Here is a 109981-nt window from a genome sequence, read left to right on the forward strand (position 1 = left end):
AACCGGACGCCGCACCGAAGGCGTGTTCGCCGCCGGCTGGATGTTCGTCCAGAAATGCGCCACCGCCGTAGGGATCGGCCTCACCGGCCTGCTGATAAGCCTGTCGGGCCTGCCGGCGAAAGCCGTTCCCGGCGAGGTTGCACCGCAAGTGGTCGACCGGCTGGTCGTCAGTTACAGCCTGATCGTGATCGTCGCGACGATCCTGTCGACGTGGATCTTCGCGCGCTTCCCGATCAACCGCGCCGACCATGAAGCCCGCGTCGCCGCGCTGTCCGCATCCGAAACGATCGCGCTGCAATGAGCGCCAATATTCTCCCCGGCGCGCTGCCGACGCGCGTCAAGGTGGCGCATGGCGTGGGTGCCGTAACACTCGGAATCAAGGAGTCGGGGCTCACCACCTTCTTCATGATCTATTACAACCAGGTGCTCGGTTTCGATCCGCGCGTCGTGTCGCTCGTGTTGATCGGCGCGATGCTTGTCGATGCGATCGTCGATCCGATGATCGGCCGGCTGTCGGATGCGACGCGAACCCGGCTTGGACGGAGGCTGCCCTGGCTTTACGGCGCCGCTCTGCCGATGGCGATCGTGTGGACGCTGCTGTGGGTGTCGCCCGATATCGCAAAACATTCGACGTTGGGCCTGTTCCTCAATGTCGTGGCCGTGCGCATATTGGTGTCGGCGTGCGAAATTCCCTCGATCTCGCTCGTCGCCGAACTGACCCGCGATTATGACGAGCGCACCGCCTTGATGCGCTATCGCTTTCTGTTCGGCTGGCTGGGCGGCCTGCTTGCCGTCGCGCTTGCCTATAATGTCTTTCTGGTCTCCGACGATCCCGCGCGCAGCGGCTTGCTCGAGACATCCGGCTATACCGCCTACGGTCTGTTCGGCGCCGCCATGATCTTGCTGACGACGCTGGCGTCGGCATTCGGTCAGCAACGCCGCATCCTGTCGCTGCCGCCTCCGCCGCGCAGGCCGCACGGCCATTCGATGCTCGCCGACATCCTGCTTGCCTTTCGCAACCCGGCGTTTCTTGCGCTGGCGTCCGGCGCGCTGTTCGTCACGGGCGCCTATGCGACGACGATCGCGTCGACCAATTATATGATGCTCTATGTCTGGCAACTCAGCGACGCACAGCTGCGTTTCTATCCTGTCGGGCTCGCCATCGCGGTCTTCGGCGCTTTCGCGGCGGTCGGCCATGCGCACCGCCGCTTTGGCAAGCGCGACAGCGCGATCGGTGCCGCGCTCGCGAGTGGCGCGATCGCCTTCCTGCCCTATGCCGCGCGCAATCTGGGCTGGTGGCCCGATCTCGGCGGATGGTCTTCCATGATGCTTCTGCTGTCGTTGCAGACCCTGTCGCTGTTCGGGTTGGTGGTGGCAACCATTTCCACCTCGTCGATGGTTGCGGAGATCGTCGAAGCGCATGAGGTCGATCATGGCACGCGGATCGAGGGTGTCTTCTTCGCCGGCTATCTGATGGTCCAGAAATTCGGGCAGGCGCTCGGCATCTTTCTCGTCGGCCAGCTTGTCGCCTTTGCAGGGTTGAGTGATCAAGTGCGGCCCGAGGACTGGCCAGCCAGCACGGCCGCGGCAATGGCGTGGATTTTCGCCGGATTGATGATTTTGATTTCGGTCATGGCGACCATTGGCCTGCGGCGGTATCCGATCGACCGGGCCAGCCACGAGGCACGGCTCGCCGCCCTCGCCTCGACGGGCGGCGCAGCGGCCGATAGCCAAGGGCCGCGGCCGTGACGGAAGATTGCGCGGGCAGCGATGCCGGGGCAATTTTCTGCGCCGCGGGTCTTGGCAAAGGGGGGCGAATCGGTCCAAAGGCTTACGTGAACGTAAAGGGAAAGGATGCAGCGATGGATTTCGACTTCACCGACCGGCAGGTGCACTGGCGCGACCGGGTGCGCGAGTTCATCGACCGCAAGATCCGCCCCGCCGTTGCGACCTACAAACAGCAGGATGCGAGCGGCGACCGCTGGAAAGTCATCCAGGTGGTCGAGGATCTGAAGGCCGAGGCGAAGGCCGCTGGCATCTGGAACCTGTTCATGCCGCCGCGCAGCAGTGCGCACCACCATGTCGACGAGACGTTCGAATTCGAAGGCCCGGGGCTCACCAACCTTGAATATGCGCTGTGCGCCGAGGAAATGGGCCGCGTCGGCTTCGCGAGCGAGGTATTCAACTGCTCGGCGCCCGACACGGGCAATATGGAAGTCTTCCACCGCTATGGCACCCGCGCGCAGAAGGACAGATGGCTCGCCCCACTGATGAATGGCGAGATTCGGTCGGCCTTCCTGATGACCGAACCCGCGGTCGCCTCGTCCGATGCGACGAACATCGAAACGCGGATCGAACGCGACGGCGACGACTATGTCATCAACGGCGTCAAATGGTGGTCGTCGGGCGCGGGCGATCCGCGCTGCAAGGTCGCGATCGTCATGGGCAAGACCGACTTCGGCGCCAAGCGCCACGCGCAGCAGTCGATGCTGGCGGTCCCGATGGACGCGCCGGGCATCAACATCCTGCGCCACCTGCCCGTGTTCGGCTATGACGATGCGCCGCACGGTCATATGGAAATCGAGCTCAAGGACGTTCGCGTCAAGGCCGAGGATGCGATGCTGCTCGGCGAAGGCCGCGGCTTCGAGATTGCGCAGGGCCGCCTCGGGCCCGGGCGTATCCACCATTGCATGCGCACGATCGGCGTCGCCGAAGAAGCGCTCGAACGGATGTGCAAGCGGCTCCAGTCGCGCGTCGCCTTCGGCAAGACCGTGGCCGAGCACAGCATCTGGGAACAGCGCATCGCGCGGGCGCGCATCGACATCGAAATGACGCGCCTCCTTTGCCTGAAGGCCGCCGACATGATGGACAAGGTCGGCAACAAGTCGGCCGCGGCCGAGATCGCGATGATCAAGGTGCAGGCGCCGAACATGGCGCTGCAGATCATCGACGATGCGATCCAGGCGCATGGCGGCGGCGGCGTCAGCGAAGATTTCGGCCTCGCCAAAATGTACGCCGGCCAGCGCACGCTGCGTATCGCCGACGGTCCCGACGAAGTCCACGCCCGCGCCATCGCGCGCATCGAACTGGCGAAACATTCGCCCGCCGCGCAGGATGATCGTTTCTCGTCGGGCGACATCGGCGTTACGCGTTAAACCGTCCTACGTCCGTTCGTGTCGCGCGAAGTCGAGACACGAACGGCCACAACCGGTTCTCGACGTCGCTCGAACCGAACGGAGAAGATACATTGACCAAAGCCGCCGTCCTGATCGAACCCGGCAAGCCCCTCGTCATCGAGGAGGTCGTCGTCGACAAGCCCGGCCCGCACGAGGTGCGTATCCGCACCGCCGCCTGCGGGCTTTGCCATTCGGACCTGCACTTCATCGACGGCGCCTATCCGCACCCCCTGCCCGCCATCCCCGGCCATGAAGCTGCCGGGATCGTCGAGGCGGTGGGTAGCGAAGTCCGCACGGTGAAGCCGGGCGACGCGGTCGTCACCTGCCTCAGCGCCTTTTGCGGCCATTGCGAATATTGCGTTACCGGTCGCATGTCGCTGTGCCTAGGCGGCGAGACGCGCCGACCGGCCGGATCGGCACCGCGCATCACGCGCCCCGACGGATCGCCGGTGAACCAGATGCTCAACCTCAGCGCCTTTTCGGAGGTGATGCTGGTCCACGAACATGCGTGCGTCGCGATCGATCCCGAAATGCCGCTCGACCGCGCGGCGGTGATCGGCTGCGCGGTCACGACCGGCGCGGGCACCATCTTCAACGCGTGCAAGGTGACGCCGGGCGAAACGGTCGCGGTCGTCGGTTGCGGCGGCGTCGGGCTCGCGACGATCAACGCCGCCAAGATCGCAGGCGCCGGACGCATCATCGCCGCCGACCCGGTTCCCGAAAAGCGCGAACTGGCGATTAAGCTCGGCGCAACCGATGTCATCGACGCGCTCGCCGACGATGCCGCCAAACAGATCGTCGAAATGACCAAGGGCGGCGTCGACCATGCGGTCGAAGCGGTCGGGCGCCCCGCCTCCGCCAGCCTCGCGGTTGCGTCGCTGCGCCGCGGCGGCACCGCGACGATCCTGGGCATGATGCCGCTGTCCGAAAAGGTCGGACTGGGCGCGATGGATCTGCTTTCGGGCAAGAAGCTGCAGGGCGCGATCATGGGCGGCAACCGCTTCCCGGTCGACATTCCGCGGCTGGTCGATTTCTACCTGCGCGGCCTGCTCGATCTCGACAGCATCGTTGCCGAGACGATCCCGCTCGACCGGGTCAACGAAGGCTTCGACAAGATGCGAAAGGGCGATGCCGCGCGGTCGGTGATCGTGTTCGACCAATGACGGAAACAATCGACGCGCAAAAGGCCTTCAGCGGCACCGTCGCGCCCGAGGGGGCCGACGTCCTCGACGAAGCGAAGCTGACCGCCTGGATGGAAGCCAATGTCGAAGGGTTCGAAGGCCCGCTGACGCAGAGCAAATTTGCCGGCGGCCAGTCGAACCCGACCTACAAGATTTCGGCGCCGTCGGGCAATTATGTGCTGCGGCGCAAACCCTTCGGTCCGCTGCTCCCCTCGGCGCACGCCGTCGACCGCGAATATAAGGTGCAGGCTGGGCTTCACAAAATGGGCTATCCGGTCGCGCGCCAATATGGCCTGTGCACCGACGACAGCGTGGTCGGCAGCTGGTTCTATGTGATGGGGATGGTCGACGGCCACACCATCTGGGACGGATCGATGCCGGGGTCGACCCCCGAAAACCGCCGCGCGACCTATTTCGCAATGATCGACGCGCTCGCCGCACTGCACAGTGTCGATGTCGAAGCCGCCGGGCTTTCGGACTTCGGCAAGCCGGGCAATTATTTCGGGCGCCAGGTCGATCGCTGGACCAAGCAGTACCGGCTGTCCGAGACCGAGACGATGGACGAGATGGAGCGGCTGATCGAATGGCTGCCCGCGACCTTGCCCGAACAGACGCGCACCAGCGTCGTCCACGGCGATTACCGGATCGACAATATGATCTGGGCCAAGGACCGGCCCCAGGTGCTGGCGGTGCTCGACTGGGAGTTGTCGACGCTTGGCGATCCGCTCGCCGATTTCACCTATGTCGCAATGGCTTGGGTGACCGAAAATGGCGGCCGTTCCGGGGTGATGGACCTCGACCGCGCGGCGCTGGGCATTCCCGAACTCGACGAGGTGGTCGATCGCTATTGCGCCGCGACCGGGCGCGACAGCGTTCCCGACATGAACTGGTATTTCGCCTATAATTTCTTCCGCCTCGCCGGCATCATGCAGGGGATCAAGATGCGCGTCATCGACGGCACCGCATCGTCGGCCCATGCCAAGGCAATGTCCGAACGCGTCCTGCCGCTGGCGCAAAAGGCGTGGCACTTCGCGCAGCAGGCCGGCGCATGAGCCTGTTCGACATGACCGGGCAGGTCGCGCTGATCACCGGATCGTCGCGCGGCATCGGCAAGGCGACCGCCGAAGCGATGGCCGAACAGGGCGCCAAGGTGGTCATCTCGAGCCGCAAGCAGGATGCGTGCGATCAGACCGCGGCGGCGATCAACGCGCGCTTTGGCGAAGGGACCGCGATTGCGGTTGCCGCGAACATCTCGTCGAAGGAGGATCTGCAGCATCTCGTCGACGCGACACGCGCCGCCTTCGGCAAGATCACCGCGCTCGTCTGCAACGCGGCGTCGAACCCCTATTACGGCCCCGGCCTTGGAATCAGCGACGACCAGTTCCGCAAGATCATGGACAATAATATCCTGTCCAATCACTGGCTGATTTCGATGGTCGCCCCCGAAATGCTGGAGCGGGGCGAAGGATCGATCACGATCATCAGTTCGATCGGCGGGCTCAAGGGATCGCCGATCATCGGGGCCTACGGGATTTCCAAGGCGGCGGACATGCAGGTGGCGCGCAATTTCTCGGTCGAATTCGGTCCGAGGGGTGTCCGCGTCAATTGCATCGCGCCCGGCCTGATCCGCACCGACATGGCGCGCGCGCTGTGGGAAAATGAAGAGAATCTTCGGCGTTCCACCGCGGCTTCGACGCTGAAGCGCATCGGCGAACCGCACGAGATCGCCGGCGCGGCGGTCTTTCTTGCCAGCAAGGCGGGGGCATTCACAACCGGCCAGACCATCGTCTGCGATGGCGGAGCCACGATATCGGGAGGCGCATGATGGGCGCATTGGACGGCAAGATCGCGATCATTACCGGCGCGGGCAGCGGCATCGGCCGGGCAAGCGCGCTGCGCTTCGCCGCCGAAGGCGCGAAACTCGTCATCGGCGACAAGAGCGCGGCGGTGCATGACACGACGCAGGCGGTAAAGGACGCAGGCGGCACCGTCGTCGCGCTGGAAATCGATGCCGGGGTCGAGGCCGATGTTGCACGGCTGGTCGCGACCGCACAGGAAAATTACGGCGGGGTCGACATCGCCTTCGCCAACGCCGGGATCATCGGCGACATGGGCGGCATCTTCGACATCTCGCCCGAGGCCTGGGCCGAAACGCTGCGCGTCAATCTGATCGGCCCGGCGCTGATGGTCAAGCATGCGGGCAAGGCGATGGTCGATCAGGGCCGCGGCGGCGCGATCCTGCTGACCGCCAGTGTCGCGGGGATCAATTCGGGCGCCGGCCCGGCCGCCTATTCGGCGTCGAAGGCGGGGGTTATCAACCTCGCCAAGACCGCGGCGCAGCAGATGACGTCGGCCAATGTGCGCGTCAACGCGATCTGCCCCGGCCTCACCGAAACCGGGATGACCAAACCGACCTTCGACTATGCAAAGGAGAAGGGCGTCACCCACAAGATCGGCCAGCTCAACCCGCTGAAGCGCGCCGGCCAGCCCGAAGAGCTCGCCAATGTCGCGCTCTTCCTGCTCAGCGACCAGGCAAGCTACGTCAACGGACAGGCGATTGCGGTTGACGGGGGCCTCACCAGCTCGCACCCGGTGACGCGCCAGCTTCTCGGCCAGACATCGCACTAAGGACGACGCCCCATGGGTCACGGATTCGATACCGCGCGGCTGGACCGCATTCCCGCCTTTCTCGACGCCAAATATGTCGGCGCCGGCCGCCTGCCGCATGCGGCGACGCTGGTGTCGCGGCGCGGCGAGATCGCGCATCTGTCGTGCATCGGCGAGGCGCGTCCGGGCGAGGCGCTGAAGGAGGATGCGATCTTCCGCATCGCCAGCATGACCAAGCCGATCACCAGCACCGCCTTCATGATGCTGGTCGAGGAGGGCAAGGTCGCGCTGTCCGACCCGCTGGTCAAATTTTGCCCCGAGTTCAAGGACACCGGCGTCTTCGTTGCGGGCGGCGGCAATGTGCCCTTCCTGACCCGGCCGCCGGTGCGCCCGATCCTGATGGTCGACCTGCTGCGCCATACCGCCGGCCTCACCTACAGCTTTCAGGAGCGCACCCCCGTCGACGCCGCCTATCGCAAGACCAAGATCGATGATTTCGATGCCGATTATACGATGGACAGCTTCATCGCGGGGCTCGCGAAAATTCCGCTGCAGTTCGATCCCGGCGCGCACTGGAATTATTCGATGGCGACCGACGTCCTAGGCGCAGTGATCGAGCGAATCGAGGGCAAGCCCTTTGCCCAAGTGCTGCAAGAGCGCATCTTCGGCCCCCTCGGCATGGTCGATACCGGGTTCAAGGTGCCTGCGGACAAACAGCATCGGCTGACCGACTGCTACGCCTTCGACCCGAAGGACAAGATGAAGGGCTTCGACAGCGGCGACCGTAGCCGCTGGGCAAAGGACCGCAGCTTTCATTCGGGCGGCGGCGGGCTCGTCTCGACGCTCGCCGACTATCACCGTTTCTGCCTGATGCTGCTCGGCGGCGGCAAGCTGGACGGCACGCGGATCATCAGCCGCAAGACGCTCGCCCTGATGACCGCGAACCACCTCGTCGGCGGCGGAGACCTGACGCAGCATAGCGTCGGCATCTTTTCCGAGGACGAAAATGCCGGGGTCGGCTTCGGGCTCGGCTTCGCGGTCACGCTCGACCCGGCGGCGGCGGGCATTCCCGGTTCGGCGGGCGATTTCTATTGGGGCGGCATGTTTTCGACCGGCTTCTTCGTCGATCCGATCGAAGAAATCTGCATGGTGTTCATGACCCAGCTCATGCCCTCGTCCACCTATCCCGTGCGGCGCGAGGTCAAGACCCTCGTCCACGCCGCGATCGACGACTGAAATGATGTATATGTTCGAATGAAAATGCCTGTGTCCCCGCGAAGGCGGGGACCCATCTCCTGACGGTGCCAAATCGTGCCGTCCGGTGATGGACCCCCGCCTTCGCGGGGGCACAAGGCTTTGCTGACAGGCTTTAGATTGAGAGGAGCTTTCCCATGTCCGATGAAACCCCCGTTTCCGTCACGATGCAGAAGGATGGCGAGATCGCCGTCGTCATCGTCAACAATCCCCCGGTCAACGCCCTGTCGTGGCATGTCCGGCAGGGGCTGAAGGATAATTTCGAAGCCGCGCTTGCCGATGACGGCGTCAAGGCGATCGTGCTGCGCTGCGATGGCGCAACCTTCATCGCCGGCGCCGACATCAGCGAATTCGGCAAGCCGCCGCGCGGTCCCGATTTCAACGCCGTACTCAACATGATCGAAGCCGCGACCAAACCGGTCGTCGCCGCGATCCACGGCACCGCGCTCGGCGGCGGCCTCGAAACCGCGCTCGTCTGTCATTATCGCGTCGCGGTCCCGTCGGCGAAGCTCGGCGTGCCCGAGGTGAAGCTGGGCCTGCTGCCCGGCGCGGGCGGCACGCAGCGCCTGCCGCGCGTCGTCGGGGTCGAAGCCGCCGCGACGATGACCTCGCTCGGCGACCCCGTCCCCGCGCCACGCGCGAAGGAGATGGGCCTTGTCGACGAACTGGCGGGTGAGGACAGCCTTGCCGCCGACGCGATCGCCTTTGCCCGCGCCAAGATCGCCGACGGACCGCGTCCGACGCGCGAGCGCGCCGTGTTCGGCGACGTCGGCGTCATCGAAAAGCTGAAGACCGCGAACGCGAAGCGCTGGCGCGGGTTCGAGGCGCCTTATGCGAACCTCGCCTGCGTCGAGGCGGCGACGCGCCTGCCCTTCGACGAAGGGCTCGCCTTCGAACGCCAGGAATTCATGAAGCTGATGATGGGCAGCCAGTCGGCGGCGCAGCGCCACATCTTTTTCGCCGAACGCCAGGCGGCGAAGATCGACGGCCTGCCCAAGGACACGCAGCTGCGCGACATCAAGAAGGTCGGCATCATCGGTGCCGGCACGATGGGCGGCGGCATCATGATGAATTTCCTGCAAAAGGGCTTTCCCTGCACCATCGTCGAGATGCAGCAGGAAGCGCTCGACCGCGGTCTGGGCGTGGTGCGCAAAAATTATGATGCCAGCGCCGCGAAGGGCCGCTTCAAGCCCGAACAGGTCGATCAGATGATGGGGCTCATCACCCCCGCACTCGAACTCGACGCGCTCGCCGACTGCGATCTCATCATCGAGGCGGTCTACGAGAATATGGACGTCAAAAAGGACATCTTCGGCAAGCTCGACAAGATCGCAAAGCCCGGCGCCATTCTGGCGTCGAACACCAGCTACCTCGACGTCAACGAGATTGCGGCGTCGACGAGCCGACCCGGCGACGTGCTCGGCATGCACTTCTTTTCGCCCGCCAATGTGATGAAGCTGCTCGAAGTGGTGCGCGGCGACAAGACCGCGCCCGACGTGCTGGCGACCGCGATGGCGATCGGCAAGAAGATCGGCAAGGTCGCCGTCGTCGCCGGCGTCTGCCACGGCTTCATCGGCAACCGCATGCTCGCACCGCGCCAGATCGAGGCGCAGAAGCTGTTGCTCGAAGGCGCGACCCCGGCGCAGGTCGACAAGGTGCATGTCGATTTCGGCATGCCGATGGGACCGTTCCAGATGAGCGACCTTGCCGGCGTCGACATCGGCTGGCACCGCGACCCGAACCGGATCGAAAGCATCCGCGACGCGCTGTGCGCCGAGGGCCGCTGGGGCCAGAAGAAGCAGGCGGGCTTCTATGACTATGACGACAAGCGCAATCCGTCGGAAAGCCCGCGCGTTGCCGAGATCATCGAGGAGTTCCGCCAGAAGGCGGGCATCCAGAAGCGCGAGATCAGCGATCAGGAAATCGTCGAACGCACGCTCTATCCGATGGTCAACGAAGGCGCCCTGATCCTCGCCGAAGGCAAGGCACAGCGCGCGAGCGACATCGATGTGGTGTGGATCTATGGCTATGGCTGGCCGGTCTATCGCGGCGGTCCGATGTTCTGGGCTGGCCTCGAAGGCACCGACAAGATCGCCGCGGCGCTGGAAAAGCACGGCTTCACGGTGGCACCGCTGCTCGCCGAGAAGGCCGCGGCGAAAGCGGGCTTCTAAGCCAGAACGAAACGAAGAAAGGGCCGCCTGTCCCCGCTTGGGTCAGGCGGCCCTTCTTTTCTCAAAATCACGGCGACCGCCCGCAAAAACAGCAGCGATTCAGGGTTAAGATCATGGCGGCATCGGCCGTTAGGGCAGAGCATGAATGCCATGTCCTTCGCCCTCGCCCTGCTCGTCGCCGCGGGCGCACCGACGGCGGCGCAAGCCCCGCCGCCGCAGGCAAGCGCCGTGGGCATCGCCCGCGCGCGCATAGTGGCACCCGCAGAGGTGCGGCGGGTGAACGGCCGGCTGGAATTGCGCGCCGGCGACAGCAAAGCGCCCACGCAAGTGCATCGCACCAAAAGGCTCGATGGCGGCGAGACAGCGGATTTTTATTGAAATGGTGCCGGGCCGAAGTGGGTCCGGTTATCGACCGAACTCCGTCATTCAAAATGACCGGAGCGATTCCCGTTTGCGGACATTCGCCCGTTGGATAAAAGCGAGAAATGACAGAGCACGCCTCCTCCCGGTTTGGCCGTTTTGTCGAAAAAATCGCGAGCAGGATCGCCGTTATCGGGGCGATCTGTATTTCTGTGGCGCTTGCCTCAGTGCCATTAGGATTAGAGTATAGCATACCGCTCTACATGGCTGCGGGGGCGATGTTTCTCATCGCTGAGCTTTTCATTGTGCGGTGGATGTTTGGTAAGGGGATGAGATCGACCAAGGATTTAGGGTTCGAGTCGAACAGGCAGGCCCTAAAATATGGACTATTCATGCAAGGGATGGATTGGCGTCTTTCTGCGGTCGCCGTTTACGGGCTGCTTGCTTCTATTGTCCTTGGCTTTCTTGGCATAGGACAATTCGTATCTGGAGCGATGCTGCTTTCATTTGCAACTTTTGGGGCAGTTGCCCAAGCTATGCGGCTCAACTGCTTTTGGCCAGCGGACGCCAAAACCTGACGGTCCGCTCTCCACCCCAAATCGGCCATCCGCTCTCCGACTGGCGACCTTCCGTACGCAAAAAGATGCCCCGGCTGTGGGGAGCCGGGGCATCCGATCAGGCTATTAAAGGGACCAACCAAATATAGCCTGAGATGTTTGCGATGTTCCGCGCTTAGCGCAGCAGGTTCATCACACCCTGGGCGCTCTGGTTCGCCTGGGCGAGCATCGCCGTCGAAGCCTGCGACAGGATCTGCGCCGCCGCCAGCTTCGTCGATTCAGCCGAGAAGTCGGCATCTTCGATGCGCGAGCGCGATTCGTCCAGATTGGTGACACGCGACGTCAAATTATCGACAGCCGCTTCAAGACGGTTCTGCTGCGCACCGAGGTTGGCGCGTTCGCCGGCGACCGTGGTGATCGCGGTGTCGAGCGTCGCCAGTGCACCGGTCGCGTTGGAAGCCGTGGCAACCGAAAGCCCGTTGACGCCCAGCGTCGTCGCATCGAGCTTGCCGATCGTGATGTTCACCTTTTCACCGGTGTTGATGCCGGTCTGGATATCGAAGCCTGAGGTGACGCTGCCGTCGAGCAGTTTGTTGCCGTTGAACGTCGTCTGGCCGACGATGTCGCCGATCTGCGAGATCAGCGCGGTAACTTCCTTCTGCACCAGACCGCGGTCGTCATCGCTGAGAGTACCGGTCGAAGCCTGCATCGCCAGGTCGCGCATACGAACCAGGATGTCCGAAACGCTGCCAGCAGCGCTGTCGGCGGTCTGCGCCAGCGAAATGCCGTCGTTGGCATTGCGGATCGCCTGGGTGAAGCCGCGCGAGGCAGCCTGCATGCGAGTTGCGACGGCGAGGCCGGCGGCGTCGTCCTTGGCGCTGTTGATGCGCTTGCCGCTCGACAGACGTTCCATAGCCTGCGACTGCATGCGATTGGCAACACGCGAGCTGTTCTGGGCGCGAAGCGCGCTCACATTGGTGTTGATGACAGTCATAATGTTCCTTTCCGGCCCCTTGGCCATTCCCGTGGTGTGAGGGCTCAGCGAGCGGTCACGAAAGCTGTAACGGCGGCGGCGGCGGCGGATTAAGCCGGCGCGTCAAAAAAACGCCGCGGAGCGCGGGGCGCGACAGAAGCACTCTATCAAACATCTGTTTTTCAACGAAAAGAATTTTTGGCACGGGCTTTGCATTACTCTTTGTGCGTGCGGCGAACCGCCGCGCACCAGGACGGATGAAAGCTTATGAGCACGATTGACCAGAGCCGACTGCTGCAAATGCGCAGTTCGATTCTCAATCAGAACCAGGCGCTGCAACGCGCCGCCGGCGGCGCGGCTGCGGGCGGCGCCGCGGGTGCCGGTGCGGCACCCGATTTCGGATCGGCGATCGCCAGCGCACTGCAGCAAGTGAATACCCAGCAGGCGAAGGCGAGCGACCTCAGCGAAGCCTATGAACGCGGCGACACGCACGACATCGTCAGCGTAATGATCGAACGCCAGAAGGCCTCGCTCGGCTTCGAAACCACGTTGCAGGTCCGCAACAAGCTGCTGTCCGCCTATCGCGACATCATGAACATGCCGGTGTAATCCATGGCCGAAGCTCAACTCCTTGCCCCCGTTGCCGATACGAACCGGCTGCCCCTCCCCGCGATGGGTGGCCGCTTTGCGCCGGTCCAGCAGTTCGTCCGCCAGCCCGCCGTCCAGCGCGCCCTGCCCGCGATCGCCACGACGACCGCGATCGGCCTTGCCGCGCTCGCCTATTTCATGACCCAGTCGGCGCCGCAGGCGCAGCTCTTCGCCGGGCTCGACGACAGCGACAAGGCCGCCGTCGCCGACGCGCTCCAGTCGCAGGGGATCGGCCACACCATCGATCCGACGACCGGCGCGCTGACCGTCGATGCCGACAAACTGTATCAGGCGCGCATCGCGCTCGCCGGGCAGGGATTGCCCAAGGCGCAGCCGAGCGGAGACAGCCTGATCGCCTCGCTCCCGATGGGGTCGAGCCGCGCGATCGAAGGCGAAACGCTGCGCTCGGCGCGCGAAGCCGATCTTTCCCGCACGATCGAGACGATCGACGCGGTCAAGACCGCGCGCGTCCACATCGCCGCCGCCGAACCCAGCCTGTTCGTCCGCGACGACAAGCCCGCCACCGCGTCGGTGATGCTGACGCTGCAGAACGGCCGCAGCCTCAGCGACGCGCAGGTTCAGGGCATCCGCTTCCTCGTCGCCTCTTCGGTTCCCGGCATGAACGCCGACGAGGTCCAGGTGATCGACCAGCGCGGCGCCCTGCTTTCCGACGGCGCCAGCAGCGGCGACATGAAGAGCTTCCAGCTTCAGATGCAGATGGAGGACCGTTTCCGCCGCGCGCTCGAAACGCTGCTCGGCCCGATGCTCGGTTCGGGCAATTATTCGGTCGAGGTCCACGCCGACGTCGACATGTCGGAAAGCCAGGCGACGCGCGAAAGCTTCCCCGAGAACGACCGCGCGCTGCGCACCGAACAGGTGAGCCGGGTCGTCAGCGGCCAGAGCACACCGCCCGCCGTCGGCATCCCCGGCGCGCTGTCGAACCAGCCGCCGCAGGCAACTACGGTTACGAACAATGCCCCCGCGCCGACGCCCGCCGGCGCGCCGACCACCGACACGCAGAGCAACGAAAATTCGGCCCGCGCCTATGAGGTCGGCCGCGAAATCTCTGTCACGCACCAGCCACAGGGCCGCCTGAAGCGCCTGTCGATCGCGGTCGCGCTCAACCAGGGTCAGAAGGCGCTGACCCAGGCCGACCTCGCCAAGATCGAGGGGCTGGTGAAAGGCGCGGTCGGATATGACCAGACGCGCGGCGACGTCGTCGCGATCAGCCAGCGTCCCTTTGCAAAGGTCGACGATGTCCCTCCAGCCTTCTACGACCAGCCGTGGTTCATGCCGCTCGCCAAGCAGATCGGCGCCGTGCTCGCTGCGCTGCTCGCCTTTCTGTTCATCGGCCGTCCGATGATCAAGTCGGCCAAGCAGCGCGCCGCCGCGCGCGCCGAACGCGATGCCGAAATCGAACAGTCGCTGCTCACCGCCACCGAAAACCGCGCCGCGCTCGACGCGCCGCGCGGCGGCAGCGCAATCACGCTCGAGATGATCGAGGCCGCGCCAAGCTATGAAGCGCGCGCCAATCTGGTCCGCGCCTTCGTCCGCCAGGATTCGGCGCGCGCCGCGCTCGTCGTCCGCCAGCTGATGCAGGAGGGCGCCCATGGCTGACGACATCGACGTCGCCGGCGAGATCGCACCCGCGGTCAGCCTGCGCCCCGCCATCGAAGGATCGGCCGCCGCCGCGATCCTGCTGATGCTGCTCGAGGAAGGCGACGCCGCCACGATCCTCAAGCATCTCGATCCCGATGAAGTGCGCCTTCTTGCCAAGGGCATGTTCGACGCCGCTAACGCCAGCGAAACGCAGATCGAACAGGCGCTCGACCAGTTCGTCGTGCGCAGCCGCGACGTCAGTGCGCTCGCCATCGGCGCCGAAACGCGTATCCGCACCGTCATCAATCAGGCGGTGGGCAATGTCCGCGCCGACAATATCCTGGCCGCGGTCGCGCCGCAGTCGAGCGCCGCGTCGCTCGAAATGTTGCGCTGGATGGATGTCGAGGCGATCAGCGCGCTGCTCGCCAGCGAACATCCGCAGGTCGGCGCGCTGATCCTGTCGGTGCTGATCCCCGACGTCGCAGCGCGCGCGATCGAAACGCTGGACGAAGTCCTGCAGGCCGATCTGGTGCTACGCGCGGCGCAGCTTACCACCGTCCCCGCCGCCGCGATCGAGGATCTGGAATCGGTGCTCGCCTCCGCCAATGTCGGCGGCCAGCGCGTCGCCAAGCAGCCGATCGGCGGCCCGAGCGACGTCGCGAAGATCATGAAGAAAATGCCCAAGTCGCTGTCCGAACGCACGATCCGCGCGCTCAAGAAGCAGGACAAGTTGCTCGCACAGGCGATCGAGGAAGAGATGTTCATCTTCGAAAATCTGCGCGAGCTCGACAAGAAGAGCATCGGCACGGTGCTGCGCTCGGTCGATGCCGCGATCCTTGCAGTCGCGCTCAAGGGCACCGACGCCGACATGGTCGATCTGTGCCTGTCGACGATGTCGCAGCGCGCATCGGAAACGATCCGCGACGAAATGGCCGAAATGACGATGGTCAAGCGCACCGACGTCGACGAAGCGCAGAAGTCGATCATGCAGATCGTCCGCCAGATGGCAGCATCGGGCGAGATCATGCTCGCGGGCGGGGGCGATGATTATGTCTGATCTCGCGGCCGAATCGACCGTTGCCGCGCTGGCGCATGCGATGGCGCGCGACGGCGGCTTTCGCCCGCTGCAGTTCGGCCAGCCGCGCAGCGCTCCGCTGACGCCGGTCGCCGAAGCGGCGGCCGAACCCGCCGACGACCCCTTTTCGCGCGGGCTTGCCGAAGGCCAGCGCCTCGCCGAAGCCGCCTTTGCGGTCGAACGCCAGCAATTGCTCGCGATGGTCGCCGCCGCCGAAGCGCTGCAGGACGAACCGAGCGAGGAACTGGCGCAGTTGATCGCCGAAACGGTCGAGCGGCTCGTCCGCCAGATCGTCGAAGCGGCGCCGATCGAGGCCGACTGGCTGCGCGCGCAGGCCGAAACCGCCGCCGCGATGGTCGCCGAAGCCGACAAGGCGCGCACCCTGTGGGTCAATCCCGCCGACGCCGTGCTGCTCGTCGACGCGCCGATCGCGCTGCCGATCGAGAGCGATCCGTCGATGGCGCGCGGCACCGTCCGCGTCGAAACTTCGGCCGGCTGGATCGAACATGGCCGGGCGGTCTATCTCGACGAGCTGCGTGCCGCGCTCGGCAGCCAGGGCGCCGCCGCATGACGCGCCGCCTCGCCATGTCCGCCCGCCAGTTGCTCGACCCCGTCGATCTCAGCGACGCATCGCCGCGCCGCATCGGCACGCTCGTCGCGCACGAAGGCATCATGCTGGAAGTATCGGGCTTTCCCCAGCCGCTCGGCAGCAATGTCCGCATCAGGTCGGCGAACAACGAATATGTGAACGGCGAGGTCGTGGGCTTTCGCGGACACCGCAGTCTCGTGCTGCCCTTCGACACCAACATGCCGCTCGTCACCGGCGCGCCGGTCGAACCGCATGGCGCGTCGAGCATGGTGACGGTCGGCAAGGCGCTGCTCGGCCGCATCATCGACGCGCAGGGCAATCCGCTCGACGGTCGCCCGCCGGTAAAGTCGCAGTTCCAGTGGCCGCTCGCCGGCCGCAAGGTCAATCCGCTGCGCCGCGGCCGGGTGACCAAACCGCTCAACATGGGCGTGCGTGCGATCAACGGCCTGCTCACCGTCGGCGAAGGCCAGCGCGTCGCGATCATCGCGGGGTCGGGCGTCGGCAAGTCGGTGCTGATGGGCCAGATGATCGCAGGCACCGAGTGCGACGTGATCGTCGTCGGCCTGATCGGCGAGCGCAGCCGCGAGGTCAGCGACTTCGTCGAGACCAAGCTGCCGCCCGCCGTCCGCAAGAAATCGGTGGTCGTCGCGGTTCCCGCCGACCATCCGCCGCTGCTCCGCCTGCGCGCCGCGATGCGCGCGACCGCGATCGCCGAAGCCTTTCGTCAGGACGGCAAGAAGGTGCTGCTGCTGATCGACAGCTTGACCCGCGTAGCGCACGCGCAGCGCGAGATCGGGCTGACACTGGGCGAACCGCCGACGATGAAGGGCTATCCGCCCTCAACCTTCGCGCTCATCCCCTCGCTCGTCGAACGCGCGGGCAACGACCGCCTCACCGGCGGGTCCATCACCGCGCTCTACACCGTACTCGCCGATGGCGGCGACATCGAGGATCCGGTCGTCGATTCGGCGCGCGCGATCGTCGACGGTCATATCATCCTGTCGCGCCAGCTTGCCGAACAGGGCGTCTATCCCGCGATCGACATCGCCCGGTCGCTGTCGCGCACCATGGCCGATTCGGTCGATGCCGATCACGCCGCCGCCGCCGCGCGCTTCCGCCAGCTCTGGTCCGCCTATGAAGAGAATCGCGACCTCATGTTGATGGGCGCTTATGTCGCCGGCACCGATCCGGTGCTCGACACCGCCATCGCGCGGCGCGCCGACCAGCTTGCATTCGTTACCCAGCCCGCCGGCGCCCAGGTCGATTTCCAGACCGCACGCCAGTCACTCATCGAAGGATATTCTGCATGACCGCTCGCACCGCACGCCGCAAACGTATCATTCGCGTGCGCACCGTCGAACATCAGATGGCGGAGGCCAATCTGGCGCGCGCCAATGGCGAGCTTGCGAGCCTCGTCGAGCTGTCGCGCCGCCTCGAGGCGCTGCGCGCCGACCTCGCGGTCGCCCGGGGCGTCGTCGCGGGCCGCGCGCTCAATACGGTCGGCGAGCTCGGCGTGCGGCTCGACATGGCGAAGGAAAATCTTGCAACCCCGCTGGTCAACGCCAGCGCGCGCCGCGACGAAATGGGCGTGCTCGCGCAGAGCGCGCTGATGAAGGAAGAATCGGCGGTGCGCCTCTATGAACGCAGCCGCAAGTCGGCCGAAGTCGAGATGGAACGCCGCGCCGACGCGAACCGCCCGCACCGCCGCCGCACGATGAGCCTGCGCCTGGTCGAAGGCGGCCCGGAATGATGCCCGGTCTGCCCCAGAGCGCGAGCCAGCCCGGCTTCGCGGCCTTTCTGGCCAATATCGGCCAGGCGCCGGCCAGCGGCACGGGCGAGGACGGCGGCTTCAGCCAGCTCCTCGCCGCGCTTCCCGGAGCCGCGACGATTGGCAAGACCGGCACGCCCGGCGCTGCGCCGATCGGCGATACTCAGGCGACGGCGACGGCCGCGAGCGTGATCGCGCTCGCCGGGGCCGGAGCGGCAGGCGCAGCGGCGCCGACAGCGGATGCCGTGCCGGCTACGGCCGCCAACCCCGACGGCACCCCCGCCGCCGAGACGCCGCACGTCGTGACACCCGATTTCGCCGCCATCGTCGGCGGCAAAAAACTCGCCACCGATACCAAGGCGGCACCCGCCGCCGATACCGAAGCGGCGCCCGCGATCCCGGCCGACGACACGTCGCCCAAGGCCGCACCCAAGCGTGCCGGCCCGGACGTCCCGCAACCCGATGCGCAGGATGCCGCGGCCCACGCCGCCACCCTGCTCGCCGCCCTCACCGGCAACCCCGCCAAGCCAGCCGCCACCGATCCGGCGAAGGCCGGCACCGGCGATGCCGATGCCGAAGCGACCGATGGCGCGCCCGCGACCGACACCGTCACGACGGCAGAGACGACGCTTCCTGCCGCGCCGCTGCCCGTCAATCCGGCGCCTGCCGCCGCGAATGGCGTGGCGCCCGAAGCCTCCGCGCCGGTTGCTAACAAGCCCGCGAAGGCTGCCAAGCCTGCACTTGCCCCGGCCGCGCCGCAAGGCCGCGACGCCCCCGCCGCACCCGCGGTAACGCCTGCGAAGGCCGAGAGCGCCACCGCTACGCCGGCGCCCGCCGCCGAACCCGCGGCCAAGCCGATCCGTGCCGAAGGCGGGGCTTCCATGACCGTGCTGTTCAATCAGCCCGCCGCGTCCGGCGCCACAAGCATCGGCGCCCCGGCGCAGGCGGCGCCGCTCGCCGAACGCACGCTCGACTTGACGAGCGACGATCGCTGGATCGCGCAGCTCGCCGCCGATATCGCCGCGACCAAATCGGACAAGGGCGACCTCAGCTTCCGCCTGATGCCGCGCCACCTCGGCCGGCTCGACGTCGCGATGAAACTCGACGGCGACGGCGTGTCGATGAAGCTCGACACCCAGCATGAAAGCACCGCCGCGATCGTCGCCGCCGCACAGCCGCGACTGGTCGAAGATCTCCGCCAGCAGGGCGTCCGCGTTGCCGGTGCCGAAGTGACCTGCACCCCCGATCAGGCCGGGCGCCCGTCGCTCGCCCAGGGTCAGGGACAGGGCCAGAACCAGGGACGCGGCGCTGCGCCCGACGCGAGCCATTTGATCGAAACCGCCAATGATCGCGCCGACGCGCGCGATGACGACAGCGCCGCGAACCGCCGCGGCCGCTTTGCCTGATATCGAAAGGAACCGACGAGATGAGCAAGGACAAGGCCCCCGAAGCAGCGCCCAAGAAGGGCGGCAAGATGAAGAAGCTGCTGGTGGTCGGCGTCGGCGGAACCGCGCTGATCGGCGCCGGTGCTGGCGCGGGCATCTATCTGGGTGGCGGCCTCGGCGAGCATAAGGCGACGCCGCAGGACAATTACCCCAAGCTGGTCGTACGCAGCGAAAAGGAAGAAGCGGCCTCGGGCGAGGGCGGCGAAGGCGGCGGTGCGCCGGCACTGAAGGTCGGCACCGTCTCCGTTCCCAACGATCATTACAAGGTCGATCCCCGCAAATATGAGATCACCTATTATCCGATCGAACAGCCCTTCACGACCAATCTGGCCGACGGATCGGGCTTTCTTCAGGTCGGGATCAGCCTGTCGACCTATTATGACGGCAAGCTGATCACCAACATCAAGCGGCAGGAGGTGCCGATCCGGTCGGCCGTCCTGATGACGCTTGCCGAACAGGATCCGGCGCTGCTTTCGACGTCGCAGGGCAAACAGCGGCTTCAACGCCAGTTGACCAATGCGATTAACCAAGTACTGCGCGACAAGGAGGGGTTCGGGGGCATCGACAATGTCTATTTCACAAGCTTGGTGATTCAGTGACGCTAAACGCCAAACCCGTAGCGGCCGCAGACGCCGCGGCGCGGCAGGAGGCCGACGCGCAGGCGTCGCTGCTGCTCCGCCGGTCGGAGGGCAGCTATGCCTTTCCGCTGCTCGACGCCGTGAGCAACCAGTTCGCGCGCAGCCTGCGCGATCTGGTGCGCGCGCTCGGCGCGCCGCTCGTGCAGATCGAGCGCGCGCCCGCGGAAACGATGCGCTTTGCCGACTGGTGCGCCGTCGTCGAACCGGCGATTTTCTGGCGCTATCACGCGCCGCCGCTCAAGGGGCCGGTGCTGATCACCGGCGGCCGCGCGCTTGTCCTCCAGCTCGTCGACATCTTTTACGGCGGCAAGGGCCAGCCCGCGGGCGAGCGCGAGGATCTGACCGACGCCGAAGAACGCTTTGCCGCGCGCCTCGGCCGCGACATGGGGTTGCAGCTCGCCGCCGCGTGGCGCGACAAGCACCCGATCGATCCCGAACTCGATTTCGTCACCACCGAAAGCGCCAAGCTCGCCGCGGTGCGCGCCGACGACGAACTGCTCGTCCAGCGCTTCACGCTGCGCGGCGCGCCCTTCGATGGCAAGACCGTAATGTGCGCTTATCCGCAGGCGGCGCTGCGCGGAATCGCGGGCGCTGAACCGGTGCCCGAAATGCGCGACCTGCCGCAGACCGATCCTGTCTGGTCGAACGCGCTCAACAAGGCACTCAAGGACGTCCGCCTGCCCGTGCGTTCGGTCCTCGCGCGTCCCGAGATCAGCCTTGTCAAACTTCTGTCGCTCGAAGTTGGCGACATCATTCCCATCACCATGCCGCGCCAGGTGCCGGTGACCGTCGCTGGGCGCAAATTCGCGCTCGGCAGCATCGGCGAAGCCAATGGCAACGCCGCCATCATGATCGATCAAATCGAAAAAGGACCGGACAATGACTGACCTCAGCGACGCGCCCGCGGCGCCGCAGCGCGACCGCCGCGAAGGCAAGACGATTGCCACCGCCCCCAATTTCGACCTGCTCGCCGGCGTTTCGCTGCGTGTCTCGGTCGAGGTCGGATCGACGTCGATGACGCTCGCCGAGCTGCTCACGATGACCGAAGGCAGCGTGATCGAACTCGACCGCGCGGCGACCGACCTGCTCGACATCTATGCCAATGGCACGCTGATCGCGAAGGGCGAGATCGTCAGCGTCGAGGGCCGCTACGGTATCCAGGTCGCCGAAGTCGTCGCGCCCGACCGCGGCATCGCCGGCTTCGACCGGAGGGCCTGATGCTCGAATATATCCTGCGCCTGCTGATTCTGCTGCCGATCGTCGGCGGCATGGCCTGGGGCAGCCTGTGGCTGTGGAAGCGCGTCCAGATGGGCGTGCCGCTGGGCGGCGGCGCGAAACAGGATCGGCCGGTCGACCTTGTCGGCGTGCTCCCCCTCGGTCCGGGGTCGAAGCTCGCGGTCGTCGAATTTGCCGGGCAACAGATTTTGATCGCGGTGTCGCGCAACGGCATCACGCGCCTTGCCGACAACAGCCAAGGCGATTTTCATGTCGACTGACGCCGCCCCGGCGCGCAGCCGCTGGCTGCGCCGCGCGGCGGTTGCCGGCGGCATCGCGCTGTTCGTCGCCGCGGCGCCTGCGGCGCATGCACAGGCGGCGGACGGCCTGACCCGCGCGGTCGGCGAAATCGGCGGCGACGGCCGCCCGCTCAGCCTGTCACTGCAGATCCTGCTGCTGATGAGCTTGCTGACGGTGCTGCCGTCGCTGCTCCTGATGATGACCAGCTTCACGCGCATCATCATCGTGCTGTCGATCCTGCGCCACGCACTCGGCCTGCAACAGACGCCGCCAAACCAGGTACTCGTCGGGCTCAGCCTCTTCCTGTCGCTGTTCGTGATGCAACCGGTGCTCAGCGAGGTGAACCGCGTCGCGATCACCCCTTATGGTCAGGAACAGATCGACATCGGCGAGGCGGTCGTGCGGTCGGGCGATGCGCTCCACGGCTTCATGATGAAGCAGACGCGCAAGACCGACCTGATGATGTTCGCCAAGATCGCCAAGGCGCCCGAATATGCGAGCCCGAAGGACGTCCCCTTTTCGATCCTGCTGCCCGCCTTCGTCACCAGCGAACTCAAGACCGCCTTCCAGATCGGCTTCCTGATCTTTCTGCCCTTCCTCGTCATCGACCTGATCGTCGCATCGGCGCTGATGTCGCTCGGCATGATGATGCTGTCGCCGACAGTCATATCGATGCCGTTCAAACTGCTGCTCTTCGTCCTCGTCGACGGCTGGGCGCTGACGATGGGGTCGCTCGCCTCGTCGTTCGGGACATAGGGCGATGGAGGCCGATTATTTCATCGGTGTCGCACAGCAGGCGCTGTGGATTCTCGCGCTCGCCTCGGCGCCGATCCTGATTCCGGTGCTCGTCATCGGCGTGCTGCTCGGCATGGTCCAGGCGGCGACCTCGATCAACGAACAGACGCTCAGCTTCGTACCAAAGCTCATCATCACCGCCATCTGTCTGGCGATCTTCGGCAGCAGTATCCTGGTCCTGCTTACCGATTTCACCCGCGACCTGTTCGCCCAGATACCCAATCTGGTCCGATAGGGCCGCGATGAACCCGGCCGATATCCCGAATATCGAGGCGATGCTCCAGCTTTGGATGCTGGGGATGATCCGCCCCGGCGCCGCCTTTCTGGCCGCGCCGGTGTTCGGGGCGACGAACGTGCCGGTGCAGCTCCGCCTCGTCATCGCGCTCGCCGTCGGCGTTCCGGCGGTCGCGGCATCGGGGCTCCATCTGCCGCCCGAAGGGCTCGTGTCCTTCACCGGCCTGCTCCTCGTCGCGGGCGAGGTCGTGATCGGGCTCGCGATCGGCTTCGTGCTCCAAATGGGGCTCGCCGCGGCGCTGCTCGCGGGCGAGGCGATCAGCAACGCCATGGGCCTCGGCTTCGCGGCAATGGTCGATCCGATGAGCGGGCAGATGAGCTCGGCGGTCGGCCAGTTCCTCTCGATGCTCGCCACCGCGCTGTTCCTGGCGGCGAACGGTCATCTGCTGCTCATCGAGATCATCGTGCAGAGCTATAATGCGCTGCCACCGGGCAACGCCTTTCCCTCCTATGGCGCGATCGAAGGCATCTTGCGCTTCGGCAGCCTGATGTTCGCGGCGGGGCTGACCATCGCCCTGCCCGTCGGCTTCGTGCTGATCATGGTCCAGATGGTGATGGGCGTCATCGGGCGCTCGGCCCCGGCGATGAACCTGTTCGCGGTCGGCCTGCCGGCGACGCTGCTTGCCGGGGTCATCCTGCTCGGCATCGCGACCCCCGCGATGGCCGAGGCGATCGCCCGCTTCCTGTCCGATGCGCTCGACATGGCGCGCCTGCTCGCGGGGGGCTAACGATGGCCGAACAGTCGGACAAGGACCAGAAAACCGAACAACCAACCCCGAAAAAGCGCGCCGACGCCGCGCGCGAGGGCGATGTGCTGATGTCGCGCGAACTCGCGACCGCGCTGATGATGCTCGCGGGTGCGGGCTGGCTTTTTGCCGCGGGCGGCTGGCTCGTCCAGTCGGCGGGCGACCTCATGAAACGCGGCCTGACGCTCAGCGCCGACGACGTCGCGCATTTTGCGCCGGGCGAAGCGGTGATGCGCAACGGAGTCGAAATTCTGCTGCCGCTCGGCAGCCTGTTCGCGCTCGCCTTCGTCGCTGCGATCGCGGCGCCCGCGATGCTCGGTTCGCTCGGCTGGCGCGGCAAGGCGCTCAATTTCAAGGGCAACCGCATCAATCCGCTGAATGGCCTCAAGCGCATCCTCGGGCCGCAGGGGCTGATCGAACTGGTCAAGTCGATCGCCAAGGTGCTGCTGCTCGGAACGATCGGCTATTGGCTGATCGCGGTCAATCTGCCCGCGATCATGACCATGGCGTCGACCGATCTCAATGCCGCGATCGGGCTCGCAGGCAGCGCCATCGGCCATTCGATGCTCGCGATGGCGGGCGGGCTGGTGGTGATCGCGCTGATCGACGTTCCCGCCCAATGGTATCAGCGCAACCGGCGGCTGATGATGACCAAGCAGGAAGTCAAAGAGGAGATGCGCCAGTCGGACGGCGCCCCCGAGCTCAAGCAGGCGCAGCGCCAGCGGGCGCATGAAATATTGAGCGGGTCGGCGCGCAAGGCGGTGACCGACGCGACGGTCGTGCTCACCAACCCGACGCATTTCTCGGTCGCGCTGCGCTATCGTCCCGGCGTCGATGCAGCGCCGGTGGTCGTCGCCCGCGGGCGCGGCGATGTCGCGCTGGCGATCCGCGAGCTTGCCCGCGGCGCCGACATTCCGATTCTGGAATATCCGCAACTCGCCCGTGCGATCTATTTCACCGTGCGCGCCGGGCGGACGATTCCCGAAGAATTGTTCGTCGCCGTCGCCACGATCCTCGCCTTCGTGTTCCAGCTCGAACGCGCGGTCGCCGAGGGACGCAGCCAGCCCGATGTCGAGATTCCGGTGTCGCACCAATTCGATCCCGACGGGCGCCGGCAGGGCTGATTTCGCGCTTAATGTCGCGCGCGCGCGGCCGTTAAGAAGAGCGAAGGATATTTGCCATGGCTCTCACTTCCATTGCCAGTTCGCTCGGCGCCGGGTCGGGGATCGACATTCCCAAGCTTGTCGATGATCTTGCGGCTGCCTCGCGCGAGCCCAAGGTTACGCGGCTCTCGACGCTGGCGCAGCAGAATCAGGCGCGGATCAGCGCCGTTTCGCAGGCGCGATCGAACCTTGAAGGCTTTGCCGATTCGCTGGCGCAAATGGTGTCCGACGGCACCTTGCGCAGTACGCCGACGGTTTCGGACGAAAGCGTGATTTCGGCAACGACGCGCGCCGGTATCAACGCCGACAGCTTCTCGGCAACGGTGGTCGTCGACCAGCTCGCCCGGGCGCAGACCGCCTATTCGGCGGTGGTCGCCGACAAGACGGCGGCGATCGGGACCGGCACGATGACGCTCAGCGTCGGCGGCACCGACCATGTGATCACGATCGACAGCACGAACAACAGCCTCGAAGGGCTGGCAAAGGCGATCAACGCCAGCGGCAGCGGCGTATCGGCCTCGATCGTGTCCGACACTGGCGGCAGCCGGATCGTGCTCAAGGGCGCGACGGGAGCGGCGAACAGCTTCACGCTGACTGCCGACGCGGGCGCCGATCCGGCGCTCGCGGCGTTCGGCTATGGTGCAGGCGGCGGCATGACGCTCGGCCAATCGGCGACCGATGCCCAATTCACGATCGACGGCGTGGCCTATAGCCGCAGTTCCAATATCGTCGACGACGTGATTCCCGGCATGTCGCTCACGCTTAAAAAGGCATCGCCAGGCCAAGAGGTGGATGTGGGGGCAAGTCGCCCGCTCGACATGATCCGGCAGACGGTGAAGGATTTCGTCGACGTCTATAACCAGCTCAAGAAGAGCATCACCGACGCCGCCGCGATGTCGGGTGACACGCGCGGCCTGCGCGAGCTCGAGGGCCAGTTGCGCGGCATGATGTCGCAAACGCTGACCAGCAGCGGCACCTACACGACGCTCGCCGACATTGGCATCTACACGAACAAGGACGGCCTGCTTGCCGTCGATCAAACCCGGCTGGAAACCGCCCTGACGACCGACGCCGGCGCGGTCGAAGCATTGTTCAATCCGCCGCGCGACGGGGCGCATACCGACGTCAGCGATCCGGGCATCGCCGGTGTGCTTGACGCTCTGCGCGACAAGGCCGTGGGGACAGGCGGCGTCATCGATCGCGTCACCAGGACGCTCGATGCCAAGAGCAAGGATCTTGCCGACCAGCTCGACAAGGTCAACGAGCGCGAAGATGCCTATCGCGCGCGGCTGGAGAAAAAATACAGCACGCTCGACGCCAAGCTGGCAGCCTTCAAGGCGACCCAAGCCTATCTGGAACAGCAGATCCAGATGTGGAACAACCAGAACAGCAATAACTAAGGGTTTTCGCCGTGCCTGCCACCGCCTCGATCGTCCGCGCCACCGGCACCTACCGCCGGCTGCAGCAGGAAAGCCGCGCCGAGGGCGCCGACCCGGTCGAGCTCGTCGCCATGCTCTATGACGAGCTGGAGACGGCGGTCGGCGTGCTCGGATCGATGGCGCGACAGGGACAGCGCGTCTCCGCCACCGACCCCGCGCACCGCGCGCGCGCGATCCTGATCGGACTCGACGCCAATCTCGATCATAGCGCGGGCGGCGATGTCGCCGCGGCGCTGTCGCGCGTCTATCGCAGCATGCGACGCAAGCTCGATGAGGCGATCGCCGCCAATCGCGAAGACGGCTTTGCCGAGGTGCTCGACGGCATCCGTACGATCGCCGAGGCTTGGCGCCAGCTTCGCTGACGCGCCCGCGTCGTCTCTTCATTATCGATCGGTAAAAAAGGGTTCGGCACCGGTCGCGGCCCGCGCCGTCGCTATAAGTGGGGACAAGCGACGACGGGGGTGGGGTGCGACCGGTGCCGAATTCAGCGGCGCCGAAACTGGTGGGGTAGTTTTCAGGCGGCCTGCTGCTGAACTCCATATTTGCGCATCTTTTCGATCAGCGTCGTGCGCTTGAGCGACAGGAGGCGGGCAGCCTCCGAAATGATGCCGTCGGCAAGGTCGAGCGCGACGTGGATTTGTTCGAGTTCGATCGTCTCGATCTCGCGCTTTAGGTCGATCGGCTGACCCGGCGCGGGCTTTTTCGCCTGCGCGCCGGCGGCCGCCGGGATGTCCAGCCCGCCGGCTGGCACCGCGACCGTACCCGTGGGGAGGATCGGCCGCGGTGCCAGCGCTGCGGTGGGGTTCAAAAGCATCGCGACATCGTCGCAGCCGAGCGTTTCGCCGCCGAACAGGACGCTGGCGCGCTCGACGAAATTACGCAGTTCGCGGACATTGCCCGGCCAGCGGTGCTGCATCAGCATCGCGATCGCGGCGTCGTCATAGCGGCACTTGGCGTCGGCCGGCATCTTGCGCTGGAAATGGCGGATCAGCGCGGGAATATCCTCGACGCGGCTCGCCAGGCTCGGCACCTGCAGGACGACGACGCCCAGGCGGAAGAAAAGATCTTCGCGGAATTTGCCTTCGGCGATCGCCGCGCCCAGATCCTGGTGCGTGGCCGAAATGACGCGGACGTCGACCGGGCGGACCTCGCTGCTGCCGACGCGGACGATGGTGCGTTCCTCGAGCACGCGGAGCAGCTTGACCTGCATGTCGAAGCGCATGTCGCCGATTTCGTCGAGGAAGAGCGTGCCGCCGCTGGCGACTTCGAAATGGCCGATACGGCGCGCCGTGGCGCCAGTGAACGAGCCCTTTTCGTGGCCGAAAAGTTCGGATTCGATAAGTTCGCTGGGGATGGCGCCGCAGTTGATCGCGGCGAAGGCCTTGCCGGCGCGGACGCCTTCGTCGTGGATGGCCCGGGCGACCAGTTCCTTGCCCGATCCCGATGGACCGCACAGCATGACCGAGGCATTCGACCGCGCCACCCGGCGGATCATCTCGCGCAGCTGGCTGACCGCCGGGCTGTTGCCGATGATCAGCGCTTCGAGCGCTGCGTTATTGCCCTTGTTCTGCCCCACCTCAGTCATTTTCGTCTCCATGGCGCCCCCCATGGCGCCTTTCCGATGAGCCGAGAGATTGAGGAAAATGGTAAACGAAAGATTATCCAAGCTATTACAACCCATTGAAAACAAAGGGTTATTGCCAATTTGGCAGCAATGGCGGCTCAATTGCGCGGTTAAGGATTTATCTTACTGCCAATCTGGCACTAATATTTGGCCGCGCTGCCCCAGCCGAGCGTGATCGAGATGCGCCGGTTGCGCGGGTCGAAGCGATTCGACGGGACATAGGGTTCGCGATCGGCGACCCCTTCGATACGCGAGAAGCGGTTTGAATCGATCCCGCGGAACTGGAGATAGTTGCGCACCACCTCCGCCCGGTCGACCGACAGCCGCCAGTTGTTGGTGCCCGCGCCTGCCGACCAGGGTGCCGCATCGGTGTGACCGCGGATCATCAGCTGGTTCGGAACGCCCCCGATCGCCTCGGCCACTTCCTGGAACAGCCGCACGCCTTCGGGCGTGAGCTGGCTCGTTCCCATCGTGAACATCGAGAAATCGGCATCATCGACGACGTCGATGCGCATGCCGTCGACGGTCTGGGTAAAGCGCAGGTTGCGCGCGAGGCGGCGCAGATCGCCCTTGCGCTGGACACGCTCGGCGAGCGATTTCGCGACCTGCTGGAACTTCTTGGTTTCCTGTTCGCGGCCCGAAGCCTCTTTGGGTCCGCCGACAACGTCGCGCGGGATCGTGATCGACCGCGTCCCCGTCTGCCCGGCGCGATGCGGATAATTGTCGGCCGAAACGATCGAATCGCCGCCGAACATGCCGTTGGACCCGGCGCTTTCCTGCTTGGTCTGGACGATCGTCGGCGCGAAATAGTCGGCAAGCGCCTTGCGCTGCTTTTCGGTGGTGGCGCCCAGCAGCCACATGAGCAGGAAGAAGGCCATCATCGCGGTCACGAAGTCGGCATAGGCGACCTTCCACGCACCGCCATGATGGCCGCCATGGCCCCCCTCGATCACCTTTTTGACGATGATCGGCCGCGGCGGCGTGTTGGGACGCGCGGCCATCAGCGGCCCCGCATTCCGTCAAAGACCTCGGCGAAGCTCGGCTGGTTCGAATGTTCGACCCCCGAACGCGCCGCTTCGATGACGAGTGGCTGCGGGTGGCCGTGGAGCGATGCGATGATGAGCTGCTTCACCGTGTGATATATGGCGCCGTCGCTTTCGATCACGCTTTTCGCGCGCGTCGCGAACGGGCCGACGAGCCCGTAGGCGAGCAACACGCCGAGGAAGGTGCCGACGAGCGCCGAACCGATCATCCCGCCCAGAATTTCCGGCGGCTTGTCGATCGAGCCCATCGTCTTCACCACGCCAAGCACCGCCGCGACGATGCCGAGCGCGGGCAGCGCGTCGGCGAGATTCTGCAGGCCGTCGGCCGGCTTCATCGCGTGGTGGTGGTGGTTCTTCACCGCATTGTCCATCACGTCCTCGACCGCATGCGGATCGAGCGTTCCCGACGACACGACGACCAGGCGCAACGTATCGCAGATCAGGTGGACGAGCGTGCTGTCCTTGAGCAGCCTGGGATATTGCTGGAAGATGGGCGAGCTTTTCGGGTCTTCGATATGCGGTTCGACCGCGACCGGTCCTTCGGTGCGCATCATCTTCATCAGCGAGGACACGAGCAGGATGACGTCGAGATAATCCTGCTTCTTGTACTGCGGCCCCTTGAACACCTTGCCCAGCCCGCCGGCGAGCGCCTTCAGGTCGGCGCCCGAATTGCCGATGATCAGCGATCCGACCGCGGCGCCGCCGATGATGAGCATTTCGTGCGGCAGCGCGTGCATGACGGGGCCAAGATTGCCGCCCGTCAGCGCGAAACCCCCGAACACCAGCAGGATCAGTACGACGATGCCGATTACGGGAAACATGCGCGCTCAACTCCATCCGGACCCGCCCGGGGTCCGCCTAAACAGGGACGTCTCTTATGCTTAACGGCAGCGGCGCCGGAAACTTGAGGCCGCTCAGCTCAAAAGATCGAACAAACTCTGCCGGTTGATCTTGGCAAAGGCCGCCTGCGCGGCGCCGAGCGTCAGATCGGCAGCGTTGAGCTGCGCGATCGCAACCGAAAGATCGGTATCCTCGACCGACGAGCGTTCGTCGGCCAGCGTCACGCCGCGCGCGGCAAGACTGTCGCCGATCCGCTCGAGACGGCCGGCAGCGAGGCCTATGGCGGCGTTCTGGTCAGCGGTGTGGTTGATTGCGGTGTCGAGAGCGGTCATCGACCCGCCCATCGCCGTCTTGTCGCCTGCCGCCACCGCGGCCGCGGCATCGCGGACGAAAGTCGACAAGCTCGTCCCGCTGACGGCCAGGGCGTCGGCCGCAGATGGCACCGGGGCGAATACCGTGTCCGAATCGAACCGCATTGCGCGCGCATTGCCGGTTGCGAAAAGCGGTTCGCCGTTCGCATCGCGCGTCGCGGCCAGCCCGTCGATCTGGTCGGCAATCGCGCTCAATTCCGCGGCGATCGTCGCGCGATCGGCCGGACTCGCGGTGTCGCTCGCCGCATTGAGCGTGAGTTCCCGAGCGCGGGTGAGCAGATCGCTCGTCGATTCCAGAACACCGTCGGCCTGCGCGGCGAGCGCCTTGCCGGTGTTGATGTTGGTCGCCCAGGTGTCCATCGCCGCTTGGGTCTTGCCGATCGTCGCGATCCGCTTCGACGCCACGACATCGTCGGACATGCGCTGGAGCCGTTTGCCGGTCGAGACCTGGATCTGCAGCTTTTCGATCTGTTCGGCGAGCTTTGACTGGCGCGCGATCTCGCGCGTCATACGGTTGCCGGTGGCGTTAATCATCGTTCTGCCCCTTGTGGCTCATGGCCCCAAATCCTTCGCCTACACCGCGTTCAGCAGTGCCTGCATCGTGTCGCGCGCGACCTGGATCGTGCGCGCCGCCGCCGAATAGGCTTGCTGGAAACGCAGCAGATCGGCCGCCTCGCGGTCGAGATCGATTTCGCTGACCGCGCTGCGTGCCGCCGAGGCGGCGTCGCGGCGGGTCGTCGCGGCGGCGTCCTGCGCGCGCGCCGATGCGGTCGCCTGCGCCTGCGTCGCCATATGCGCCGCCCAGGCGCTTTCGGGGTCATTCGACCCGCGCATCCCGCCGATCGCAAGCATATTGCCGTTGCTGCTCGTCGCATCGGCCGCCGCGACCTGTGCGGTCGTCAACGGCGCCGCGGCCAGTGTCGCAGCGCTGCCGACGCCAGCGAACAGCGGCTGGCCCGGATTGCCATTGGCATCGACGCCCGCCTGGTGTGCGGCATTGACCTGGTTCGCGAACTGCGCCGACATGGTGTCGAGCCCTGCGCGCTGGTCAGCGACATGGTTCGCCGCCTCGGCCAGTCCGGCGAGCGAGCCCGTCGCGGTCGTGAACGGCGATCCGCCGATACTGTAGGACAGCCGGCCGTCGGCCGCAGCGCTGACCGAAATCGGCGTCACGACGCCGCCGCCGACCAGCGTATCGCCGGTCGCCGTTGCGGTCAGCGTCACCGCGCCATGGCTGTCGAAGCTCGCGGTGACGCCGGCCTGCGTCGAAAGCTCGTCGAGCAAACGGTCGCGCTCGTCGAGCAGCGATGCCTCGTTGGTCGATCCCGGGCGCGCCTTGCGCAGCCCGATGTTGATCTGTTCGAGGGCGTTCAAATTGGTGTTGAAGCTATCGACTTCGCCCGCCGCGGCGCTCGAAATCCCGTCGGCCATGCTCGAAAGCTGGCCCGCCGCGGTGCGGAAGCCCGACGCGACATCGTCGACCGATTGCAGAAACTGCGCCCGCAGCGTCGGGTTCGACGGATCGGCGGTGAGCAGATCGGCAGTGTTGAACAGCTTGCCCAGCCCGGTTGCGATCCCGTTCGAATCGTCGCTCATTGCGGCCTCGACCTTGTTCATCCAGTCGAGTTTGGTCGCCGAGCGCTCGGCGTCGCCCGACGAAATGCGCGAATCCTGAATGAGCCACTGGTCGACCGAACGCGTCACGCCCTGGATCGCCACGCCGCCCGGTTTGATCGAGCTGCGATAGAGCGGCATGTTGCTCGCCGCCTGATTCTCGACCAGTTCGAGCGTACGCCGCGCATAGCCGGGCGTCTGCGCGTTGGCGATATTGTCGCCGATCGTCGACAGCGCGCGCGAATAGGCGCGTAGGCCGCTGGCGCCGATGTTGAGAAGGTCGCTCACTGCGCGCCTCCGACCCGGGCGCGGAACTGCGCCTCGACCATGTCGGCGATGCCGAACTGGCGCATCGCGGCGATGCTGTCTGCGGTCTTGGCGTCGGCCATTTCGCGAAAATTGTCGGTCGCGCTCGATCCGAAGATGTCGTCGCCCAGCTTGGCCTGCCGCATCGACGAGAGGAGCTGACGCAGGATGACCGCCTCGAAGGATTCGGCCGCCTTGCGCAATCCGCCGTCGCCGCTGCCGGCCCCGGCGGGGGCGGCACTGGCGGCGGGGGCGCCGATCGAAGAAAGAGGTGTCGTCATATGATCACCAGTTCCGCAGTGAGCGCGCCGGCCTGGCTCAGCGCCTCGAGGATGGCGACAAGGTCGCCGGGAGGAACGCCCATGCGATTGATCGCATCGACGAGCTCGGAAAGCGATGCGGTGGGCTTCACCATCATCACCGGACGATATTCCTGGTCGACGCCGATCTCGCTCGACTGTTCGACCGTCGTTTCCCCGCGGCTGAACGGTGCGGGCTGCACCACCGTGGGCGATTCCTTGACCGAGACGGAGAGCTTGCCCTGCGTCACCGCCGCGGTGCCGACCCGGACCGCGCCGTTGATAACGACCGTTCCGGTGCGCGCATTAACAATGACTTTGGCGGGCGGTTCGGCGCGGATAACCTCGAGATTCTCGATTCGGGACATCAGGCGCATGCGATCGTCGCCGCTGCCGCCGGCGCGAATCGAGATGCTCGCACCGTCGAGCATCGTCGCCGCACCCGGCCCGACCGCACGGTTGATCGCATCGGTTACGCGCTGGGCGTTAGTCGCATCGAACTGGTGGAGGTTGAAGGTCAGCTGGTCGCCATAGGCAAATCCCGTATCGACCGCGCGCTCGACTGTCGCGCCGCCGGCGATCCGTCCGCTCGACGGCACATTGACCGTCAGCTTGGAACCGTCGGCGGCGTCGACCCCCAGACCGCCGATGACGAGGTTACCCTGCGCCATCGCGTAAATCTGTCCGTCCGCGCCATAGAGCGGCGCGAGCACCAGCGTGCCGCCGCGCAGGCTCTTGGCCTTGCCGATCGCCGACACGGTGATGTCGAGCCGCTGGCCAGGCTTGGAAAAGGGCGGAAGTTCGGCGGTGACCATCACCGCAGCCGCATTTTTGAGCGCCGGGTTAACCCCGGCAGGAAGCGTCATGCCAAAGCGCGACATCGCGCCCTTCATTCCCAGCGTCGAATAATCGAGGCTGTCGTCGCCCGTTCCGGCGAGGCCCACGACGATGCCATAGCCGGTAAGCTGGTTGGCGCGCAGGCCCTGGAACTGGCCCATGTCCTTGATCCGCTCGGCCGACGCCGGCGCCGCGAAGCCGAAGCCCGCGATCAGCAGGAGGAAGAGGGCGAGAAGGGTGGGACGCTTGGTCACGGCACTATCCTTTAAAAAGGCGTTCAGAAGGGGCTGATGATCGAGAAGAAACGCTGCAGCCAGCCCTGCTTGCTGGCGCGGGCGATCTCGCCCTTGCCGACGTAGCGGATCGTCGCGTTGGCGACGCGGGTCGACAGGACTCGGTTGTCGGGGCCGATGTCGATCGGCCGCACGAGGCCCGAGATCTGGACGCGCTCGTCGCCGCGGTTGAGCGTCAGCAGCTTTTCGCCGCGCACCAGCATCATCCCGTTGGGATAGACTTCGGCGACGGTGACGCTGATCTCGCCCGACAGCGCGTTGGACTGGGCGGCATCGCCCTTGCCCTTGAACTGCTGGTCGCCGCCCGCGCCGATGTCGCTGGGCGAAAAGAGCGACAGCGGACCGGTCGATGGCGGGGTCAGGCCGATGCTGCCGCCGCGCTGCGTCGTCGCGCTGTTGCTCTTGGTCGCCGCAGTGCGTTCGACGAGCTGGATCGTGACGATGTCGCCGACCCGGCCGGCGCGGCCGCCCGAGGTGAGCGGGGTATAGCCGCCCTGGAAAATGGCACCGTTGGGCGTCGGCGGCGGCGCGGGATCGACCGGCATCGCGACGGCAAAGGCGTCGGGTGCAACCTTGTCCTTCGCCAGCGCGGCGCCCGGTGCCAGCATGCCGAAGGGCAGCAGCAGCGCCGATGCGAGGAGCAGGGCCTTAGAGCGTTTGCGTGGCATTTTTCATCATCTCGTCGGTGGCCTGGATCATCTTCGAATTGACTTCGTAGGCGCGCTGCGTCTCGATCATGTCGACCAGTTCCTCGACGACATTGACGTTCGATCCTTCGAGCATGCCCGACCGCAGGATGCCGCGGCCTTCCTCGCCTGCGGCGCCGACCTGCGGTGCGCCCGAAGCGGCGGTTTCGACGAGCATATTGTCGCCGATCGCCTGCAGGCCCGACGGATTGACGAAGCGTGCGATTTCGATGCGGCCGAGCTCGGTCGCCTCGGCCTGGCCGGGAACGGTCGCCGAAACGGTGCCGTCGGCGCCTACCGACACGCCGGTCGCGCCTTCGGGAACCTGGATATTCGGCTGCAGCGGCTTGCCGTCGGGCGTGACGATCGTGCCGTCGGCCGACATGGTGAAATTGCCGGCGCGGGTATATCCGGTGCGGCCGTCGGGCAGCAGCACCTGAAAGAAGCCGGCGCCTTCGATCGCCATGTCGAGCGCATTGCCCGTGGCGTTGAGCGAACCCTGCGTATCGATGCGCGCGGTGCCACCCAGTTCGACGCCGGTGCCGAGGTTGAGGCCGGTCGCGTAGCGGTTTTCCGACGACGAGGGCGCACCCGGCTGGGTCATCATCTGATAGCCCAGCGTTTCGAAATTGGCGCGGTCGCGCTTGAAGCCCGTGGTGTTCACATTGGCGAGGTTGTTCGCGATCACCTGCATCCGGAAGCCTTGGGCATCCAGACCGGTCCGCGCGACGTGCAAGGCACCGAAGCTCATTGTCTATTCTCCTTAACGGGGGAGCTGCATCAGGTTCGCGGTCGCGCTGTCCATGTCGCGCGCGTCGCTGATGAGCTTGAGTTGCGAATCCCAGCTGCGGCTCGCCTCGATCATCTCGACGAGAGCGCTGGTAGCGGCGACGTTCGATCCCTCGAGCGACCGCGTGACGACGCGCGCTTCGGGATCGTCGGGCAGGATGCCGCCGCCCTTGACGCGGAAAAGATTGTCGAGCCCCTTGACGATGTCCGATCCCGTGGGGGTCGTCAGGCGCAGCCGGTCGACTTCCTGCGGGTTCTGCGGATCGCCGCCGGTGGGCACGACCCAGATGCGCCCTTCGCTGTCGATGCTGACCTTGTCGGCGGGCGGAATGGTAACCGGGCCCTGCGCCCCCTGGACGGGATGACCGTCGCCGGTGGTGAGCAACCCGCTCGCCGAAACCTGCAGATCGCCGCGGCGCGTATAGGCTTCTTCACCATTTTCGGCCTGCACGACGAGCAGCGCGTCGCCGGTCATCGCGACGTCGAGGTCGCGGCCGGTGGCGAACACCGCACCGGCGCGCATGTCGGCGCCGATCACTTCCTCCGACGACATGGCACGGGCATTGACGCCGCTGCCCTGCAGCCAGAGCGACTGCGCCTCTGCCATGTCGCCGCGAAAGCCGGGCGTCTGGGCATTGGCAAGATTGTTGGCGATCGCCGTCTGCCGGGCCTGGCTGCCCCGCATCGCGGTGAGGCTGGTGTAGATGAGACGGTCCATCTTCTGGCTCCCGGCAGACGGCTAATCGACGATTACGAACGCATGTTGATCAGGGTCTGCGTCAGCGTCGACGCGCCCTCGATCGCCTTCGCGTTCGCCTGGAAGTTGCGCTGGGCGGCGATCAGCAGCACCAGCTCTTCAGTGATGTCGACGTTCGAGCGTTCGAGCGCGCCCGAGCGGATCGTACCCATGGGGCCGTTGGTCGCGGCGTCGATCGTCGGCTGGCCGCTTTCGCCCGTCGACTGGTAATGCGCGTCGCCGACGGGGCGCAGCCCTTCCATCGAGGGGAAGCTCGCCATCGCGACCTTGCCGAGCACCTGGCCCTCGCCATTGGCGAAGGTCGCGGTAACGAGCCCGTCGAGGCCGACCGACACATTGACCAGCGCGGAGGTCGGATCCGACGGCGCGCCCGCGGGGAGCACGAAGTCGGTCATGCCGGCAAGCGTGCGGTCGGTGACATTGCCCGACGCATCGACCGGGAGCAGCTGCAGCTTCTGGCCGGTGGTGTCGACGATATGGCCGTCATCGGTCGGGGTGAAGGCGCCGTTGCGGGTGTAGGTCACCTGCTCGCGCGGCGGCTCGCCCTTGACGACGAACATGCCTTCGCCCGCGATCGCGAGGTCGAGCGTCTTTTCGCTCGCCTCGAGCGTACCCTGCGTGAACTGCTGGATGATGCCGTTAAGGCGCTGGCCCTGACCCGCGACCATGCGCGTCGACTGGGTCGGCGACGAAGCGAACAGATCGCCGAACTGGGCGCGGCTGCGCTTGAAGCCCGTCGAGCTGGCGTTGGCGATATTGTTCGAGATGACCGACATGTCGGTCTGGGCACCCTTGAGGCCCGAAAGCGAAGTATAGAATGACATGGACTTATCCTTCCTGCGTGGTCGATTGGGTGGCTGCGGCCGCCGCCGCGGCGGCGTCCTGGGCGGTCTTGATGTCCTGAAGCAGCGCGGTCTGCGCCGTGAGCTGGTCCGATATCGTCTTCAGCGTCGTGTTGGTTTCGGTGACGCCGGCCAGGCTGGAGAATTGCGCCATCTGCGCAACCATCTGCTGGTTGTCGACGGGGTTGAACGGATCCTGCTGCGACAGCTGGGCGGTCATCAGCCGCAGGAAATCCTGCTGGCCGAGCTGGGTGCCGCTGTTCTTCGGCACCACCGTGATATTGCTTCCGTTAACGGCAGAGGTGGTCGTCATGGCTTATTGTCCCAACCGCAGCGTTTCGTTGATCAGGCCCTTTGCGGTTTCGAGGACCTGGACATTGTTCTGATACTGGCGGGCGGTCTCGACCATCTCGACCAGTTCGGCGGCGCTATCGACCGCGGCTTCCCAGACGTTGCCGTCCTTGTCGGCGAGCGGGTTCGACGGGTCGTGCCGTTTCGACGGGGCCATCTTGCTGACCGTCACCTGGTCGACCGCGACGGTCGCGCGCCCCGCGCCGTCCATGACGGTGCGGAACACGGGCTTCAGCGAACGGAAGGCTTCCTTTTCGCTGCCCGCGACGGTGCCGGCGTTGGCAAGGTTCGATGCCGTTGTGTTGAGGCGGACGAGCTGCGCCGACATGGCGCGGCCGCTGATGTCGAAGATCGAGAGCGCGCTCATCGTCATTCGCCCTTCAGCGCGCGCGTCAGCGTGCCGATCCGGCCCTGCAGAAAGGACAGGCTCGAGCGGTAGGCGAGCGCGTTTTCGGCAAAGGCGGTCTGTTCGGTCGCCATTTCGACGGTGTTGCCGTCGAGCGAAGCCTGCACGGGCACGCGGTAGGCGATGGCGCCTTCGATCGCGCCGTCGGTCGATGCGCCCTGCTGGGCCAAGTCGAGCGCCTTGGTAAAATCAAGGTCGCGCGCCTTGTAATTGGGGGTCGCGGCGTTGGCGATGTTCGACGCGAGCATCATCATGCGCTGGCTGCGCAGCTGGAGCGCTGTCGCATGCAGGCCAAAGAGCTTCTCGGATGCCATCATCACTTTCCTTCGCAAGCCACCTTTCGGTAGCGGGCCTTCGCTTGCCGCCATCAAGTGGCGGGCTTCGATCCGTCGCCCCGCCTCGCTGCCGGCGGTCCGGCGCAGGGGCGCGATGAATCACCAAGGCATGATGCAATCGCCGTGCCAAATTGCATTATCGCTTGTTTTTCAGTGCTCTGGGGCAATGCGGCGGCGGGAGCAGGCCCCGCCCGCCAGGCGCTCGTCAAAAGATTGACGGCGACCGGCGCGCAGGCCGCAAATTCGGCGGTTGCCCGCGATTGGCACGCATCCTGCACCGTGATCGGCGACAAAGGACCAGCAAAGGAGATTGGGTCATGTATCGCAGGACGATCGCCGCCCTCGCCGCCGGCATCGCGATGGCGCCCGCCGCAACCGCGCAGCAGGCGACCGAGGATTGGCAGACCATCGACACGCTGACCGCGATGGTCGCAAATGCGATGGGACGCACCGCGACGCCGATCGACCGGCGCATCAAGCTGGCGCGCTGCCCCGAACAGGCATCGATCACCGCGATCGACAGCCAGACGCTCGCGGTGCGCTGCGAATCGCTTGGCTGGCGCTTGCGCGTGCCGATGGCGGCGCAGGCCGGCGCGGCGACCCCCGCGGTCTTCGCCCGCTCCGCCCCGGCTGCCGCGCCGGTCATCCGACGCGGCGACAATGTCCGCGTCTCGATCGACACCGACAGCTTTTCGGTAAGCTACAACGCCATCGCGACCGAAGACGGCCGCGTCGGCGAAACGATCGCCCTGCGCGGCAATGACGCGAAAAACATGATCAGTGCCACCGTCACCGGTCCAGGGCGCGCAAGCCTTCAAGACTGATTTTCAAATAGTTAAGCCCCACTGGCCCGGTGGCTGTCGATTTTTCGACGCCGCCGGGCCTCTTTTTTTAATTTTTTGGCAACCCGCCCCTTAAAGCGCCGCCCCACTCGCCGTTAAAGGCTCTGAAGCAGTGCCGTCGATTTTCCGACGGTGCATGTATGGAGGCTAAAGATGGCAGGTGACGACAAACTCGTCCTGCAGGTCGGCGGTGTCACGCGAGCGACACCCGTGCGCAGGACGGCAAGCGGTTCGACCGCTTCGGCGAACCAGCGCGCGACGGCCCAGCCCGCTCCGACGGCGATGCCCGTCGCGCGGCTGATCAGCCTTGCCAACGAAATGGCCGCGCAGGAGCCGCCGGTGGATTATGCCCGTATCGCATCGCTGCGCGCCGCGATTGCCAGCGGCGAATATAGCGTCGATCCCGTGGCAATCGCCAAATCGATGGCACTTTTCCACAGCACGGGCGGCAATTCGTGATGATCGAACAGATGCATGAGGTGCAGGCCAAGCTCGACCTGCTTGTCGGCGCGCTCGACGGCCATGATGCCGGGGCGATCGTGTCGGCGACCGAGGATCTGGCAACGGCGGTCATCCTGTTTCGCGGCGCCGGCGTTCCGGCGGGCAGCGAAATGCAGGCCCGGGCGCTGATCGGCAAGACGCTGGGCCAGCTCGAAGCGGCCGCGATCCGCATCAATGTCCTGAAGAACTGGACGCGTCAGAGGATTGACATGAACCATGCAATCCGCGGCACGCAACCGCGAGGTCCCGCTTTAACCTATTGATAAGCAAGATTTTCGGGGATTTTCCCGAAAATGGCACGATGATTGCTTCTCTTCTGCTGAAACAGCGGAACAGAGGCAATGAACGCAATCAACAACCCCCAGGCAGCGAACCGGATCGCCGCACCCGTCATGGATGCGGTGCAGACGGCGTCGGCGCGCACGGGGGTCGATTTCGACTATCTGGTCGATGTCGCCCGCGTCGAAAGCCGCTTCAATCCCGGCGCCAAGGCCGCAACATCGTCGGCGCGCGGCCTCTATCAGTTCACCAATCAGACCTGGCTCGCGACGCTCGAGCGCCACGGCGCCAATCACGGGCTCGCCTGGGCCGCCGACGCGATCCGCCGCGATGGCGCGGGCCGCCTGTCGGTCAGCGATCCGGCGCTGCGCGACCAGATCATGGCGCTACGCGACGATCCCTTTGCCGCATCGAACATGGCGGCGGCGCTGACCGCCGATAATCGCGAATTCCTCGAAAGCCGGATGGGCCGCACCGCCGAACCGGTCGATCTCTACCTCGCGCATTTCCTCGGCAGCGCCGGGGCCGCGCGCTTTCTGACCGCGCTCGACGCGAACCCCGACCAGCCGGGCGCCACGCTGCTGCCCGAAGCCGCGGCGGCGAACCGTCCGATCTTTTACACCCCCGACGGCAGCATGCGCAGCGTCGGCGAGATCCGCGATCTGTTCCGCGCCAAGCTCGACGCCGGTGGCGGCGCACCGCTGCCCGCCGCGGCAGCGCCCGTTTCGACATGGCGCAGCGCCGCAACCAGTTTTTCGGGCGAAGCCGCCGGACGGCCGCCGCTACCGATGATGGATATTCAACCCATGCCCAGGAAATTGTCGATGGATTTTGCCGCCAGTGCCTATCAGCGGCTCGCTTCGCTGTCGGGAGGCACCGCATGACCGGGCTCGACGTCCGCAATGCGGCGCGCTTCGCGACTGCCGCGGCACTGCCCGCGGCGATGCTGATTCTCGTCGCGCTGATGGTGATCCCCGTCACTCCGATCATCCTCGACATCAGCTTCATCGGCAATATCATGATCAGCCTCGCGATCCTGATGGTCGCGCTGTCGGCGTCGAAGCCACTCGACTTCTCGGCTTTCCCGACCGTCTTGCTGCTCGCGACGCTGTTCCGTCTCGCCCTCAACGTCGCCTCGACGCGCGTCGTGCTGGTCCACGGCCATGAAGGCACGTCGGCGGCGGGCCATGTGATCGAAGCGTTCGGCCAGGTGCTGATCGGGGGCGATTATGTCGTCGGCCTGTTCGTCTTCGGCGTGCTGATGATCATCAACCTTGTCGTCATCACCAAGGGCGCGGGACGCGTGTCCGAAGTGTCGGCGCGCTTCACCCTCGACGCCCTGCCCGGCAAGCAGATGGCGATCGACGCCGATCTCAACGCTGGCCTGCTGACCCCCGACGAAGCCAAGGCGCGGCGTCAGGAAGTCGCCACCGAGGCCGATTTCTACGGCTCGATGGACGGTGCGTCGAAATTCGTGAAGGGCGACGCGGTCGCCGGCCTGCTCATCCTGTTCGTCAATATCGTCGGCGGCTTGATCCTGGGCATGTTCAGCCACGGCCTGTCCTTCTCGCAGGCGGGCAGCACCTATGTCACGCTGGCGATCGGCGACGCGCTCGTCGCCCAGATTCCGGCGTTGCTGCTCTCGATCGCGGCCGCCGCCATCGTCACGCGCGTGTCGTCGCCCCACAACCTGTCGGGCCAGATCGGCAGCCAGTTCGCCTCCCCTCATGTATGGATGGCGGTCGGCGGTATCCTGTTCATCCTCGGCCTTGTCCCCGCAATGCCGCAGATGCTGATCCTGCCTGCTGCGGCGCTGGCCTTCACCATCGGCTGGCAACTCCGGCGCGCGGCGGCCGAAGTCGCTGCCCAGCCCGAACCCGCGGCCCCGGCGCCCGACCCGCATCATATCGAGTGGGCGGATGTCAGCGACATCGGCCCGTGCCAGCTCGAAATCGGCTATGCGCTCGTCAGCCTGGTCGACGAACGCAAGGGCGCGCCGCTGATGACTCGGATCACCGGTATCCGGCGCCAGTTGTCGAAGGAACTCGGCTTCGTCGTGCCGCCGGTGAAGGTCGCCGACGACCTGTCGCTGCCCGGCAACGTCTATCGCATCTCGATCGCCGGGGTGATCGTCGGCGAGGACGAGGTCTTCCCGAACGAAATGCTCGCGCTCGATTCGGGCGAACTGGTGACCAAGGTGACGGGCCGCCCCTGCAAGGATCCGACCTTCGGCCTCGACGCGCTGTGGATTCCCAAAAGCGCGCAGAATGACGCGATCGCGGCGGGCTATACCGTCGTCGATCCCGCCACGGTCGTCGCGACGCACCTCAACAACAGCATCATCGCTTCGGCCGCCGAACTGTTCGGCATCGACGATGCCCAGTCGCTGATCGACAATCTCAAGACCCATTATCCGCAGCTTGCGGCGAACCTCAGCCCGCAGGGCTATGCGCTGCCGCGCGTCGCCGCGCTGTGCAAGGCGCTGCTCATCGAGCGCGTGCCGCTGCGCGACTTCCGCAAGATTGCGGAGGCTATGGTGGCGCTCGTCGGCCAGCAGCTTGGCGATGGCGACCTGATCGAAGCGGTGCGCCAGCGCATCGGCGCGCTGATCGTCCAGACGATCGTGCCGAGCCGCATGCCGCTGCCTGTCGTGACCTTCACCCCCGATATCGAAGTGCTGCTCAATCAGGCGGTGCGCGCAAATCCGGGCGCCGAATGGCCGTTCGAACATGGCATGGCGATGAAGATCGTCGAACAGATCGGCCAGGCGGTCGAGCCGCTGCTGCTCCAGACGCGTAGCTTCGCGCTCGTCGCCTCCCCCATCTGTCGCCCGGCGCTGTCGCGGCTGGTGCGCGCGACATTCCCCGATGTTGCGGTGATCTCCTACCTCGAAATCCCGGCGACCAAGGCAACCGAAATCGTCGCGACGATCGGTGCCGATCAACCGCGGCTGACCAGCGGCGAAGAAGCCTATCAGAAGGACGAGCCCCATGAAAATTGAGCCCGCCGAGCAATTTGCGGGAAAGACCGCGCACGCCCTGCGGCCGCAAGGCTATGGCGAGAATGTCGAGGCGCTGATCGCCGAACATGCGCCGCTCGTGCGCAAGATCGCCTGGCAGGTTCATTCGCGCGTGTCGCGGACGAGCGATCTTGAGGATGTGATCCAAGTCGGGCTGATCGCGCTGATCGAAGCGAGCCGTACCTATGAAGAGCGCGGCTTCGCCTTTACCACCTACGCATCGACGCGCATTCGCGGCGCAATGATCGACCAGCAGCGGCGCGAGGCCGACGTCGGCCGCGCCGCGATGGCGGCCGCCAAGCGGCTCGCGGCGACGCGCGCCGCGCTCGAACAACAGCTGATGCGCGCGCCGGGCGCCGCCGAAATGGCCGAAGCGATGGGGATGAGCGCCGATGAATATTTCGAGTTCGAACGCAGCGCAACGCACGGCCGCTCGACCTCGCTCGACGAAATGATGAACGAAGGCGATTTCCTGTTCGCCGACGACCGGCTCGGCGCCGGCGAGCTGCTCGAACAGGAAGGAATGCTCGACGCGCTGCGCGCCTGCATCGGGCGCCTGTCGGACCGCGAACAGATGGTCCTGCAGCTCTATTTCTTCGAAGAGCTCAATCTGCAGGAGATCGGGCTGACGCTCGACGTCAGCGCGGCGCGGGTCTGCCAGATCAAGCGCGACGCGATGGCCAGGATCGACCGCATGATGCGGGAAATGACCGAATGACGCGAACGGCCGGATGCGGCGGCGACCAGCAGAAGCCGCATCCGGCCGCGCCGGTCAACCTGCGCGATTGCTCCGCAACGCCAGGCCGACCTTCTCGAAATAGCTGGCCATCCGCTCGGTCCCCGCGTCGGTCAGGCGGACGATGGTCCGGCGGCGGTCGCGTTCGTCGATCGACCGCTTGACGAGCCCCATCGCCTCGAGCGAGGCGATCATCCGCAGCCCCGACGACAGCGGCACGCCGGCGCCGGTGGCAAGATCGCTCGCGCTCAGGATGCGGCCATTGGCATTGGCGAGCATCAGATCGAGCATCATGTCCCACGTCGGACCCGACATCTGCGCGCTGCCGAAATGATGGCGCCGCATACGGCGGGCCTGGATGCTGAACGACAATTGGTCGACCAGCCGCGGCGCCGCCACGTCGCCGCTCGGTTCGAGCTCGACGCGTGCCGGCACCGCCGGCTCGTCGCCGCCGCGCGCGGCGAGCAGCTCGTGAATTTCGTCGATACGCGATTTCAGATCGGCAATTTCTTGGTTGGAAAATTGCTGCATGTGATGGGACCCCTGGTGCGCCTTCAGGCGCTACACACCGACACCACCCCTCCGTCTGGTCGAACCCGATGCGTACAGTATGACGAACAAGATCGGGTAAGAGATATACATTGAAAGCAGCGCGTACGGACGCGCCAATATCTCCGAAAACATCAGCTTCTGGACATGGCCGAAAATGGCGATCAACTGCCATCCGGTGATCCAATAGGGCCAGAAACGCTGCGTTTTCAATGCGATGAACCAAAAGCTCGCGAGCGCGACCAAGTCTATCGCAAAGATATTATATTCAATATGCGACCAATCCGGATTGGGTGCGAGGAGGGTGGTGCACACCGACGCGAGCAGGGCCGTATAGGCGGCCCAGCGCTCGAGGGGACCGCCGCGCCACATCGCGACGGCCACCGTGGTCAGCAGAACCGCATAATAGCCCGCTACGGTCCACATGTGGTTCGTCCACCCCCGCTCTTGAACTTACGACGCTTTGGCGAGCGGCAGATGCGCCACCGCGGCATCGCCGTGATCGTTGCTGCCGTCCTCGACCAGCGTTGCCGCCGGCGGCTTGACGCCCGCACCGAACATGCGCGTGCCGAGACCGACCTGCTTTTGCGTGACGCTGAGCGCGAGATGCGCGTCGGTCAGCAGCTGACGGACTTCGCCGGCCGCGGCAAGCGCCTGCGCAACCTTTGCCATCGCTTCCTGGCCGACGATCGCCGACATATTGGTATCGCGCCGTGCGGTGGGCAGCGTCGCGGCGAGGCGCGCGATGCTGATCATCGTATCGTCGATCGCATCTTCGGCCTGATGGAGGTCCGAGGCGATCTTCTTGGCGGCAGACATGCGTTCATTCAGCATAATCCTGGTCCTTGTATACGAATGCCGACGGAATCCCCCCCGCAGCATTCAGGTCAACACACGACCAAGACCGACAAGGATCGAATAGAGGGCGGAAAAAGCCAAAATGGTCGCAAATGCGATCAGGATTGGCCAGATAATCCTTTCCATCAACCCGTGCCGGTTGGCCGACTGGGACGCGGTAGGAAATGGCGAACCGATATCAAAAAGCCGCCGGACCGAACTGCGCCCCACACCGGCTTCATCGGCGGGCGCCTCGTCGCCTAGGCTGATCAATTGATATCTCAATGGCTGATAGGGAGTAACTTGGTCGAATACACCGTTACGTGCTAAAATCGTCGCAGCCTCTATCCTGTTGGATGCATTGAGTTTTTTCAAAGCGCGCCGCACACGCTCATCGACCGTGTGCGGGGATACATCCATAATGCGAGCAATCTCTTTGGAATTTTTGTGCTCAAAAACCAGCCGCAGCGTTTCGATTTGCGCGGCCGAAAGGAGACTGATGTAATTGTCTGGGTCACCCTGCACGCACAAGGGCATAGAGGATCATGATTCGAAATCAAGTTACGAGGGGCGCGATAGGCGTATCATCCTTCGTCACCGGAGCGTCCGAGACGCGAATTTCCGGGGTTCCGCGGCGCCGCTTCATGCCGCCAGAGCGGAAGCTCTCGCTATTTCCAAATGCCGCGCATTCGGCTAGGCGAACGGCGTGACCGACTGTGCATCCTGCGTCGTGCGGAACCGCGCGATCTGTGCGAGCCTCAATCCCGAGGAGCTGTTGCTGCTCGGCAAGATGGGGCGCAAGCAGCGTGTCAAGGCGGGCCAGACGCTGCTCTGGGAAGGCGACGACGCACCGGTGGTCGCCAATGTCCTCGAAGGCGTGCTCAAACTGGTCGTCGCGACCGCCGACGGGCGCGAGCAGATCGTCGGCATCGTCTTTCCATCGGATTTCATCGGCCGCCCGTTCGGCAAGGAAAGCCCGTACAGCGTCACCGCGATGACCGATGCCGAAGTCTGCATCTTCAACCGCAACGCCTTCGACGAATTTGCGGGCAGCCATCCCGACCTGCAACAGAAGCTCTTGCGCCGCACGCTCGACGAACTCGACCGGGCGCGGCACTGGATGATGCTGCTCGGTCGCAAATCGGCGTCGGAAAAGGTCGCCTCCTTCCTCCTCGAAATGTCCGAACGGCTTTCGGGGCAGGGATGCCAGGTCGGCGGCACGCGTAACGGTTTCGAGTTACCCTTCGGACGCCAGCAAATCGCCGACATATTGGGGCTGACGATCGAAACGACGAGCCGTCAGCTCACCCGGATGCGCTCCGACGGTCTTCTAGACCTCCCCTCGCGCCGCGAGATCGTGATTACCGATCGCGACGCGATGGAAGCGATGGCGGGATAGCCGGCGGCGTCGGCGACACACCCCCACCACCCGGCGGGGACATGTCGCCGATCAGCGCCGCGCGCCGCTTCAGAAGCGGAACGCCACCCCCGCGCTGATCACCCACGGGTCGAGCTTGTGCTTGGTCTGCAGCACTTCGGTCGTACCCGCATACCAGGTCGCGGTCGGACGCAGGAAATAGCGCTTCGCATCGAACGAGACCGCCAGCCCCTTGTCATTCACGGGAATATCGATCCCGGCCTGCACCGCGGCGCCGAACTTGTCGTTGATCTTCTGCCGCGTCGCGCCCAGTCCGCGCGTCGTCACGCCCGGCTTTTCGTCGATGAAGAAGAAATAGCTCGGGCCGGCGCCGACATAGGGCTGAATCCCGCCGTCGCGGCCGAAATGATATTTCAGCGTCAGCGTCGCGGGGATGATCTTGACGTCGGACACCAGCTCGGCACCCGCCAGCGCCCCGGCGCCATCGACGTCGTGCTGGGTCACGCCGGCAATGGTTTCGAGCGAGACATTGTCGGTGACGAAATATTCGACCGCGATCGTCGGCGTGACATTGTCGTTCGCCTTGCTCTGCGTCCCGGCCGGCAGGCTGAGGCCGTCATATTTCACGTCGGTGATCTTGCCGTCGGGCGCGACGAGGGTCGCGAGCAGCTTCACCTGAACGTCCCCGGCCTTGGCCTGGGCCTGGCCCGGAACCACCATCGCAGCGGCCAGAGCGGCGAGGGAGAGATAATGCGTCTTCATGTCGTGACTCCTTGCGTTGACGAGCGCCTCCCTGCGCTTGCCCGCCGCACCGCGCATTGATGGAACGCAAAAAATTGCTTGATCCTGGTCAATGTTTTGGCCACCGTCCCCGTCCATGAGCGGTTCCCAGCCGTGCGGTCGAAGGGACCGCGCCAAGCAGGGACAAGCATTATGGACGGTGTGGTATTGAAAGCGGGCGGCTGGCTGGGCCTCGCCCTTCTCGCGCTCGTGATGGCGGCGCTCGCGGTCGATGCGCCCTTTGCGGTGCATATGGGGATCGTCGCGGTCGCCTGCCTCGCCGTCCTGTGGGCCACCGTCTCGCGCGCCGATTTCGACGGCATCGCGCGCGGCATATTGAAAATGCCCGCGGACGAAGGCGTCTATGACGACGACCCGATCCGCTGGGGGGTGATCGCGACGATCTTCTGGGGCGCCGCGGGTCTTATCGCGGGCCTTTATATCGCGCTCCAGCTTGCCTATCCCGCGCTTAACCTGGGGTTTGAATATACGACCTTCGGACGGCTGCGCCCGCTGCACACCTCGGGCGTGGTTTTTGCTTTCGGCGGCAATGCGCTGATCGCGACCAGCTTCTATGTCGTCCAGCGCACCTGCCGCGCGCGGCTCGCCTTTCCGGGCGCCGCCCGCTTCGTCTTCTGGGGCTATCAGCTTTTTCTGGTGCTCGCAGCCACCGGCTATCTGATGGGCGTCACCGAAGCGCGCGAATATGCCGAACCCGAATGGTATGTCGATCTGTGGCTGACCATCGTATGGGTCGTCTATTTTGTCGTGTTCGTCGGCACGATCGTCAAACGCCGCGAGCCGCATATCTATGTCGCCAACTGGTTTTACCTCAGCTTCATCATCACCATCGCGATGCTCCACATCGTCAACAATCTGTCGGTGCCGGCAACGATCTTCGGGTCAAAAAGCTATTCGGCTTTCGCGGGGGTGCAGGATGCGCTGACGCAATGGTGGTACGGGCACAATGCGGTCGCCTTCTTCCTGACCGTACCCTTCCTTGCGATGATGTATTATTTCGTCCCCAAGCAGGCCGAACGGCCGATCTACAGCTATCGCCTGTCGATCATCCACTTCTGGTCGCTGATCTTCCTCTATATCTGGGCGGGTCCGCACCATCTGCACTATACCGCGCTGCCCGATTGGGCGCAGACGCTGGGCATGGTCTTTTCGGTTGTGCTGTGGATGCCGAGTTGGGGCGGCATGATCAACGGGCTGATGACGCTGAACGGCGCATGGGACAAGATCCGCACCGATCCGATCATCCGCATGATGGTGATCGCCCTCGCCTTCTATGGCATGGCGACCTTCGAGGGGCCGATGCTCTCGATCAAGGCGGTCAACTCGCTCAGCCATTATACAGAATGGACGATCGCGCACGTCCATGCCGGCGCGCTGGGCTGGAACGGCATGATCACCTTTGCCGCAGTCTATTATCTGGTGCCGCGCCTGTGGGGACGGCCGCGCCTCTATTCGCTGCGCATGGTCAACTGGCACTTCTGGCTCGCGACACTGGGGATCGTCTTCTACGCCGCCTCGATGTGGGTCGCCGGGATCATGCAGGGTCTGATGTGGCGCGAATATGGCGCCGACGGCTACCTCGTCTACAGCTTTGCCGAAACCGTCGCGGCGATGCACCCGATGTATCTGATCCGCGCTGCCGGCGGGGCGATGTATCTCGCCGGCTTTGTCCTGCTGATCGTCAACGTCTGGGCGACGATTGCTGGCAAGGTCCGCGAAGAGAAGCCGATGACCGAGACCCCCTATAACGCCGCCGCGGACCGCCCGCTGGCGCCCGTTCCCGCCGAATAAGGAGCCTCCAGGCCATGGCCACCCAATCCACCGAAAAGCGCTTCAGCCACAAGAAGCTCGAACGCAATATCACCCTGCTTGGCTTTTTTTCGCTCGTCGCCGTGGCGATCGGCGGCATCGTCGAGATCGCGCCGCTGTTCTGGATCGACAATACCGTCGAAAAGGTCGACGGCATGCGGCCCTATACTCCGCTCGAACTCGCCGGCCGCAACATCTATATCCGCGAGGGCTGCTACCTTTGTCACAGCCAGATGATCCGACCCTTCCGCGACGAGGTCGAACGCTATGGCCACTACAGCCTGGCGGCGGAAAGCATGTACGACCATCCCTTCCAATGGGGGTCGAAACGCACCGGCCCCGACCTGGCGCGCGTCGGCGGCCGCTATTCGGACGAATGGCATCGCGCGCACTTGATCGATCCGCGCAGCGTCGTGCCCGAATCGATCATGCCGCCCTATGCCTTCCTTGCCGAAAACGACCTTCGGACCGACGATCTGCGCAACGACCTGACCGCGCTCTATCGCGTCGGCGTTCCCTATACCAAGGAGGATATCGCCAAGGCCAACGAGGATTTGAAGGCACAGGTCGATCCCGCGTCGGCCGCCGATCTCCAGAAACGCTATCCCAAGGCACAGGTCCGCGATTTCGACGGCGATCCCGCGCGTCTTACCGAAATGGACGCGCTGATCGCCTACCTCCAGATGCTCGGAACGCTCGTCGACGTCGACAAGGCGGCGCCGCAGGAACAGGCGCACGCCGCCGACATCGCGCAGGAGAAAGCGCGATGACCTATGACGAGATACGGCATTTCGCCGATAGCTGGGGCTTGATCGTCATGGTGGCGATGTTCCTCCTCTTCATCGCCTGGCCGTTCCGCAAGGGAGCCGCCCGCCACCATGACGAAGCAGCGAACATGATCTTCAAGGAAGACGACAATGGCCGAAGATAAGCGCATCGACGAAGTGACGGGCACAGCCACCTCCGGTCACGAATGGGATGGCATCGAGGAACTCGATACGCCGATGCCGCGGTGGTGGCTGTGGTCACTCTATGCGACGATCATCTGGGGGATCGTCTATGTGATCCTCTATCCCGCCTGGCCGATGATCCGCAGCGCGACCGAGGGCACACTCGGCTGGAGCAGCCGCGGCCAGCTCGAAAAGGAACTCGCCGCCGAGGCGCAGCGGCGGGCGCCGATCGTCAATGCGATCGCCGCCACCCCGATCGCCGAACTACCCGCCCGACCGCAACTGATGCAGGCGGCGATCCAGGGCGGGGGCGCGGCGTTCCGCGTCCATTGCGTCCAATGCCATGGCGCCGGCGGTGCCGGTGTAAAGAAGCTCTATCCCAATCTGACCGACGACGACTGGCTGTGGGGCGGCGACCTCGCCGCGATCCACTATACGATCACCAACGGCATCCGGAATCCCGACGTGAAGACGACGCGGATCAGCCAGATGCCCGCTTTCGGCCGCGACGGCATCCTCGACGCCAGGCAGATCGACGATCTGGTCAGCCATGTGCGCGTCATCAGCCGTCAGGAAAAGCCCAGCGCCTCGTCGGCGCGCGGCGCGGCGCTCTTCTCGGCCAATTGCGCGGTCTGTCACGGCGCGGGCGGGGAAGGCGGCCGCAGCGTCGGCGCGCCCAAGCTGACCGACGCCATCTGGCTCTATGGCGGCGATCGCGCCAGCCTGACCGCGACGATCAACCAGCCGCGCAACGGCGTGATGCCGCACTGGGGCGAACGGCTCGACCCGGTGACGATCAAGATGCTCGCCGCCTATGTCTATTCGCTGGGCGGCGGCGAAAAGGCACCGGCGCCCGCGGCGGTCGCCGCAGCCGCCCCGGAAGGACAGGGAGCCGATGGCCAGCCCTGACGATCTGACCGGCGGCAAGACGTCGCTCTACGCCGCCCGGAAGGCCGTCTATCCCAAGCGGGTGGACGGCCGCTTCCGCCGGCTGAAATGGGCGATCATGGCGGTGACGCTGGCGATCTATTACGGGACGCCGTGGATCCGCTGGGACCGCGGCCCCTATGCACCCGACCAGGCGGTGCTCGTCGATCTTGCGCACCGGCGCTTCTACATGTTCCAGATCGAAATCTGGCCGCACGAATTCTATTATGTCGCCGGGCTGCTCATCATGGCGGGGATCGGCCTGTTTCTGGTGACGAGCGCGGTCGGCCGCGCCTGGTGCGGCTATGCCTGTCCGCAGACCGTATGGACCGACCTGTTCCAGCATGTCGACCGGCTGGTCGATGGCGATCGCAACGCGCAGATCCGTCTCGCGCAGGGGCCGTGGACCGCCGAGAAGATCGGCAAGCGCGCACTCAAATATGCGATTTACCTGACCATCGCCTTCTGGACCGGCGGCGCATGGATCATGTATTTCGCCGATGCGCCGACGCTGACGCATGACTTCTGGACCGGCCAGGCAGCGCCAGTCGCCTATGGCACCGTTGCGGTGCTGACCGCGACGACCTTCGTCCTCGGCGGCTTCATGCGCGAACAGGTGTGCATCTACATGTGCCCCTGGCCGCGTATCCAGACCGCGATGATGGACGAAAAGTCGCTGCTCGTGACCTATCGCGAGTGGCGCGGCGAACCGCGCGGCAGCACCAAGAAGGCGATGGCGCACCCCGGCGCCTTCGGCGACTGCATCGATTGCAACCAATGCGTTGCGGTCTGCCCCACCGGCATCGACATCCGCGAAGGGCCGCAGATCGGCTGCATCACCTGCGCGCTGTGCATCGACGCCTGCGACGGGGTGATGGCGCAGGTCGGCCGTCCGCGCGGCCTGATCGACTATTGCACGCTCGAGGATGTCGCGGCGGAAAAGGCCGGCGGCACGGCGCGCCCCGTGCGCAAGACGCTGTTTCGCCCGCGTACGATCATCTATTTTTCGATCTGGTGCGCGATCGGCGCCGCCATGCTGTTCACGCTGGGCCAGCGCACGCGGCTCGACCTCGCCGTCCAGCACGAGCGCAGCCCGCTCTACGTCCAGCTTTCGGACGGCCATATCCGCAACAATTACACGCTCAAGCTGCGCAACATGGAAACGCGCCCGCGCGCGGTCGAGGTTACGGTCAGCGGGCTCAAGGATGCGGCGCTGTGGACCGAGGAGGGCTCGCGCGACAAGGCGGCACAGCGGATCACGCTGACGCTCGCACCCGACAGCGTCACCCGCGTCAAGCTGTTCGTCGCCGCCCCCGCCGCGGGCGCGGCGCGGCAGGATTTCACCATCGCGACGCGCGGCCTCGACGGCGATCCGCGCGGCGACAGCGAAACCATCCAGTTCGACCGGCCGCCGGCCGACAATCAGGAGCCCGGACAATGAGCAAGGCGCGCCGCTTTACCGGTTGGCACATGACGACGATCCTCGTCGCCTTCTTCGCGGTCGTCATCACCGTGAACATCGTCATGGCGCGCTTTGCCCTCTCGACCTTCGGCGGCACGGTGGTCGAAAACAGCTATATCGCGAGCCAGCACTACAACGAATGGCTCGCCCGCGCCGCCGCGCAGGACCGGCTGGGCTGGGACAAGAGCGCCACGCTCGATGCCGACCGCCACATCGAACTCGCCGTCCGCAGTCAGGGCAAGCCGCTCGACGGGCTGGCGACGACCGCGACGCTCAGCCACCCGCTCGGCCAGTTGCCGGCGCGCGCGGTGCATTTCGCGCCGGCAGCGGACGGCCGCCTGATCTCGCGCGAAACGGTGCCGGCAGGCCGCTGGCGGCTCGACCTTTCGGTCCGGCACGGCGCCGACGAGGCCCGCTACCAGATCGATCTGCAATGAGCGTTGCCACCGCCTCGCCACTGGTCGAGCGCGACTTCGCGGTTCCCGATATCCGCTGCGCGGGCTGCATCTCGAAGCTTGAACAAGGGCTGGTCTGCGACCGGCGCATCGCTTCGGCGCGCGTGAACTTCACCGAAAAGCGCGTCCATATCGCCTGCACCCCCGACGCCGAGACGCCCGATCTGGTTGGCGCCTTCGCGCTGCTTGGGTTCGAGGCGCATCCGATCGGCGACGCCCCCGGCGAAGGCGATCCCGAAGCGGCGAGCAGCCGCGAATTGCTGCGTGCGGTGGCCGTCGCGGGCTTCGCGATGATGAACGTCATGCTGCTGTCGGTATCGGTCTGGTCGGGCGCCGAGGGCGCGACACGCGACCTGTTTCACTGGCTGTCGGCGGCGATCGCGCTGCCGACCGTCGCCTATTCGGGGCGCCCCTTCTTCCGCTCGGCATGGCGCGCGCTGCGCCACGGCGGGACCAATATGGACGTGCCGATCAGCATCGGCGTCGTCATCACCAGCGCGCTCAGCGTCTACGAAACCGCAACGCACGGCCAGCACGCCTATTTCGACGGCGTCGTCATGCTCCTCTTCTTCCTGCTCTGCGGACGCTGGCTCGACAGCGTGATGCGCGACCGCGCCCGCGGCGGCGTTACCGCTCTGCTCCGCAACATGGGCACCGGCGCGACGGTGCTGCGCGGCGAAGGCAGCGGCCATTGGGTCGATGCGACCGCGCTTCAGCCGGGCATGGTGATGCTGGTCGCCGCCGGCGAACGGCTCGCCGCCGACGGGGTGATCGTCGCGGGGTCGAGCCAGATCGACCTGTCGCTGCTCACCGGCGAAAGCGCGCCGCAGGCGGTGCATGTCGACGACCATGTCCACGCGGGCACACTCAACCTCGATGCGCCGATCCGCGTCCGCATCACCGCCGCGGGCGCCGACACCGCCATCGCGGATATCGCACGACTGATGGGCGAGGCGGCGCAGGGCAAGTCGCGCTATGTCCGCATCGCCGATCGCGCCGCACGCTTCTATGCGCCCGCGGTCCACACGCTCGCGCTGCTCGCATTCACGGGCTGGATGATCGCGGGCGCAGGCTGGCATCATAGCCTCCTGATCGCGGTCGCGGTGCTCATCATCACCTGCCCCTGCGCACTCGGCCTTGCGGTTCCGGCGGCGCAGATCGTCGCAGCGGGGGCGCTGATGCGGGTCGGTGTGCTGATCAAGGACGGCTCGGCGCTCGAACGCATGGCCGAGGTCGACCGGGCGCTGATCGACAAGACGGGGACGCTGACGCTCGGCCGGCCGGTCGCCACCGACCTCGACGCCGTCGATCCCGCCCATCGCCCGCTGCTCCTCGCGTTGGCGCAGGCCAGTCGCCACCCGCTCAGCGAAGCGCTGACGCGCGGTCTGTCGGCGCTCGGCGTGGTACCCGAAGCGGTCCAGACTATACGGGAAACGCCAGGCTTCGGGGTCGCGGCGGACTGGCATGGTCACAAGGTCACGCTCGGCCGCCCGCAAAGCCCGGCGGCGGGCACCGGGCTGGCCACCGAACTCGCCATCGACGGCGATCCGCTGGCGACGCTCCACTTCGCCGATCAGCTTCGTCCCGACGCGCGCGCCGCAATCGACGCGCTGGCGGCCGAGGGAATCGACGCGACGATCCTGTCGGGCGATCGGGCCGAGGCGGTGGCACCCGTCGCCCGCGAACTCGGCATCACCGCCCAGACCGGCATGACGCCGCAGGACAAGCTCGCCGCGATCGCCCGCCATGCGGGCGCCGGACACCGGGTGCTGATGATCGGCGACGGCCTCAACGACGGCCCGGCGCTGGCCGCCGGTCATGCCTCTATGGCGCCGGGATCGGCAAGCGACGCGGGCAAGAATGCCGCCGACTGCATCTTCCTCGGCGACCGGCTGACGCCGGTGGTGCAGACGGTGCGCATGGCGCGCCGGACGCAGCGGATCGTGAAGCAGAATTTCGCGCTCGCCATCGGCTATAATATCATCGCGGTGCCGCTCGCCATCTTCGGCCACGTAACCCCGTTGATCGCGGCCATCGCGATGTCGGGTTCGTCGCTGATCGTGGTGGGCAACGCGCTGCGCCTGAAGGCGGCGATCCGGTGAACGGCCTGCTTTTCCTGATCCCGATCGCGCTCGGGCTGGGACTGCTCGGTCTTGCGGCTTTCTTCTGGTCGCTGCGCCACGGCCAGTTCGACGATCTCGACGGCGCGGCCTTGCGCATCTTCGTCGAGGATGAAGAGGATGCCGCGCCATGATCCTGCGCCCGCTCGCCTCGCTCGCCGCCGCCACCGGACTCGCCTTCGCGCCGCTTGCCAGCGATGCGCAGATCTTGCTGCTTCCCGCATGCGGCGGCGGGACGCATCTGCTCGTCATTCCCGGCGCCCCGGACAAGCCCGGCGACCACCTCTGTTCGAAGCCCTGCCATGCCGTGACCGAGCGGCGCAGCAAGCCGACCGACGACAAAAAGGGTTGTTGCTGACATGGCCGCCGCCGCTTTGACCTTGGTCAATGCGGCAAAGACCGGCTGCCCGTAGGACCATGACCATGTGGACCTATTATCCCGAGCTGCTCGCAAAGCCCGTGCCGCGCTACACCAGCTATCCCACCGCGGTGGAATTCGGCGACGCGGTGGGCGAAGCCGATTATGCTGGAGCGCTCGATGCGATCGAACCGGCCACGCCGCTTTCGCTCTATGCCCACATCCCCTTTTGCGAACAGATATGCTGGTATTGCGGCTGCAATACCGGGGCCGCAGGCCGCAAGCAGCGGCTCGCCGATTATCTCGTCGCGCTACGCGCCGAAATCGCCATGGTGGCGAAACGGATCGGCGGCCGCGCGCGCGTCCAGCATATCGCTTTTGGCGGCGGCAGTCCCAATGCGGTCGCGCCCGTTGAATTCGTCCGCATCCTCGACCGCCTGCTGACCGTCTTCGACGTCAGCCGGCCCGAAATATCCATCGAGATCGACCCGCGCGGTTTCACGACCGAATGGGCGCTTGTCCTCGCCGCGTCGAACGTCACGCGTGTCAGCCTGGGCGTTCAGACCTTCGCCCCGCACATCCAGCAAGCGATCGGCCGCGTCCAGCCGCTCCGCGATATCGAGGCGACGGTCGCGGCGCTGCGCTTGCGCGGGATCGACGCGATCAATTTCGACCTGATGTACGGGCTGCCGGGGCAGAGCATCGCCGATCTCGACGCGACGCTCGACGAAACGATCCGCCTCGCTCCCAGCCGGATCGCGCTGTTCGGCTACGCCCATCTGCCCGCGATGTTGCCGCGGCAACGGCGCATCGACGCGACCGACCTGCCCGACGACCGGTTGCGCTTCGAACAGGCGGCGCACGGTTTCGAACGGCTGACCGCGGCGGGCTATATTCCCGTCGGCTTCGATCATTTCGTGCTGCCGGGCGATCCGCTTGCCGCGGCGGCCAAGGCGGGGCGCGTCAACCGCAATTTCCAAGGCTTTACCGAAGACGACGCCCCCGTCCTCCTCGGCTTCGGGGCGAGCGCGATCAGCCGCTTTCCGGGGTTGATCGTCCAGAATGAAAAGCGCGCCGGCCCCTATCGCGACCTGATTGGCGAAGGACGACTGGCCGCGGTGCGCGGCGTTGCGGTGGGCGAAGACGACCGCCTGCGCGGCGCGATCATCAAGGCCATCCTGTGTCAGGGACGCGCCGCGCTGCCCGCTGCATGGGCCGATGCCGCGCGCCCGGCGCTCGCGGACGTCGCGCAGCGCGGACTGATCCGCTGGGATGGCGACGAACTGGTGCTGGATGAGGGGTCGCAGCCTTATGCCCGCACCATTGCGGCGCGCTTCGACCGCTTCCGCGGCACCATCGCCCCTGCCGATACCGCCGCCATCGCGCGCTGATCGCGCGCCGCGCTTCGCCGGAACAAGAAAGGCCAGCTCTCGGGGCGCGAGAGCTGGCCAGCAGCAGGTTGTTCGGGGCTTCGGGTGCCGGGGTCAGCCCTTGCAAGCCTGCTTGTTCTTGTTGCCGGGAAGGCTGCAATTATAGGTCACGGTCTTGCCGTTCGCCTGCTTCGCCTTGACCATATGGCCGGTGGGGCGGGCTGCGGCGACGCGCTGCGATGCGGCCTTCGGCTTGGCGGCAGGCTGCTTGAGGGGCTTTGCGGCGGGCTTGACCGCGGTCGTCGCGGGCTTCGCCGGGGTGGTTGCCGCAAAGCTCGGGGCGGCGATCATCATCGTCGCGGCCAGGCCGACGCCGATCAGGGAACCAAAACGTGCCATCTCTATCACTCCGAATGGTCCCGCCGCACGGTCCCGGTCAACGCGACGGGGCCGGCGGGGAAACAGGACGTCCAGGGCAGGGTCTGGGTGGACAGGGGGCGATCCCGCCTTGGACAAACCCCTATTAGGCGGCCGCGACCGACGGGGTGATGGCCGCGACATGACAATATGGTAATTTGCGCGCCAGCATCCGGACGGCCGACCGGTTTCATAACGCGATCCTGCTCAATGGGAGTATCCCCGTGACCGCGCACGCCGACCTGGCATCGATCGCCGAACCCGCCTCGCCCGCCGCCCGCCGCGGCGGCGTGGGGCGCGGCGTCCGGCTGGCCCTTGCCGGCCTGCTGCTGGCGATGCTCGCGCTCGGCGATTTCTATGTCTGGGCGGGCTATTATCACGGACCCCTCTACCGCGATCTCGCGTCGGACGCCGCCGGACCCGACCGGCCTGCGATCGTGATGCTGTCGGGCGACATGGGGAACAAGGTCGGCATGACCCCGCCGGTGTCGCGGCGGATCAATCGCCGCGGCTATGCGGTGGTGACAGTCAATTCGCTCGCCTATTTCTCGCCGCGCCGGACGCCGCAGGAAGCGGCAACGCTGCTCGAGAATGCGATGGCGCGGGCGATGCGGCTCGGCCGCACGCGCCGCGTCGTCCTGATCGGGCAATCCTTTGGCGCCGACATGCTGCACGCCGGTCTCGCCGCGATGCCCGCGGCCGACCGCAGGCCGATCAGCGCCGTCATCCTAGTCGTCCCCGGCCACGATATCATCTTCCGCGCCTCGCCGATCGAACTCGCCGGTCTCGAAATCCCCGACCAACTCGCCCTGCCGACCGCATCGCAGCTCGACTGGGCGCCGCTCACCTGCATCTGGGGCATCAAGGAAAATGACAGCCTGTGCCCCGAACTGACCTTGCCTGGCATGCGCAAGATCGCCTTGCCGGGCGGCCACAAGCTGCAATCCGACGACGCGGCGCTCGAAGCCGCAATCTATCCTGCCATTGCGCATGCGACCGACCGGATGCGCGCGCCGTCCCCCCGGAGGAACTGATATGAAGGCTTTGGCAATCGCTCTGCTGCTCGGCGCCGCGACCGGCATTCCGGCCCCGACGCCCGCCGCCAACCCGATCGGCGTCTGGCAGAATCCGAAAGGCACCATCCTGGTGCGCACACGCAATTGCGGCGCGATGCTGTGCGGCAATATCGTCTGGGCCAGCCCCACCGCCCTCTCCGACGCGCGCGACGCCGGTGTCACGGCATTGATCGGCACCGAATTGCTCAGCGACTATCGCGCGACGGGTGCGGGGCGCTGGACCGGGCAGGTCTATGTGCCCGACCAGGGCCGTCGCTTTTATTCGACGATCGAGGTAAGGAACCCGAACAGCTTGCGAATTTCGGGTTGCATCCTGGGCGGGCTGATCTGCAAACATCAGGAGTGGACGCGTCGATGACGGTTTTCGGGGGCGTGCGATCCTGGGCCTCGCGGCATCGCCGGACGTTGTCGATCGCGGCCGCGCTGGTCGTCGCGGCGCTCGGCTTCACCGCGCTCTATCATTTGCTGCATTCGGTGCGCCCGCACGCGATTCGAGAGGCTTTTCGCGCGGTTTCGAATGCGCAGATCGGATTCGCGCTGCTGCTGACCGCGGCCAGCTATCTGCTGCTCACCCTTTACGACACCGGCGCATTGCGCGTCATCGGCCGCAAATTGCCCTGGCGCACCGCGGCCCTCGCCTCCTTCACAAGCTACACGCTCAGCCACAATCTGGGCCTGGCCCTGCTGACCGGCGGCTCGGCGCGCTACCGCGTCTACCGCGCCGCGGGGCTCAGCGGGGGGGAGGTCGGAAGCGTGATCGCGCTCGCCAGCCTGAGCTTCTGGAACGGCGTCGTTCTGCTCGCGGGTCTGGCGGCCATGGCGAGTACGCAGTTGCTGCCGATTTTCGACATCGGCCTGTCGCTGCACTGGTTGCATCTCGGCGGGATGGTCGTCGCGACCCTGTGCCTCATCCCGCTGCTGCTCCGCCATTTCGGGCTGACCGCGCTCGACATCGGCGGGTGGCGCACTCCGATCCCGGACCTGAAGACAAGTGCGTCGATGACGCTCGTCGCCGCGCTCGATCTGGCTGCGGCCAGCGCGGCGCTATTCGTGCTGCTGCCGGCGCCCGACCCCGCCGCCTACCCCGCCTTTTTCCTTGGCTATGCCTTCGCGATCATCGCGGCGCTGGTCAGCCATGTGCCCGGCGGGCTCGGCGTGTTCGAGGCGGTGGTGATCGCGATGGTCCCCGGCGACAAGGCGCAGCTCCTCGCCGCGCTGCTCGCCTATCGCGTCATTTATTATCTGCTGCCGCTGCTGCTCGCCGCGCTGCTGCTTGCCTGGCACGAAAGCAAGGCGTGGCACGCCCCGGCGCGCCAGTTCGCCGCGGCGAGCGAATCGCTGCTCCGCGAACTGGCACCGCCGCTGTTCGCCGCACTCGTCTTCGCCGGCGGCCTGATCCTGCTCCTATCGGGATCGACCCCCGCCGAAGCGGGACGGATGCACGATTTGCGGCATATCCTGCCGCTGCCCTTCGTCGAAGCATCGCATATCGCCGCCAGCCTGTCGGGCACGCTGCTGCTCTTCCTGGCGCCCGGCCTGCTGCGCCGCCTCAACGGCGCCTTCGTCGCGACTCGCGCGCTGCTGCTCGCCGCGGCGATCTTTTCGCTGACCAAAGGGTTCGACTATGAGGAGGCGGTCATCCTCCTCGCCATCTGCGCCGCGCTGCAATGGAGCCGCCCCGCCTTTTACCGCAAGACTTCGCTGATCGACGCACCGCTGTCGACCGGCTGGATCGTCGCCGCGCTGATCGCCATCCTCGGCTCGGCCTTCGTCGGCCTCTTTGCCTATAAGCATGTCGATTATACCAGCAGCCTGTGGTGGCAATTCAGCTTGCGCGGCGACGCGCCGCGTTTTCTGCGCGCGAGTTTCGGGATCGCGGTGCTGATCACCGGCCTCGCGCTGTGGCGGCTATTCGCGCCGTCGGCCCGCACGGTGCGCGATACGCCGGTGGGGTTCGATGCCCTCGAACCGGCGCTGGCGCTCAGCGACAGCACCGATGCCTTTCTGGCCTACACCGGCGACAAGCGCTTCCTGCTCGCCGACGAGGGCGACGCCTTCCTGATGTACCGGGTGCAGGGCGGCAACTGGATCGTGATGGGCGATCCGGTCGGCAACGAGGATCGCTGGGCCGATCTCTTGTGGAAGCTGCGAGAAATGGCCGACGCGGCGCAGGGACGCATCCTGCTCTATCAGATCAGCGCAGCGTGTCTGCCCCAGGCGATCGACCTCGGGCTGTCGATCGTCAAATATGGCGAAGAGGCGCGCGTCGAGCTTGCCCGCTTCACCCTTGCCGGGCCGCAGGCAAAGACGCTGCGCCACGCCGAGCGCCGCGCGGTGCAGGACGGCGCCGAATTCGCCGTAGTCGCCGCCGCCGAGGTTCCCGCGCATCTTGCCGAACTCAAGGCCGTGTCGGACGACTGGCTGCACGCGAAAAAGCAGCGCGAAAAAGCGTTCAGCCTCGGCAGCTTCGATCCCGCCTATATGGCGCGCTTTCCCTGCGCGGTGGTACGGATAGACGGGCGGATCGTCGCTTTCGCCAATATTTTGGCGACCCCCAATGGCGCCGAAATGTCGGTCGACCTGATGCGCCATGTGAACGACATCCCCTATGGCGTCATGGACTTCCTGTTCATTCGCCTGATGCAGCATGCGCAGCAAGCGGGCTATCGCTGGTTCACGCTCGGCATCGCGCCCTTGTCGGGCATCGAGGGGCGCAAGCTTGCACCCGCATGGGCGAAGGGCGCCGCCTTCGTCTTTCGCCATGGCGAAATGCTCTATGGTTTCGAAGGCTTGCGCAGCTACAAGGCGAAATTCGCGACCGATTGGCAGCCGCGCTACATCGCCGGACCCCGCGGCATGGCCTTTGCACAGGCGATGGCGGCGGTGCACCAGATCGTCTCGCGCGCACCGGTCCGCAAGGATACGCGCGCGCCCGTCGCCGCCACGGCTTGATCGCGGGCAAGATTACCGCAGTTTCATCTGCACGCCATCGGGCGGTGGGACGCGGCCTGCTACGCGGGTCCAATGGACCCGCCGCGCATTCGATCCATGCCGCCGACGGCCTTGTTGATCCTGCTGCTGGCGGGGATCGTTTTCCTGTCGGCGCGGCTCTATGCCTCGCCGCATTCGCGTGGCGGGGGACAGGTGGGGGGATTGACCTTCGAAGCGGAGCCTGTCCGGCGCCACCAACCGATCGCGCTCGTCGTCACCAGCGTCGAGGACGGCGGCCCGGCGGCGAAAGCCGACATTGCGGCGGGCGACCGGATCGACCGGATCGACGGCCGCCCCATTGCGTCGGCGACCGATGCCGCTGCGCGGTTGCGCCGCGACGCGCACAGGGGGGTGACGCTGCGCATTCGCCGTGGCATCCGGACAAGCTATAAGCATCTTCCCGCGATGCGCGGGCCACAGCCGGGGACAGTGCATGTCGCAGAAAATATTGCTCGTCGAAGATGACCGGACGACCGCCGACTTCATCGGCAAGAGCCTGACCGGCGAAGGCTTCGTCGTCGATCATGCCGCCGACGGCCGCGACGGCCTGTTTCATGCGACCGACGGCAGTTATGACGCGATCATCCTCGACCGCATGCTGCCCGGCATGGACGGCATGGCGCTGCTCGCGGCGATGCGCGCCGCGCAGATCGCGACGCCGGTTATCATTCTGTCGTCGCTGGGCGCGGTCGATGCGCGGGTCGAAGGGCTGACGTCGGGCGCCAATGATTATCTGGTCAAGCCCTTCGCCTTCTCCGAGCTGCTGGCCCGGCTCAAGCTGCTCCTTGCCAAGCCCGGCAACGGCCCTCAGGTCGAAACGGCGCTGCACTGCGAGGATCTGGAAATGAACCTGCTCAATCGCCGCGTGACGCGCGCCGGCAAGCGGATCGAACTGCAGCCGCGCGAGTTTCGCCTGCTCGAATATCTGCTCCGCCACAAGGAACAGGTGGTGACGCGCACGATGATGCTGGAGGGGGTCTGGGAATATCATTTCGACCCCGGCACCAATGTCGTCGATGTCCATGTCAGCCGCCTGCGCCGCAAGATCGACGACGGGTTCGCGACGCCGCTGGTCCATACGATCCGCGGCGCGGGCTATATGCTCGGCGCCGCGAGCTGACCGGCGCATGCGCGCGCGCTTCTTTCAATCGACGATCGTCCGCCTGACGCTGGCGCTGGTGATCGCGCAGGTCGCGGCGCTGGCGCTCGGCCTGACGATCATCCACCGCTTCACCCAGGCGACGATCATCGACGACGCGCGAATCGCGGCCGAAGTCGCACGCGACGATTTTGCCGAAACCCAACGCCAGCAAGGGCCCGAAGCGCTGGTTCAGGCGATCCGCGACCGGCTCACCCGGCGCGACGACCGCAATTTCGTCGTGCTGTTGAAGGCACCCGACGGCACGCGCGTCGTCGGCAATCTCAGCCAATGGCCGGCGACGGTGTCCGACCATGAAGCGTGGCGCGAAATCCGCCTGTTCCGGCAGGATGCGGCCGAGGCCGAACCGATCGGGTTGATTACCACGCCGCTTCCCGGCGGCTATGCCCTGCTGACAGGCGAAGTGCTCGAGGCGCAGGTTCAGCTCGCGCGCGCCAGTCAGGCCGCCTTTCTGTTCGCGCTCGCGGTCGGCATCACGATCGCCGGAATCGTCGCCGCGTTCGTCGCCTGGCTGCTCGGGCGGCGCATCGACGTCTTTTCGCGCGCCGCCTCCGCAATTGTCAGCGGCCGGCTCGACGCGCGGGTGGAGCGCGACCGGACCGGTGACGCCTTCGACCGGCTCGGCGTATCGATCAACGCGATGCTCGACCGGATCGAAACGCTGGTCGGCGAGCTGCGCATGCTCACCGATTCGATGGCGCACGATCTGCGTTCGCCGGTCGCGCGGATGAAGGCGAAGCTGGAACAGGCGCTGGGCCGCGCGCGCGACCCCGAAACGACGGCGGCGCTTGCCGGTGCGATCGACGAGGCCGACAGTCTGCATCGCCTGCTCGACACCGCACTGGAGATCAGCCGGGCAGAGGCCGGGATCGGCCGCGACCAGTTCACGCGCTTCGCGCTCGCGCCGCTGCTCGAAGATATGGCCGAAGTCTATGGCCCGCTCGCCGAGGATGAGGGCTTTGCCATTGCGGTCGCGGCGCCCGCGGACCTTGAGGTCGTCGCACACCGCGAGATGCTGGTGCGCGCGCTGTCGAACCTGATCGACAATGCCCTGAAATATGCGGCCGGCGGCACGCAGATCCGGTTGACCGCGGCCCGGGAAGCCAGCGATGCGATCGACCTCGCGGTAATCGACGACGGTCCCGGCATCCCCGCCGACCGCATCGCCGAAGCGGCGCGGCGCTTCGTCCGGCTCGATCCCGCGCGTGGCGGATCGGGTGCGGGGCTGGGATTGTCGCTGGTCGAGACGATCGCGCATATGCACGGCGGTCGGATGACGATTACACCCGGGCAGCCGTACGGCACCGTCGTCACGCTCCGGCTGCCGGTCGTCGCGCCGGCCGCCTGAACGCTACGGCCCCGAACGCTTCGAATTGACGCCGAAGCCGAGGCGACGCTGCTCGGCAGCGGCGGACACCGCTGGCACCATGGCGTCATGCAGATGTCCGGTGCGCATATCCATCTCGTGCTTCCCGACGCCACCGAGCGCGCCGCCTGTTTCCGCGCGCTTGCCGATGGCCGCCATATTGTCCGCAGCTTTGCGAACGGCGCCGACTGGCTCGACGCGGGGGCGGCGGACGATTGCGCCGTGCTGCTTTTCCACTGGGCCCAGCCCGGCGCGGTCGATGGCAGCGCAATGCTCGCGGCAATCGCACAGTCGCCCGATATCGCCTGCTTCGTCGCCGCGAGTCGGCTGAGCGTCGGCGAAAGCCGCGCCATACTGCGCGGCGGCGCGACCGATCTGCTGCCCGCCCCGCTCGATCCGCGGCTCGTCCGGTCGGTGATCGGCGATGCGTTGACGGCTTGGGAGCGGCAGCGTGCAATGCACGCGGACCGGCGCGCCGCCGAGGCGCGCCTCGCCGCGCTGACCCCGCGCGAACGCGATATATTGGATGCCATAGCGGCGGGGCTCGGCAACAAGGCAATCGCGCGGCGGCTCGACGTCAGCCCGCGCACCGTCGAGGTGCACCGCGCCAATATCATGCGCCGGTCGGGCGCGGCGAGCGTCGCCGAGCTGCTGCGGCTGCGCTTCACCGTCGAATTCGCGCGGGGGCCGAGCGCCAATCCCGTCCATTTCGGAGCTTGATGTCTGCCCGCCTCCGGCCAGCGCGATAGATTGGCCCCTATAAGAGAATCGAACGGTCCGTCGCCCCTGTGTTGGTCCCCAAGGGCGATCCGTTCGACCGCGCGTGCCATCCCCACCTGGCCGCGCATCCCAGCCGGGCCGGCGGAGGATGTTCCACTTCCGTCGGCCCCTTTGGCACCGGCCCCTTCGCCGGACCTCGACAGCCAGACGGGCTAGCCCGTGACGAGCGCGCGCTGTTCGGGGCGGCCCATCGACAGCAGGATCGGGTCCGCCGCCTGGCGCGCCATGAAGTCGGCCTTGCCAGCGATCCCCTGCCATTCGATACCGATCAACGCCTGCGCGATCGCACCGCCCAGCGTATCGCCGGGGCCGGGCAGGATGATCACGTCGGGCGCATATTCCTTGACCGCAACCTGCACCGACAGCGCAAAATCATAGGGCGCAAGGATCTGATGCCCGAAGGTATAGTCCCAGATGCCCCAGGGATTGCTGGAAAAGCGCCGCCAGATATGACCGCGACCGTCGACCATCGGCAGGTTGGGCATGCCGAACAGCGCCGGGGGCAATTCGATCTTCGCCTTGTCCGAACTGCCGACCATCAGCGGCGTATGAAAGGGGCCATGTCCCGCCAGCCGCAGCGGATCGCGGCCCGGCGTCGGCGGCGCCTCGGCAAGCAAGGCGGCCAGCCCCTCTTCATTGCCCGCCAAGACAAGCATGCCGGCAAGGTCGATCGAAAGCGCGAGCGCATGACCCGGGCGCGCGGCGATGTCGGCGACGAGCCCCAGCAGGCTGGCGCGCAGCCCCGGCACCGGGCGCCAGTCTTCATCGACGATCTGCACCAATATCTGCCCGCCCGGCCCGTGCGTCTGGCTGTTGAGACCCATCGCATTGGCGATGCGAAAACCATCCTCGACCGACACTGCGCCTCCAAGCGCGAGCGCGCTGTACCAGCCCATCGAATTGCCCGCGACCGCGACGATGTCATATCGGGCGCGGTCGATGCTGAGCCAGTCGAGCAGGGTCGCGGTGTAGATCAGCGGGGCCGCGACATCGCCGCGCATGTGCGTCGCGACGCTGAAGCGATCGGCGCCGTCGAGTTCGCTGACCGTCGGCTGGTCCCGCTCGCGGCGCCTGGCGTCGAACCCGGCGATGATATCGCCGAAGCGCGCGCCGTGCAGCCGCGCGATGCTGCCAAGCTCGCCCTTGCCATAGGTGCCGCGGCCGGGGGCGACGACAAGCGCGGTCTTCTTCGCCGCCGTCATGCCAGCAGCTCCTTCGCGGCGGCGTAGATCGAATCGCGGCTTGGCAGCGTCACCGTCGCCGCCTTGCCCAGCGGGATGAAGCTGTCCTCGGCGGCGATGCGCGCCAGCTTCTTCTCCGGCGTGCGTTCGGTAAACAGCGCCATCAGCGCCTCGCTTTGCGAACCGGTGATGCGGCATTCGTCGACGATCAGGACGCGTTTCGCCTCGCCGACCGCGGCAATGAGCTTGTCGGCATCGACGGGACCGAGCCAGCGCAGGTCGATTACGCGCGCCTTGACGCCGTCGGCGGCGAGCAGCTTTTCGGCCTGCCGCGAGAGATAAGTGCCGTTGCCATAGGTCACGATCGCCAGATCGGTTCCGTCGCCATGCACGCCGACATCGCCCAGCCGGATCGGCGTCCCTTCGCCGGGCGCTTCATAGGCGCTCGTCCACAGGCCATCGCCCTCTTCGTGCAGGTCGCGCGTCATATAGAGCGCGATCGGTTCGACGAAGACCACGACGCGCTGCTCCTCGCGCGCCAGCCGCACGCATTCGCGCAGCATCTGCACGGCGTCGCGTCCGTTCGATGGCACCGCCAGGATTACCCCGGGAATGTCGCGGAACACCGCCAGGCTGTTGTCATTGTGGAAATGGCCGCCGAACCCCTTCTGATAGCCGAGCCCGGCGATCCGGATCACCATCGGGTTGGTATATTGGCCGTTCGAAAAGAAGCTCAGGGTAGCCGCCTCGCCGCGGATCTGATCCTCGGCATTGTGGACATAGGCGAGGAACTGGATTTCGGGCATCGGCACGAAGCCGTTGTGCGCCATGCCGATCGCGAGGCCGAGGATCGCCTGTTCGTCGAGCAGCGTGTTGATCACGCGCGCCGAACCGAAGCGCTGATGCAGCTTGGCGGTTACATTGTAGACGCCGCCCTTCGGCCCGACATCCTCACCCGCGACGACGATTTCGGGATAGGCGAGCATCAGGTCGGCGAGCGCCCAGGAGAGCAGCCGCGCCATATGCATCGGCTTGTCCATCTGGTTCGCGTCGCCGGCGAACATCGCGGTACGCTCGTCGGTCGAGGGGCGATTGGCCGGCGGGCGGTCGATCTTCGGCGGAACCAGGCTCTCCATTACTGCCGCGGCGGTGGTCAGCTTGGGGCGGTGGATCGCGGCTTCGGCCTGCCGCGCCAGCGTTGCGCCGATCTCTTCATAAGCATCGGCGACTTCGGCGGCGGACATCCATCCCTGTTCGACCATCAGCGCCGCCCCCGCGAGCAGCGGATCGCGCGCCTCGTCGGCTTCGATCAGCGCCTTGGGCAGATAGGCACCCTGCACGTCCGACCCGGCATGTCCGTAGAGCCGCACCGTTCCCATATGGAGAAACACCGGCTTGCGCGTGCGGCGCGCGAAGTCGGCGGCCTCTTTTGCGCCCGCGTAGGCCGCGACAAGGTCGGTGCCGTCGCACTGGATATAATGCAGCCCGGCGCGGTGGCGGAACTGCGCCTCGATCCACCCCGTCGGAGTGCGCGTCGAGATGCCGATGCCATTGTCTTCGCACAGGAAGATCAGCGGCAACGGCGTGCCCTGAAAGGCCGACCAGCCCGCGGTGTTGAACGCGCCCTGCGCGGTCGAATGATTGGCCGAGGCATCGCCGAAACTCGCCAGCACCACCGCGTCTTCAGGCAGCGGGAGGCCGCACATGCCCAGTCGCCGCGCGATACCGATCGAAAAGGCGGCACCCACGGCCTTGGGCAGATGCGACGCGATCGTCGATGTCTGCGGCGGGATCGCGAGCGGCTTCGACCCGATGACCTTGTGCCGCCCGCCCGAAATCGGATCCTCGGCCGAAGCGGCGAAGCTCAGCAGCATGTCCCAGTCGGGGGTCTGCCCGGGGAGCTGGCGCGCGCGGTGAAGCTGAAAGGCGTTCGAGCGATAGTGGAGGAACGCCATGTCGGTGACGCGCAACGCCGCCGCGACCGCGGCATTGCCCTCGTGCCCCGACGATCCGATGGTATAAAAGCCCTCGCCGCGTGCCTGCAGCGTCCGCGACAGCCGGTCCATCTGGCGACTGGTGAGCTGCGACAGGAAAATGTCGGTGGCATCCGACCACGTCAGCCCGGCACGCGCGGGATCGGGCGCATCGGCGCGGCGCGCGAGCGTTCCGTTCGCCAGCGCGCCGAGAAATTTTTCATGTACCGCCTGTGCCGCGTCCACGCTGTCCTCCTGCCGGTGTTCCGGTTGCCGGTGCAACCATTTGCCGCCGTCTCGCGCAGCTAGAACGGGGGCTGCGGGCGTGCAAGCATCCTCTTGCGTCGGTGCTGCGCCTCGCGCTACCACCGCATGGCGATGGTGCAGCGGGGCGAGGCCATAATTTCAATATGATGTCGATCTGGATCGCCCAGGCGTCGGCCGCCGCCGCCGCACCCGATCAGGGCTGGCTGCTCGATCCCGAACTCGTCGATCCGGCTTTTGGTCAGACGGTTGCCCGCGGCGATATCCAGACGGCCTTTCCCGCGCCGCCGCCGCCACCCGACGTTCCCGACTGGCTGAAATCGCTGTTCGAAGCGATCGGCCGCTTCTTCGAATGGAGCGCGCCGGCGCTGAAGCCGATGCTGTGGGGCGGCGCAATCTTGCTCGTCCTGCTGATCCTCTATTTCACCGTCCCCGCCTTTGCGCGCTGGGTCAATGCGTTGCCCTTCCTGCGCAAGACCGGAGCGGGCGCGGAGGTAGAGGAGGCGGGCGCGGTCGAAGCGGGTGCGGCGCGCGCGCTGCTGGCCGAAGCCGACGCGCTCGCCGCCGAGGGGCGCTTTGCCGAGGCGGTTCATCTGCTGCTCTATCGCAGCGTCGAGGATATCAGCGCGCGGCGGCCGGGGCTGGTGCGGCCGGCGATGACGTCGCGCGAGCTGGCGGAGGCGCAGGATTTGCCGAGGGTGGCGCGCAAGGCATTCAGCCGCATCGCGCGCTCGGTCGAAATCAGCCTGTTCGGCGGCCGCTCGATCGACGCGGCGGCGTGGGACGCGTGCCGCGGCGCCTATTCGGAGCTGACGGTACCGAAGAATTGGGCGCGGGCATGACGGGGCGCAGCGATCGCGACAATCCCTTCGACCCGCGGCTGATCGCGGCGGTGGTCGCCGTGGGTGTCGTCGCCTTCATCGCGCTGTGGGCGCTGGTTGCGCTTGGCCCGCAGCTGTCGAGCGGCAATGACGGCGGCGGTCACGCGCTGTCGAAGGCGGCGCCGGGCTTTGCGGGGATCGTCGACCTCGCCGAACGCGCCCGCGCCGATGTCGAGCTGCGCCGCAGCGTCGAGACGGCGACCTATGAGGACGACAAGCCGTTGCTCGTCCTGACCCCCGCAGCCGACACCAATGCCGAAGATGTGGCCGATATGCTGGCAAAACAGGGCAATGGTCCGGTTCTGCTCGTTCTGCCCAAGTGGCGGACGATGCCCGGCACCGGCGAGGGCCATAAACCCGGCTGGGTCGGCTTCGGCGTGCCGCTGCCCGCGCCCACCCGCCTGTTACCGCAAAACTATTTCGGGACGGTCGAGATCGCGATGCCGCAGGCGAAGGCGCAGACCGTCACTGCCGATGTCGCGCGGCGCCGCTTTGCCGTACCGCTGCCGGCCGGTGCCCAGACGGTCAGCGGCGCCGGTCTGGAGACGCTGATCCCCGGCGCGAACGGCGGCGCGGTGCTGGCGCGGACGACCAACCGCGAATTCTATGTTCTCGCCGAGCCCGACCTCCTCAACAATCTGGCCTTTGCGTCGCGCGACAAGGCGCATGCCGCCGCCATGCTGATCGACGCGGTCGGCGAGGATGCGGAAGCGGCGGGGCTCGCCTTCGACCTGACGCTCAACGGTTTCGGCGGCGGTCGGTCGCTGCTGCGCTTCGCCTTCGTGCCGCCCTTCATCGGGATCACATTGTGCCTGATCGCCGCGGGCCTGCTCGCGCTGTGGCAGGCGTGGGCGCGCTTCGGTCCCGCGCTGCGTCCGGCGCGCGCAATTCCGATTTCCAAACAGGCGCTGATCGCCAACAGCGCCGACCTGATCCGGCAGGCGCGCCGCGAACTCGACGGTGCCGATGCCTATGTGCGCAGCCAGCGCGGCGCAATCGCACGCCGGTTGCACGCCCCCGGCGGTCTGAGCGCCGAGGAAACCGACGCGTGGATCGACCGCCATCTGAAGGCGGATAGCGCCTCCTTCGCCACTCTCGCGCGCCGCCTCCCGCTGGCGCGCAACACCCATGAATTTCTGGCAGACGCGCAGGCGCTGCACGACATCAGGAAGGAATTATTGCGTGACGGCTGACACTATCGAGGGCGTTCAGGCGCTCGGGGCGGCGATCGAGGGCGAAGTCGCCAAGGTCGTGTTCGGGCAGCAGGATCTGACCCGCATGGTCACGATCGCGCTGCTCGCTGGTGGTCATGTGCTGCTCGAAGGCCCGCCGGGAACCGCCAAGACGCTGCTCGCGCAGGCTTTCGCTCGCGCCGTCGGGCTCGATTTCGGGCGAATCCAGTTCACCCCCGACCTGATGCCCGGCGACATATTGGGATCGAACCTGTTCAACTTCCAGACGTCGAGCTTCACCCTGACCAAGGGGCCGATCTTCACCGAGCTGCTGCTTGCCGACGAAATCAACCGCACCCCGCCCAAGACGCAGGCGGCGCTGCTTGAAGCGATGCAGGAACGGCGCGTGACGATCAACGGCGAGCCGCATCCGATGAGCCCGCGCTTCACCGTGCTGGCGACGCAAAATCCGATCGAGCAGCAGGGGGTCTATCCGCTGCCCGAGGCGCAGCTCGACCGCTTCCTGTTCAAGCTGGTCGTCGATTATCCCGACGCCGACGAGGAGCGGCGCATCGTGGCCGAACATGGCGGGCGCTTCAAAAGCCCCGTGGTCGCCGATTTCGGCGTCGGGCAGGTTGCCGACGCCGCGACGATCGGCACCGCGATCGACACGATCGCGACCGTCCGCCTGGCCGACGAGATCGTCGACTATATCGTCCGGCTGGTGCGCGCGACCCGCGAAAGTGCCGACCTCGAATGCGGCGCGAGTCCGCGCGCGGCGAGCCTGCTTGCCCGCGCCGCCTGCGCCGCCGCCGCGCTCGACGGCCGCGACTATGTGATCCCTGACGACGTGCAGCGACTCGCCGGCGGCGTATTGCGCCACCGCGTGATCCTGTCGGCCGCGGCGGAGATCGAGGGGCGCGGCGTCGAACAGGTCGTCGCTGCGCTGCTCGACCGGGTGGACGTGCCGCGGTGATCTACCCGACGCGGCGCGCGATCTATTTGCTGCTGCTCGGCGCCCCCGTGGCGCTGGCGCTCGGCCTGCTGCGCCCGGACCTTTGGCTCGTCGCGCTCGGCTGGATCGCGCTCGTCGCCCTGGGGCTGCTCCTCGATACGCTGACCGGCGCGGCGCCGCGCAAGCTCGCGCTCGACGCGCAGTTCCCCCTGCAGATCGGGGTCGGCGAGCCGTTCGAAATGATGCTTGCGGCGCGCGCGCCCGCCCTTCCGCGCCGCGCCGAGTTTGCGCTGTCGCTCGACGACCGGCTGGCGCCCGGTGGCCGCATCGCGGCGGCTTTCGATATGGTGGGCGAAGGCGAAGATGCGGCGCTCACCCATCGGCTTCCGCTTACCGCGTCGCGACGCGGGCAGGCAGCCGTGGATGCGCTGTGGGTGCGCTGGGCGGGACCGCTCGGCCTGGTCTGGAAACAGCGCCGCTTCGCGATCGACCGCGCGATCAGCGTCGTGCCCAACATGCGCCTCGTTACCGACGAAGGCCGCCGCCTGTTCCAGCGCAACAGCTGGTTCGGGCTCCGCCAGCAGAAGCTGCGCGGCGAAGGCCATGAATATGAGGCGCTGGCAGAGTATCAGCCGGGCATGGATCGGCGCGCGATCGACTGGAATGCATCGGCGCGGCACGTCAAGCTGCTTGCCAAGGAATATCGGGTCGAGCGCGACAACCGCGTCGTGCTGGCAATCGACGCCGGTCGCACGATGGCCGAGCCCGTCGGCGCGATGCCGCGCGTCGACCGCGCGGTATCGGCGGCGCTGCTGCTGGCCTATGCAGGGCTGAAGCTCGGCGACCGGATCAGCCTCTTTTCCTTTGCCGCCAAGCCGATCGGCATGACCCCCGCCTATATGCACACGCAGGATTTTCCCGCGCTGCAACGCGCGGCGAGCCGCATCGATTATGCGCCGGTCGAGAGCAATTTTACGCTCGCGCTGTCGACGCTCGGCGCCGAGCTCAACCGCCGGTCGCTGATCATCCTCTTCACCGAATTCACCGATGCGACGAGCGCCGACCTGATGATCCGTGCGGCGGGCCGGCTGGTCAAGAAGCACCGACTGCTGTTCGTCGTCATCAAGGATGAAGAGCTGGAGGACGAGGAACGACGCCGTCCCGAAAGCGGATCGGACGTCACGCGCGCCAATGTCGCCGCGGCGATGCTGCGCGATCGTCAGCTGGTCATCGCGCGGCTCCAGCGGCTCGGCGCCGACGTCATCGAAGTCCCCGCCGATGCGATGGGCGCGCATGTCGTCGAAGCCTATCTGGGCATCAAGCGGCAGGGGAGCCTGTGATGGAAACCGCGCGCCCGGCCGACGCCCCCGGCTTTTCGACCAGTCGTTTTCGCGCCGAGCGCGAGGCTGACTGGATCGCCTTCGACACGCTGCTCGGACGTCTCGAGACGCGCAGCGCCAAGGCGCTGTCGAGCGACGAACTGCTGCAGCTCCCGATCCTCTATCGCGCGACGCTGTCGTCGTTATCGATCGCGCGCGCGACGATGCTCGACAAGGCCCTGCTCGACCACCTCGAAGGGTTGGCGATGCGCGGCTATTTCCTGATTTACGGCGTCCGCGAAACGCGGCTCAGCCGCCTGCGCCGCTTCTTCCTTTACGACTGGCCGGCGGCGGTGCGCGCGGTGTGGAAGGAAACGCTGATCATCGCGCTGATCATCACGCTCGGCGCGCTGACAAGCTGGTCGCTCGTCGCGCATAATCCCGAATGGTATTATAATTTTGTCCCCGAAGAGATGGCCGGCGGGCGCGACCCGCGCGCGACAGTGGAGTTTCTGCGCTCGACGCTCGGGCACGGCAAGGCGGGGGGCGAGGATCAGGGCGCGCTGCACGTCTTTGCGACCTTCCTGTTTACCCACAACAGCCGCGTTTCGATCATGTCCTTCGCGCTCGGCTTTGCCTTCGGCGTTCCGACGATGATGCTGGAATATTATCAGGGGATCGGGCTGGGCGCGATGCTCGCGGTCTTCTCCGCCAAGGGGCTGGGCGTCGATTTCGGCGGCTGGCTGTTCATCCACGGCACGACCGAATTGTTCGCCGCCGCCCTGTCCGGAGCGGCGGGGCTGCGGATCGGCAGCGCGGTCGTCTTTCCCGGCGCCCGCTCGCGCCTCCAGGCCGCCGCCGAGGCAGGCCGCACCGCGGGCAAGGTGATGGTCGGCGTCATCCTGATGCTGCTCGCCGCCGGCTTGCTCGAAGGGTTCGGGCGCCAGCTCATCACCGATACCGTGATGCGCTATGCGATCGGGTCGCTGATGCTCGCCTTCTGGCTTGCCTATTTCTACATTCCGCGCCGCGAGAATGTCGCTTGAGCGCGGCGGGCAACCTGCGGATGCGCGCGGCGCAGGAAAAGAAGCTGCGCGAATTCGTGACGCCCGAAGGGGTCGACCTGCAATTGCGCATTGCAAGCGCGGCGCTCCGGCTCGGCGCGCTGCTGATCGACCTGATCCTCATCGTCCTGACGCTCGTCCTGTTCACCCTGCTGATCCTCTGGGCCGGGCTTGCGTCCAATTCGTCGATCGCGGTGACGGTCTGGCTGCTCGGCGCCTTTGTTCTGCGCACCTTCTGGTTCATCGGCTTCGAACTTGGCGCGCGTGCGGCGACCCCCGGCAAGCGGCTGATGGGCATCCGCGTCGTCGCGCGCGACGGCGGCCGGCTCACCGCCGATGCGGTGGTCGCGCGCAACCTGATCCGCGAGCTTGAGCTCTTCCTTCCCCTCACCATGATGGGCGTCGGCGCGGCCGAGGATATGGTATCGGGCTGGACTGCGCTCGCGGGGGTCGCCTGGTCGCTGACGCTCAGCCTGTTCCTGCTCTTCAATCGCGACCGGATGCGGATGGGCGACCTGATCGCCGGCACCTGGGTCGTGATGGCGAAGCGCGCGAAGCTTGACCGCGACATCACCGCCGATGGCGGCGGGGTCGACGCGATCCGCTTCACCGACGCCGAACTCGCCGTCTATGGCATCTATGAATTGCAGGAACTGGAGCGCGTGCTGCGCGGCGCCGATCCGCGCGCGATGCGCGATGTCGCTGACACGATCCGCGGCAAAATCGGCCGCCCCGTCGCCGAAGAGGATGACGTGTTCCTGACGAGCTATTATCGGCAGCTCAAGGCCCGGCTCGAACGCGGCTTGCTGTTCGGAAAACGCCGAGAGGATAAATATGCCAGCGAATGATGCCCTGTCCGTTGCCGAAGCGTTGCACCGCCGCCGTTCGGTGCGCGCCTTTTCGGACCGCCCGATCGACCGGGCGGTACTGGCGCGGGTTTTTGCCGACGCGCAGCGCGCGCCATCGGGCGGCAATCTGCAGCCGTGGCAGGTGACGGTCGTTACCGGCGCGCGCTGGGAGCGGGTGAAGGCGGCGGTGGCGGCGCGGATCGCGATGGGGCGCGACGGCCAGCAACCCGAATATGACATCTACCCGCGCGGACTGACCGACCCGTGGGAAAGCCGGCGTTTCGGCGTCGGCGAGGCGCTCTATGCCTCGCTCGGCATCCCGCGCGAGGATAAGTCGGGCCGGCTCGCTCGGTTCATGGAGAATTACCGGGGTTTCGGCGCACCGGTGATGCTTTTCCTTCATTGTTCACGCATCATGGGACCGCCGCAATGGGCCGACATGGGCATGTGGCTCCAGTCGGTGATGCTGTTGCTCGTCGAACATGGCCTTGCAAGCTGTCCGCAGGAATGCTGGGCGATGTATGGCGCGACGATCCGGCACGAGCTGGAACTGGGCGACGACCAGATCTTGTTCACCGGGCTGGCGATCGGCCATGCCGATGCGGCGGCGCCGGTGAATCAATGGCCGGTTCCGCGCGCCGAACTGGATGAGGTGATCGATTGGCAGGGGTTTTGAGGATGGGTTGGCGCGGCAAGACGACGGGACTGACGATCACGGCGGCGACGGCGCTGCTGCTCGCCGGCTGCGCCGCGATTCCGAAAGCGGCGGCACCACCGCCCTCCCCCGCGCCGCAACCGCCCGCCGCGACACCGCCGCCACCGGCGACGGCGCCGACGCAAGGGTGGGACGACCGCGCGCTCGATCGCGGCGCCTGGCGCTATGATGCCGGCAGCCGAAGCGCGATCTTCGCGCCGTCCGCTGGCGCGGCGCCGTTGCTGACCATGGCGTGCAGCGGCGGCGCTATCCGGCTGACCGCCGCGCTCGACGGCACCGTCGCACTGCGCACCAGCGCGGCCACCGATCAGGTGCGCTTCGACGGCGGTACGGCGATCGTACCGAGCCGCGATATCCGGCTGGACCGCATCGCCTTCAGTCGCGGCCGCTTTGCGCTCGAAGCCGCGAACGGCCGGGCGCTGACCCTACCCGTCCAGTCCGAAATCGGCCGCGTGATCGAGGATTGCCGTTAGGCAGCCGGGCTAGGCGCCGAGCCGTACCGTTCCGCCGCGGATCCAGCCCCAGCGGCACGGTCCCTGATATTCGCGCGCGCTGCTGACCGAGCGGCCGACGCCGCACATATCCTCGTCGGTGCCGGGGGCCGCGAAGACGATACCGAACCAGGCGTCGTCATCGGTTGCCTCGCACACCGACACCTTCATCGCGCCGGGCAGTTTGGCCTTCACGGCGCGCGTTTCGCCCGGCGCCCAATAGACATCGGTGCCGCCGTCCTTGACGCGGCTGATGCTGGAGCAGGCGGGAAGCGTCGGGCCTTCGGTGCCGGTCATCACCGCGCGCGTCGCAAGCGGCGGGCCGGCGACAACGGGGGCGTTGTCGGCGGGCGGCGCAGGCTGCGAGCAGCCGGCGAGCGGCAGCGCGGCAAGCGCAACGGCGGAAAGGATCGAACGGGGGGTGGCAGGGCTTTTCATCCCACGAAACTAGCCGCCGCCGCCGCCGCGCGCAACGCCCGTCGGCAGCGCGCCGAGCGGCGCATTTTTGCTTGGGTTTTGCGGCCGCCGACCCTATATAATCGGCATGACAGACACCCCCGTGAGCGGCGCGAGCGAAGGCGCCCCCAAACAGCCCAATCAGAACAGCTACGGCGCCGATTCGATCAAGGTGCTGAAAGGCCTCGACGCCGTGCGCAAGCGGCCTGGCATGTATATTGGCGACACCGACGACGGGTCGGGTCTGCATCACATGGTGTTCGAAGTCAGCGACAATGCGATCGACGAGGCACTTGCCGGTCATTGTGATCTGGTACTCATCACGCTCAACAGCGACGGATCGGTCAGCGTCGAGGACAATGGACGCGGCATCCCGACCGGCATCCATGCCGAGGAAGGCATTTCGGCGGCCGAGGTCATCATGACCCAGCTTCACGCGGGCGGCAAGTTCGAGAACACGAGCGACGACAATGCCTATAAGGTGTCGGGCGGTCTGCACGGCGTCGGCGTATCGGTCGTCAACGCGCTCAGCGAATGGCTCGAACTGACGATCTGGCGCGATGGCGAAGAGCATTGGATGCGCTTCGAGCATGGCGATTCGGTTGCGCCGCTCAAGGTCAACGGGCCGGCGCCTGCGGGCAAGAAGGGCACCCGTGTCACCTTCATGGCATCGACCGATACCTTCAAAAATGTCACCGAGTTCGATTTCGAAAAGCTGGAACATCGCTATCGCGAGCTCGCCTTTCTCAATTCCGGCGTGAGGATCAAGCTGGTCGACGCCCGCCACGCCGAACATGTCGTCCACGACCTGTTCTACGAGGGTGGGATTGCGGCCTTCGTCAAATATCTCGACCGCAACAAGAATCCGCTGCTGCCCGATCCGATCGCGATCAGCAGCGAGCGCGACGGCATCGGCATCGACGTCGCGCTCGAGTGGAACGACAGCTATTATGAAAATGTCCTCTGCTTCACGAACAATATCCCGCAGCGCGACGGCGGCACCCACCTCGCCGCTTTCCGCGCGGCGCTGACGCGCACGCTCAACGGCTATGGCGAAAAATCGGGCCTGCTGAAGAAGGAAAAGGTCAGCCTGACCGGCGAGGATATGCGCGAAGGCTTGACCGCGATCGTCTCGGTCAAGCTGCCCGATCCGAAATTCTCCTCGCAGACCAAGGACAAGCTTGTCTCGTCGGAAGTGCGCCAGCCGCTCGAAAGCCTGATGGCCGACCGGATGACCGAATGGCTCGAGGAAAATCCCGCCTATGCCAAAGCGGTGATCCAGAAGGTGATCGACGCCGCCGCGGCGCGCGAAGCCGCGAAGAAGGCGCGCGAATTGACCCGTCGCAAGGGCGCGATGGATATCGCGAGCCTGCCCGGCAAGCTCGCCGATTGCCAGGAACGCGACCCCAGCAAATGCGAACTTTTCCTGGTCGAAGGGGACTCGGCAGGCGGCAGCGCCAAGCAGGGCCGCGACCGGCATGTGCAGGCCATTCTGCCGCTGAAGGGCAAGATTTTGAACGTCGAGCGGGCGCGCTTCGACCGCATCATTTCGTCGAAGGAAGTCGGCACGCTGATTCAGGCGCTCGGCACCGGGATCCGCGATGAATTCAACATCGAAAAGCTGCGCTATCACAAGATCGTGATCATGACCGACGCCGACGTCGACGGCGCGCATATCCGCACGCTGCTGCTCACCTTCTTCTACCGCCAGATGCCCGAGATCATCGAGAATGGCCATCTCTACATCGCCCAGCCGCCGCTCTACAAAGTCGCAAAGGGGCGCAGCGAGGTGTATCTGAAGGATGACACCGCGCTCGAAAATTACCTCGTCGATGCCGGGATCGACGCGCTGATGCTCGAAACGCCGGGCGGCGCACGGTCGGGTAACGATCTGCGCGGCCTGATCGAGCATGGCCGACGGCTCCGCGCGCTGATGCGTTACGTCCCCCGCACGCTCGATCATGGGCTGGTCGAGGCACTGGCGCTGGTCGGCGCCCTCGATCCGGCGCTCGATACGGCCGGACGCCACAGCGCTGCGGCAACTGCCGCGAACTGGCTCAATGCCGCCGAGCGCGCGCTGACCGGCGGCGCCGAAGCGGTGTGGACCGTCGAGGCGGTCGAAGGCGGCGGCTATACGCTCGAACGCCGCTGGCGCGGGGTGAGCGACCATCACGCAATCGATGCCGGTTTCCTCGCGAGCCAGGAGGCGCGCCGCCTTCACAAACTCGCCGCCGAACAGGCCGAAACCTATGGTGGCCCCGGACGGCTGGTGAAAGCCAGCGCTGCTACGGTCGTCGAGGCCGACGGCGATGCCGAGGGCGAGGATGGCGAGGCACCGACCGCCGCGAACGCCGCAAAGGCCGCGCCGGTGACGCGCCCGTCCGAATTGCTCGATGCCATCTTCACGCACAGCCGCCGCGGCCTTTCGATCAGCCGGTACAAGGGACTGGGCGAGATGAATGCCGAGCAATTGTGGGAAACCACGCTCGATCCCGCCAACCGCTCGCTGCTGCGCGTCGAGGCCGAACAGGCCGATGTCGCGCATGAAATCTTCGAGCGGCTGATGGGCGACGAGGTCGAGCCGCGGCGCGATTTCATCCAGACCAACGCGCTGTCGGTTGCCAATCTGGACGTCTGAGGCACCAAACCACTAAGCGCAGAATCGAACCGGCACGGCGCGGGCAGCTTGCAAGCCGCCCGCGCCGCTGCTTTGAGCGCTCCACCTGAAACGGGGGAGGCTGCGCATGCGGCGCGTGATGGCGATGAGTTTGGCGTTGATGCTGGCGATGCCGGCGGTGGCGCAGGATCAGATCGGCGGCGGCGAGACCGAAATCGGCAACGGCACGGCAAGCTATTACGGCCGCGAACTCGCGGGCAATCGCACCGCGAGCGGCGAGCGCTTCGACCCCGATCAGATGACCGCCGCGCACCCCACGCTCGCCTTCGGCAGTAAGGTCCGCGTTACCAACCTGTCCAACGGCCAGAGCGTGATCGTCCGCGTCAACGACCGCGGCCCCTTCGGCGGCCGCCGCGTCATCGATATCTCGCAGGCCGCGGCAAAGGAAATCGGCATGCACCGCAGCGGTACCGCCAAGGTCAGCCTGACGCTCGTCGCCGACCAGAATTAATCGAACACCGACCAACCCGCCGCATAGGCGAAATGTTCGAGCGCGAGCGCGCCGACGAGCGATGTTCCGGCTTCGTTGAGGCCCGGCGACCAGACCGCGATCGACCCCTGCCCCGGTGCGATGCACAGGATGCCCCCGCCCACCCCGCTCTTGCCGGGCAGGCCGACGCGAAAGGCGAATTCGCCTGAATTGTCGTAATGGCCGCACAGCATCATGATCGCGTTGATGCGCCGCGCGCGGTGCGGGTCGAGAAGCTGTTCGCCGGTGCGCGGGTCGCGGCCCTCGAAGGCCAGGAACAGGCCGGCCTGCGCCAGCTGGCGACAGCTCATCGACAGCGCGCATTGGCGGAAATAGACCGAGAGCACCGTCTCCACCGGGTGGCGCAGCGTCCCGAAGGCGTCCATGAAATAGGACAGGCTGCGGTTGCGCGCGCCGGTATCATTTTCCGACCCCGCAACCCCGGTGTCGATAGCCACGCTAGCATCGCCCGCTCGCGCTCGCATGAAGGCGACGATCTCGTCGACCGCCTCGTCGGCCGAGCGACCGTCGATCAGCCGGTCGGTGGTCGCGATCGCCCCGGCGTTGATGAACGGATTGCGCGGCACCCCCTGCTCGCTTTCGAGCTGGACGATCGAGTTGAAGGCGCTGCCCGACGGTTCGCGGCCGACGCTGTCCCATAGCGAGCTGCCGACCCGGCGCAGCGCGAGGGCGAGCGTGAACACCTTCGACACCGACTGGATCGAAAAAGCCTCGTCGGCGTCGCCCGCGGTGTGGACCGTTCCGTCGGGGAGCGCGAGGGCAAAGCCGAAGCGGTCGGGATCGACCCCGGCGAGGGCGGGAATATAGTCGGCGACCTTGCCCTGGCCGCGGTGCGGCAGCGCGGTCTGATAGGCTTCGGCGACGCAGCGGGCGAGATCGGGCATGCCATTTCCCTAGCAACTTCACACGGAATTGCATTTAATTTCTCTTTTTGATAAATATTCTCCATTCTAGAAATTATGAGTCGCAAGGAGAGAGACATGACCGAAGCGCACCGCCCCAAAGGGCTGTCGAGCGCGATCAGCTATCGTGACAGCAAGGCGGCGTTCCGCTGGCTGGAAGGGGCCTTCGGGTTCGAACCGCTGTTCGTGCTGCTCGATGCCGACGGCAATCTCGCGCACAGCGAAATGGGCTATGGCGCCTCGGTGGTGATGATCGGCAACGAATGGTCCGACGATCACAAGAGCCCGCAGTCGATTGGCGGCAAGAACACCCAGAGCGTCCATGTCCAGCTCGCCCCCGGCGACGATATCGATGCGCATTGCGCGGCCGCGCGCGCGGCGGGCGCCGCGATCATCGCCGAACCCGAGACGCAATTTTATGGCGACCGCACCTATCGCGCCAAGGATCCCGAGGGGCATATCTGGACCTTCGGCGTCACGGTCGCGGCCAAGACCGCCGCCGAATGGGACGCCGAGGGCGGCTTCACCACCCAGACGCGGCTCGACGATTGAGCGCGGCCGCGGTCGATGCCGTGTTTGCGGCGCTCGCCGACCCGCGGCGGCGGCGCGCGGTCGAACTGCTCGGGCGGCGCCCCTATAGCGCCGGCGAGCTGGCGGGCACGCTGGGCCTCGCGCCGCCGGCGATGAGCCGACACCTCAAGGCGCTGAAAGATGGCGGGCTGGTCGAGGATCATTATCTGCCCTTCGATGCCCGCGTCCGCATCTATCGCCTGAAGGACGGCGCGACCGACGCGCTCAAGGGCTGGCTCGCCGAAACCGAAAGCCTGTGGAGCGAGCAGCTCGCCGCCTTCAAGGCGCATGTCGAGCGCGGCGCGCCATGAGCCGCGCGCCATGAGCGGCGCCGCGGTGATCGTCGCCCTGCGCGTCGCGGCCACCCCGGCGCGCGCGTTCGAGGTGTTCACCCGCGACATCGGCAGCTGGTGGCAAAGCCATCCGCTGTTCGAGCTGGCGCGCGGCGACGACGGCGTGCCGCGCTTCGATCCCGCGGGGCCGGGCGGGCGGCTGGTGACGCGCTTCGCCGACGGCCGCGAATGGGAAATCGGCCGCGTCCACGCGTGGGAACCCGGCGAGCGGCTTGCCTTCGGCTGGCGCGTTCCCGGCTTTGCCGCCGACCAGACCACCGAAGTCGAGGTGCGCTTCGACGCCGTCGGCGCCGAAACGCGCGTCACCGTCGAGCATCGCGGCTGGGATCAAATCCCGCAAAGCCATGCCGCGCGCCACGGCTTCGACCTGATGCTGTTCCAGCGCCGCCTCGGCGAACATTGGCGCGAGTTGCTGGCAGCGATGGGCCACCGTTTGTAGGGCGATCCGCAGGCTCCTGCGGGTTTTGGCCCTAGTCGCGCGCGCCGAACAGGGCGGTGCCGACGCGGACGTGGGTCGCGCCGAGTATGACCGCTTTTTCATAATCGCCGCTCATTCCCATCGAGCGTAGCGGCAGGCCGTTGCGCTCGGCCAGCTCGTCGAGGAGCGCGAAATAGGGCGCCGGTTCCACGTCGGCGGGCGGGATCGCCATCAGGCCGTCGATCGCCAGCCCGGCCGCCTTCGCCCCGGCGAGCAGCGCCGCGAGATCGGCGACGGCGCAGCCGCCCTTCTGCTCCTCGTCGCCGATATTGACCTGAACGAAAAGCTGCGGCCGCTTGCCGAGCTTGTCGCACGCCTTGGCGAGCGCCTGAACGAGCGAGCTGCGATCGACCGAGTGAATGGCGTCGAACAGCGCGACTGCCTCTTCGGCCTTGTTCGACTGGAGCTGACCGATCAGGTGCAGCGTCACATCGGGGGCTTCACCGCGCAGGGCGGGCCATTTGGCCGCCGCCTCCTGCACGCGGTTCTCGCCGAAATGGCGATGGCCGGCGGCGATCAGCGGGCGGATCGCGGGCGCCTCGTGCGTTTTCGACACCGCGATCAGGCAGACGTCGCCCGCCTTGCGTCCGGCGCGGCGCGCCGCCTGTGCAATGTTCGCCCCCACCTCGGCCAGCCGGCTTGCCGCATCGCTCATATCGTCATCCTCGAAGGGCGCGTTGCGTGCGCCCGCGACGCGCCTATAGGAAGGGCGATGGTCCGACGCCACCCCCTGCCCGCATGCTGGCTGATGAGCGACGCACGCAGCGCGGCCGGGACGGTGGCGCTCGCCGCGCTGTTGCCGCCGGGAAGCGGCATCGTCCTGCGGCACGACGCGCTGCCGCAGGGCGCGCGCTGGCGCCTCGCGCGCCGCCTTGCGCGCGTCGCAAAAGCGCGCGGGCTGATGCTGCTGATCGCGGGATTGCCCGCCGAGGCGCGGCGCTGGGGGGCCGATGGCGTCCATCTGCGGCAGCATGCCGCGCGCCGGGCGGCGCAGGCACGCGCGATCAGCCTGATCGTCACCATGCCGGTCCATGACCATCGCGAGGCGCACCGCGCCCGGCGGGCGGGCGCCGACGCAGCGCTCGTCTCGCCGCTTCACCCGACGCGGTCGCATCCCGGCGCAGCACCGCTCGGCCGTGCCCAGTGGCTGCGGCTCGCGCGTGCGGCCGGCGGACTAGCGGTTGCGCTGGGCGGGATGACCCCGGCGCGCGCCCGTGCGCTGGCCCGCGCCAGCGCCGCAAGCGGCATCCGGCCCGGCTGGGCCGCCATCGACGCATGGGAGCAAAAGGGAGCGACGCGCAAAGCGCGGCGCGGTCGGGTGCGTTAGTGGCCGACGCTTGGGGCATGATCGTCTATGGGCGGCCTGGCCCGACGATCGGTACAGCTTTTAGAAGCGGAAAGCGGTTCCGACATAGACCGCCTGACTGTCGCGGCGCGCGTCGGTCAGCGGCTGGAAGCGGTCGTCGGCCTTGTAACGGACGCCCGCGGTCACATCGAGGTTCTTGGTCAGGCGATAACTGCTGACGACATCGACGGTCTGCTCTTCGCCCGGCGCGGTGATGCGGTCGGTTGCGCCGGCCGGATCGGTCGGACGGCTGACCATCTTCGTCGCGAAGCGCGATTTCTTGTTGTCGGCCTGTTCGGGCGCGCGCGCGACCGGCAGGTTGCGCAGGTCGGTGCCGCTGGGCAGCGCCGGGGTCACGAATTTTTCGAACCCGACCGACGCGCCCAGATTATAGGTCACAGGGGCGATCGAGATCGGCGATTTGGTGCGGCCGGCGGCAAGCGCGGCGGTGCGTGCGCTCGACGAATCGTCGCGGGCGCGAATCACGACGGTGATCGCGCGATTCTTGTGCCCGTCATCGGGCAGCGCGGGCGTGAAGCTGAAGCCGCGGCGCGCCTCTTCCGAGATTTTGATATAGCGGGCGATCAGGCGCGGGTCGCCCGACGCCGGGGTGAATTGGCCAAGCACCGAATTCGAAAGCTGGGTGTCGCGAATCCGGTCGGCGCGTGTCATCGACGCGAGCGCAGGCGGAAGCGCAACGGTAACCGCTGCTACCGCGAACATGCCTGCTTTCCAAAAATGTCGCGAATTCCGCGCCATTGCTCTGCGACTCCAACCCCAATCGACTCGTGAGATAGGACGGCGGGGGCGATAATTCCAGTGATTCCCGACCGATTGATCGCGCGTCGCCGGCTTTTCGCCGAACATGTTGCGCGAACAGCACAGTGGCGGGCGGAGATGAGCCGGGGATGAACGGTCGAAACACCGGAAATGGCGCGCTTGCCGGACGGCGGCAAGGGCGATAGAGACGCTTGCAAATTTCCGCATGCGCGCCCGCAATTCGCTGCCCGCGCGCCCAGAATAAGGTGTTACGGCATGTCCAAGCTTACCCTTCTTGCCTCGCTCGGTCGTCGTCCGGCCGCGCTCGCCCTGATCGGGGTCGCGGCGCTCGGCCTGTCGGCCTGCGGCGGGAAGGACCGGCCGCGCGCCGACCTGGCGGCGAGCCAGGTGACGACGATCGGCGTCAATTCCTATCTGTGGCGCGCGTCGCTCGACGCCCTGTCGTTCATGCCGCTGCTGCAGGCCGACAGCTCGGGCGGGGTCATCATCACCGACTGGTATGCGAACCCCGGCAATCCGAACGAGCGCATGAAGGTGACCGTGTCGATCCTCGATCGTGACCTGCGCGCCGATGCGCTCCGCGTCGCCGCGCTGCGTCAGGTCGCCCAGAACGGCACCTGGGTCGATGCGCCGGTTCAGGCCGCGACGGTGCAGAAGCTGGAAGAAATCATCCTCACCCGCGCCCGCGACCTGCGCCGCAGCGCGATCAAGGGCTGAGTTTCGGATTTCGGTGTTTCCCCGAGAAGGCGGGGATCCATCTCCGGTTGTTCCGGATTTGAACGGCAGGTGATGGGCCCCCGCTTCCAGCCTTTGGCTGAAGTTTATCCTGAGCGCCCGTCCTGCGGGCAGTCGAAGGGCGGGGGCACACTATTTTGATCGATGGTATTTTGACAAACGGGGTAACCGACCAAATGACCCGCGAAACGCGCTTTGGCGCCCTCGCCGCCGACGCCCGCTGGCAGGCGGCATGGGACGCCGCGAACAGCTTTGCGACGACCGACAGTTCGGATAAGCCAAAGGCCTATATCCTGGAGATGTTCCCCTATCCGTCGGGACGCATCCATATGGGGCATGTCCGCAACTATGCGATGGGCGACGTGCTCGCGCGCTTCAAGCGGATGACCGGACATGACGTGCTGCATCCGATGGGCTGGGACGCCTTTGGCATGCCGGCCGAAAATGCCGCGATGGAAAAGGGCGTCCACCCCGGCGGCTGGACGCGCGACAATATCGCGGCGATGCGCGCGCAATTGAAGCGCCTCGGCCTCGCGATCGACTGGAGCCGCGAACTCGCGACGTGCGAACCCGATTATTACGGGCAGGAACAGGCGCTGTTCCTCGACCTGTTCGCGCACGGGCTGGTCACGCGCAAGGAAAGCTACGTCAACTGGGACCCCGTCGACGTGACCGTGCTCGCCAACGAGCAGGTGATCGACGGGCGCGGCTGGCGTTCGGGCGCGCTGGTCGAGAAGAAGAAGCTCTCGCAGTGGTTCCTGAAGATCACCGACTTCGCCGACGAACTGCTCGACGGCCTCAAGAGCCTCGACCATTGGCCCGACAAGGTGCGGCTGATGCAGGAAAACTGGATCGGCAAGTCGCAGGGCCTGGAATTCAGTTTCAAGCTGGCGGGCGGCGCGCCGGGCTTCGACGTCTTCACGACGCGCCCCGACACGCTGTACGGCGCCAGCTTTGCGGCGATTTCGCCCGACCATCCGCTGGCCGAGTCGCTCGCCAAGGATGCGCCGCGCCTTGCCGCGTTCATCGAGGAGTGCCGCCGTCAAGGAACGTCGGCCGAACAGCTCGAAACCGCGGAGAAGATGGGCTTCGACACCGGCCTGTCGGTGCAGCATCCGCTCGACCCCGACTGGCATCTGCCGATCTGGGTCGTGAATTATGTGCTGATGGATTATGGCACGGGCGCGATCTTCGGCTGTCCCGCGCACGACCAGCGCGACCTCGATTTTGCGCGCAAATATGATCTGCCCGTTCACCGCGTGATCGCGGACGGTGACGAGACCGGCCAGATCTTCCATGGCGACGAAGCCTATACCGGCCCCGGCCGCCTCGTGAACAGCCACTTCCTCGACGGGATGAGCATCGACGAGGCGAAGGCCGCGATCATCGCGCGTGCCGAGCATGAAGGCTGGGGCAAGGGCACGACCGTCTGGCGCCTGCGCGACTGGGGCGTCTCGCGCCAGCGTTACTGGGGGACGCCGATCCCCTTCATCCATTGCTCCGCGTGCGGCATGGTGCCCGTGCCGAAGGCGCAGCTCCCCGTCGTACTGCCCGAGGATGCCGATTTCTCGGTGCCCGGCAATCCGCTCGACCGCCATCCGACGTGGAAGCACGTCGCCTGCCCGACATGCGGCGGCGAAGCGGTGCGCGAGACCGACACGCTCGACACCTTCGTCGATTCGTCGTGGTATTTCCTGCGCTTCGCGTCCGCACCGGCCGACCGGCCGTTCGATCCCGATGTCATCCGCCGCTGGATGCCCGTCGATCAATATATCGGCGGCATCGAGCATGCGATCCTCCACCTGCTCTACGCGCGCTTCTGGACGCGCGCGCTCAACAAGCTGGGGATGATCGACATCAAGGAGCCCTTCGCCAGCCTGTTCACGCAGGGGATGGTGACGCACGAAACCTACTATGTTGATCATGGCTCGATGGCGGGCGCTTTGGATAACACCGGCGAGCCTATCATTCATCGCTATTACTTTTCGCCGGACGAGATCACCCGCACACCAGATGGCGCCGTCCGGAACTCCGATGGCGCACCGGTTGAGGTCGGCCGCGTCATCAAGATGTCGAAGTCGAAGAAGAATGTCGTCGATCCCGACGCCATCCTCGACCAATATGGCGCCGACGCCGCGCGCTGGTTCATGCTCTCCGACAGCCCGCCCGAGCGCGACCTGCCGTGGAGCGAAGCGGGGATCGAGGGCGCGTGGCGCTTCGTCCAGCGTTTGTGGCGCCTGTTCGGCGACACCGAAAACACCGGCGACGGCGGCGAAGACAAGGCGCTGGCGCGCAAGCTGCACCAGGCGATCGCGGGGGTTGCCGCCGACATCGAATCGCTCGGCTTCAACAAGGCGGTGGCCAAGATCCACGCGCTCGCCAACGATATTGAAAAGGCAAAGCCCTCGGCGACCCGCGCCGAAGCGTGCCGGACGCTGATCCTGCTCGTCGCGCCGATGATGCCGCATCTGGCCGAAGAGGCCTGGGCGGCGCTGCCCGCGGCGCAGCGGACGACCGCGATGATCGCCGACGCCGCCTGGCCCGCCGCCGACCCGGCGCTGCTCGTCGATGACGAGGTGACGATCGCGATCCAGATCGCCGGCAAGCTGCGCGACACGATGACCGCCGCGAAGGGCGCCGACAAGGCCGCGCTCGAGGCCGCGGCGCTCGCCCGCCCGCGCATCGCCGAGCTGCTCGGCGGCGGCGCGCCCAAAAAGGTGATTGTCGTTCCCGACCGTCTGGTGAATATCGTTCCCTGACATGAAACGCCTGCTCACCTCCTCGCTCGTCGCCGCTTCGCTGCTTCTTGGCGGCTGCGGGCTCCGGCCGCTCTATGCAAACGGCAGCAAGGGCGCGGTGGCGCAGGTGCTGGCCGACGTCGATGTCGCGCCGATCGAGGGGCATAATGGCTGGCTCGTCCGCAACGCGCTGCGCGACCGGTTGCAAGCGACGCAGGGCGGACATGGTGCGGGCCAGCGGCTGCGCCTCGACGTGCGGCTCGAGGATTCGATTACCGGCCTTGGCGTCCGCTCCGACGATGCCGTGACGCGCGAGCGGCGGACGCTGCGCGCCCGCTATCAGCTCGTCGATGCGGCAAGCGGCGAAGTGCTGCTCGACGCGACCGCGGCGCAGGACGGCGGGATCGACGTCGTCGGCAGCGAATATTCGACGATCGCCGCCGAATCGACGACGCTCGAGCGGCTCGCGTCGGGGATCGCCGACCAGATCGTCGCGCGGCTTGCGGTCTTCGCCGACCGCGGCGGCGGCCAACCGGCGCCGGCCGCCCCGGCGCCCTGACCGGCATGAAGTCGGTCAAGCCCGGCGAACTCGAACGCCTCAGCCGCCTCGATCCCGCGGTCCGCTTCGTCCTGCTGACCGGCCCCGACGACGCGACGATGGAAAGCGTCGCCGCGCATCTGATCGCGCTGGCTGGCAAGGAGGCCGAGCGGGTCGATCTGACATCGAACCAGATGGCACAGGACGGCGCGCTGCTCGCCGCCGAAGCGGCGTCGATGTCGCTCTTTTCGCCGGCGCGCGTGATCCGGCTCGAGATTTCGGGCGGCGGCGACGATTGCCTCGCCGCCGTCGAGGCGCTGCTCGGCGCGGACAGCGTGCTCAACCCGGTGATCGCGACCGGCGCCTCGGTCACCGCGCGATCGAAGCTCGTCAAGCTGGTCGAGGGCGCCGATCATGCCGTCGCCGCCATCTGTTACCAGCCCGACCGCCGCGCGCTCGTCGGCATCGCGATGGAAGCCGCGGCGGCGCAAGGATTGCGGGTTGCCAATGCCGAGGCGCAATTGCTCGTCGATCTCGTCTCGGGCGATCAGGCGCTGATGCGCCGCGAGATCGAGAAGATCGCGCTCTACCTCGACGCCAGTCCCGACCGGCAGCGGCAGGTCACGCCCGCCGACATCGCCGCGCTGGGCGCCGCGACGCACGAAGAGGACGTCAGCGCCTGTATCAACGTCGCGCTCGGCGGCAAGCTGCGCGACCTGCCCGACATGCTGGCACAGGCGGCGGCGGTCGGCGTTGCCGAGATCCGCATCATCCGCGCACTGGCGATCCGCGCGATGCAGCTCGCCAAGCTGCGCGCCGAGGTCGACGCGGGCGCGCACCCGGCGACCGTCGTCGCGGCGAAAAGCAGCGGCGTATTCTGGAAAGAACGCGATGCGGTGACGGCGCAGCTGCACATCTGGGATTCGGTGCGCGTCGCGCGGCTGATGACGCGGCTGCTGGAATGCGAGCGCGCACTGAAGGCATCGGGCACCGCGGGCGCGGTGCTGTTCCGCAAGCTGATGACCGACATCGCGCATCAGGCCGCGCGCGCGCGCTGACGCAAAAGCCTCAGACCGCGGCGGACGCTTCCTTCGCCTCGCGGCGCGCCTTCGGGTCATCGGGCGGAACGAAGGTCCACACCGTATCGCCGGCCTCTACCGTCGGGCGGTGGCGGGTCGAGAAGATCGCAAGGTCGCCCGATGCCTTGACCACCATCAGGCTGTCGCCCCCCGACGCCTTCATCCGCGCCACGAAGTCGGCATAGGGGAATTTTTCGGTGATCCGGGTGCGACCGAAAGTCCATCCGGCGTGGAGCCGGTCGAGCTGCGTGTCGATCGTGGTGCCGCCGATGGTGAACACGCGCCCGAGCCGCTGGCTCGCGCCGGTCGCCTCGCCCGCGACGCGGCTGACGCGGTCGTGGCCGATCTCGGGCGCCAGCTCGCCGCACACCAGCGCGTTATAGCTGTCATTGTCGGTCGCGGCGATGAGCTGCTGATACTGGCCCATGTCGATCGCGTCCTCGTGCACCTCGTCCAATATGTCGCCGTGATAGACGCGAATGTCGGCGCGCCGCGCGCGGCGTAGCGCGAACTTGCTGGCGTCGGCGATCATCACGCCGCGATCCTGTTCCTTGACGAACTGCGCGAAGGCGATCGTCCAGCTGTTCGCCCCGACGAGCAGGACGCCGTCGCCCTTGCCCTGATCGAGGCCAAGCCAGCGCGCGAAGGTTCCGGCGGTAAAGCCATGCGCAAAGATCGTCGCAATGACGACGCCGAAGCCCAAGGGCACCAGCGCCTCCGCCCCCGGCACGCCATAGTCGGTGAGGCGCAGCGCGAAGAGGCCCGTCACCGCGACCGCGACGATCCCGCGCGGGGCGATCCAGGCGACGAACAGTCGCTCCTTGAGCGGGATACGCGTGAAGAGCAGCGCGGTCATGATCGTCAGCGGGCGCACGACGAAGAGCAGCAGAAGGAGGAAGATCAGGAAGCGGAACTGGAAATTCTTGACCACGTCCCAGTTGAGCGTCGCCGACAGGATGATGAAGACGCCCGACACCAGAACGACGGTCAGATCCTCCTTAAAGCGTTGCAGCGAGCGGGTCGAATAGGTTTCGCGGTTCGCCATCACGACGCCCATCACCGTTACGGTGATCAGCCCGGTTTCGTGCATGATGAGGTCCGAAAGCACGAAGACCGCGATCACCGTCGTCAGCAGCACCGGCGCCTTCAGATATTCGGGCACCCAGCCGCGCGGAAAGGCCCAGGTCAGCAGGAAACCGGCCGCACCGCCGATCAGGATCGCCAGCACGCTCGCCGCGACGACGTCGGTGACGATGCTCACGCTATTCGCATCGGCACCGCCGTGGGTGATGTAGCTGTAGATACCGACCGCGAGCAGCGCGCCGATCGGATCGTTCACAATCCCTTCCCACTTGAGCATATTCTTGACGCGCGGCGCGATGTTGAGCGAGCGGAGCATCGGCGCGATCACGGTCGGTCCCGTCACCACCATCACCCCGCCGAACAGCGCCGCGAGCTCGAACGGCAGGCCCGCGCCATAATAGGCCGCGGCAGTGCCGAGCGCCCAGCCGACCGGCACGCCGATGAAGACGAGCATGAAGACCGCGGTCCCCGCCTGGCGCAGCTCGCGAAACTTGAGGCTCAAGCCGCCTTCGAACAGGATCACCGCGACGGCGAGCTTGATCATCGGTTCGCGCAGCGCGCCGAAATCGCGCACCGGATCGATCAGCCCGAGCACCGGCCCCGCCAATATGCCGGCGACGAGCATCAGCGCGATCGCGGGTTTGTTGGTTCGCCACGCCACCCATTGGGCGCCGATGCCGATCACGCCGATCAGCGCGATTTTTACGAGCAGGGAGTCGATTGCGAACATGCCCCCAGCCTATGCAGGGTCGGCGCAAAGGTTCCACAAAAAAGAACCGCCCGCCTGCCATTCGGCAGACGGGCGGTCCCTTATCCGGCCGGACAAGCCGACCGCATGTTACGCGATCAGAACTTGCCGCGCAGCGTCACGCCATAGGTGCGCGGTTCGGCAAGGAACTGCGAGAAGATCTGGCGCCCACCCGGATATTGCGGGTCGGTGAAGGGCGCCGCGGTCGTGCCCGCCTGGAAGGGCGAGTTGAACGCGACCTGCGCATATTGCTTGTTGAACAGATTCTGCGCCCAAAATTCGATGCCCCACTTTTCGTCAGGGCCGCGGACGCCGACACGCGCATTGAAGATCGCGTAGCCGTCCTGTTCCTTCTGCGGGAAGAGGTCCGAACCCGTATTATAGTCGCTGGTCATGCGACCATCGACATAGACAAGGCCGGTCAGACCGCTGCTGCCGATTTCGGGCGTCCAGGTCACGCTGCCAGTCGCAACCAGTTCGGGCGCGTTCGACAGATTGCTGCCCGGCAGCTTGCGCAGCGCAGCGTCGAGCGGCGAACCCGACGAAGTGCCGACCAGATTGTCGCGATATTTGGTCTTCGCATAGGTCAGCCCTGCCGTCATGCGGAAGCTGCGTGCCGGAATGAGCGACGCTTCGAGTTCGAAACCCTCGGTCCGGACGCCCCAGCCAACATTATCCTGCGCGCAGGTGCCGGTCGTCGAGCTCGTATCGCGATCCGCACCAGCGAGATCGGCCGTGCAGCCGTTGACATTCTGCACAAGGAAGACGGTGCCGTTGAACGTATTGAGCTGGAAATTCTTGAAGTCCGACCGGAAGAAGGTCAGCCCGGCGCTGAAGGGACCGGTCGCATATTTGGTCCCCAATTCATAGCTGGTGACCAGTTCCGGGTCGAACTGGAGGTTTCCGACAAGCGCCTGCGCGCCCGCCTGTCCACCAAACGGCACGATCGGTGACTTGAGCGCCGAGCGGTCGAGGTTGAACCCGCCCGCCTTGTAACCGCGCGCATAGCTTGCATAGAGCAGCAGATCGTCAACCGGCTTGTACGACAGAATCGCCGTCCCGGTAAACTTGTCCTCGCTGCGCTTGCTGTTGATCGAGACACCGTTCAGCTCGGCGGTCGAATTGCCCTGGCACGACAGGCCGATGAGCGCGCCCGCGAGCGCCCGTGCGGTATCATCCGTGGTCGTATTAGGATCTTGCGGCTGCAGCAGGTCGTCCAGAACCAAACCCTGCACCGTGGTGCAGACGGTGTTGTCGTTGGTGAAGCTGGCGTTGAAGCGCTTCTTGTCGTTGGTGTAGCGCAGACCCAACGTCAGATCGAGCTTGTCGGTAATGTGGAAGATATTATGCGTGAAGAGCGCCCAGTTCGTTCCATTCTGGCTGTAACGATCATTCACCGTCCCAAGGTCGTTGAGACCATCAAGCGCCGTAAACGCAGCAACGATATCGGTGCCCGATGCGCCGGTCGCACCGGCGAGCGTCGCAGGGCCAACGCCGGGTGCGACGCATAGCGGGCTCGTGGGCGAATAGAGGCCGGCCAGACCGCCACCCGAAATGATACGGCAGTTTGCAAAACGGCCATATTGTGAACCAAAGCGGAGATTGTCGCGAACGGTCAGTTTTTCGTTGGCGTAGAAGCCACCGACAAGCCAGTCGAGCTTGCCGTCGAACGCCTCGCCCTGCAGGCGCACTTCCTGCGTGAAGGTGTGGAACTGACGATAGGCGTCGTCGCTATCCGCACGATAGAGAATGTCGACCGCGCCATAGTCGAGGTCGCCGGCCTGGCCCGAACGATATTCGCGATAGGCGGTGATCGAGGTCAGCGTCGCGCCGCCCAGATCCCAGTCGATCTGGCCCGAGAAGCCATAATCCTTGGTCTTGCCTGCGTAGCTGCGGCCCGCGCTGACCGAAAGATCGCGGCCATAGCCCTGGTTGAACGCGCTGAGCGGCTGCCCGAGGTCGCGGAGCACGTTGATGATATTGTTACCGTCGGCTTGTGGACCCGTATTCGGAGGCGGAAGTCCATTGGAAAGCGGCGTCGACGGATTGTTGAGATTGCCGATATACGGGTTGACGCTGTTGTCGACATAGATCGCGCCGCAGCATTTTTCGTTGCGATAGGTGTAGTCGGCGATCAACCGGATCGACAGCGCGTCGGTCGGTTCGAACAGCAGCTGGCCGCGCAGGAAATAGCGGTCGCGGTTGTTGACGTCGGTGTTGTTCGTCGTGTCGCGCAGGAAGCCGTCGCGCTTGACCCAGACGCCGTCGAGGCGCGCGGCGACCTTGTCGGTGATCGGGCCCGTAACGCTGCCGCTCAGGCGCCAATAGTCGTAGTTGCCATAGGTGATTTCGCCGCTGGCGCCGAAGTTGAAGTCGGGCTTTTTCGAATAGATGCTGATCAGGCCCGCCGACGAATTGCGGCCGCCGAGCGTGCCCTGCGGGCCGCGCTGGACTTCGACACGGTCGATCTCACCCAGTTCGTTGAGGCCGATGCCCGAACGCGAGCGATAGACGCCGTCGATGAAGACCGGAACCGAGCTTTCGAGACCCGGGTTGTCGCCAACGGTGCCGATGCCGCGGATACGCGCCGAACCATTGGCTTCCGAGCCCGTCGACGAGACGAGCAGCGACGGCGCCACTTGGTTGAGCTGGCGAATGTCGTTGGCGCCACTGTTCTGCAGCGTTTCGGCGCTGACCGCCGAAATGGCCACCGGCACGTCCGACAGCAGCTGCGAACGGCCCTGCGCGGTCACGACGATCGCATTGGCGGTGTCTTCGGCATTATCGGTGGTGGCATCCTGCGCAAAGGCGGGCGCCGAGACGGCCGCGACGGCAATCGACACGCCCAGCGCGGTCGTGCGAAGCAGACGGCCATTCAGTAGGGAAGATGATGTCACTTTGGGCACTCCTCTCAGATAATTTCTTTTTTCGTTGCCCTTATGTCATACCGCAAATGGCGGCCCGATCCAGCGAGACCCCTGCTTTTTCGACGTTTTTGGACGGGTGATGCTTTTTGGCCACAGCCCGGCCAAGGCGCTATACGCCGCCGCGGGCCGCTATCGCGCCGCCGCCCTTTTGCTTGCCGTAGCGTCATCGCGGGTCGCCGCGGTCGAGGGAAAGGCGAGCAGCCGCCCCTGCGCATTCAGCGCCGCATGATAGGAACCGGCGAAATTGGCAGCGATCGCCGGGTCGAATACGTCGAGTCCGCCGGTCAGACTGCCAAAGGCGGGCAGGATCAAGCGCTTGGCGTCATGCGCGAAGCAGGGGCGCGAGACGGGGCGGCCGCGAAGCTGGAGCCGCAGCTTGGGGTGGAAATGCCCCGATATCTCGGGCCGCACCTCGTCCGGGCAGCATTGGTGGCGCAGCATGATGCCGTCTACGCAAAGCGCGTCGGCGATCGCCCCGCCCCATGCCCCGCCGGTCAGCCCGTCGTGATTGCCGGCGACCCAGACGAGTTCGGTCATCGCCGCCAGCGCGCGTAGCCGGTCCGCCGCCGCCGGCGCGATGCGCTCGTCCGCGGTTCGATCATGAAAACTGTCGCCGAGACACCATATCGCGCGGGCGCCCGTCCGCCGCGCAAGATCGGTCAGCCGGTCGAGCGTATCCTGACTGTCGTAGGGCGGCAGCGGCTGGCCGCGCGCCGCGTACCAGCTCGCCTTTTCCAGATGCAGGTCGGCGACGATCAGCGCCCCGTGCCGCGGCCAGAATAGCGCCCGTTCGGCAAGCAGGTGAAAGGTCTGGCCGGCAAAGTCGAAGGCGGGCGCGGGCGGCATCGCGCCGTTATGGCGCGCTACCGCGCCGCGGGCAAGCGCCTACCTCCCGCGTCCGGCATTGTTGAAAGCTAAGCGCTGGCCGCTCTCCCGGCTCGCCCCGCTCGGCAGGTCGAAAATGATGCGGCGGTTCGGAAAATCGATCTCGACCCGGTCGAACAGCGACAGGCAGTCCATGCCAAGCAACAGCGCGGGGCGCTTGTCGAGACCCAGGGCACGAAAGGCCTGCGCATCGGCAAAGCTGACGCGCAGGTTGTTCATGTCCAGATTGTTGATGTTGATGCGCTTGATAACAGTCTGGATTGCCGGGACGGCTTCACCGGTCACGGCTTGCAATATCACCGGCTGGAGCGGCGCCCCATTGGTATCGCGTTTGCTTACAAGGCGCTGCATCGCAAGGTTGCCAATACTCGACTGCGCTCCGGTGTCGATAATCACGTCGATATGCTTGCCGTCCAGAATCGCGTTGGAAAGGATCAGGCGCCCGCCCACCTTCCGCGCCGTCACGACGATCGCGTCGTCGTCGCGGATAGTCGGGCGCGCGCGCCGATGCGTTTCGGTCACCGACATGCTTTGCTTGCGGAAGTCGATCAGCACCCGCCGGTCTTCGAGCATATCGACGCCAATCAGGCCTGCGGCGCCAATATGGCGACCGTAGAAGGCGGGCGCGACCAAGCCGGTCATCTCAAGGTCGGTCATTTGCAGGGCGGCGACCCGAAAGCTGGGGACGGTCGCAGAGCCGCCGATGGTAGCCAGCCGGAGCTGTTCGCCCGGCGCCAGCTTGAGGCGGGCGGCCAGTTCGCGGGCGATCACGGTCCGTTCGGCGCCGGTATCGACTAAGAACGAAAAAGGCCCCTGCCCGCCGATCGTGACCTCGACCGCCATGCGCCGCGTCGCATCAAGATCGAAAGGCTGAATGAAGGGGATCAGCGTGCCGGTTGCGGGGTCGACGACCATATCGGGAGTTGGATCCGCGGCGGCCGGTGGAACAGCAGGAGCTTCGGGCGCCGCTGGCGCGCCGGCAGGCTGGGCCGATCCCATCAACAGCGGTGCGGCGAGCAACAACGCCATCAGCGCGGGGCGATGCACATTATGCTTCATGGCGGCATCCTCTCTTATTGTTATGGCCCCATAATACGCCTCTTCGCGATTTTCAGCAATCGTGCGACCAACCCCGTCATTCGCGCCCCATCGCGGTTGCCGCGAGCGTATCGGCGAGCTCGCCGAGCAGCGCGTCGTCGAGGTCCGAGGCCGCTACATTTTCGCGCCCGATCAGCACCAGCACCGGGATCGCGAGCGGGCTGGTCCGATCGAGCCTTTGGTGCACCATCGTCCCCGCAGCGCGGTCGAGCAGGTCGCCGAGCCGGGCGACATCGGTGAGCCGCTCGCGCGCGTCGGCCCAGGCGGCTTCGATCAGCAGATGATCGGGTTCATATTTGCGCAGGACGTCGAAGATGAGATCGGTCGAAAAAGTCACCTGCTTGCCCGTCTTGCGCTTGCCCGGATGCTGGCGTTCGATCAGCCCCCCGATTACCGCAACCTCGCGGAAAGCGCGCTTCAGGAGGTGCGAATTTTCGACCCATTCGACGAACTCGCCTTCCAATATGGTCGCGTCGAACAGCGCCTCGGGATTCGCGACCGGCTTCAGCGACCAAAGCGCGAGCGCATAGTCGGAAGCGACGAAGCCGAGCGGCTGTAGCCCCGCGCGCTCCATCCGTTTCGACAGCAGCATGCCGAGCGACTGGTGGGCGTTCCATCCCTCGAACGGATAGCAGACAAGATAATGCGCGCCCTCGTGCGGGAAGGTTTCGACCAGCAGTTCGCCGGGGCGCGGCAGCACCGAGCGCAGCGCCTGCATCTCGAGCCAGAAGCGCACATCCTCTGGAAAGCGCCGCCAGCTCGCCGGATCGGCCAGGAAGGCGCGCACCCGGTCGGCGAGCCGCGTCGACAGCGCCATCCGCGCCCCGACATAGGACGGAATGCGCGCCGGACGCGTCGTTGCGCGCACGATGAGGTCGGTATCGCGGATCGTCTCGACCTCGAGGCTGAGGCCGGCGAAGGCAAAGGTGTCGCCCGCGGTCAGCGTGCTCGCGAAATATTCCTCGACGCTGCCGAGGCGCCGCCCGTTCTTGAAGCGCACGTCGAGTGTGGGGGCATCGACGATGATCCCGGCGTTGAGCCGGTGCTGCGCCGCGAGCCGGGGGTGCGCGATGCGCCAGCCGCCCTGCCCGTCGGGTGCCAGGCGGCGGAAGCGGTCATAGCTTTTGAGCGCATATCCGCCGTCGCGAACGAAGCCGAGCAGGCGCGCAAAGAGCGCCGCGTCGATCCAGCGATACGGCTGCGCACCGCGGATTTCGGCAAGCAGATCTTCCTCGCGGAAGGGTGCGGCGCACGCGAGGGCCATGACATGCTGGGCCAGCACGTCGAGCGCGCCGGGACGGAAGCGATCGGCATCGCGCTCGCCCGCCTCGACCGCGTCGAGTGCGGCGCGCGCCTCGAGATATTCGAAGCGATTGCCCGGCACGATCAGCGCCCGGCTCGGTTCGTCGAGCCGGTGGTTGGCGCGACCGATACGCTGGAGCAGCCGCGACGAACCCTTGGGCGCCCCCATCTGGATCACGCAGTCGACATCGCCCCAGTCGAGACCCAGATCGAGGCTGGAGGTTGCGACGAGCGCCCGCAATCGCCCCTCGGCCATGGCGTTTTCGGCGCGCTGGCGCGCTTCGCGGTCGAGGCTGCCGTGATGGATCGCGATCGGCAACGACAGATCGTTGACCTTCCACAATTCCTGGAAAATCAGCTCGGCCAGCCCGCGCGTGTTGCAGAAGATGATCGTCGTGCGGTTCTTCGCGATTTCGGCCATCACCTGATGCACCGCATAGCGTCCCGAATGCCCCGCCCACGGCACCGCGCCTTCGGGCAACAGGATCGAAATGTCGGGATCGGCGCCGCGCTCGCCCTCGACCAGCGTCACGCGCGTCGCATCGCCCTCGGGCGCGAGCCAGGCGCGATAGGCGTCCGCATCGGCAATCGTCGCCGACAGGCCGACGCGCCGCAGCCCCGGCGCAATGCGTTCGAGGCGCGCGAGCGCGAGGCTGAGCAGATCGCCGCGCTTGCCGGTCGCGAAGGCGTGGATTTCGTCGATGACCACCGTCTTCAGATCGGCGAACATCGCGAAGCTGTCGGGATAGGACAGCAGCAGCGACAGCGATTCGGGGGTGGTCAGCAGGATATTGGGCGGCCGACTGCGCTGGCGCGCCTTTTTGTCCGAACTGGTATCGCCGCTCCGGCTTTCGACGCTGATGTCGAGATCCATATCGGCGATGGGGCCGAGCAGGTTGCGCTCGACATCGGCGGCCAGCGCCTTGAGCGGCGAGACATAGAGGGTGTGCAACCGGTCGGACGAGTTGGCCGCAAGGTCGATCAGACTGGGGAGAAAGCCGGCCAATGTCTTGCCGGCGCCGGTCGCCGCGACGAGCAGCGCGCTTTCGCCGCGCTGCGCCGCCGCGAGCATGTCGGCCTGGTGCCGCCGCAGCCGCCACCCGCGGTGCGCGAACCAGCCGGCGAAGGGAGCGGGAAGCGACATGCGCGAGATGTGGCGCCGACGCTGCGCCGCGGCAACCCCTTCGCGCCCGCCGATGAGGCGGGGCGGGCGCGAACCCGCCCCGCGCGCGTCTGGCTTAGAGGCCGTCGAGCCCCTTGCTGACGAGGATATTCACGGCCACGCGGCGATTCTGCGCCTTGCCTTCGACCGTGTCGTTGCTCGCTGCCGGATCGGCTTCGGCCATTCCGGTCGGCGTGAGCATGCGATAGGGCTTCCAGCCACACGCCTGCTGCAGATAATTCACCACGCGCCCGGCGCGCTTTTCGCTGAGCTGCTGATTGAGTTCCTCGCTGCCGGTCGAATCGGTGTAGCCGACGACGAGCAGCAGGGCATTGTCCATGCTTTCCGCCTGCTGCGCGACGGCGCACAGGTCGGATTTCGCCTGCGGCGACAGGACCGACTGGCCGGTGTCAAAATTCACCGTCGTCGTGGCTTTGACATTATACTGGTCGATGTCGCCCATCCGGCCGCGCAGCGCTTCGGTGGCCGCGGTCTGTTCGGCGAACCGCTGATCGGTCCCGTTGCGAATCATCGAGGCGGTGCGCAGATCCTTGCTCTTGAGATCGATCTGGCTGGCGACCAGCCCGCCGTCCCACTGGCGCGTCTCGACCGACACGGGAAGGCCGTTGAGCAGCGCTTCGGCACCAAGCTTGTCGCGGTTCAGGCCCAGAAAGCCGCCGCTCGACTTGATCGTCGTGGCATCGGCGATGGTGATCACGGTGTTGCTGCCGTCGGCGGTCGTCACCTGCATCCGGTCGCCGCTGCGCGCCGAGATGATGCCTTCGACCTTCGGGCCTTCGGCCATCTGCGCCATATCGGGCGGCGCGGCACCGGTTACGAGCAAGGATCCGTCGCTTTCGGGCGCATCCTGCGCCTGCACCGCCACCGCGGTGCTGACCGAGCCGGCAAGCATCGCCAGCAACAACAATCGCTTCGATTTCATGGAAACTGCACGCATTACGCTACTCCTTCATTCCGAGCCGCCCCCGCGAGTTCCCGCCGCCCTTTTCTGCACCTGAAATCGTCCGGCAAGGCCGTTGAGCGATCGCGCCGTCCATATGAGCAGATTGTGCGGCGAACCGTTGGCGAGGGCGCACTTTCGGCGCAATTCGGGCGGTCAGCGGCCTGCGGTAAGCGCAAACCATATCGCCACCCCGACGATCGCGAGCGCGAGGATACGGCGAACGGTGCGGGTGCGCGCCGGGTCGGAAATCCAACCGCCGACCCGGCTCCCCGCCACGACAATGGTCAGATGCACTGCGGTCGCGATCGCGATGCTGACGAGCGCGAGCGCGAAGGCGAGGCCGAAGCCCGGTATCTGCCCGCCGTTGAAGCGCGGGATGACGACGACGTAAAAGAGCATCGCCTTGGGATTGAGCAGATTGACCACCAGCCCGGAAAGGAAATGATGCCGCGACCGGCCCGGCGCGGCGATCAGCGCCGGCGAATTTTCGCCCGCGTCGCGCCAGCTTTCCCAGGCAAGCCAAAGCAGAAAGGCAGCGCCGCCCCAGCGCAAGACCTGCCACAGCAGCGGACTGGCCGACACGATGAAGGCTATCCCCAGCGCCGCAGCGAGCGCGTTGACGAACAGGCCGATCGCGACGCCGGCGGTTGCCGCGAGCCCGGCGCGGCGCCCCTCGCCCATCGCGAGCGCGACGAGCCACGCCATGTTCGGGCCCGGCGTCAGTTCGATCAGCAGCACCGCCAAGCCAAAGCCGATCCAGTCGGCGTCGGTCACGGCAGGCGTTTCGTCGGATAGGGCGTGCCGTCCTTGTGGAAATAGCCGTCGGGCGTGAACAGCATGTCGATGTCCGAATAGCCGCCGCCAGTATCGTGCAGCTTGCCGCCGCCCAAGGCGACGAAGACACAGTCGGCGCCCGATTCATTGATCAGATGATGACCGTTGGTGCTGCCCTTCGGCCATACCGCAATGTCGCCCGCGCGCATCAGCCAGCGCCCCGCATCCTCGACGAGCGTGGCTTCGCCCGAGATCATCACCAGCATCTCGTCCTCGCCGTCGTGCCAGTGGCGCTGCGACGACCAGGCGCCGGGTTTCAGCACGACATGGCTCGCGGCGAAATCGGCAAGCCCCGTCGCGGGCGCGAGACGGCGGTACCAGCGCCCCTGAACCGGCGCATCATAGGGGGCGGGATAGCCGGTGGCGTTGGTTTGGGGGATCGAATCGAGATCGAGCTTGGGCATGAAGGACTCCGGGCATGTTCCCGCTTTGTTTTGCACAAAGGGGGCGTGATGCAAAGCCTCGACTTGGTGCGGCGCGAACGGGTAAGGGAGCGTCATGACCATGACTATCGACCCCGTCGACCTTGCCCGGGCGCTGATCGCCGCGCCGAGCGTCACGCCCGCGACCGGCGCCGTCTTCGACGTGCTGGAAGCCGCGCTCGCCCCGCTCGGTTTCACGGTCGAGCGCTTCATCGACGGGATCGAACCCGACGGGCCGGTCGAAAATCTGCTCGCGGTACGGGCGGGCAGCGGCCCGGTGCATTTCGGCTTTGCCGGGCATCTCGACGTCGTACCCCCGGGCGTCGGCTGGACCGGCGATGCTTTCGCACCGGAAATTCGCGGCGATCTGCTCTACGGCCGCGGCGCGGTCGACATGAAGGGCTCGATCGCCGCCTTCGTCGCCGCGGCGGCAGCAACCCCCGCCGAGGGGGGAACGATCAGCCTGATCATCACCGGCGACGAGGAAGGCCCGGCGATCTTCGGCACCCGCGCGCTGATGGAGCATATGGATGCGCGCGGCGTGAAGCCCGACATGATCGTCGTCGGCGAACCGACATCGGTGCACCGGCTCGGCGACATGGTGAAGATCGGCCGGCGCGGATCTGTCAATATCTGGATCGACGTGCCGGGGACGCAGGGCCATGTCGCCTATCCGCACCTGGCCGACAATCCGATTCCCAAGCTGGTGCGCATCCTGGCGGCGATCGACACGGTGACGCTCGACGAGGGGACCGCCTGGTTCCAGCCGTCGAACATCGAGTTCACCGACCTCGAGGTCGGCAATGGCGCGACCAACGTGATTCCGGCATCGGCGCGCGCGCGGCTGTCGATCCGCTTCAACGACCAGCAGAAGGGCGCCGATCTGGTCGCGATGGTCGAGCGCATCGCGCAGGATGTCGAGCCCGCGGCCAAGGTGATCGGCAAGATTTCGGGCGAGGCCTTTCTGACCCCGCCGGGCGCGCTGTCGTCGCTCGTCGCCGAAGCGATCCGGGCCGAGACGGGCATCGAGGCCGACATGTCGACGACCGGCGGCACCTCTGACGCGCGCTTCCTCCACGCGCTGTGCCCGGTGGTCGAATTCGGGCTGACCAATGCGACGATGCACAAGCTCGACGAGGCGGTCGCGGTCGAAGACCTGCACAATCTGACGGCCATCTATCGCGGCATATTGGACCGCGCCTTTCGCTGACGCCTAATCCTCGCGGCTGCGCCGCAGGATGACATAGACGGCGCCCGCACCGCCATGGCTGATGTGCGCGGGGCGCAGCGCGACGATGAGGTCGGCATGGGGCGATACCGCAAGCCAGTCGGCAAGCGAGGCGCGGATTGCGCCGCGCGGGCGCGGTTCGTGCGGCTGCGGCAAGCGGTCGGCGCCCGGCCGCAGGCGCCCCGCGACGACGAGCAGCACACGCGCGCCGCGCAGCAGCGCCCGCCCGATCGCATCGTCGAGCAGCGCCTGCGCCGAGGCAAGGCTGTGGCCGTGGAGATCGATGCTGAGGTCGGGGCGGACGTGCCCCTTGCGCAGCCGCCGGTCCCAATGGCTGTCGAGCGTCGCCTGCCCATGGGTACGGCGCGGCGGGGGGAGCGCGGCGGGCCGGGCCCGCGCCGCGGCGGCACCGGCGAGGCCGCGCGGCTCCGGCTTGGGTGGCCGTACCGGCGGCGGCGCCGCCGGTTCGAGCGGCGACGGTGCGCGGTGGAGCGGCTTCACCGTGGCCGCGACCCGTTTCCACAGCGCGTTTTCTTCGGGAGCGAGGCGCCGCGCCATCGCCGGTCAGCGCGCGGCGGCGGTGAGCCGCGCGACCGCAGCGCGCGGCAGCAGGATCAGCGCCGAACCGCGCGCCGCCATGCCGCCCGCGATCGCACGCGCCTTTTCGCCGGCGCCCCAGAAGCTGTCGAACCGGTTCGCGCCCTTGATCGCGCCGCCGGTGTCCTGCGCTACCCACAGCCCATTGGGTTCGGCGCGGTCGAGCGAGAGGAAGACGGGGGCGCCGAGCGGCACATATTTGGGATCGGCGGCGACGCTCGCGCGGCCCGTGACCGGCACGCCGAGCGCGCCGAGCGGCCCTGGCCCGGTCAGCTCGCGGAAGAAGACCCAACTCGGATTTTCGTTCATCACGGCGGCGCCGCGAACCGGGTCGGCGCGCAAATAATCGAGGATGCCCTGCATCGAGGCCTGCCCCGGCTGGAGCGCGCCGCGGTCGAGCAGCAGCTTGCCGATGCCGACATAATCGCGGCCGTTCTGGCTGTCGTAACCGATCCGCATGACGCCGCCGTCAGGCAGGCGCAGCCGCCCCGACCCCTGCACCTGCAGGAAAAAGAATTCGGCCGCATCGGCCGCCCAGGCGATTTCGAGGCCGCGCCCGGCGAGCGCGCCGCGTTCGATCGCGAGGCGATCATAATAGGGGACAAAATTGCTGCCGTCGACGCGGCCCCGGATCTTCTTGCCCTGCAAATCTTTCGAAAACAGGCCGAGGTCGACGTCAACCAGATCAGCGGGGCGGCGGTAGATCGGCACGTCATAGCCCGGCCGCCGCGTCCGCGAGGCGGCGATTTCGGGTTCGTAATAGCCGGTGACGAAGGCGCTGCCCGCGCCGACCTGCACGGTGCCGAAATAGCGGCTGAAGAAATTGCCGGCATCGCGGTCGGCCCAGCCGCTCGCGGCGCTGCACGCCTCGGCCCATTCGCCGGGCTGCGTCAGCCCGCTCACATCGGTTCGGCGCTGCACCGAGGGGCAGCTCAACCGGAAGGCGATCAGCGCGGCGGTCGCCTGTTCGGGCGCGATGCCCAGCGCATTATATTCGGGACCGGCGACGACACCGCTTTCGATCGCACTCGTCGCGGTCGCGGGAACCGGCGGCGCGGCGAGCGGCGGATTGGGGGTTGCGGGAATCGGCTTAGCAGCGGCGCCCGGCGGCACCGATGGGCGCGGCTGATAGGGGCGCGGGGCGCCGGTCGTGGGGGCCGGAGTCGGTGTCGGTGCCGGGTTTGTCGCCGGGGCGGGGCGCGGCCCGGGGGCCGCCGGGATCACTGAGGCACAGCCCGACAGCAGCGGAGCGGTCAAGAGAAGCGCGAGGCCGACGCAGCGAAGGCGCGGCCTGCGATCCGGCACGGCGTCCCCCCGGAACATCCTGCTGCCGCTCAGGCGACGTCGGCTTCGTCGAGCAGCCAGTTGGGATCGCTGCTGCCGACCTTGCGGCGGAAGGTCCACAGATCGTCGGTCTGCACCCCGTCGGTCATCGATCCGGCGATCAGCTTGCCGTCGGCATCGCGCGTCACCGCGCTGATATCCGCCTGATAGCGCACGGTGATGCGCGCTTCATTGCGGCCGAGTTCCACCGCCGTAATCTTGGCCGAATCGATCCCGATCAGGCGGTTTTCCAGCTTTTCGCCGCGCTCTTCGCGATCCTCGATCGCCGCGATGAAGCCTTCGTAGCTGTCGTCGTCGCACAGGTCCCGCAGCGTGTCGCGGTCGCCTTTCCAGAAGGCCTCGAGGATCATGCGATAGGCCGCCTGCGCGCCGTCCATGAAGCGGCCGGCATCGAAGTGGCGGTCGCTCGCGAGCAACTGGCGCAGACCGGCTTCGGCAGAGGGTTCATAGACCAGTCCGCTGTTCACCGGCGCCTGATCGCGCGACGAGCCCGCGGCGTCGGCTTCGTCGAGCCGCACCGGCGCCGGCGCGGCGCGGTCGTCGCGGCGCGGCATCACGGGTTCCTGCTCATGCCCCGTCCGCTTGCCGAGCACCGAATAGAGCCGCATGCCGAGGAAGGCGGCAATCATGGCGAGCAGGATGATCGAGAAAGCGGTCACAAGCAAATCCGATACGGACAAAGGGTAAAGACGTCGCCTTTACATAGGCGATGCCGGCACATGTTTCAAATCTCCATGACCGCACCATCGCGGCGGGTCAACGATTCGTCCCTTCGCCGGGCGCCGGGCCGCGGCTCTTGCAGCCATTGTGCTGGCGCGCCGCCGCTGCTAAGCGCCGCCGCAACCATTTGACGCGGGCCTTGCACGGCCTGCGGACGGTGACCCACATTTCATCCATCGTTTCAACGAAAGCGCATCTGACATGGCCGACGAGACCAGCATCGACATCAATCCCGCACCGCAGGCGAATGGCGAAGACACCAGCCCCGCGATCGGCCTGATCTCGCAATATGTGAAGGATCTGTCGTTCGAAAACCCCAATGCTCCGGCGGTTTTCCAGTGGCAGTCGGCGCCGCAGATGGATGTCCAGTTCAACATCGCCGCCGATGGCGTCGGCGACAATCTGTTCGAAGTGACGCTGAAGATCGACGTCACCGCCAAGCATGACGAAGGCACGGCCTTCGTCATCGAGCTCAAATATGCGGGCCTGTTCGGCGTGCGCAACGTCCCCGACGACCAGCTGCAGCCCTTCTTCCTCGCCGAAGCGCCGCGCATCCTGTTCCCCTTCGCACGCCGCGTCGTTGCCGACGTCGTGCGCGACGGCGGTTTCCAGCCGCTGCTGCTCGACCCGATCGATTTCCACGGCCTGTTCATGCAGCAGGTGCAGGCGCAGGCCGAACAGGCGGGCGACGCCGCGCCGGTCGGCCAGGCCTGATCCCGGCCGCGGCGGCCGGCTGATCCGATGAGCAGCCTGGTCAAGAGCGTCGGGACGATCGGCGGGCTGACGCTGCTCAGCCGGATCTTCGGCTTCGCGCGCGACATGCTGCTCGCGCGCGTGCTCGGAGCCGGGCTGGCGGCCGACGCCTTTCAGCTCGCCTTCACCCTGCCCAACACCTTTCGGCGCCTGTTTGCCGAGGGCGCTTTCTCGGTCGCCTTCGTGCCGATGTACAGCCGCGCGCTGCACGGCAGCGAAGGCGACGGCGAAGCGGCGGCGGCGCGCTTCGCCGACGATGTCCTGTCGGTCTTCCTGTGGACGCTGCTCGTCTTTTCGGGCGTGATGATGGCCGTAATGCCGGGAATCGTTTGGGTCCTCGCGCGCGATTTCGGCAGCGTTCCGGGCAAATTCGAGCTGGCGGTCTTCCTCAGCCGCGTCACCTTTCCCTATCTGGCGCTGATCAGCCTCCTCGCGATGCTGTCGGGCCTGCTCAACGCGCGGTCGCGCTTTGCGCCCGGCGCCTTTGCGCCCGTCCTCCTCAACATCGTGCTGATCGGCGGGATCATCACCGGCTGGTGGCTGCGCGGCGACAGCCACGACGACCGGATCGTCGCGATCGCGCTCGCGGTGGCGGTCAGCCTCGCCGGGGTCGTCCAGCTTGCCTATCTGTGGTGGGCGGTGCGCCGTGCCGGACTGCGCCTGCATCTGCGGCTGCCGCGACTGACGCCCGAGGTCCGGCGGCTGGGCATGCTGATCCTCCCCGCCACATTCGGCGCGGGCATCTATCAGATCAGCCAGTTCGTCGACACCTTCTTCGCCACCTCGCTGCCGCAGGGGTCGCTGACGTTGCTCAAGCTCGCCGACCGGCTCAACCAGTTGCCGCTCGGCATCGTCGGCATCGCGCTCGGCACCGCGATCCTGCCGATGCTGTCGCGCCATATTCACAGCGGCGACGCCGCCGAGGCGCAGCGGCTGCAGAGCAATGCCTTTGAAATGGCGACGCTGCTCACCCTGCCCGCCGCCGCGGCGCTTGCCATTTGCGCGCCCGCCTTCGTCACCGCCTTTTTCGTCGGCGGCAAATTCACCGCGGCCGACGGCGCAATCATGGCCCATATCGTCGTGGCACTGGTCGCGGGGCTGCCGGCCTATGTGATCGTCAAGATATTGAACCCCGGCTTCTTCGCGCGCGAAGACACGCGGACGCCGGTGTGGACCGCGCTCGCCGCGCTCACCCTCAATATTGCGATCAACCTCTATGTCGTCGAACGCTATGGCATCGTCGGGCTCGCGGGGGCGACCGCAGCGTCGGCAAGCTTCAACTGCCTGCTGCTCTATGCCGTGCTCCACCGCCGCGGCTGGTTCCATTTCACCGCCCGGCTGGCGAGCCGGATCGCGCGGCAGATCGTCGCGGTCGCAGCGATGTCGGCGCTGCTCGTCTGGCTGATGCCCGTCGTCGCCCCCTATTATGGCGGCAATGTCGCCGAACGGGTCGGCGCGCTCGCCGCGCTCGTGCTGGCGGGCGGCGCGACCTTTTTCGCCGTGGCTTTCCTTGTCGGTGCGCTTGACAAGGATCTGGTCGCCATGCTGACGCGGCGGCGCGGCAAGCCCGCGCCAACACAGGAGTAAGACATGCGGATCGTTTCGGGCATTCAGCCCACCGGAAATTTGCACCTCGGCAATTATCTGGGCGCGATCCGCAACTGGGTGCGGATGCAGGATCAGGTGGCGAGCGAAGGCGGCGACTGTCTGTTCTTTCTGGCCGACCTGCACGCAATCTCGATGCCGCACGTCCCGGCCGATCTGACCGCAAACACCCGCGCGATGACTGCGGCGCTCGTCGCCTGCGGCATCGACCCCGACCGTTCGACCCTGTTCAACCAGGCGCGCGTCCCCGCGCATGCCGAGCTGCAATGGCTGCTCAACGGCACCGCGCGGATCGGCTGGCTTAACCGGATGACGCAGTTCAAGGACAAGTCGGGCAAGAATCGCGAGGGCGCCTCGGCGGCACTCTACACCTATCCGGTGCTGCAGGCGGCCGACGTGCTGCTCTATCAGGCGACGCACGTTCCCGTCGGCGAGGACCAGAAGCAGCATCTGGAGCTGGCGCGCGACATCGCGCAGAAGTTCAACAATGATTATGCAAGCGCGGAAGACCCGGTCTTCACCCTGCCCGAACCGATCATCCCGCCCGACGCCGCACGGATCATGAGCCTGCGCGACGGGTCGGCCAAGATGTCGAAATCCGATCCGTCGGACATGAGCCGCATCAACCTGACCGACGACGCCGACACGATGATGCAGAAGGTGAAGAAGGCGAAGACCGATCCCGAACCGCTGCCGTCGGAGGCCGCAGGGCTGGAGGGGCGGCCCGAGGCGCGCAATCTGGTCGGGATTTACGCCACGCTTGCCGACTCGAGCACCGACGCGGTGCTGCAACAGTTCGGCGGGCAGGGCTTCGGCGCGTTCAAGCCCGCGCTCGGCGAGCTGCTGGTCGAGCGGCTGGCGCCGATCAACGCGCGCTTCGTCGCGCTCAAGGACGACCAGGCGGCGCTCGACGCGATCCTCGACAAGGGCGCCGACAAGGCACGCGCGCTTGCAAAGCCGACGCTCGACACCACATATAAGGTCTTGGGCCTTTGCCGCTAAGTCATTGTCTGCGTGGAACGGAGCTGCGACGAAGCGGGTTAAACCAAGGTTCAGCCGCACCGGCGTAGTCATGCTATAAACGGTGTGTGCTGTGCGCGCACCGAATCACGGAGCATGATGATGAGCAAGACAATCTTTCGGCGTCTGGGACTCGCCGCCATGACCGGCGCGGCGCTGGTGATGGCAGGCTGTGCCGCCACGCCCTTCCGCGCCGATGTTGCGCGCTTCCAGACCCAGCTTCCCGCACCGCAGGGGCAGAGCTTCGCGATCGAGGCGAATGACCCGGCGCTGCAGGGCGGGATCGAGTTCAACCAATATGCGACGCTCGTCGCGGGCGAACTGACGCGCTATGGCTATCGTCCCGCTGCCCCCGGCGAAAAGGCCGACATGGTCGTGCGCATGGATTATGGTATCGACAAGGGGCGCGAACGCGTCGTCTCCTCGCCCGGTTTCGGCAATCCTTGGTACGGCGGCTATTACGGTCGCGGCTTCTATTCGCCGCCCGTGATCGTGCGCGGCCCGCGGGGACGCCGCTATATCTACGGCTGGCGCGACCCCTTCATGTGGGGCGGCTTCGGCCCGAGCTGGGGCTATAACGACGTCGAAAGCTTCACCGTCTACACCAGCGACCTCAACCTGCAGATCAGCCGCGCCGCCGACGGCTATCGACTGTTCGAAGGCCATGCGCAGGCGCAGTCGCGCGACAATGACCTGACGCAGATCGTTCCCAACCTGGTCGAGGCGATGTTCACCAACTTCCCCGGCAATTCGGGCGAACGGGTGCGCATCACCGTGGCGCCGCCCGAAAAGAAGTAAGCGCCAAAGGCGTTTCTGCAAAAGCCCGCCTTCGCACCGAAGGCGGGCTTTTTCGTGCGCGGGCTATCGATCGAGCCCCGCCGCCGCGATCGCGGCGAGCGCGCTTTCGAGGCGAGCGTCGCCGTCGCCTTCGACCCAGGCCCAAGGCAGACGGCGGCGGTCGAGTTCGGCGATCGCAACGTCCATGAACTGCCGCCGCGCAAGGTCGCTGCCGAACAGCCGCGTGCCGTCCTCGCGCCACGGCAGGTCGAGCGCGGGGACGAGATAGAAGTCGGCGACATCACTCCAGGTGTCGATTTCGGGCAAACGCCGACCGAGCAACATGATCGCCCACGCCTGGGTCATCAGCGGATCGGTGTCCGAAATCATCCACGCCGGAGCTTGCGCGAGGGCAAGCTTCGTCGCGGCGATGTGGCCGTGGAAGATGGCGAGCAGGTCGCCGGCTTCGAGATCGGTACCGTTCGCTTCGCAATAGGTGCGGCCATATTCGGGGACGACCACGCCGCCGAGACGCGCGGCAAGGCGCGGCGCCAGCTTCGACTTGCCGGTCGATTCGGCGCCGTGGAGGCAGATATGGCGCGTCATGCCGGCATCGCCGCGGGCGCGGCGGCGGCGCGGCGCCACTGGATCAGCCCGTCGATCGACAGTCCCAGCAGGACGATATAGACCGCGCTGGTCGCATAAAGGCCGCGCCACGCGAACAGCGGCACCGCGATCAGATCGACCAGAATCCACAGCCACCAGCTTTCGACGCGGCGCCGCGCGAGCAGCCATTGCGCCGCGATGCTGAGCATCGCGATGCCGCCGTCGATCCACGGCGCCGCGGCGTCGGTGTAGCGGTGCATCGCCGAACTCCACACGACCCAGGCCGCCGCAACGGCGGCGCCCCACCGCCAGCGATCGCGGCCGGGCATCCATCCGACGGGCACGCCGCTGTCGTCGCGCGCGCGGACCCAGCTGAGCCAGCCGTAAAGATTGAGGACGAAGAAAAATCCCTGGAGCAGCATGTCGCTGTACAGCTTCGCTTCGTAGAAAACGAAGGCATAGAGGGTGACGGCAGCGAGCGCGAAAGGATAGTTCCACACCTTGCGCATTGCGACCAGCGCGACGTTGATCAGGACGAGCGCGGCGGCCAGCCATTCGAGCTGGCTCATTGCGCCGCCTCCGCATCACCGGCGAACCGCGGGCGGGTCCACAGCCCGTCGCGGGCGATCCGCCGCAGCGGCGGGCGGCGCAGCACCGACCAGCCGGCGCGCGCCACCCAGCCGAATTTCGCGGCGCGCGTCGTCGCGGTGCGATGGTCCCACGCATGATCGCCGCGCCGCCGCACCGCGCGCGCGATGTCGCCATAGATGCCCGCCGCCGCAAGCACCGCCCAGCGGCTGCGCGGCGGCAGCTTGCGCGCGCCCCAGCGCGCCGACGCTTCATATTCTCCGGCCATTTCGGCGAGCCATTTCGCCATCACGGCAAGGCGCGGGCGAAAGGCCGGATGCATATGCTGACCCGGCGGAATATCCAGTTCGACCAGCCAGTCGACCGGCAGATAGCAGCGGTCGGCCGCCGCATCTTCGGCAATGTCGCGCGCGATATTGGCGAGCTGGAACGCCAAGCCGAGGTCGGACGCACGGTCGAGCGTCGTTTCGTCGGCCGGATCGACCCCCATGACGAGCGCCATCGCGACGCCCACTGCGCCCGCGACATGATAGCAATAGCGCAACAGATCGGCCTCGCTGCGCGGGCGCCAGTCGGCGGCGTCGAGTTCGAAGCCTGCGACGATGTCGTCGATCACCGCGCGCGGGATCGCGACCTCGGTCAGCAACAGGCCGAGCGCGTCGAAGGCGGGATCGCCGGTAGGATCCCCGGCAAAGGCGCGATCGGTCAGGTCGCGGATGCGCGCGACCGCCGCCACCGCGTCGTGCCCCGCGCGCATGGTGCCGCCATGATCCTGCCCGTCGGTCAGATCGTCGGCGGCGCGGCACCAGGCATAGAGCAGCAGCACCCGTTCGCGTGTCCGCCGGTCGAACAGCCGGCTGGCGAGCGCAAAGCTTTTCGACCCGCGCGCGATGCTGTCGTGCGCAAAGCGGTGCAGGGCCGCCGCATCATAGCCCCCCGCCGCGGTCATTACAGATCGTCGGCCTTCATCGCGAAGATCGGCTCGTGCGGCTGGTAAGCGGCCATCTTGTCGAGCAGTTCGTCGATTCCCGCATCGACGATCATGATCCCGGCGTGCGCAGGCCGGATGAAACCGACATCGATCATCCGGCGATTGAAGGCGATCAGATCGTTATAGAAGCCCGCGGCGTTGAGCAGCCCGACGGGCTTGGCATGATAGCCGAGCTGCGCCCAGCTGATCGCTTCCCACAATTCATCCATCGTCCCGACGCCGCCGGGGATGGTCAGAAAGCCGTCCGACAGGTCGGTGAACATCTTCTTGCGTTCGTGCATTCCCGAAACGACGTGCAGTTCGGTGCAGCCGCGATGCGCGACCTCGGTCCCGACCAGCGCATCGGGGATCACCCCGATCACCTCGCCGCCCGCTTCGAGGGCGCTGTCGGCGACCGCACCCATCAGCCCGAGCCGGCCGCCGCCATAGACGACCCCGATGCCGCGGCTCGCCAGCGTCCGGCCGACGTGGCGCGCGGTTTCCATATAGATCGGGTCTTCGGGGGTTGCGGACCCGCAATAGACGGCAATGCGTTTCATCATTCTTCCAACATCAATTGGGCGGTCGCCTTCGCGCTGCCGACGACACCCGGAATACCGGCGCCCGGATGCGTCCCGGCGCCGACGAAGTAAAGGTTCGAAATCATATCGTCGCGATTATGGGCGCGAAACCACGCGCTCTGCCATAGCACGGGTTCGAGGCTGAAGGCGCTGCCAAGATGCGCCGACAGATCGCGGCCAAAATCGGCGGGCGTA

Annotated in this window: 118 protein-coding genes (2 of these 118 only partly in view); 75 read left to right on the forward strand and 43 right to left on the reverse strand. The window is 66.4% G+C overall.

Annotation, left to right across the window (positions count from 1 at the left end; translation table 11 throughout):
• The 11 genes from STE01S_RS06385 to STE01S_RS06435 all read left to right on the forward strand — a co-directional run.
• A protein-coding gene (locus STE01S_RS06385; RefSeq protein WP_062766084.1) for an MFS transporter crosses the window boundary here: on the forward strand, window positions 1-301 show its end. 1139 nt of this gene lie to the left of the window's left edge; only the last 301 of its 1440 coding nucleotides appear in the window; its start codon lies off the left edge, out of view; it ends in the stop codon at window positions 299-301.
• A complete protein-coding gene (locus STE01S_RS06390; protein WP_062766087.1) occupies window positions 298-1749 on the forward strand; it encodes an MFS transporter in 1452 nt (483 codons plus the stop codon). The genes STE01S_RS06385 and STE01S_RS06390 overlap by 4 nt, the downstream gene beginning before the upstream one ends.
• A gap of 113 nt (window positions 1750-1862) precedes the next feature.
• A complete protein-coding gene (locus STE01S_RS06395) occupies window positions 1863-3155 on the forward strand; it encodes an acyl-CoA dehydrogenase family protein (RefSeq protein WP_003041345.1) in 1293 nt (430 codons plus the stop codon).
• Between the two features lie 92 nt (window positions 3156-3247).
• Entirely contained in the window at window positions 3248-4339 is a 1092-nt protein-coding gene (locus tag STE01S_RS06400; protein ID WP_062766089.1) for a Zn-dependent alcohol dehydrogenase, read from the forward strand.
• Window positions 4336-5409, forward strand: coding sequence for a phosphotransferase family protein (locus STE01S_RS06405; RefSeq protein WP_062766091.1), 1074 nt, complete (start codon window positions 4336-4338; stop codon window positions 5407-5409). Before STE01S_RS06400 ends, STE01S_RS06405 begins: the two co-directional genes overlap by 4 nt.
• Window positions 5406-6182 carry an SDR family NAD(P)-dependent oxidoreductase gene (locus tag STE01S_RS06410; RefSeq protein ID WP_062766094.1) on the forward strand — a complete coding sequence of 259 codons (777 nt, stop codon included), beginning with the start codon at window positions 5406-5408 and terminating at the stop codon, window positions 6180-6182. The genes STE01S_RS06405 and STE01S_RS06410 overlap by 4 nt, the downstream gene beginning before the upstream one ends.
• Complete coding sequence (locus STE01S_RS06415) at window positions 6182-6985, forward strand: SDR family NAD(P)-dependent oxidoreductase (RefSeq protein WP_062766342.1); 804 nt, start codon at window positions 6182-6184, stop codon at window positions 6983-6985. The genes STE01S_RS06410 and STE01S_RS06415 overlap by 1 nt, the downstream gene beginning before the upstream one ends.
• A gap of 12 nt (window positions 6986-6997) precedes the next feature.
• Entirely contained in the window at window positions 6998-8200 is a 1203-nt protein-coding gene (locus tag STE01S_RS06420) for a serine hydrolase domain-containing protein (protein WP_062766097.1), read from the forward strand.
• Between the two features lie 155 nt (window positions 8201-8355).
• Entirely contained in the window at window positions 8356-10389 is a 2034-nt protein-coding gene (locus STE01S_RS06425) for a 3-hydroxyacyl-CoA dehydrogenase NAD-binding domain-containing protein (RefSeq protein ID WP_062766100.1), read from the forward strand.
• 150 nt (window positions 10390-10539) lie between these two features.
• The gene (locus STE01S_RS06430; protein WP_255265896.1) at window positions 10540-10767 is read left to right on the forward strand and encodes a hypothetical protein; all 228 of its coding nucleotides are present in this window, start codon (window positions 10540-10542) and stop codon (window positions 10765-10767) included.
• Window positions 10768-10874: 107 nt separating this feature from the next.
• A complete protein-coding gene (locus STE01S_RS06435; protein ID WP_062766106.1) occupies window positions 10875-11327 on the forward strand; it encodes a hypothetical protein in 453 nt (150 codons plus the stop codon).
• A gap of 154 nt (window positions 11328-11481) precedes the next feature.
• Here the strand turns inward: STE01S_RS06435 and STE01S_RS06440 are convergent, their stop codons facing one another.
• A complete protein-coding gene (locus STE01S_RS06440; protein ID WP_062766345.1) occupies window positions 11482-12300 on the reverse strand; it encodes a flagellin N-terminal helical domain-containing protein in 819 nt (272 codons plus the stop codon).
• 246 nt (window positions 12301-12546) lie between these two features.
• Here STE01S_RS06440 and fliE point away from each other — a divergent pair, with 246 nt between their 5' ends.
• The 17 genes from fliE to STE01S_RS06525 are packed head-to-tail and all read left to right on the forward strand — an operon-like array spanning window position 12547 to window position 26355.
• On the forward strand, window positions 12547-12888 hold the full coding sequence (fliE, locus tag STE01S_RS06445; protein ID WP_003041419.1) for a flagellar hook-basal body complex protein FliE: 342 nt from the start codon (window positions 12547-12549) through the stop codon (window positions 12886-12888).
• Window positions 12889-12891: 3 nt separating this feature from the next.
• A complete protein-coding gene (gene fliF, locus STE01S_RS06450; RefSeq protein WP_003041421.1) occupies window positions 12892-14544 on the forward strand; it encodes a flagellar basal-body MS-ring/collar protein FliF in 1653 nt (550 codons plus the stop codon).
• Window positions 14537-15583, forward strand: coding sequence for a flagellar motor switch protein FliG (locus tag STE01S_RS06455; RefSeq protein ID WP_062766109.1), 1047 nt, complete (start codon window positions 14537-14539; stop codon window positions 15581-15583). The genes fliF and STE01S_RS06455 overlap by 8 nt, the downstream gene beginning before the upstream one ends.
• Window positions 15576-16172 (forward strand): FliH/SctL family protein, encoded by a 597-nt coding sequence (locus tag STE01S_RS06460; RefSeq protein ID WP_062766112.1) that lies wholly within the window; start codon window positions 15576-15578, stop codon window positions 16170-16172. Before STE01S_RS06455 ends, STE01S_RS06460 begins: the two co-directional genes overlap by 8 nt.
• Entirely contained in the window at window positions 16169-17500 is a 1332-nt protein-coding gene (locus STE01S_RS06465) for a FliI/YscN family ATPase (RefSeq protein WP_062766115.1), read from the forward strand. The genes STE01S_RS06460 and STE01S_RS06465 overlap by 4 nt, the downstream gene beginning before the upstream one ends.
• Window positions 17497-17940, forward strand: a complete 444-nt coding sequence (locus STE01S_RS06470; protein WP_003041429.1) for a hypothetical protein — start codon at window positions 17497-17499, stop codon at window positions 17938-17940. Before STE01S_RS06465 ends, STE01S_RS06470 begins: the two co-directional genes overlap by 4 nt.
• Window positions 17937-19364 carry a flagellar hook-length control protein FliK gene (locus STE01S_RS06475; RefSeq protein ID WP_062766118.1) on the forward strand — a complete coding sequence of 476 codons (1428 nt, stop codon included), beginning with the start codon at window positions 17937-17939 and terminating at the stop codon, window positions 19362-19364. Before STE01S_RS06470 ends, STE01S_RS06475 begins: the two co-directional genes overlap by 4 nt.
• Window positions 19365-19384: 20 nt before the next feature.
• Complete coding sequence (locus STE01S_RS06480) at window positions 19385-20002, forward strand: flagellar basal body-associated FliL family protein (protein WP_003041433.1); 618 nt, start codon at window positions 19385-19387, stop codon at window positions 20000-20002.
• A complete protein-coding gene (locus STE01S_RS06485) occupies window positions 19999-20928 on the forward strand; it encodes a flagellar motor switch protein FliM (RefSeq protein WP_003041435.1) in 930 nt (309 codons plus the stop codon). Before STE01S_RS06480 ends, STE01S_RS06485 begins: the two co-directional genes overlap by 4 nt.
• The gene (fliN, locus tag STE01S_RS06490; protein ID WP_062766121.1) at window positions 20921-21259 is read left to right on the forward strand and encodes a flagellar motor switch protein FliN; all 339 of its coding nucleotides are present in this window, start codon (window positions 20921-20923) and stop codon (window positions 21257-21259) included. The genes STE01S_RS06485 and fliN overlap by 8 nt, the downstream gene beginning before the upstream one ends.
• A complete protein-coding gene (locus STE01S_RS06495; protein WP_003041439.1) occupies window positions 21259-21537 on the forward strand; it encodes a flagellar biosynthetic protein FliO in 279 nt (92 codons plus the stop codon). Before fliN ends, STE01S_RS06495 begins: the two co-directional genes overlap by 1 nt.
• Window positions 21527-22312 (forward strand): flagellar type III secretion system pore protein FliP, encoded by a 786-nt coding sequence (fliP, locus tag STE01S_RS06500; RefSeq protein ID WP_062766124.1) that lies wholly within the window; start codon window positions 21527-21529, stop codon window positions 22310-22312. The genes STE01S_RS06495 and fliP overlap by 11 nt, the downstream gene beginning before the upstream one ends.
• 4 nt (window positions 22313-22316) lie before the next feature.
• Window positions 22317-22586: a flagellar biosynthetic protein FliQ gene (locus STE01S_RS06505; protein WP_058812234.1), complete on the forward strand. Its 270-nt coding sequence runs from the start codon at window positions 22317-22319 to the stop codon at window positions 22584-22586.
• Between the two features lie 7 nt (window positions 22587-22593).
• A complete protein-coding gene (gene fliR, locus STE01S_RS06510; protein WP_003041447.1) occupies window positions 22594-23373 on the forward strand; it encodes a flagellar biosynthetic protein FliR in 780 nt (259 codons plus the stop codon).
• Window positions 23374-23375: 2 nt separating this feature from the next.
• Window positions 23376-24515 carry a flagellar type III secretion system protein FlhB gene (gene flhB, locus STE01S_RS06515; RefSeq protein ID WP_062766127.1) on the forward strand — a complete coding sequence of 380 codons (1140 nt, stop codon included), beginning with the start codon at window positions 23376-23378 and terminating at the stop codon, window positions 24513-24515.
• Window positions 24516-24571: 56 nt separating this feature from the next.
• Window positions 24572-25954, forward strand: coding sequence for a flagellar filament capping protein FliD (gene fliD, locus STE01S_RS06520; RefSeq protein ID WP_062766129.1), 1383 nt, complete (start codon window positions 24572-24574; stop codon window positions 25952-25954).
• An 11-nt stretch (window positions 25955-25965) separates the two neighbouring features.
• Window positions 25966-26355 carry a flagellar export chaperone FliS gene (locus STE01S_RS06525; RefSeq protein WP_062766132.1) on the forward strand — a complete coding sequence of 130 codons (390 nt, stop codon included), beginning with the start codon at window positions 25966-25968 and terminating at the stop codon, window positions 26353-26355.
• 152 nt (window positions 26356-26507) lie between these two features.
• Here the strand turns inward: STE01S_RS06525 and STE01S_RS06530 are convergent, their stop codons facing one another.
• From STE01S_RS06530 to flgB, 14 genes are all read right to left on the reverse strand, one after another.
• Entirely contained in the window at window positions 26508-27578 is a 1071-nt protein-coding gene (locus STE01S_RS06530) for a sigma-54 interaction domain-containing protein (protein ID WP_120694154.1), read from the reverse strand.
• Between the two features lie 179 nt (window positions 27579-27757).
• Window positions 27758-28618: a flagellar motor protein MotB gene (locus STE01S_RS06535; protein ID WP_003041462.1), complete on the reverse strand. Its 861-nt coding sequence runs from the start codon at window positions 28616-28618 to the stop codon at window positions 27758-27760.
• Window positions 28618-29481 carry a flagellar motor stator protein MotA gene (gene motA, locus STE01S_RS06540; protein WP_003041465.1) on the reverse strand — a complete coding sequence of 288 codons (864 nt, stop codon included), beginning with the start codon at window positions 29479-29481 and terminating at the stop codon, window positions 28618-28620. Before motA ends, STE01S_RS06535 begins: the two co-directional genes overlap by 1 nt.
• A gap of 93 nt (window positions 29482-29574) precedes the next feature.
• Window positions 29575-30405 (reverse strand): flagellin, encoded by an 831-nt coding sequence (locus STE01S_RS06545; protein WP_003041471.1) that lies wholly within the window; start codon window positions 30403-30405, stop codon window positions 29575-29577.
• Between the two features lie 39 nt (window positions 30406-30444).
• Window positions 30445-31773: a flagellar hook-associated protein FlgK gene (gene flgK / locus STE01S_RS06550; RefSeq protein ID WP_062766134.1), complete on the reverse strand. Its 1329-nt coding sequence runs from the start codon at window positions 31771-31773 to the stop codon at window positions 30445-30447.
• Window positions 31770-32072 (reverse strand): rod-binding protein, encoded by a 303-nt coding sequence (locus STE01S_RS06555; RefSeq protein WP_082813241.1) that lies wholly within the window; start codon window positions 32070-32072, stop codon window positions 31770-31772. The genes flgK and STE01S_RS06555 overlap by 4 nt, the downstream gene beginning before the upstream one ends.
• Window positions 32069-33181 (reverse strand): flagellar basal body P-ring protein FlgI, encoded by a 1113-nt coding sequence (locus tag STE01S_RS06560; protein WP_003041478.1) that lies wholly within the window; start codon window positions 33179-33181, stop codon window positions 32069-32071. Before STE01S_RS06560 ends, STE01S_RS06555 begins: the two co-directional genes overlap by 4 nt.
• 23 nt (window positions 33182-33204) lie before the next feature.
• The gene (locus STE01S_RS06565; RefSeq protein WP_058812240.1) at window positions 33205-33888 is read right to left on the reverse strand and encodes a flagellar basal body L-ring protein FlgH; all 684 of its coding nucleotides are present in this window, start codon (window positions 33886-33888) and stop codon (window positions 33205-33207) included.
• Entirely contained in the window at window positions 33869-34657 is a 789-nt protein-coding gene (gene flgG / locus STE01S_RS06570) for a flagellar basal-body rod protein FlgG (protein WP_003041483.1), read from the reverse strand. The genes STE01S_RS06565 and flgG overlap by 20 nt, the downstream gene beginning before the upstream one ends.
• Before the next feature lie 12 nt (window positions 34658-34669).
• Window positions 34670-35413: a flagellar basal-body rod protein FlgF gene (flgF, locus tag STE01S_RS06575; protein WP_003041486.1), complete on the reverse strand. Its 744-nt coding sequence runs from the start codon at window positions 35411-35413 to the stop codon at window positions 34670-34672.
• Window positions 35414-35445: 32 nt separating this feature from the next.
• A complete protein-coding gene (locus STE01S_RS06580) occupies window positions 35446-36276 on the reverse strand; it encodes a flagellar hook-basal body complex protein (protein ID WP_003041489.1) in 831 nt (276 codons plus the stop codon).
• A 4-nt stretch (window positions 36277-36280) separates the two neighbouring features.
• Window positions 36281-36607, reverse strand: coding sequence for a flagellar hook assembly protein FlgD (locus STE01S_RS06585; protein ID WP_003041492.1), 327 nt, complete (start codon window positions 36605-36607; stop codon window positions 36281-36283).
• A gap of 3 nt (window positions 36608-36610) precedes the next feature.
• Window positions 36611-37018: a flagellar basal body rod protein FlgC gene (gene flgC, locus STE01S_RS06590; RefSeq protein WP_003041494.1), complete on the reverse strand. Its 408-nt coding sequence runs from the start codon at window positions 37016-37018 to the stop codon at window positions 36611-36613.
• Entirely contained in the window at window positions 37015-37368 is a 354-nt protein-coding gene (gene flgB, locus STE01S_RS06595) for a flagellar basal body rod protein FlgB (RefSeq protein ID WP_062766137.1), read from the reverse strand. Before flgB ends, flgC begins: the two co-directional genes overlap by 4 nt.
• A gap of 335 nt (window positions 37369-37703) precedes the next feature.
• On the opposite strand from flgB, the gene STE01S_RS06600 reads away from it, so the two are divergent.
• From STE01S_RS06600 to STE01S_RS06625, 6 genes are all read left to right on the forward strand, one after another.
• On the forward strand, window positions 37704-38210 hold the full coding sequence (locus STE01S_RS06600) for a flagella basal body P-ring formation protein FlgA (RefSeq protein ID WP_062766140.1): 507 nt from the start codon (window positions 37704-37706) through the stop codon (window positions 38208-38210).
• A 171-nt stretch (window positions 38211-38381) separates the two neighbouring features.
• Window positions 38382-38687: a flagellar biosynthesis anti-sigma factor FlgM gene (flgM, locus tag STE01S_RS06605; protein WP_003041503.1), complete on the forward strand. Its 306-nt coding sequence runs from the start codon at window positions 38382-38384 to the stop codon at window positions 38685-38687.
• Window positions 38687-38992, forward strand: a complete 306-nt coding sequence (locus STE01S_RS06610) for a hypothetical protein (RefSeq protein WP_058812243.1) — start codon at window positions 38687-38689, stop codon at window positions 38990-38992. Before flgM ends, STE01S_RS06610 begins: the two co-directional genes overlap by 1 nt.
• A gap of 78 nt (window positions 38993-39070) precedes the next feature.
• Window positions 39071-39892 carry a transglycosylase SLT domain-containing protein gene (locus STE01S_RS06615; protein WP_003041511.1) on the forward strand — a complete coding sequence of 274 codons (822 nt, stop codon included), beginning with the start codon at window positions 39071-39073 and terminating at the stop codon, window positions 39890-39892.
• Window positions 39889-42009: a flagellar biosynthesis protein FlhA gene (gene flhA / locus STE01S_RS06620; protein ID WP_058812245.1), complete on the forward strand. Its 2121-nt coding sequence runs from the start codon at window positions 39889-39891 to the stop codon at window positions 42007-42009. The genes STE01S_RS06615 and flhA overlap by 4 nt, the downstream gene beginning before the upstream one ends.
• Complete coding sequence (locus STE01S_RS06625) at window positions 41999-42745, forward strand: sigma-70 family RNA polymerase sigma factor (protein ID WP_062766143.1); 747 nt, start codon at window positions 41999-42001, stop codon at window positions 42743-42745. Before flhA ends, STE01S_RS06625 begins: the two co-directional genes overlap by 11 nt.
• A gap of 54 nt (window positions 42746-42799) precedes the next feature.
• Here the strand turns inward: STE01S_RS06625 and STE01S_RS06630 are convergent, their stop codons facing one another.
• The 4 genes from STE01S_RS06630 to STE01S_RS06645 are packed head-to-tail and all read right to left on the reverse strand — an operon-like array spanning window position 42800 to window position 44674.
• A complete protein-coding gene (locus tag STE01S_RS06630) occupies window positions 42800-43294 on the reverse strand; it encodes a MarR family winged helix-turn-helix transcriptional regulator (protein WP_062766146.1) in 495 nt (164 codons plus the stop codon).
• Between the two features lie 30 nt (window positions 43295-43324).
• Window positions 43325-43738, reverse strand: a complete 414-nt coding sequence (locus tag STE01S_RS06635; protein ID WP_003041525.1) for a hypothetical protein — start codon at window positions 43736-43738, stop codon at window positions 43325-43327.
• A 27-nt stretch (window positions 43739-43765) separates the two neighbouring features.
• A complete protein-coding gene (locus STE01S_RS06640) occupies window positions 43766-44146 on the reverse strand; it encodes a hypothetical protein (protein WP_003041528.1) in 381 nt (126 codons plus the stop codon).
• Between the two features lie 48 nt (window positions 44147-44194).
• The gene (locus STE01S_RS06645) at window positions 44195-44674 is read right to left on the reverse strand and encodes a response regulator transcription factor (RefSeq protein ID WP_255265897.1); all 480 of its coding nucleotides are present in this window, start codon (window positions 44672-44674) and stop codon (window positions 44195-44197) included.
• A 181-nt stretch (window positions 44675-44855) separates the two neighbouring features.
• On the opposite strand from STE01S_RS06645, the gene STE01S_RS06650 reads away from it, so the two are divergent.
• On the forward strand, window positions 44856-45548 hold the full coding sequence (locus tag STE01S_RS06650; protein WP_062766152.1) for a Crp/Fnr family transcriptional regulator: 693 nt from the start codon (window positions 44856-44858) through the stop codon (window positions 45546-45548).
• Window positions 45549-45617: 69 nt separating this feature from the next.
• Here the strand turns inward: STE01S_RS06650 and STE01S_RS06655 are convergent, their stop codons facing one another.
• Complete coding sequence (locus STE01S_RS06655; RefSeq protein ID WP_003041537.1) at window positions 45618-46289, reverse strand: OmpW/AlkL family protein; 672 nt, start codon at window positions 46287-46289, stop codon at window positions 45618-45620.
• A gap of 171 nt (window positions 46290-46460) precedes the next feature.
• Between STE01S_RS06655 and ccoN the strand changes: the two genes are divergently transcribed.
• The 10 genes from ccoN to hemN all read left to right on the forward strand — a co-directional run bounded on the left by ccoN (window position 46461) and on the right by hemN (window position 55800).
• Window positions 46461-48119, forward strand: a complete 1659-nt coding sequence (gene ccoN / locus STE01S_RS06660; RefSeq protein ID WP_003041542.1) for a cytochrome-c oxidase, cbb3-type subunit I — start codon at window positions 46461-46463, stop codon at window positions 48117-48119.
• Window positions 48120-48133: 14 nt separating this feature from the next.
• Window positions 48134-48907 carry a cytochrome-c oxidase, cbb3-type subunit II gene (ccoO, locus tag STE01S_RS06665; RefSeq protein WP_003041545.1) on the forward strand — a complete coding sequence of 258 codons (774 nt, stop codon included), beginning with the start codon at window positions 48134-48136 and terminating at the stop codon, window positions 48905-48907.
• Window positions 48904-49068, forward strand: a complete 165-nt coding sequence (locus tag STE01S_RS06670) for a cbb3-type cytochrome c oxidase subunit 3 (RefSeq protein WP_003041548.1) — start codon at window positions 48904-48906, stop codon at window positions 49066-49068. Before ccoO ends, STE01S_RS06670 begins: the two co-directional genes overlap by 4 nt.
• Complete coding sequence (gene ccoP / locus STE01S_RS06675) at window positions 49055-49996, forward strand: cytochrome-c oxidase, cbb3-type subunit III (protein ID WP_003041550.1); 942 nt, start codon at window positions 49055-49057, stop codon at window positions 49994-49996. Before STE01S_RS06670 ends, ccoP begins: the two co-directional genes overlap by 14 nt.
• Entirely contained in the window at window positions 49983-51455 is a 1473-nt protein-coding gene (gene ccoG, locus STE01S_RS06680; protein ID WP_062766155.1) for a cytochrome c oxidase accessory protein CcoG, read from the forward strand. Before ccoP ends, ccoG begins: the two co-directional genes overlap by 14 nt.
• Window positions 51452-51913: a FixH family protein gene (locus tag STE01S_RS06685; protein WP_062766158.1), complete on the forward strand. Its 462-nt coding sequence runs from the start codon at window positions 51452-51454 to the stop codon at window positions 51911-51913. Before ccoG ends, STE01S_RS06685 begins: the two co-directional genes overlap by 4 nt.
• Window positions 51910-54033 (forward strand): heavy metal translocating P-type ATPase, encoded by a 2124-nt coding sequence (locus STE01S_RS06690; protein WP_062766161.1) that lies wholly within the window; start codon window positions 51910-51912, stop codon window positions 54031-54033. Before STE01S_RS06685 ends, STE01S_RS06690 begins: the two co-directional genes overlap by 4 nt.
• Entirely contained in the window at window positions 54030-54185 is a 156-nt protein-coding gene (ccoS, locus tag STE01S_RS06695; protein WP_058812252.1) for a cbb3-type cytochrome oxidase assembly protein CcoS, read from the forward strand. Before STE01S_RS06690 ends, ccoS begins: the two co-directional genes overlap by 4 nt.
• Window positions 54182-54409: a hypothetical protein gene (locus tag STE01S_RS06700; protein WP_062766164.1), complete on the forward strand. Its 228-nt coding sequence runs from the start codon at window positions 54182-54184 to the stop codon at window positions 54407-54409. The genes ccoS and STE01S_RS06700 overlap by 4 nt, the downstream gene beginning before the upstream one ends.
• Window positions 54410-54474: 65 nt before the next feature.
• A complete protein-coding gene (gene hemN / locus STE01S_RS06705) occupies window positions 54475-55800 on the forward strand; it encodes an oxygen-independent coproporphyrinogen III oxidase (protein WP_062766351.1) in 1326 nt (441 codons plus the stop codon).
• A gap of 93 nt (window positions 55801-55893) precedes the next feature.
• Here hemN and STE01S_RS06710 read toward each other — a convergent pair whose 3' ends face one another.
• Window positions 55894-56178, reverse strand: coding sequence for a hypothetical protein (locus STE01S_RS06710; protein WP_062766167.1), 285 nt, complete (start codon window positions 56176-56178; stop codon window positions 55894-55896).
• 242 nt (window positions 56179-56420) lie between these two features.
• Here STE01S_RS06710 and STE01S_RS06715 point away from each other — a divergent pair, with 242 nt between their 5' ends.
• From STE01S_RS06715 to STE01S_RS06745, 7 genes are all read left to right on the forward strand, one after another.
• A complete protein-coding gene (locus tag STE01S_RS06715; RefSeq protein ID WP_162928220.1) occupies window positions 56421-57230 on the forward strand; it encodes an AcvB/VirJ family lysyl-phosphatidylglycerol hydrolase in 810 nt (269 codons plus the stop codon).
• 1 nt (window position 57231) lies between these two features.
• Window positions 57232-57630: a DUF2147 domain-containing protein gene (locus STE01S_RS06720; RefSeq protein ID WP_062766173.1), complete on the forward strand. Its 399-nt coding sequence runs from the start codon at window positions 57232-57234 to the stop codon at window positions 57628-57630.
• Entirely contained in the window at window positions 57627-60224 is a 2598-nt protein-coding gene (gene mprF, locus STE01S_RS06725) for a bifunctional lysylphosphatidylglycerol flippase/synthetase MprF (protein WP_062766354.1), read from the forward strand. The genes STE01S_RS06720 and mprF overlap by 4 nt, the downstream gene beginning before the upstream one ends.
• Window positions 60225-60320: 96 nt before the next feature.
• Window positions 60321-60728 (forward strand): PDZ domain-containing protein, encoded by a 408-nt coding sequence (locus STE01S_RS06730; RefSeq protein ID WP_174531828.1) that lies wholly within the window; start codon window positions 60321-60323, stop codon window positions 60726-60728.
• Window positions 60697-61383: a winged helix-turn-helix domain-containing protein gene (locus STE01S_RS06735; protein ID WP_003041581.1), complete on the forward strand. Its 687-nt coding sequence runs from the start codon at window positions 60697-60699 to the stop codon at window positions 61381-61383. The genes STE01S_RS06730 and STE01S_RS06735 overlap by 32 nt, the downstream gene beginning before the upstream one ends.
• A gap of 7 nt (window positions 61384-61390) precedes the next feature.
• Entirely contained in the window at window positions 61391-62770 is a 1380-nt protein-coding gene (locus STE01S_RS06740) for a sensor histidine kinase (protein WP_062766179.1), read from the forward strand.
• Window positions 62771-62857: 87 nt separating this feature from the next.
• A complete protein-coding gene (locus STE01S_RS06745) occupies window positions 62858-63508 on the forward strand; it encodes a response regulator transcription factor (RefSeq protein WP_238929769.1) in 651 nt (216 codons plus the stop codon).
• Between the two features lie 212 nt (window positions 63509-63720).
• Here the strand turns inward: STE01S_RS06745 and STE01S_RS06750 are convergent, their stop codons facing one another.
• A complete protein-coding gene (locus tag STE01S_RS06750; protein ID WP_062766182.1) occupies window positions 63721-64770 on the reverse strand; it encodes an ACP S-malonyltransferase in 1050 nt (349 codons plus the stop codon).
• Entirely contained in the window at window positions 64767-66968 is a 2202-nt protein-coding gene (locus STE01S_RS06755; protein ID WP_062766185.1) for a thiamine pyrophosphate-dependent enzyme, read from the reverse strand. Before STE01S_RS06755 ends, STE01S_RS06750 begins: the two co-directional genes overlap by 4 nt.
• 164 nt (window positions 66969-67132) lie before the next feature.
• On the opposite strand from STE01S_RS06755, the gene STE01S_RS06760 reads away from it, so the two are divergent.
• Genes STE01S_RS06760 through STE01S_RS06795 form a run of 8 tightly spaced genes read left to right on the forward strand, consistent with a single transcriptional unit; the run spans window position 67133 to window position 74413 of the window.
• Window positions 67133-67828 (forward strand): DUF4129 domain-containing protein, encoded by a 696-nt coding sequence (locus tag STE01S_RS06760; protein ID WP_062766188.1) that lies wholly within the window; start codon window positions 67133-67135, stop codon window positions 67826-67828.
• Window positions 67825-69060, forward strand: coding sequence for a hypothetical protein (locus STE01S_RS06765; protein WP_062766360.1), 1236 nt, complete (start codon window positions 67825-67827; stop codon window positions 69058-69060). Before STE01S_RS06760 ends, STE01S_RS06765 begins: the two co-directional genes overlap by 4 nt.
• Window positions 69050-70015, forward strand: coding sequence for an AAA family ATPase (locus STE01S_RS06770; protein ID WP_003041595.1), 966 nt, complete (start codon window positions 69050-69052; stop codon window positions 70013-70015). Before STE01S_RS06765 ends, STE01S_RS06770 begins: the two co-directional genes overlap by 11 nt.
• Window positions 70012-71334: a DUF58 domain-containing protein gene (locus STE01S_RS06775; RefSeq protein WP_062766190.1), complete on the forward strand. Its 1323-nt coding sequence runs from the start codon at window positions 70012-70014 to the stop codon at window positions 71332-71334. The genes STE01S_RS06770 and STE01S_RS06775 overlap by 4 nt, the downstream gene beginning before the upstream one ends.
• Window positions 71334-72359, forward strand: a complete 1026-nt coding sequence (locus tag STE01S_RS06780) for a stage II sporulation protein M (protein WP_062766192.1) — start codon at window positions 71334-71336, stop codon at window positions 72357-72359. The genes STE01S_RS06775 and STE01S_RS06780 overlap by 1 nt, the downstream gene beginning before the upstream one ends.
• Window positions 72356-73225, forward strand: a complete 870-nt coding sequence (locus STE01S_RS06785; RefSeq protein WP_003041603.1) for an RDD family protein — start codon at window positions 72356-72358, stop codon at window positions 73223-73225. The genes STE01S_RS06780 and STE01S_RS06785 overlap by 4 nt, the downstream gene beginning before the upstream one ends.
• A complete protein-coding gene (locus STE01S_RS06790; RefSeq protein WP_082813244.1) occupies window positions 73212-73901 on the forward strand; it encodes a nitroreductase in 690 nt (229 codons plus the stop codon). The genes STE01S_RS06785 and STE01S_RS06790 overlap by 14 nt, the downstream gene beginning before the upstream one ends.
• Window positions 73902-73903: 2 nt before the next feature.
• Complete coding sequence (locus STE01S_RS06795; protein WP_062766195.1) at window positions 73904-74413, forward strand: hypothetical protein; 510 nt, start codon at window positions 73904-73906, stop codon at window positions 74411-74413.
• Between the two features lie 9 nt (window positions 74414-74422).
• Here STE01S_RS06795 and STE01S_RS06800 read toward each other — a convergent pair whose 3' ends face one another.
• A complete protein-coding gene (locus STE01S_RS06800) occupies window positions 74423-74869 on the reverse strand; it encodes a hypothetical protein (protein ID WP_062766198.1) in 447 nt (148 codons plus the stop codon).
• A gap of 106 nt (window positions 74870-74975) precedes the next feature.
• On the opposite strand from STE01S_RS06800, the gene gyrB reads away from it, so the two are divergent.
• Both gyrB and STE01S_RS06810 read left to right on the forward strand, forming a co-directional pair.
• Window positions 74976-77525 carry a DNA topoisomerase (ATP-hydrolyzing) subunit B gene (gyrB, locus tag STE01S_RS06805; protein ID WP_062766201.1) on the forward strand — a complete coding sequence of 850 codons (2550 nt, stop codon included), beginning with the start codon at window positions 74976-74978 and terminating at the stop codon, window positions 77523-77525.
• A 106-nt stretch (window positions 77526-77631) separates the two neighbouring features.
• Window positions 77632-78015: a septal ring lytic transglycosylase RlpA family protein gene (locus tag STE01S_RS06810; protein ID WP_062766204.1), complete on the forward strand. Its 384-nt coding sequence runs from the start codon at window positions 77632-77634 to the stop codon at window positions 78013-78015.
• Here STE01S_RS06810 and STE01S_RS06815 read toward each other — a convergent pair.
• Window positions 78012-78938 (reverse strand): glutaminase, encoded by a 927-nt coding sequence (locus STE01S_RS06815; protein ID WP_003041614.1) that lies wholly within the window; start codon window positions 78936-78938, stop codon window positions 78012-78014. The two genes, STE01S_RS06810 and STE01S_RS06815, sit on opposite strands and share 4 nt — an antisense overlap.
• 96 nt (window positions 78939-79034) lie before the next feature.
• Here STE01S_RS06815 and STE01S_RS06820 point away from each other — a divergent pair, with 96 nt between their 5' ends.
• From STE01S_RS06820 to STE01S_RS06830, 3 genes are read left to right on the forward strand one after another with little or no spacing between them, the layout of a single operon-like run.
• A complete protein-coding gene (locus STE01S_RS06820; RefSeq protein ID WP_062766207.1) occupies window positions 79035-79508 on the forward strand; it encodes a VOC family protein in 474 nt (157 codons plus the stop codon).
• Window positions 79505-79837 carry an ArsR/SmtB family transcription factor gene (locus STE01S_RS06825; RefSeq protein ID WP_120694152.1) on the forward strand — a complete coding sequence of 111 codons (333 nt, stop codon included), beginning with the start codon at window positions 79505-79507 and terminating at the stop codon, window positions 79835-79837. Before STE01S_RS06820 ends, STE01S_RS06825 begins: the two co-directional genes overlap by 4 nt.
• A gap of 10 nt (window positions 79838-79847) precedes the next feature.
• Complete coding sequence (locus tag STE01S_RS06830) at window positions 79848-80318, forward strand: SRPBCC domain-containing protein (protein WP_255265898.1); 471 nt, start codon at window positions 79848-79850, stop codon at window positions 80316-80318.
• A gap of 31 nt (window positions 80319-80349) precedes the next feature.
• Here the strand turns inward: STE01S_RS06830 and STE01S_RS06835 are convergent, their stop codons facing one another.
• Window positions 80350-81012: a YggS family pyridoxal phosphate-dependent enzyme gene (locus STE01S_RS06835; RefSeq protein ID WP_062766366.1), complete on the reverse strand. Its 663-nt coding sequence runs from the start codon at window positions 81010-81012 to the stop codon at window positions 80350-80352.
• Window positions 81013-81105: 93 nt separating this feature from the next.
• Here STE01S_RS06835 and STE01S_RS06840 point away from each other — a divergent pair, with 93 nt between their 5' ends.
• Window positions 81106-81684, forward strand: a complete 579-nt coding sequence (locus STE01S_RS06840; RefSeq protein WP_255265899.1) for a thiamine phosphate synthase — start codon at window positions 81106-81108, stop codon at window positions 81682-81684.
• Between the two features lie 60 nt (window positions 81685-81744).
• On the opposite strand, the gene STE01S_RS06845 is transcribed toward STE01S_RS06840, so the two are convergent.
• Window positions 81745-82425, reverse strand: coding sequence for a hypothetical protein (locus STE01S_RS06845; protein ID WP_255265900.1), 681 nt, complete (start codon window positions 82423-82425; stop codon window positions 81745-81747).
• Window positions 82426-82737: 312 nt separating this feature from the next.
• Here STE01S_RS06845 and STE01S_RS06850 point away from each other — a divergent pair, with 312 nt between their 5' ends.
• The 4 genes from STE01S_RS06850 (at window position 82738) to holA (ending at window position 87551) form a co-directional block, all read left to right on the forward strand.
• Window positions 82738-83199 (forward strand): DUF3576 domain-containing protein, encoded by a 462-nt coding sequence (locus tag STE01S_RS06850; RefSeq protein ID WP_003041624.1) that lies wholly within the window; start codon window positions 82738-82740, stop codon window positions 83197-83199.
• Window positions 83200-83393: 194 nt separating this feature from the next.
• Window positions 83394-85976, forward strand: a complete 2583-nt coding sequence (gene leuS / locus STE01S_RS06855; RefSeq protein WP_062766219.1) for a leucine--tRNA ligase — start codon at window positions 83394-83396, stop codon at window positions 85974-85976.
• 1 nt (window position 85977) lies between these two features.
• Window positions 85978-86514 (forward strand): LPS assembly lipoprotein LptE, encoded by a 537-nt coding sequence (lptE, locus tag STE01S_RS06860; RefSeq protein ID WP_058812278.1) that lies wholly within the window; start codon window positions 85978-85980, stop codon window positions 86512-86514.
• A gap of 5 nt (window positions 86515-86519) precedes the next feature.
• Complete coding sequence (gene holA / locus STE01S_RS06865) at window positions 86520-87551, forward strand: DNA polymerase III subunit delta (protein ID WP_062766222.1); 1032 nt, start codon at window positions 86520-86522, stop codon at window positions 87549-87551.
• Window positions 87552-87561: 10 nt separating this feature from the next.
• On the opposite strand, the gene STE01S_RS06870 is transcribed toward holA, so the two are convergent.
• The 8 genes from STE01S_RS06870 to STE01S_RS06905 all read right to left on the reverse strand — a co-directional run bounded on the left by STE01S_RS06870 (window position 87562) and on the right by STE01S_RS06905 (window position 98979).
• A complete protein-coding gene (locus tag STE01S_RS06870) occupies window positions 87562-89385 on the reverse strand; it encodes a cation:proton antiporter (protein ID WP_062766225.1) in 1824 nt (607 codons plus the stop codon).
• A 116-nt stretch (window positions 89386-89501) separates the two neighbouring features.
• Window positions 89502-92300 (reverse strand): TonB-dependent receptor, encoded by a 2799-nt coding sequence (locus STE01S_RS06875; RefSeq protein ID WP_082813245.1) that lies wholly within the window; start codon window positions 92298-92300, stop codon window positions 89502-89504.
• Window positions 92301-92459: 159 nt separating this feature from the next.
• A complete protein-coding gene (pdeM, locus tag STE01S_RS06880) occupies window positions 92460-93176 on the reverse strand; it encodes a ligase-associated DNA damage response endonuclease PdeM (protein ID WP_062766228.1) in 717 nt (238 codons plus the stop codon).
• Window positions 93177-93215: 39 nt separating this feature from the next.
• The gene (locus STE01S_RS06885; protein WP_062766231.1) at window positions 93216-94274 is read right to left on the reverse strand and encodes an aspartyl protease family protein; all 1059 of its coding nucleotides are present in this window, start codon (window positions 94272-94274) and stop codon (window positions 93216-93218) included.
• Window positions 94275-94350: 76 nt separating this feature from the next.
• A complete protein-coding gene (locus STE01S_RS06890; protein ID WP_062766234.1) occupies window positions 94351-96759 on the reverse strand; it encodes a ligase-associated DNA damage response DEXH box helicase in 2409 nt (802 codons plus the stop codon).
• 94 nt (window positions 96760-96853) lie between these two features.
• Window positions 96854-97735, reverse strand: coding sequence for an OmpA family protein (locus tag STE01S_RS06895; protein ID WP_003041644.1), 882 nt, complete (start codon window positions 97733-97735; stop codon window positions 96854-96856).
• 159 nt (window positions 97736-97894) lie between these two features.
• The gene (locus STE01S_RS06900; protein WP_062766236.1) at window positions 97895-98515 is read right to left on the reverse strand and encodes a LysE family translocator; all 621 of its coding nucleotides are present in this window, start codon (window positions 98513-98515) and stop codon (window positions 97895-97897) included.
• Window positions 98512-98979 carry a cupin domain-containing protein gene (locus tag STE01S_RS06905; RefSeq protein WP_062766239.1) on the reverse strand — a complete coding sequence of 156 codons (468 nt, stop codon included), beginning with the start codon at window positions 98977-98979 and terminating at the stop codon, window positions 98512-98514. The genes STE01S_RS06900 and STE01S_RS06905 overlap by 4 nt, the downstream gene beginning before the upstream one ends.
• Window positions 98980-99073: 94 nt before the next feature.
• Here STE01S_RS06905 and dapE point away from each other — a divergent pair, with 94 nt between their 5' ends.
• Complete coding sequence (gene dapE / locus STE01S_RS06910; protein WP_062766242.1) at window positions 99074-100207, forward strand: succinyl-diaminopimelate desuccinylase; 1134 nt, start codon at window positions 99074-99076, stop codon at window positions 100205-100207.
• 3 nt (window positions 100208-100210) lie between these two features.
• Here the strand turns inward: dapE and STE01S_RS06915 are convergent, their stop codons facing one another.
• The 3 genes from STE01S_RS06915 to STE01S_RS06925 are packed head-to-tail and all read right to left on the reverse strand — an operon-like array spanning window position 100211 to window position 102825.
• Window positions 100211-100783 (reverse strand): Smr/MutS family protein, encoded by a 573-nt coding sequence (locus STE01S_RS06915; protein ID WP_062766245.1) that lies wholly within the window; start codon window positions 100781-100783, stop codon window positions 100211-100213.
• A 6-nt stretch (window positions 100784-100789) separates the two neighbouring features.
• Complete coding sequence (gene mltA / locus STE01S_RS06920) at window positions 100790-102145, reverse strand: murein transglycosylase A (RefSeq protein WP_062766248.1); 1356 nt, start codon at window positions 102143-102145, stop codon at window positions 100790-100792.
• An 11-nt stretch (window positions 102146-102156) separates the two neighbouring features.
• A complete protein-coding gene (locus tag STE01S_RS06925) occupies window positions 102157-102825 on the reverse strand; it encodes a Tim44/TimA family putative adaptor protein (protein ID WP_156000979.1) in 669 nt (222 codons plus the stop codon).
• A gap of 262 nt (window positions 102826-103087) precedes the next feature.
• Between STE01S_RS06925 and secB the strand changes: the two genes are divergently transcribed.
• From secB to STE01S_RS06945, 4 genes are all read left to right on the forward strand, one after another.
• Window positions 103088-103600: a protein-export chaperone SecB gene (secB, locus tag STE01S_RS06930; RefSeq protein WP_003041665.1), complete on the forward strand. Its 513-nt coding sequence runs from the start codon at window positions 103088-103090 to the stop codon at window positions 103598-103600.
• A gap of 27 nt (window positions 103601-103627) precedes the next feature.
• Entirely contained in the window at window positions 103628-105226 is a 1599-nt protein-coding gene (gene murJ / locus STE01S_RS06935; RefSeq protein WP_062766250.1) for a murein biosynthesis integral membrane protein MurJ, read from the forward strand.
• 3 nt (window positions 105227-105229) lie between these two features.
• A complete protein-coding gene (gene trpS, locus STE01S_RS06940; protein ID WP_062766253.1) occupies window positions 105230-106246 on the forward strand; it encodes a tryptophan--tRNA ligase in 1017 nt (338 codons plus the stop codon).
• Between the two features lie 114 nt (window positions 106247-106360).
• Window positions 106361-107062, forward strand: coding sequence for a DUF4136 domain-containing protein (locus STE01S_RS06945; protein WP_082813247.1), 702 nt, complete (start codon window positions 106361-106363; stop codon window positions 107060-107062).
• 63 nt (window positions 107063-107125) lie between these two features.
• On the opposite strand, the gene STE01S_RS06950 is transcribed toward STE01S_RS06945, so the two are convergent.
• The 5 genes in view from STE01S_RS06950 to STE01S_RS06970 are tightly spaced (each overlapping or abutting the next) and all read right to left on the reverse strand, a layout consistent with a single transcriptional unit that may run on beyond the window.
• Complete coding sequence (locus STE01S_RS06950; RefSeq protein WP_040589656.1) at window positions 107126-107647, reverse strand: AAA family ATPase; 522 nt, start codon at window positions 107645-107647, stop codon at window positions 107126-107128.
• Window positions 107644-108216, reverse strand: coding sequence for a nicotinamide riboside transporter PnuC (gene pnuC, locus STE01S_RS06955; protein ID WP_062766256.1), 573 nt, complete (start codon window positions 108214-108216; stop codon window positions 107644-107646). Before pnuC ends, STE01S_RS06950 begins: the two co-directional genes overlap by 4 nt.
• A complete protein-coding gene (locus STE01S_RS06960; RefSeq protein WP_062766259.1) occupies window positions 108213-109184 on the reverse strand; it encodes a phytoene/squalene synthase family protein in 972 nt (323 codons plus the stop codon). Before STE01S_RS06960 ends, pnuC begins: the two co-directional genes overlap by 4 nt.
• On the reverse strand, window positions 109184-109765 hold the full coding sequence (locus STE01S_RS06965; protein ID WP_003041684.1) for an LOG family protein: 582 nt from the start codon (window positions 109763-109765) through the stop codon (window positions 109184-109186). The genes STE01S_RS06960 and STE01S_RS06965 overlap by 1 nt, the downstream gene beginning before the upstream one ends.
• Window positions 109765-109981 carry the end of a phytoene desaturase gene (locus STE01S_RS06970; protein WP_062766262.1) on the reverse strand. Its footprint extends 1256 nt past the window's final position, so only the last 217 of its 1473 coding nucleotides appear in the window; its start codon lies off the right edge, out of view; the stop codon is at window positions 109765-109767. Before STE01S_RS06970 ends, STE01S_RS06965 begins: the two co-directional genes overlap by 1 nt.

It is taken from the genome of Sphingopyxis terrae subsp. terrae NBRC 15098 (genome assembly GCF_001598815.1).
Taxonomy (GTDB): Bacteria; Pseudomonadota; Alphaproteobacteria; order Sphingomonadales; family Sphingomonadaceae; genus Sphingopyxis; species Sphingopyxis terrae.

Excerpts from the sequence above, each read along its gene's own strand:
- STE01S_RS06565 (WP_058812240.1), bottom strand. The coding sequence starts at position 33,888 with ATGCCACGCAAACGCTCTAAGGCCCTGCTCCTCGCATCGGCGCTGCTG.
- STE01S_RS06800 (WP_062766198.1), bottom strand. The coding sequence starts at position 74,869 with ATGAAAAGCCCTGCCACCCCCCGTTCGATCCTTTCCGCCGTTGCGCTT.
- ccoO (WP_003041545.1), top strand. The coding sequence starts at position 48,134 with ATGGCCACCCAATCCACCGAAAAGCGCTTCAGCCACAAGAAGCTCGAA.
- STE01S_RS06585 (WP_003041492.1), bottom strand. The coding sequence starts at position 36,607 with ATGACGACCACCTCTGCCGTTAACGGAAGCAATATCACGGTGGTGCCG.
- STE01S_RS06410 (WP_062766094.1), top strand. The coding sequence starts at position 5,406 with ATGAGCCTGTTCGACATGACCGGGCAGGTCGCGCTGATCACCGGATCG.
- leuS (WP_062766219.1), top strand. The coding sequence starts at position 83,394 with ATGACCCGCGAAACGCGCTTTGGCGCCCTCGCCGCCGACGCCCGCTGG.
- STE01S_RS06815 (WP_003041614.1), bottom strand. The coding sequence starts at position 78,938 with ATGCCCGATCTCGCCCGCTGCGTCGCCGAAGCCTATCAGACCGCGCTG.
- STE01S_RS06700 (WP_062766164.1), top strand. The coding sequence starts at position 54,182 with ATGATCCTGCGCCCGCTCGCCTCGCTCGCCGCCGCCACCGGACTCGCC.
- STE01S_RS06610 (WP_058812243.1), top strand. The coding sequence starts at position 38,687 with ATGATCGAACAGATGCATGAGGTGCAGGCCAAGCTCGACCTGCTTGTC.
- STE01S_RS06750 (WP_062766182.1), bottom strand. The coding sequence starts at position 64,770 with ATGACGGCGGCGAAGAAGACCGCGCTTGTCGTCGCCCCCGGCCGCGGC.
- STE01S_RS06430 (WP_255265896.1), top strand. The coding sequence starts at position 10,540 with ATGTCCTTCGCCCTCGCCCTGCTCGTCGCCGCGGGCGCACCGACGGCG.
- STE01S_RS06420 (WP_062766097.1), top strand. The coding sequence starts at position 6,998 with ATGGGTCACGGATTCGATACCGCGCGGCTGGACCGCATTCCCGCCTTT.
- STE01S_RS06795 (WP_062766195.1), top strand. The coding sequence starts at position 73,904 with ATGGGTTGGCGCGGCAAGACGACGGGACTGACGATCACGGCGGCGACG.
- dapE (WP_062766242.1), top strand. The coding sequence starts at position 99,074 with ATGACCATGACTATCGACCCCGTCGACCTTGCCCGGGCGCTGATCGCC.
- STE01S_RS06830 (WP_255265898.1), top strand. The coding sequence starts at position 79,848 with ATGAGCGGCGCCGCGGTGATCGTCGCCCTGCGCGTCGCGGCCACCCCG.
- STE01S_RS06545 (WP_003041471.1), bottom strand. The coding sequence starts at position 30,405 with ATGATTAACGCCACCGGCAACCGTATGACGCGCGAGATCGCGCGCCAG.
- lptE (WP_058812278.1), top strand. The coding sequence starts at position 85,978 with ATGAAACGCCTGCTCACCTCCTCGCTCGTCGCCGCTTCGCTGCTTCTT.
- STE01S_RS06535 (WP_003041462.1), bottom strand. The coding sequence starts at position 28,618 with ATGGCCGCGCGTCCCAACACGCCGCCGCGGCCGATCATCGTCAAAAAG.
- mprF (WP_062766354.1), top strand. The coding sequence starts at position 57,627 with ATGACGGTTTTCGGGGGCGTGCGATCCTGGGCCTCGCGGCATCGCCGG.
- STE01S_RS06905 (WP_062766239.1), bottom strand. The coding sequence starts at position 98,979 with ATGCCCAAGCTCGATCTCGATTCGATCCCCCAAACCAACGCCACCGGC.
- STE01S_RS06435 (WP_062766106.1), top strand. The coding sequence starts at position 10,875 with ATGACAGAGCACGCCTCCTCCCGGTTTGGCCGTTTTGTCGAAAAAATC.
- flgC (WP_003041494.1), bottom strand. The coding sequence starts at position 37,018 with ATGACGATGAGCGCGCTCTCGATCTTCGACATCAGCGGCCGCGCCATG.
- mltA (WP_062766248.1), bottom strand. The coding sequence starts at position 102,145 with ATGTTCCGGGGGGACGCCGTGCCGGATCGCAGGCCGCGCCTTCGCTGC.
- STE01S_RS06965 (WP_003041684.1), bottom strand. The coding sequence starts at position 109,765 with ATGAAACGCATTGCCGTCTATTGCGGGTCCGCAACCCCCGAAGACCCG.
- flgM (WP_003041503.1), top strand. The coding sequence starts at position 38,382 with ATGGCAGGTGACGACAAACTCGTCCTGCAGGTCGGCGGTGTCACGCGA.
- fliR (WP_003041447.1), top strand. The coding sequence starts at position 22,594 with ATGAACCCGGCCGATATCCCGAATATCGAGGCGATGCTCCAGCTTTGG.
- STE01S_RS06890 (WP_062766234.1), bottom strand. The coding sequence starts at position 96,759 with ATGTCGCTTCCCGCTCCCTTCGCCGGCTGGTTCGCGCACCGCGGGTGG.
- STE01S_RS06845 (WP_255265900.1), bottom strand. The coding sequence starts at position 82,425 with ATGTTCGCGGTAGCAGCGGTTACCGTTGCGCTTCCGCCTGCGCTCGCG.
- STE01S_RS06885 (WP_062766231.1), bottom strand. The coding sequence starts at position 94,274 with ATGAAGCATAATGTGCATCGCCCCGCGCTGATGGCGTTGTTGCTCGCC.
- STE01S_RS06530 (WP_120694154.1), bottom strand. The coding sequence starts at position 27,578 with ATGACTGAGGTGGGGCAGAACAAGGGCAATAACGCAGCGCTCGAAGCG.
- hemN (WP_062766351.1), top strand. The coding sequence starts at position 54,475 with ATGTGGACCTATTATCCCGAGCTGCTCGCAAAGCCCGTGCCGCGCTAC.
- STE01S_RS06670 (WP_003041548.1), top strand. The coding sequence starts at position 48,904 with ATGACCTATGACGAGATACGGCATTTCGCCGATAGCTGGGGCTTGATC.
- STE01S_RS06455 (WP_062766109.1), top strand. The coding sequence starts at position 14,537 with ATGGCTGACGACATCGACGTCGCCGGCGAGATCGCACCCGCGGTCAGC.
- murJ (WP_062766250.1), top strand. The coding sequence starts at position 103,628 with ATGAGCAGCCTGGTCAAGAGCGTCGGGACGATCGGCGGGCTGACGCTG.
- STE01S_RS06710 (WP_062766167.1), bottom strand. The coding sequence starts at position 56,178 with ATGGCACGTTTTGGTTCCCTGATCGGCGTCGGCCTGGCCGCGACGATG.
- STE01S_RS06960 (WP_062766259.1), bottom strand. The coding sequence starts at position 109,184 with ATGACCGCGGCGGGGGGCTATGATGCGGCGGCCCTGCACCGCTTTGCG.
- STE01S_RS06390 (WP_062766087.1), top strand. The coding sequence starts at position 298 with ATGAGCGCCAATATTCTCCCCGGCGCGCTGCCGACGCGCGTCAAGGTG.
- flhB (WP_062766127.1), top strand. The coding sequence starts at position 23,376 with ATGGCCGAACAGTCGGACAAGGACCAGAAAACCGAACAACCAACCCCG.
- pnuC (WP_062766256.1), bottom strand. The coding sequence starts at position 108,216 with ATGAGCCAGCTCGAATGGCTGGCCGCCGCGCTCGTCCTGATCAACGTC.
- flgG (WP_003041483.1), bottom strand. The coding sequence starts at position 34,657 with ATGAGCTTCGGTGCCTTGCACGTCGCGCGGACCGGTCTGGATGCCCAA.
- STE01S_RS06945 (WP_082813247.1), top strand. The coding sequence starts at position 106,361 with ATGATGATGAGCAAGACAATCTTTCGGCGTCTGGGACTCGCCGCCATG.
- STE01S_RS06480 (WP_003041433.1), top strand. The coding sequence starts at position 19,385 with ATGAGCAAGGACAAGGCCCCCGAAGCAGCGCCCAAGAAGGGCGGCAAG.
- STE01S_RS06405 (WP_062766091.1), top strand. The coding sequence starts at position 4,336 with ATGACGGAAACAATCGACGCGCAAAAGGCCTTCAGCGGCACCGTCGCG.
- STE01S_RS06425 (WP_062766100.1), top strand. The coding sequence starts at position 8,356 with ATGTCCGATGAAACCCCCGTTTCCGTCACGATGCAGAAGGATGGCGAG.
- fliD (WP_062766129.1), top strand. The coding sequence starts at position 24,572 with ATGGCTCTCACTTCCATTGCCAGTTCGCTCGGCGCCGGGTCGGGGATC.
- STE01S_RS06440 (WP_062766345.1), bottom strand. The coding sequence starts at position 12,300 with ATGACTGTCATCAACACCAATGTGAGCGCGCTTCGCGCCCAGAACAGC.
- ccoG (WP_062766155.1), top strand. The coding sequence starts at position 49,983 with ATGGCCAGCCCTGACGATCTGACCGGCGGCAAGACGTCGCTCTACGCC.
- STE01S_RS06735 (WP_003041581.1), top strand. The coding sequence starts at position 60,697 with ATGTCGCAGAAAATATTGCTCGTCGAAGATGACCGGACGACCGCCGAC.
- STE01S_RS06895 (WP_003041644.1), bottom strand. The coding sequence starts at position 97,735 with ATGCGTGCAGTTTCCATGAAATCGAAGCGATTGTTGTTGCTGGCGATG.
- STE01S_RS06810 (WP_062766204.1), top strand. The coding sequence starts at position 77,632 with ATGCGGCGCGTGATGGCGATGAGTTTGGCGTTGATGCTGGCGATGCCG.
- STE01S_RS06495 (WP_003041439.1), top strand. The coding sequence starts at position 21,259 with ATGCTCGAATATATCCTGCGCCTGCTGATTCTGCTGCCGATCGTCGGC.
- STE01S_RS06475 (WP_062766118.1), top strand. The coding sequence starts at position 17,937 with ATGATGCCCGGTCTGCCCCAGAGCGCGAGCCAGCCCGGCTTCGCGGCC.
- STE01S_RS06870 (WP_062766225.1), bottom strand. The coding sequence starts at position 89,385 with ATGTTCGCAATCGACTCCCTGCTCGTAAAAATCGCGCTGATCGGCGTG.
- STE01S_RS06730 (WP_174531828.1), top strand. The coding sequence starts at position 60,321 with ATGCCGCCGACGGCCTTGTTGATCCTGCTGCTGGCGGGGATCGTTTTC.
- STE01S_RS06820 (WP_062766207.1), top strand. The coding sequence starts at position 79,035 with ATGACCGAAGCGCACCGCCCCAAAGGGCTGTCGAGCGCGATCAGCTAT.
- holA (WP_062766222.1), top strand. The coding sequence starts at position 86,520 with ATGAAGTCGGTCAAGCCCGGCGAACTCGAACGCCTCAGCCGCCTCGAT.
- STE01S_RS06635 (WP_003041525.1), bottom strand. The coding sequence starts at position 43,738 with ATGTGGACCGTAGCGGGCTATTATGCGGTTCTGCTGACCACGGTGGCC.
- STE01S_RS06690 (WP_062766161.1), top strand. The coding sequence starts at position 51,910 with ATGAGCGTTGCCACCGCCTCGCCACTGGTCGAGCGCGACTTCGCGGTT.
- STE01S_RS06505 (WP_058812234.1), top strand. The coding sequence starts at position 22,317 with ATGGAGGCCGATTATTTCATCGGTGTCGCACAGCAGGCGCTGTGGATT.
- motA (WP_003041465.1), bottom strand. The coding sequence starts at position 29,481 with ATGTTTCCCGTAATCGGCATCGTCGTACTGATCCTGCTGGTGTTCGGG.
- STE01S_RS06765 (WP_062766360.1), top strand. The coding sequence starts at position 67,825 with ATGACGGGGCGCAGCGATCGCGACAATCCCTTCGACCCGCGGCTGATC.
- STE01S_RS06745 (WP_238929769.1), top strand. The coding sequence starts at position 62,858 with ATGCAGATGTCCGGTGCGCATATCCATCTCGTGCTTCCCGACGCCACC.
- STE01S_RS06555 (WP_082813241.1), bottom strand. The coding sequence starts at position 32,072 with ATGACGACACCTCTTTCTTCGATCGGCGCCCCCGCCGCCAGTGCCGCC.
- STE01S_RS06465 (WP_062766115.1), top strand. The coding sequence starts at position 16,169 with ATGACGCGCCGCCTCGCCATGTCCGCCCGCCAGTTGCTCGACCCCGTC.
- STE01S_RS06655 (WP_003041537.1), bottom strand. The coding sequence starts at position 46,289 with ATGAAGACGCATTATCTCTCCCTCGCCGCTCTGGCCGCTGCGATGGTG.
- flgB (WP_062766137.1), bottom strand. The coding sequence starts at position 37,368 with ATGATGGCATCCGAGAAGCTCTTTGGCCTGCATGCGACAGCGCTCCAG.
- flgF (WP_003041486.1), bottom strand. The coding sequence starts at position 35,413 with ATGGACCGTCTCATCTACACCAGCCTCACCGCGATGCGGGGCAGCCAG.
- trpS (WP_062766253.1), top strand. The coding sequence starts at position 105,230 with ATGCGGATCGTTTCGGGCATTCAGCCCACCGGAAATTTGCACCTCGGC.
- flhA (WP_058812245.1), top strand. The coding sequence starts at position 39,889 with ATGACCGGGCTCGACGTCCGCAATGCGGCGCGCTTCGCGACTGCCGCG.
- fliN (WP_062766121.1), top strand. The coding sequence starts at position 20,921 with ATGACTGACCTCAGCGACGCGCCCGCGGCGCCGCAGCGCGACCGCCGC.
- fliE (WP_003041419.1), top strand. The coding sequence starts at position 12,547 with ATGAGCACGATTGACCAGAGCCGACTGCTGCAAATGCGCAGTTCGATT.
- STE01S_RS06630 (WP_062766146.1), bottom strand. The coding sequence starts at position 43,294 with ATGCAGCAATTTTCCAACCAAGAAATTGCCGATCTGAAATCGCGTATC.
- STE01S_RS06685 (WP_062766158.1), top strand. The coding sequence starts at position 51,452 with ATGAGCAAGGCGCGCCGCTTTACCGGTTGGCACATGACGACGATCCTC.
- secB (WP_003041665.1), top strand. The coding sequence starts at position 103,088 with ATGGCCGACGAGACCAGCATCGACATCAATCCCGCACCGCAGGCGAAT.
- STE01S_RS06625 (WP_062766143.1), top strand. The coding sequence starts at position 41,999 with ATGAAAATTGAGCCCGCCGAGCAATTTGCGGGAAAGACCGCGCACGCC.
- STE01S_RS06580 (WP_003041489.1), bottom strand. The coding sequence starts at position 36,276 with ATGTCATTCTATACTTCGCTTTCGGGCCTCAAGGGTGCCCAGACCGAC.
- STE01S_RS06835 (WP_062766366.1), bottom strand. The coding sequence starts at position 81,012 with ATGAGCGATGCGGCAAGCCGGCTGGCCGAGGTGGGGGCGAACATTGCA.
- fliF (WP_003041421.1), top strand. The coding sequence starts at position 12,892 with ATGGCCGAAGCTCAACTCCTTGCCCCCGTTGCCGATACGAACCGGCTG.
- STE01S_RS06460 (WP_062766112.1), top strand. The coding sequence starts at position 15,576 with ATGTCTGATCTCGCGGCCGAATCGACCGTTGCCGCGCTGGCGCATGCG.
- STE01S_RS06740 (WP_062766179.1), top strand. The coding sequence starts at position 61,391 with ATGCGCGCGCGCTTCTTTCAATCGACGATCGTCCGCCTGACGCTGGCG.
- STE01S_RS06470 (WP_003041429.1), top strand. The coding sequence starts at position 17,497 with ATGACCGCTCGCACCGCACGCCGCAAACGTATCATTCGCGTGCGCACC.
- ccoP (WP_003041550.1), top strand. The coding sequence starts at position 49,055 with ATGGCCGAAGATAAGCGCATCGACGAAGTGACGGGCACAGCCACCTCC.
- STE01S_RS06950 (WP_040589656.1), bottom strand. The coding sequence starts at position 107,647 with ATGACGCGCCATATCTGCCTCCACGGCGCCGAATCGACCGGCAAGTCG.
- STE01S_RS06600 (WP_062766140.1), top strand. The coding sequence starts at position 37,704 with ATGTATCGCAGGACGATCGCCGCCCTCGCCGCCGGCATCGCGATGGCG.
- STE01S_RS06615 (WP_003041511.1), top strand. The coding sequence starts at position 39,071 with ATGAACGCAATCAACAACCCCCAGGCAGCGAACCGGATCGCCGCACCC.
- gyrB (WP_062766201.1), top strand. The coding sequence starts at position 74,976 with ATGACAGACACCCCCGTGAGCGGCGCGAGCGAAGGCGCCCCCAAACAG.
- pdeM (WP_062766228.1), bottom strand. The coding sequence starts at position 93,176 with ATGCCGCCCGCGCCCGCCTTCGACTTTGCCGGCCAGACCTTTCACCTG.
- STE01S_RS06780 (WP_062766192.1), top strand. The coding sequence starts at position 71,334 with ATGGAAACCGCGCGCCCGGCCGACGCCCCCGGCTTTTCGACCAGTCGT.
- fliP (WP_062766124.1), top strand. The coding sequence starts at position 21,527 with ATGTCGACTGACGCCGCCCCGGCGCGCAGCCGCTGGCTGCGCCGCGCG.
- STE01S_RS06915 (WP_062766245.1), bottom strand. The coding sequence starts at position 100,783 with ATGGCGCGGCGCCTCGCTCCCGAAGAAAACGCGCTGTGGAAACGGGTC.
- STE01S_RS06395 (WP_003041345.1), top strand. The coding sequence starts at position 1,863 with ATGGATTTCGACTTCACCGACCGGCAGGTGCACTGGCGCGACCGGGTG.
- ccoN (WP_003041542.1), top strand. The coding sequence starts at position 46,461 with ATGGACGGTGTGGTATTGAAAGCGGGCGGCTGGCTGGGCCTCGCCCTT.
- STE01S_RS06415 (WP_062766342.1), top strand. The coding sequence starts at position 6,182 with ATGGGCGCATTGGACGGCAAGATCGCGATCATTACCGGCGCGGGCAGC.
- STE01S_RS06760 (WP_062766188.1), top strand. The coding sequence starts at position 67,133 with ATGATGTCGATCTGGATCGCCCAGGCGTCGGCCGCCGCCGCCGCACCC.
- STE01S_RS06790 (WP_082813244.1), top strand. The coding sequence starts at position 73,212 with ATGCCAGCGAATGATGCCCTGTCCGTTGCCGAAGCGTTGCACCGCCGC.
- STE01S_RS06840 (WP_255265899.1), top strand. The coding sequence starts at position 81,106 with ATGAGCGACGCACGCAGCGCGGCCGGGACGGTGGCGCTCGCCGCGCTG.
- STE01S_RS06720 (WP_062766173.1), top strand. The coding sequence starts at position 57,232 with ATGAAGGCTTTGGCAATCGCTCTGCTGCTCGGCGCCGCGACCGGCATT.
- STE01S_RS06640 (WP_003041528.1), bottom strand. The coding sequence starts at position 44,146 with ATGCTGAATGAACGCATGTCTGCCGCCAAGAAGATCGCCTCGGACCTC.
- STE01S_RS06850 (WP_003041624.1), top strand. The coding sequence starts at position 82,738 with ATGTCCAAGCTTACCCTTCTTGCCTCGCTCGGTCGTCGTCCGGCCGCG.